Origin of the sequence: Spartinivicinus poritis (assembly GCF_028858535.1) — a bacterium.
Classification (GTDB): domain Bacteria; phylum Pseudomonadota; class Gammaproteobacteria; order Pseudomonadales; family Zooshikellaceae; genus Spartinivicinus; species Spartinivicinus poritis.
In genome coordinates, this window is sequence record NZ_JAPMOU010000001.1 from 230,686 (window position 1) to 346,028 (window position 115,343).

At 41.1% G+C, this 115,343-nt stretch carries 101 protein-coding genes (2 of these 101 only partly in view); 42 read left to right on the forward strand and 59 right to left on the reverse strand.

The annotated features are described in order from the left end of the window. A protein-coding gene (locus tag ORQ98_RS01025) for a pilus assembly protein (RefSeq protein ID WP_274686909.1) crosses the window boundary here: on the forward strand, window positions 1-1,093 show its 3' end. It extends 1,991 nt beyond the left edge of the window; only the last 1,093 of its 3,084 coding nucleotides appear in the window; its start codon lies off the left edge, out of view; the stop codon is at window positions 1,091-1,093. Window positions 1,094-1,145: 52 nt separating this feature from the next. On the opposite strand, the gene ispH is transcribed toward ORQ98_RS01025, so the two are convergent. The 6 genes from ispH to murJ form a co-directional block, all read right to left on the reverse strand. After that, window positions 1,146-2,090, reverse strand: a complete 945-nt coding sequence (ispH, locus tag ORQ98_RS01030; protein WP_274686910.1) for a 4-hydroxy-3-methylbut-2-enyl diphosphate reductase — start codon at window positions 2,088-2,090, stop codon at window positions 1,146-1,148. Further along, a complete protein-coding gene (gene fkpB / locus ORQ98_RS01035; RefSeq protein WP_274686911.1) occupies window positions 2,090-2,566 on the reverse strand; it encodes an FKBP-type peptidyl-prolyl cis-trans isomerase in 477 nt (158 codons plus the stop codon). The genes ispH and fkpB overlap by 1 nt, the downstream gene beginning before the upstream one ends. 12 nt (window positions 2,567-2,578) lie before the next feature. Further along, entirely contained in the window at window positions 2,579-3,043 is a 465-nt protein-coding gene (lspA, locus tag ORQ98_RS01040; protein ID WP_274686912.1) for a signal peptidase II, read from the reverse strand. 120 nt (window positions 3,044-3,163) lie between these two features. Continuing rightward, window positions 3,164-5,986, reverse strand: a complete 2,823-nt coding sequence (gene ileS / locus ORQ98_RS01045; protein ID WP_274686913.1) for an isoleucine--tRNA ligase — start codon at window positions 5,984-5,986, stop codon at window positions 3,164-3,166. 107 nt (window positions 5,987-6,093) lie between these two features. Then, window positions 6,094-7,026, reverse strand: coding sequence for a bifunctional riboflavin kinase/FAD synthetase (gene ribF, locus ORQ98_RS01050; protein WP_274686914.1), 933 nt, complete (start codon window positions 7,024-7,026; stop codon window positions 6,094-6,096). Window positions 7,027-7,134: 108 nt separating this feature from the next. Further along, window positions 7,135-8,700 carry a murein biosynthesis integral membrane protein MurJ gene (gene murJ / locus ORQ98_RS01055; protein ID WP_274686915.1) on the reverse strand — a complete coding sequence of 522 codons (1,566 nt, stop codon included), beginning with the start codon at window positions 8,698-8,700 and terminating at the stop codon, window positions 7,135-7,137. A gap of 198 nt (window positions 8,701-8,898) precedes the next feature. Here murJ and rpsT point away from each other — a divergent pair, with 198 nt between their 5' ends. Next, the gene (gene rpsT, locus ORQ98_RS01060) at window positions 8,899-9,165 is read left to right on the forward strand and encodes a 30S ribosomal protein S20 (protein ID WP_274686916.1); all 267 of its coding nucleotides are present in this window, start codon (window positions 8,899-8,901) and stop codon (window positions 9,163-9,165) included. Window positions 9,166-9,219: 54 nt separating this feature from the next. On the opposite strand, the gene proB is transcribed toward rpsT, so the two are convergent. The 4 genes from proB to rplU all read right to left on the reverse strand — a co-directional run bounded on the left by proB (window position 9,220) and on the right by rplU (window position 12,262). Then, window positions 9,220-10,344, reverse strand: coding sequence for a glutamate 5-kinase (gene proB, locus ORQ98_RS01065; protein WP_274686917.1), 1,125 nt, complete (start codon window positions 10,342-10,344; stop codon window positions 9,220-9,222). Between the two features lie 9 nt (window positions 10,345-10,353). Further along, window positions 10,354-11,559, reverse strand: a complete 1,206-nt coding sequence (gene cgtA / locus ORQ98_RS01070) for an Obg family GTPase CgtA (RefSeq protein WP_274686918.1) — start codon at window positions 11,557-11,559, stop codon at window positions 10,354-10,356. Between the two features lie 111 nt (window positions 11,560-11,670). Continuing rightward, the gene (rpmA, locus tag ORQ98_RS01075) at window positions 11,671-11,928 is read right to left on the reverse strand and encodes a 50S ribosomal protein L27 (RefSeq protein WP_163835145.1); all 258 of its coding nucleotides are present in this window, start codon (window positions 11,926-11,928) and stop codon (window positions 11,671-11,673) included. A 19-nt stretch (window positions 11,929-11,947) separates the two neighbouring features. Then, complete coding sequence (gene rplU, locus ORQ98_RS01080) at window positions 11,948-12,262, reverse strand: 50S ribosomal protein L21 (RefSeq protein ID WP_274686919.1); 315 nt, start codon at window positions 12,260-12,262, stop codon at window positions 11,948-11,950. A 412-nt stretch (window positions 12,263-12,674) separates the two neighbouring features. On the opposite strand from rplU, the gene ORQ98_RS01085 reads away from it, so the two are divergent. Next, window positions 12,675-13,655 (forward strand): polyprenyl synthetase family protein, encoded by a 981-nt coding sequence (locus ORQ98_RS01085; protein ID WP_274686920.1) that lies wholly within the window; start codon window positions 12,675-12,677, stop codon window positions 13,653-13,655. A 46-nt stretch (window positions 13,656-13,701) separates the two neighbouring features. On the opposite strand, the gene ORQ98_RS01090 is transcribed toward ORQ98_RS01085, so the two are convergent. Then, entirely contained in the window at window positions 13,702-14,244 is a 543-nt protein-coding gene (locus ORQ98_RS01090) for a flavodoxin (protein WP_274686921.1), read from the reverse strand. 481 nt (window positions 14,245-14,725) lie between these two features. On the opposite strand from ORQ98_RS01090, the gene ORQ98_RS01095 reads away from it, so the two are divergent. After that, window positions 14,726-15,637, forward strand: coding sequence for a hypothetical protein (locus ORQ98_RS01095; RefSeq protein ID WP_274686922.1), 912 nt, complete (start codon window positions 14,726-14,728; stop codon window positions 15,635-15,637). Between the two features lie 79 nt (window positions 15,638-15,716). On the opposite strand, the gene ORQ98_RS01100 is transcribed toward ORQ98_RS01095, so the two are convergent. The 3 genes from ORQ98_RS01100 to gorA all read right to left on the reverse strand — a co-directional run bounded on the left by ORQ98_RS01100 (window position 15,717) and on the right by gorA (window position 22,455). Beyond that, window positions 15,717-17,036, reverse strand: coding sequence for a Na+/H+ antiporter family protein (locus ORQ98_RS01100; protein ID WP_274686923.1), 1,320 nt, complete (start codon window positions 17,034-17,036; stop codon window positions 15,717-15,719). Between the two features lie 1,163 nt (window positions 17,037-18,199). Further along, entirely contained in the window at window positions 18,200-20,947 is a 2,748-nt protein-coding gene (locus tag ORQ98_RS01105) for a hybrid sensor histidine kinase/response regulator (RefSeq protein WP_274686924.1), read from the reverse strand. Window positions 20,948-21,090: 143 nt separating this feature from the next. Continuing rightward, window positions 21,091-22,455, reverse strand: a complete 1,365-nt coding sequence (gene gorA, locus ORQ98_RS01110) for a glutathione-disulfide reductase (protein ID WP_274686925.1) — start codon at window positions 22,453-22,455, stop codon at window positions 21,091-21,093. 304 nt (window positions 22,456-22,759) lie between these two features. Between gorA and ORQ98_RS01115 the strand changes: the two genes are divergently transcribed. Beyond that, window positions 22,760-23,905, forward strand: a complete 1,146-nt coding sequence (locus tag ORQ98_RS01115; RefSeq protein ID WP_274686926.1) for a methyltransferase — start codon at window positions 22,760-22,762, stop codon at window positions 23,903-23,905. A gap of 448 nt (window positions 23,906-24,353) precedes the next feature. On the opposite strand, the gene hutH is transcribed toward ORQ98_RS01115, so the two are convergent. From hutH to hutC, 5 genes are all read right to left on the reverse strand, one after another. Beyond that, window positions 24,354-25,886 (reverse strand): histidine ammonia-lyase, encoded by a 1,533-nt coding sequence (gene hutH / locus ORQ98_RS01120; RefSeq protein WP_274686927.1) that lies wholly within the window; start codon window positions 25,884-25,886, stop codon window positions 24,354-24,356. A gap of 20 nt (window positions 25,887-25,906) precedes the next feature. Then, a complete protein-coding gene (hutU, locus tag ORQ98_RS01125; RefSeq protein WP_274686928.1) occupies window positions 25,907-27,598 on the reverse strand; it encodes a urocanate hydratase in 1,692 nt (563 codons plus the stop codon). Window positions 27,599-27,796: 198 nt separating this feature from the next. Beyond that, window positions 27,797-28,756, reverse strand: a complete 960-nt coding sequence (hutG, locus tag ORQ98_RS01130) for a formimidoylglutamase (RefSeq protein WP_274686929.1) — start codon at window positions 28,754-28,756, stop codon at window positions 27,797-27,799. After that, window positions 28,749-30,002, reverse strand: coding sequence for an imidazolonepropionase (gene hutI, locus ORQ98_RS01135; RefSeq protein ID WP_274686930.1), 1,254 nt, complete (start codon window positions 30,000-30,002; stop codon window positions 28,749-28,751). The genes hutG and hutI overlap by 8 nt, the downstream gene beginning before the upstream one ends. Window positions 30,003-30,382: 380 nt before the next feature. Further along, window positions 30,383-31,099, reverse strand: a complete 717-nt coding sequence (gene hutC / locus ORQ98_RS01140; RefSeq protein ID WP_274686931.1) for a histidine utilization transcriptional repressor HutC — start codon at window positions 31,097-31,099, stop codon at window positions 30,383-30,385. Window positions 31,100-31,463: 364 nt separating this feature from the next. Here hutC and ORQ98_RS01145 point away from each other — a divergent pair, with 364 nt between their 5' ends. Both ORQ98_RS01145 and trmA read left to right on the forward strand, forming a co-directional pair. Next, window positions 31,464-32,756, forward strand: coding sequence for an NCS2 family permease (locus ORQ98_RS01145; RefSeq protein WP_274686932.1), 1,293 nt, complete (start codon window positions 31,464-31,466; stop codon window positions 32,754-32,756). A 25-nt stretch (window positions 32,757-32,781) separates the two neighbouring features. Then, window positions 32,782-33,867: a tRNA (uridine(54)-C5)-methyltransferase TrmA gene (gene trmA, locus ORQ98_RS01150; protein WP_274686933.1), complete on the forward strand. Its 1,086-nt coding sequence runs from the start codon at window positions 32,782-32,784 to the stop codon at window positions 33,865-33,867. 62 nt (window positions 33,868-33,929) lie between these two features. Here the strand turns inward: trmA and ORQ98_RS01155 are convergent, their stop codons facing one another. Both ORQ98_RS01155 and ORQ98_RS01160 read right to left on the reverse strand, forming a co-directional pair. Beyond that, the gene (locus ORQ98_RS01155) at window positions 33,930-34,064 is read right to left on the reverse strand and encodes a hypothetical protein (protein WP_274686934.1); all 135 of its coding nucleotides are present in this window, start codon (window positions 34,062-34,064) and stop codon (window positions 33,930-33,932) included. Window positions 34,065-34,140: 76 nt separating this feature from the next. Then, the gene (locus tag ORQ98_RS01160) at window positions 34,141-34,641 is read right to left on the reverse strand and encodes a hypothetical protein (RefSeq protein WP_274686935.1); all 501 of its coding nucleotides are present in this window, start codon (window positions 34,639-34,641) and stop codon (window positions 34,141-34,143) included. Between the two features lie 633 nt (window positions 34,642-35,274). Here ORQ98_RS01160 and ORQ98_RS01165 point away from each other — a divergent pair. From ORQ98_RS01165 to ORQ98_RS01180, 4 genes are all read left to right on the forward strand, one after another. Continuing rightward, complete coding sequence (locus ORQ98_RS01165; RefSeq protein ID WP_274686936.1) at window positions 35,275-36,594, forward strand: OprD family outer membrane porin; 1,320 nt, start codon at window positions 35,275-35,277, stop codon at window positions 36,592-36,594. Between the two features lie 247 nt (window positions 36,595-36,841). Then, window positions 36,842-37,330 carry a protease complex subunit PrcB family protein gene (locus tag ORQ98_RS01170; RefSeq protein ID WP_274686937.1) on the forward strand — a complete coding sequence of 163 codons (489 nt, stop codon included), beginning with the start codon at window positions 36,842-36,844 and terminating at the stop codon, window positions 37,328-37,330. A gap of 399 nt (window positions 37,331-37,729) precedes the next feature. Beyond that, window positions 37,730-38,155, forward strand: a complete 426-nt coding sequence (locus ORQ98_RS01175) for a globin family protein (protein WP_274686938.1) — start codon at window positions 37,730-37,732, stop codon at window positions 38,153-38,155. A gap of 111 nt (window positions 38,156-38,266) precedes the next feature. After that, window positions 38,267-40,657, forward strand: coding sequence for a Lon protease family protein (locus tag ORQ98_RS01180; protein WP_274686939.1), 2,391 nt, complete (start codon window positions 38,267-38,269; stop codon window positions 40,655-40,657). Between the two features lie 24 nt (window positions 40,658-40,681). Here the strand turns inward: ORQ98_RS01180 and ORQ98_RS01185 are convergent, their stop codons facing one another. Next, the gene (locus ORQ98_RS01185) at window positions 40,682-42,196 is read right to left on the reverse strand and encodes a thymidine phosphorylase family protein (RefSeq protein ID WP_274686940.1); all 1,515 of its coding nucleotides are present in this window, start codon (window positions 42,194-42,196) and stop codon (window positions 40,682-40,684) included. Window positions 42,197-42,459: 263 nt separating this feature from the next. Here ORQ98_RS01185 and ORQ98_RS01190 point away from each other — a divergent pair, with 263 nt between their 5' ends. Beyond that, the gene (locus ORQ98_RS01190; RefSeq protein WP_274686941.1) at window positions 42,460-42,915 is read left to right on the forward strand and encodes a hypothetical protein; all 456 of its coding nucleotides are present in this window, start codon (window positions 42,460-42,462) and stop codon (window positions 42,913-42,915) included. A gap of 43 nt (window positions 42,916-42,958) precedes the next feature. On the opposite strand, the gene amrS is transcribed toward ORQ98_RS01190, so the two are convergent. Beyond that, window positions 42,959-44,044, reverse strand: a complete 1,086-nt coding sequence (amrS, locus tag ORQ98_RS01195) for an AmmeMemoRadiSam system radical SAM enzyme (RefSeq protein WP_274686942.1) — start codon at window positions 44,042-44,044, stop codon at window positions 42,959-42,961. A 148-nt stretch (window positions 44,045-44,192) separates the two neighbouring features. On the opposite strand from amrS, the gene amrB reads away from it, so the two are divergent. The 3 genes from amrB to ORQ98_RS01210 all read left to right on the forward strand — a co-directional run bounded on the left by amrB (window position 44,193) and on the right by ORQ98_RS01210 (window position 46,990). Continuing rightward, window positions 44,193-44,972: an AmmeMemoRadiSam system protein B gene (gene amrB / locus ORQ98_RS01200; RefSeq protein WP_274686943.1), complete on the forward strand. Its 780-nt coding sequence runs from the start codon at window positions 44,193-44,195 to the stop codon at window positions 44,970-44,972. Beyond that, complete coding sequence (gene amrA / locus ORQ98_RS01205) at window positions 44,950-45,531, forward strand: AmmeMemoRadiSam system protein A (protein WP_274686944.1); 582 nt, start codon at window positions 44,950-44,952, stop codon at window positions 45,529-45,531. The genes amrB and amrA overlap by 23 nt, the downstream gene beginning before the upstream one ends. Before the next feature lie 655 nt (window positions 45,532-46,186). After that, a complete protein-coding gene (locus ORQ98_RS01210) occupies window positions 46,187-46,990 on the forward strand; it encodes a substrate-binding periplasmic protein (RefSeq protein ID WP_274686945.1) in 804 nt (267 codons plus the stop codon). 61 nt (window positions 46,991-47,051) lie between these two features. On the opposite strand, the gene ORQ98_RS01215 is transcribed toward ORQ98_RS01210, so the two are convergent. Beyond that, entirely contained in the window at window positions 47,052-47,996 is a 945-nt protein-coding gene (locus ORQ98_RS01215; protein ID WP_274686946.1) for an ABC transporter substrate-binding protein, read from the reverse strand. A 196-nt stretch (window positions 47,997-48,192) separates the two neighbouring features. Here ORQ98_RS01215 and ORQ98_RS01220 point away from each other — a divergent pair, with 196 nt between their 5' ends. Then, entirely contained in the window at window positions 48,193-49,131 is a 939-nt protein-coding gene (locus ORQ98_RS01220; RefSeq protein ID WP_274686947.1) for an ABC transporter substrate-binding protein, read from the forward strand. A gap of 359 nt (window positions 49,132-49,490) precedes the next feature. Here ORQ98_RS01220 and ORQ98_RS01225 read toward each other — a convergent pair whose 3' ends face one another. Beyond that, complete coding sequence (locus ORQ98_RS01225; protein WP_274686948.1) at window positions 49,491-51,134, reverse strand: M14 family zinc carboxypeptidase; 1,644 nt, start codon at window positions 51,132-51,134, stop codon at window positions 49,491-49,493. Window positions 51,135-51,420: 286 nt separating this feature from the next. Between ORQ98_RS01225 and ORQ98_RS01230 the strand changes: the two genes are divergently transcribed. Continuing rightward, window positions 51,421-52,203, forward strand: coding sequence for a substrate-binding periplasmic protein (locus ORQ98_RS01230; RefSeq protein WP_274686949.1), 783 nt, complete (start codon window positions 51,421-51,423; stop codon window positions 52,201-52,203). Between the two features lie 86 nt (window positions 52,204-52,289). Here ORQ98_RS01230 and ORQ98_RS01235 read toward each other — a convergent pair whose 3' ends face one another. From ORQ98_RS01235 to ORQ98_RS01250, 4 genes are all read right to left on the reverse strand, one after another. Beyond that, window positions 52,290-54,248 carry a VacB/RNase II family 3'-5' exoribonuclease gene (locus ORQ98_RS01235; protein ID WP_274686950.1) on the reverse strand — a complete coding sequence of 653 codons (1,959 nt, stop codon included), beginning with the start codon at window positions 54,246-54,248 and terminating at the stop codon, window positions 52,290-52,292. A 158-nt stretch (window positions 54,249-54,406) separates the two neighbouring features. Then, window positions 54,407-55,378 carry an AAA family ATPase gene (locus ORQ98_RS01240; RefSeq protein ID WP_274686951.1) on the reverse strand — a complete coding sequence of 324 codons (972 nt, stop codon included), beginning with the start codon at window positions 55,376-55,378 and terminating at the stop codon, window positions 54,407-54,409. Between the two features lie 255 nt (window positions 55,379-55,633). After that, window positions 55,634-56,785, reverse strand: coding sequence for a L,D-transpeptidase family protein (locus ORQ98_RS01245; RefSeq protein WP_274686952.1), 1,152 nt, complete (start codon window positions 56,783-56,785; stop codon window positions 55,634-55,636). A 1,066-nt stretch (window positions 56,786-57,851) separates the two neighbouring features. Next, complete coding sequence (locus ORQ98_RS01250; RefSeq protein ID WP_274686953.1) at window positions 57,852-59,057, reverse strand: methyl-accepting chemotaxis protein; 1,206 nt, start codon at window positions 59,055-59,057, stop codon at window positions 57,852-57,854. Window positions 59,058-59,477: 420 nt separating this feature from the next. On the opposite strand from ORQ98_RS01250, the gene ORQ98_RS01255 reads away from it, so the two are divergent. Then, a complete protein-coding gene (locus ORQ98_RS01255; RefSeq protein WP_274686954.1) occupies window positions 59,478-59,819 on the forward strand; it encodes an STAS domain-containing protein in 342 nt (113 codons plus the stop codon). Window positions 59,820-60,086: 267 nt separating this feature from the next. Here ORQ98_RS01255 and ORQ98_RS01260 read toward each other — a convergent pair whose 3' ends face one another. Next, window positions 60,087-60,839, reverse strand: a complete 753-nt coding sequence (locus tag ORQ98_RS01260; RefSeq protein ID WP_274686955.1) for a substrate-binding periplasmic protein — start codon at window positions 60,837-60,839, stop codon at window positions 60,087-60,089. Between the two features lie 161 nt (window positions 60,840-61,000). Between ORQ98_RS01260 and ORQ98_RS01265 the strand changes: the two genes are divergently transcribed. From ORQ98_RS01265 to pyrI, 3 genes are all read left to right on the forward strand, one after another. Further along, the gene (locus ORQ98_RS01265) at window positions 61,001-62,770 is read left to right on the forward strand and encodes an adenylate/guanylate cyclase domain-containing protein (RefSeq protein WP_274686956.1); all 1,770 of its coding nucleotides are present in this window, start codon (window positions 61,001-61,003) and stop codon (window positions 62,768-62,770) included. Window positions 62,771-63,171: 401 nt separating this feature from the next. Further along, window positions 63,172-64,104 (forward strand): aspartate carbamoyltransferase, encoded by a 933-nt coding sequence (pyrB, locus tag ORQ98_RS01270; protein WP_274686957.1) that lies wholly within the window; start codon window positions 63,172-63,174, stop codon window positions 64,102-64,104. Window positions 64,105-64,112: 8 nt separating this feature from the next. Next, window positions 64,113-64,568 carry an aspartate carbamoyltransferase regulatory subunit gene (gene pyrI, locus ORQ98_RS01275; RefSeq protein WP_274686958.1) on the forward strand — a complete coding sequence of 152 codons (456 nt, stop codon included), beginning with the start codon at window positions 64,113-64,115 and terminating at the stop codon, window positions 64,566-64,568. Between the two features lie 50 nt (window positions 64,569-64,618). On the opposite strand, the gene ORQ98_RS01280 is transcribed toward pyrI, so the two are convergent. Together ORQ98_RS01280 and ORQ98_RS01285 are read right to left on the reverse strand one after the other, a co-directional pair. Further along, window positions 64,619-65,503: a lytic transglycosylase domain-containing protein gene (locus tag ORQ98_RS01280; RefSeq protein WP_274686959.1), complete on the reverse strand. Its 885-nt coding sequence runs from the start codon at window positions 65,501-65,503 to the stop codon at window positions 64,619-64,621. A gap of 48 nt (window positions 65,504-65,551) precedes the next feature. Then, window positions 65,552-65,995: an RT0821/Lpp0805 family surface protein gene (locus ORQ98_RS01285; RefSeq protein ID WP_274686960.1), complete on the reverse strand. Its 444-nt coding sequence runs from the start codon at window positions 65,993-65,995 to the stop codon at window positions 65,552-65,554. Window positions 65,996-66,748: 753 nt separating this feature from the next. Between ORQ98_RS01285 and ORQ98_RS01290 the strand changes: the two genes are divergently transcribed. Next, window positions 66,749-67,030, forward strand: coding sequence for a hypothetical protein (locus ORQ98_RS01290; protein WP_274686961.1), 282 nt, complete (start codon window positions 66,749-66,751; stop codon window positions 67,028-67,030). A gap of 315 nt (window positions 67,031-67,345) precedes the next feature. Here the strand turns inward: ORQ98_RS01290 and ORQ98_RS01295 are convergent, their stop codons facing one another. From ORQ98_RS01295 to ORQ98_RS01320, 6 genes are all read right to left on the reverse strand, one after another. After that, window positions 67,346-68,047 (reverse strand): ABC transporter ATP-binding protein, encoded by a 702-nt coding sequence (locus tag ORQ98_RS01295; RefSeq protein ID WP_274686962.1) that lies wholly within the window; start codon window positions 68,045-68,047, stop codon window positions 67,346-67,348. 33 nt (window positions 68,048-68,080) lie between these two features. Then, window positions 68,081-68,836 (reverse strand): high-affinity branched-chain amino acid ABC transporter ATP-binding protein LivG, encoded by a 756-nt coding sequence (gene livG, locus ORQ98_RS01300; RefSeq protein ID WP_274686963.1) that lies wholly within the window; start codon window positions 68,834-68,836, stop codon window positions 68,081-68,083. 1 nt (window position 68,837) lies between these two features. Next, on the reverse strand, window positions 68,838-70,109 hold the full coding sequence (locus ORQ98_RS01305) for a high-affinity branched-chain amino acid ABC transporter permease LivM (RefSeq protein WP_274686964.1): 1,272 nt from the start codon (window positions 70,107-70,109) through the stop codon (window positions 68,838-68,840). Continuing rightward, the gene (gene livH / locus ORQ98_RS01310; RefSeq protein ID WP_274686965.1) at window positions 70,106-71,032 is read right to left on the reverse strand and encodes a high-affinity branched-chain amino acid ABC transporter permease LivH; all 927 of its coding nucleotides are present in this window, start codon (window positions 71,030-71,032) and stop codon (window positions 70,106-70,108) included. The genes ORQ98_RS01305 and livH overlap by 4 nt, the downstream gene beginning before the upstream one ends. A 215-nt stretch (window positions 71,033-71,247) precedes the next feature. Further along, window positions 71,248-72,417, reverse strand: a complete 1,170-nt coding sequence (locus tag ORQ98_RS01315) for a branched-chain amino acid ABC transporter substrate-binding protein (protein ID WP_274686966.1) — start codon at window positions 72,415-72,417, stop codon at window positions 71,248-71,250. A gap of 768 nt (window positions 72,418-73,185) precedes the next feature. After that, window positions 73,186-73,926, reverse strand: coding sequence for a substrate-binding periplasmic protein (locus ORQ98_RS01320; protein WP_274686967.1), 741 nt, complete (start codon window positions 73,924-73,926; stop codon window positions 73,186-73,188). Between the two features lie 533 nt (window positions 73,927-74,459). On the opposite strand from ORQ98_RS01320, the gene ORQ98_RS01325 reads away from it, so the two are divergent. The 3 genes from ORQ98_RS01325 to ORQ98_RS01335 all read left to right on the forward strand — a co-directional run bounded on the left by ORQ98_RS01325 (window position 74,460) and on the right by ORQ98_RS01335 (window position 77,876). Then, a complete protein-coding gene (locus ORQ98_RS01325) occupies window positions 74,460-75,272 on the forward strand; it encodes an SDR family oxidoreductase (protein ID WP_274686968.1) in 813 nt (270 codons plus the stop codon). Window positions 75,273-75,538: 266 nt separating this feature from the next. Further along, window positions 75,539-76,867, forward strand: coding sequence for a dicarboxylate/amino acid:cation symporter (locus ORQ98_RS01330; protein ID WP_274686969.1), 1,329 nt, complete (start codon window positions 75,539-75,541; stop codon window positions 76,865-76,867). Between the two features lie 127 nt (window positions 76,868-76,994). Further along, window positions 76,995-77,876 carry a DMT family transporter gene (locus tag ORQ98_RS01335; RefSeq protein ID WP_274686970.1) on the forward strand — a complete coding sequence of 294 codons (882 nt, stop codon included), beginning with the start codon at window positions 76,995-76,997 and terminating at the stop codon, window positions 77,874-77,876. A gap of 144 nt (window positions 77,877-78,020) precedes the next feature. Here ORQ98_RS01335 and ORQ98_RS01340 read toward each other — a convergent pair whose 3' ends face one another. From ORQ98_RS01340 to ORQ98_RS01370, 7 genes are all read right to left on the reverse strand, one after another. Further along, complete coding sequence (locus ORQ98_RS01340) at window positions 78,021-78,749, reverse strand: amino acid ABC transporter ATP-binding protein (RefSeq protein WP_274687030.1); 729 nt, start codon at window positions 78,747-78,749, stop codon at window positions 78,021-78,023. 80 nt (window positions 78,750-78,829) lie between these two features. After that, the gene (locus ORQ98_RS01345; RefSeq protein WP_274686971.1) at window positions 78,830-79,930 is read right to left on the reverse strand and encodes an amino acid ABC transporter permease; all 1,101 of its coding nucleotides are present in this window, start codon (window positions 79,928-79,930) and stop codon (window positions 78,830-78,832) included. 1 nt (window position 79,931) lies between these two features. Then, window positions 79,932-81,119, reverse strand: coding sequence for an amino acid ABC transporter permease (locus ORQ98_RS01350; RefSeq protein WP_274686972.1), 1,188 nt, complete (start codon window positions 81,117-81,119; stop codon window positions 79,932-79,934). An 82-nt stretch (window positions 81,120-81,201) separates the two neighbouring features. Continuing rightward, on the reverse strand, window positions 81,202-82,221 hold the full coding sequence (locus ORQ98_RS01355; protein WP_274686973.1) for an amino acid ABC transporter substrate-binding protein: 1,020 nt from the start codon (window positions 82,219-82,221) through the stop codon (window positions 81,202-81,204). 565 nt (window positions 82,222-82,786) lie between these two features. Beyond that, entirely contained in the window at window positions 82,787-84,424 is a 1,638-nt protein-coding gene (gene cysN / locus ORQ98_RS01360) for a sulfate adenylyltransferase subunit CysN (protein ID WP_274686974.1), read from the reverse strand. A gap of 35 nt (window positions 84,425-84,459) precedes the next feature. Next, window positions 84,460-85,368, reverse strand: a complete 909-nt coding sequence (cysD, locus tag ORQ98_RS01365) for a sulfate adenylyltransferase subunit CysD (protein WP_274686975.1) — start codon at window positions 85,366-85,368, stop codon at window positions 84,460-84,462. A gap of 347 nt (window positions 85,369-85,715) precedes the next feature. Further along, entirely contained in the window at window positions 85,716-86,477 is a 762-nt protein-coding gene (locus tag ORQ98_RS01370) for a Nif3-like dinuclear metal center hexameric protein (RefSeq protein ID WP_274686976.1), read from the reverse strand. 146 nt (window positions 86,478-86,623) lie between these two features. Here ORQ98_RS01370 and ORQ98_RS01375 point away from each other — a divergent pair, with 146 nt between their 5' ends. Next, entirely contained in the window at window positions 86,624-87,859 is a 1,236-nt protein-coding gene (locus ORQ98_RS01375; protein ID WP_274686977.1) for a S1C family serine protease, read from the forward strand. Window positions 87,860-87,908: 49 nt separating this feature from the next. Here the strand turns inward: ORQ98_RS01375 and hisC are convergent, their stop codons facing one another. From hisC to ORQ98_RS01430, 11 genes are all read right to left on the reverse strand, one after another. Further along, on the reverse strand, window positions 87,909-89,012 hold the full coding sequence (gene hisC / locus ORQ98_RS01380; protein WP_274686978.1) for a histidinol-phosphate transaminase: 1,104 nt from the start codon (window positions 89,010-89,012) through the stop codon (window positions 87,909-87,911). 2 nt (window positions 89,013-89,014) lie between these two features. Next, the gene (hisD, locus tag ORQ98_RS01385; protein WP_274686979.1) at window positions 89,015-90,337 is read right to left on the reverse strand and encodes a histidinol dehydrogenase; all 1,323 of its coding nucleotides are present in this window, start codon (window positions 90,335-90,337) and stop codon (window positions 89,015-89,017) included. A gap of 43 nt (window positions 90,338-90,380) precedes the next feature. After that, window positions 90,381-91,025 (reverse strand): ATP phosphoribosyltransferase, encoded by a 645-nt coding sequence (hisG, locus tag ORQ98_RS01390; RefSeq protein WP_274686980.1) that lies wholly within the window; start codon window positions 91,023-91,025, stop codon window positions 90,381-90,383. Window positions 91,026-91,043: 18 nt separating this feature from the next. After that, window positions 91,044-92,306: a UDP-N-acetylglucosamine 1-carboxyvinyltransferase gene (gene murA / locus ORQ98_RS01395; RefSeq protein WP_274686981.1), complete on the reverse strand. Its 1,263-nt coding sequence runs from the start codon at window positions 92,304-92,306 to the stop codon at window positions 91,044-91,046. A 61-nt stretch (window positions 92,307-92,367) separates the two neighbouring features. Continuing rightward, on the reverse strand, window positions 92,368-92,607 hold the full coding sequence (locus ORQ98_RS01400; protein WP_274686982.1) for a BolA family protein: 240 nt from the start codon (window positions 92,605-92,607) through the stop codon (window positions 92,368-92,370). Between the two features lie 313 nt (window positions 92,608-92,920). Further along, window positions 92,921-93,229, reverse strand: coding sequence for an STAS domain-containing protein (locus ORQ98_RS01405; RefSeq protein WP_274686983.1), 309 nt, complete (start codon window positions 93,227-93,229; stop codon window positions 92,921-92,923). Beyond that, window positions 93,229-93,903, reverse strand: a complete 675-nt coding sequence (locus ORQ98_RS01410) for an MlaC/ttg2D family ABC transporter substrate-binding protein (protein ID WP_274686984.1) — start codon at window positions 93,901-93,903, stop codon at window positions 93,229-93,231. The genes ORQ98_RS01405 and ORQ98_RS01410 overlap by 1 nt, the downstream gene beginning before the upstream one ends. 18 nt (window positions 93,904-93,921) lie before the next feature. Then, window positions 93,922-94,392, reverse strand: a complete 471-nt coding sequence (mlaD, locus tag ORQ98_RS01415; RefSeq protein ID WP_274686985.1) for an outer membrane lipid asymmetry maintenance protein MlaD — start codon at window positions 94,390-94,392, stop codon at window positions 93,922-93,924. A 1-nt stretch (window position 94,393) separates the two neighbouring features. Continuing rightward, window positions 94,394-95,188 (reverse strand): lipid asymmetry maintenance ABC transporter permease subunit MlaE, encoded by a 795-nt coding sequence (mlaE, locus tag ORQ98_RS01420; protein WP_274686986.1) that lies wholly within the window; start codon window positions 95,186-95,188, stop codon window positions 94,394-94,396. Beyond that, complete coding sequence (locus tag ORQ98_RS01425) at window positions 95,188-96,000, reverse strand: ATP-binding cassette domain-containing protein (protein ID WP_274686987.1); 813 nt, start codon at window positions 95,998-96,000, stop codon at window positions 95,188-95,190. The genes mlaE and ORQ98_RS01425 overlap by 1 nt, the downstream gene beginning before the upstream one ends. A gap of 368 nt (window positions 96,001-96,368) precedes the next feature. Further along, complete coding sequence (locus ORQ98_RS01430) at window positions 96,369-98,039, reverse strand: M20/M25/M40 family metallo-hydrolase (RefSeq protein ID WP_274686988.1); 1,671 nt, start codon at window positions 98,037-98,039, stop codon at window positions 96,369-96,371. 728 nt (window positions 98,040-98,767) lie between these two features. On the opposite strand from ORQ98_RS01430, the gene ORQ98_RS01435 reads away from it, so the two are divergent. Genes ORQ98_RS01435 through lptB form a run of 5 tightly spaced genes read left to right on the forward strand, consistent with a single transcriptional unit; the run spans window position 98,768 to window position 102,093 of the window. After that, complete coding sequence (locus ORQ98_RS01435) at window positions 98,768-99,742, forward strand: KpsF/GutQ family sugar-phosphate isomerase (RefSeq protein ID WP_274686989.1); 975 nt, start codon at window positions 98,768-98,770, stop codon at window positions 99,740-99,742. Then, a complete protein-coding gene (locus ORQ98_RS01440) occupies window positions 99,739-100,281 on the forward strand; it encodes a KdsC family phosphatase (protein WP_274686990.1) in 543 nt (180 codons plus the stop codon). Before ORQ98_RS01435 ends, ORQ98_RS01440 begins: the two co-directional genes overlap by 4 nt. Continuing rightward, on the forward strand, window positions 100,278-100,862 hold the full coding sequence (gene lptC, locus ORQ98_RS01445) for an LPS export ABC transporter periplasmic protein LptC (protein ID WP_274686991.1): 585 nt from the start codon (window positions 100,278-100,280) through the stop codon (window positions 100,860-100,862). The genes ORQ98_RS01440 and lptC overlap by 4 nt, the downstream gene beginning before the upstream one ends. Next, on the forward strand, window positions 100,846-101,358 hold the full coding sequence (gene lptA / locus ORQ98_RS01450) for a lipopolysaccharide transport periplasmic protein LptA (RefSeq protein ID WP_274686992.1): 513 nt from the start codon (window positions 100,846-100,848) through the stop codon (window positions 101,356-101,358). Before lptC ends, lptA begins: the two co-directional genes overlap by 17 nt. Before the next feature lie 9 nt (window positions 101,359-101,367). Further along, window positions 101,368-102,093: an LPS export ABC transporter ATP-binding protein gene (gene lptB, locus ORQ98_RS01455; protein ID WP_274686993.1), complete on the forward strand. Its 726-nt coding sequence runs from the start codon at window positions 101,368-101,370 to the stop codon at window positions 102,091-102,093. 18 nt (window positions 102,094-102,111) lie between these two features. Here lptB and ORQ98_RS01460 read toward each other — a convergent pair whose 3' ends face one another. Further along, entirely contained in the window at window positions 102,112-102,318 is a 207-nt protein-coding gene (locus ORQ98_RS01460; protein WP_274686994.1) for a hypothetical protein, read from the reverse strand. Window positions 102,319-102,346: 28 nt separating this feature from the next. Here ORQ98_RS01460 and ORQ98_RS01465 point away from each other — a divergent pair, with 28 nt between their 5' ends. From ORQ98_RS01465 to ORQ98_RS01495, 7 genes are all read left to right on the forward strand, one after another. Further along, window positions 102,347-103,873: an RNA polymerase factor sigma-54 gene (locus tag ORQ98_RS01465; RefSeq protein ID WP_274686995.1), complete on the forward strand. Its 1,527-nt coding sequence runs from the start codon at window positions 102,347-102,349 to the stop codon at window positions 103,871-103,873. A 178-nt stretch (window positions 103,874-104,051) separates the two neighbouring features. After that, on the forward strand, window positions 104,052-104,360 hold the full coding sequence (hpf, locus tag ORQ98_RS01470; protein WP_274686996.1) for a ribosome hibernation-promoting factor, HPF/YfiA family: 309 nt from the start codon (window positions 104,052-104,054) through the stop codon (window positions 104,358-104,360). 23 nt (window positions 104,361-104,383) lie between these two features. Further along, complete coding sequence (ptsN, locus tag ORQ98_RS01475; protein WP_274686997.1) at window positions 104,384-104,845, forward strand: PTS IIA-like nitrogen regulatory protein PtsN; 462 nt, start codon at window positions 104,384-104,386, stop codon at window positions 104,843-104,845. A 148-nt stretch (window positions 104,846-104,993) separates the two neighbouring features. Continuing rightward, on the forward strand, window positions 104,994-105,845 hold the full coding sequence (gene rapZ, locus ORQ98_RS01480) for an RNase adapter RapZ (RefSeq protein WP_274686998.1): 852 nt from the start codon (window positions 104,994-104,996) through the stop codon (window positions 105,843-105,845). 5 nt (window positions 105,846-105,850) lie between these two features. Continuing rightward, entirely contained in the window at window positions 105,851-106,120 is a 270-nt protein-coding gene (locus ORQ98_RS01485) for an HPr family phosphocarrier protein (protein ID WP_274686999.1), read from the forward strand. Between the two features lie 229 nt (window positions 106,121-106,349). Continuing rightward, window positions 106,350-107,705, forward strand: a complete 1,356-nt coding sequence (gene mgtE / locus ORQ98_RS01490) for a magnesium transporter (RefSeq protein WP_274687000.1) — start codon at window positions 106,350-106,352, stop codon at window positions 107,703-107,705. A 39-nt stretch (window positions 107,706-107,744) separates the two neighbouring features. After that, a complete protein-coding gene (locus ORQ98_RS01495; protein WP_274687001.1) occupies window positions 107,745-108,203 on the forward strand; it encodes an RDD family protein in 459 nt (152 codons plus the stop codon). Window positions 108,204-108,457: 254 nt separating this feature from the next. Here ORQ98_RS01495 and lptG read toward each other — a convergent pair whose 3' ends face one another. Both lptG and lptF read right to left on the reverse strand, forming a co-directional pair. Continuing rightward, entirely contained in the window at window positions 108,458-109,525 is a 1,068-nt protein-coding gene (gene lptG, locus ORQ98_RS01500; protein WP_274687002.1) for an LPS export ABC transporter permease LptG, read from the reverse strand. After that, entirely contained in the window at window positions 109,518-110,651 is a 1,134-nt protein-coding gene (lptF, locus tag ORQ98_RS01505; protein ID WP_274687003.1) for an LPS export ABC transporter permease LptF, read from the reverse strand. Before lptF ends, lptG begins: the two co-directional genes overlap by 8 nt. A gap of 296 nt (window positions 110,652-110,947) precedes the next feature. On the opposite strand from lptF, the gene ORQ98_RS01510 reads away from it, so the two are divergent. The 4 genes from ORQ98_RS01510 to ORQ98_RS01525 form a co-directional block, all read left to right on the forward strand. Beyond that, window positions 110,948-112,441, forward strand: a complete 1,494-nt coding sequence (locus ORQ98_RS01510) for a leucyl aminopeptidase (protein WP_274687004.1) — start codon at window positions 110,948-110,950, stop codon at window positions 112,439-112,441. A 95-nt stretch (window positions 112,442-112,536) separates the two neighbouring features. Then, window positions 112,537-112,968, forward strand: a complete 432-nt coding sequence (locus tag ORQ98_RS01515; RefSeq protein WP_274687005.1) for a DNA polymerase III subunit chi — start codon at window positions 112,537-112,539, stop codon at window positions 112,966-112,968. A 30-nt stretch (window positions 112,969-112,998) separates the two neighbouring features. After that, window positions 112,999-113,679, forward strand: a complete 681-nt coding sequence (locus ORQ98_RS01520; protein ID WP_274687006.1) for a hypothetical protein — start codon at window positions 112,999-113,001, stop codon at window positions 113,677-113,679. 177 nt (window positions 113,680-113,856) lie between these two features. After that, window positions 113,857-115,343, forward strand: the 5' portion of a protein-coding gene (locus ORQ98_RS01525; protein ID WP_274687007.1) for a valine--tRNA ligase. It continues 1,297 nt past the right edge of the window; 1,487 of the gene's 2,784 nt are visible here — the first part of the coding sequence; the start codon lies at window positions 113,857-113,859; its stop codon lies off the right edge, out of view.

Here is a 115,343-nt window from a genome sequence, read left to right on the forward strand (position 1 = left end):
GAAAGTAATGAAAATTCGCTGGGGCTCTGGTACTAAAGTAGTACTGATTTTCGGGGGAGGGTATGTTGAAAATAATACGTCTCGAGACATTAAAGGTAACACCAGTGAAAGCACAACAGGGCGTGCCATTTATATTGCTGATGCCAAAACTGGCGATATACTCTGGTGGGCATCATCAGATGCTAGCGCAAATCTTACCTTAGCAGAGATGAAATACAGTATTCCTGGTGAAATATCCGGTATAGATGTAAATGGAGATGATTTGGTAGATAAACTATTTGCCTCTGATATTGGTGGTCAAATTTGGCGTTTTGATATTCCACTAGATAAAAGCACTAATGTTGACTCTTCATCAATTAAGGGAGGAAGAATAGCCAACTTTGGTAGCTCTATAGCAGCAGATGCAAAGCGCTTTTTTGAAATGCCAGATGTTTCTTTTGTTCAAGAGCGTGGAAAGCAAACCTATTTTATTATTGCAATTGGATCAGGTAATAGAGCATTCCCTAAATCTGATAGTTCTATTAATGATCGCTTTTATGTAATTAAAAACTACGATGTTTTTTCTGTACCAAACAGCTATACAACAATAACAGAGTCTGACTTATACAATGCCACAAGCAATACCATTGGCACAGCAATAGGACAAGCAAAAATTAGCGCAACAAATGAGCTCAATAGTAAAAAAGGGTGGTATATAGATTTAAACTTTTCACATGGTGAAAAATCTCTAAGTAGATCTACGACGTTTGAAGGGATCTTAATGTTTACTACCTATTCCCCCCCCTCCAATCTTGGTATTGATACAACCTCCTGCTCAGGCTACACCGGTGACAATAGACTATATCTACTCAATATTTTAGATGGTACGTCTTTTCTAAGTGCATCCGATGCTACAGGTCTTAATACAGAAACTAAAAATGGTCGAATTATTGTAAAATTAGATTCTGGAGGTATTCCTCCAACCCCATTTGTTTATCCAAAAAGTAATGAAGCAGGAAAAGGTAAAATTATTGTTGGCACCGAAGATGTGACAAAACTACCTATTGGAGACAGAATCACTAAGACCTTCTGGCGAGATAATAAAAATAATTAATATAAAAAAGGCAGCTTCCGCTGCCTTTTTTATTGCTTCAAAATCAACAGAATCAAATCTGCTTAACCCTTAATTCTTTAGGCATTGAAAACACGACATTTTCTTCACAGCCATGAAGCTCTTCTGGAGCATCAGCACCTAACTGTTGTAATCGGTTGATAACCTTTTTAACCAAAACCTCTGGTGCTGATGCTCCAGCGGTTAAGCCTATATTACTGGTATTTTTCAGCCATTCTGCTTGAATTTCATCTTCGTTATCGATGAGATAAGCCGTAGCACCTATCCGCTCAGCCAACTCTCGCAAACGATTAGAATTTGAGCTGTTTGGAGAACCGACAACTAACACTAAATCACACTGAGCAGCTAAGTCTTTAACCGCATCCTGCCGGTTTTGGGTTGCGTAACAGATGTCATCTTTTCGAGGCCCTTGAATTTTTGGGAAATGGACTCTCAACGCATCAATGACTTTTGCCGTATCGTCCATTGATAAAGTGGTTTGAGTGACATAGGCCAGCTTTTCTGGATTTTGTACTTCTAGCTTGGCAACATCCGCTTCATTTTCAACTAAATAAATATTGCCGTCATAACTGTAGTCAAACTGCCCCATGGTACCTTCAACTTCCGGGTGGCCATTGTGACCGATCAGCACACACTCCATGCCGTCACGACTATAACGAGCTACTTCCATATGAACTTTGGTGACTAATGGACAAGTCGCATCAAATACTTTTAAGCCTCGTTCCTGCGCTTCATTTTGTACCGCTTTTGAAACACCATGGGCACTAAAAATAACAATCACATCATCAGGCACCTCATGAAGCTCATCGACAAATATCGCCCCTCTTTGCTTGAGGTTTTCGACAACGAACTTGTTATGGACTACTTCATGACGGACATAAATAGGTGGGCCAAAAATATCCAGTGCTCGATTGACGATTTCAATTGCACGATCAACCCCAGCACAAAAACCTCGTGGATTAGCTAATTTAATTTTCATTAGCGGCCCTCCTGATCAACCACCTGGTTTACTTCATTTGCTGGCTCAACAGCTATTACTTTCACCTCAAAATTAAGGGTTTGTCCAGCTAAGGGATGATTAAAATCTATTTCAACCATTTCATCATCAAATGACTTCACCACACCAGGCAGTTCAGCTTTATTAGCATCAGCAAAAGACAACACTAAACCTGGTGATAGTTCCATATCAGAATCAAAAGACTTACGCGCAATCCGCTGAATATTATTGGGGTTTGGCATACCAAACGCATACTCGGGAGTTAACACCAACTCTTTATGATCCCCTGCCTGAAGTCCAAAAATGGTTTGCTCAAAATTTTCAGGTAAATTGCCATCCCCTACTACAAATGTGGCAGGCTGTTTGTCAAACGTTGAGTCAACGACCGCACCATCAGCTAGCTTCAAAGCAAAGTGCATGGTTACCTGACAGTTGAGACCTATGGCTAATGAAGTCATAAGATTGATTTCCTACTTCTGCTGTGGCTTTCTAAACATATCAATAATAAGCATTACCGCCCCAATACTGATTGCTGTGTCTGCAATATTAAAAGCGGGAAAATAGTTATCTTGGTAATGTAATAAAAGAAAATCGACCACATGGCCCAACACAACTCTGTCATATAAGTTACCTAGCGCACCACCCAAAATAAGCGCTAAAGCAATAGCCTGCCAACGCTCGTATTCCTTCAGTTTTTTAAGCCATAATACTAAAAAGACACTCACCGCAATGGCAATAATACTAAAGAACCAACGCTGCCAACCACCTGCATCACTTAAAAAGCTAAAGGCTGCACCTGTGTTATAGGCCAAGGTAAAACCAAATACAGGTAAAATTGGCACTAGCTCGCGGAACTGCAGCACATCAACAGCAACAGCTTTAGTCACCTGGTCAAGAATGATGACCAATACAGAAATCCATAACCATTTCAACATAGTTTCTTCTACACCTATATACCCTTCACTTTAGGTATAATTCCAATAACAAAAAGCCACCCTACATTAACTGTTAGAGTGGCTTTATTTCATTAATACTTACAACCAAATTTCTCTTGGTTATGCATATAAGCGTTTTTCTCCTGCTCCTGCCACATTCTCAACGCAGCGACCACACAGCTCTGTATGTTCAGTATGTTGCCCTACATCCTCACGGCGATGCCAGCAGCGTACACATTTTTCATGACTTAAGCTGTGCACGGATACCTTTAAGCCCTCTACTTCAGTATCAGTTGCACTGTCATCTGCCTCACTTAATGGTTTAACCTCTGCTTGTGAGGTAATTAAAACAAACCGCAATTCATCACTTAAGGCAGTCAGCACTGGTTGCAACTTATCTGAAGCGTACAGAGTAACGGCCGCTTCTAAAGAGCCACCCATCTTTCCTTCATTTCTGGCAGCCTCTAATGCTTTGTTCACAGCAGTCTTCACTTGTAACACCTGCTGCCAATAATTTCTATCCATAATCGAAGACTCAGGCAGTTGCTCCAATTTGTCGTACCAAGTCGTTAGCTGGACAGACTCGGTCCGCTCGCCTGGAATCACTTGCCAGACTTCTTCTGCGGTAAAGCTAAGAATTGGCGCAACCCAGCGGCTGAATGCTTCAATAATATGATATAGCGCCGTTTGTGCACTGCGACGGGCTAAGCTGTCGGCCTGAGTGGTGTACTGCCGATCTTTAATAATATCAAGATAAAAGCCGCCCATATCCAGAGAACAGAAATTATGGACTTTTTGATAAATCTGAATTAATTCATAGCGGTCATAGGCTGCAACAATTTCTTGTTGTAATTGATAAGCCCTATCAACAGCCCATTGATCTAAAGCCAGCATTTCATTAAATGGCACTAAGTGTTCAGCTGGTTCAAACCCATTCAAATTAGACAACAGGAAACGTGCTGTATTACGAATACGACGATAGGCGTCTGCTGTGCGCTTTAAAATTTCGTCAGAAACGGACATTTCAGAGCTATAGTCCGTGGCAGCCACCCATAACCGTAAAATATCAGCACCTAAGCTGTTAACCACTTCTTGTGGTGCAACCACATTACCCACCGACTTAGACATTTTGCGGCCTTGTGCATCCACGGTAAAACCATGGGTTAATACCGCTTTATAGGGTGCTTCGCCGCGAGTGGCAATGGCTGTTTTCAGCGATGACTGGAACCAACCACGATGCTGGTCAGAGCCTTCCAAATACAAATCAGCAGGGAACTGCAGTTCTTCACGTTGCTCCAGTACTGCCGCATGAGTAACACCTGAATCAAACCAAACGTCTAAAGTGTCGGTCACTTTGGTATATTGATCTGCTTCATCACCAAGCAGCTCTTCTGCATCTAATGCAAACCAGGCGTCGATACCTTTTTCCTCAACCTTTTTAGCAACAGCTTCAATCAACTCAGCGGTATTTGGATGTAACTCTTGGGTTTCTTTGTTAATAAATAATGCAATGGGTACCCCCCAAGTGCGCTGACGGGAAATACACCAGTCAGGGCTACTTTCCAGCATAGCTTCGATACGGTTTTGCCCCCAGGCTGGTGTCCACTGCACTTTTTTCACAGCAGCTTCAGCCTGCTCTAATAGCCCTTGCTGCTCCATGCTAACAAACCACTGTGGCGTCGCCCGGAAAATTAGTGGCGTTTTCGTCCGCCAGCAATGTGGATAGCTGTGAGTAATTTTGCTTTGACGAACCAGCTTGCCTTGCTCTTCTAAAACAGCAACGATTTTCTCATCAACTTTATAAACATGCTCGCCCGCAAATAGCTCGGTACTTTCCCGGTAAACCCCACCATCATCGATCAGGTTCAAAGTACCAAGGCCATACTGATTACCGACATTAAAGTCATCCACACCATGATCAGGTGCCGTATGAACAGCGCCAGTACCAGCATCCGTCGTTACGTGCTCACCTAAAATCACAGGCACTTGCTTGTTATAAAACGGGTGTTGTAGGGCTAAGTGATCTAAATCGCTTCCCTTGCAAGTAGCCAGCACTTCATAAGCGGTTACCTCATAGCGCTGCATGATGTCTTCCACCATATCAGCAGCCAAAACAACCCGCTCAGCACCTTGACCAAGATCAACTTGCACTAGTGCATAATTCAACTCTTTGTGTACAGCAACGGCTTGGTTAGCTGGCAGCGTCCAGGGCGTAGTAGTCCAGATAATCACACTGACAGGACCAGCTCCCTTACCTGTAGCATCAAAGTGATTTAATACAGCTGCATGATCAACAACACTAAAACGCACATCAATTGAAAATGACGTTTTATCCTGATACTCCACTTCCGCTTCTGCCAGGGCGGAACCACCGACCACACTCCAATAAACAGGCTTATAGCCTTTATGCAAATGACCATTTTTAGCGATACGGCCCAAGGCTCGAATAATATCTGCCTCAAACTGATAATTCATAGTGAGGTATGGGTTTTCCCAATCCCCTAATACGCCTAAGCGAATAAAGTCTTTCTTTTGTCCAGCCACTTGCTTGGACGCATATTTACGACATTCTTTTCTAAATGCAGGGTAATCAACTTTGCTCCCTGCTTTACCAATTTTTTTCTCAACATTATGTTCAATGGGCAGGCCATGACAGTCCCAGCCAGGAACATAAGGTGCATCGTAACCACTTAAGGTTTTCGATTTAACAATAATGTCTTTTAATATTTTGTTAACAGCATGCCCAATGTGAATATCACCATTAGCATAAGGAGGGCCATCATGAAGAATGAATTTTTCCCGGCCTTTACTAATGTTTCGAATTTGCTGGTAAAGACCCATTTTGTTCCAACGAGTGAGCATTTGTGGCTCACGCTGAGCCAAGTTAGCTTTCATAGGAAAGCTGGTTTTGGGTAAGTTTAATGTCGATTTATAATCTGTCATGATGGTTAATACCAAACGCTCTGTTAACAAACACTCCTTCACGAATACTTTTAGTGCCGGAGACCAATAACTAGTCCCCCTAAAATGCCTTCGCTTTGGTTATGATACTATAATTGGGCAATTAAAAGATTGCGGGCAATGCTTATATCCTGCTGAATCGCCGCTTGCAACTCAGACAAGCCACTAAACGCTTTTTCATCTCTGATTTTCTGCAGAAACTCAACTGCCATTCGCTGACCGTACAAATTTCCTTGAAAGTCGAATAAGTGTACTTCCAATGATGGCTGGCGGCCATTAATTGTGGGACGAATGCCTAAATTAGCCACGCCATTAAAGCGCTGCTCACCAATGACAGCTTTAATGGCAAACACACCACTACAAGGCAACTGAAGACGATTGAGTTTTATATTTGCAGTAGGCACACCCAACTGGCGACCAAGTTTTTGGCCATGAATGACCTTACCACAAATCTGAAAAGGACGGCCTAGCAAGCGTTCAACCTGCTGAAACTCACCAGCAAAAGCAAGCTTTCTAATCCGGGTACTGCTAATTCTTTCCCCATCACCAGTAGTTACTGTTTCCGTTGGCTTCACTACAAAACCACAATATTGCCCGGCCTCAGTTAATTTCTTGAAGTCACCACTACGATCACAGCCAAACCGAAAATCATCACCCACGACCAAATGCTTAACCTGGAGCCCTTTCACCAGCACCTGGTCGATAAACTGATCTGCCGACAACTGCTGTAATTTTTGATCAAAATACAAACACACCAATTGATCGATACCCAATTTGGCAAAACAGTGATACTTTTCAGCAAAGCTAGTGAGTCGACCAGGCGCCTGCTGTGGAGTTAAATATTCTCTCGGTTGTGGCTCAAAAGTAATGACGGTAACAGGTAATGAGCGTTGCTTAGCTTCGGCCTGTAAGCTGGCTAAAATACGCTGATGGCCTCGATGGACACCATCGAAATTGCCAATTGTGGCAACACAGCCTTGATGTTCCGGCTTTAAGTTGTGAAGACCACGAATTAAGCGCATGTAAAATCCTAATCTAGTGAATTTAACGAAACGGCTGATTATATCGCAGCTATAACCAGAAAACACCCAAAGTCACTGGTTAGTATTTAAAAACAAATGGTGTTGAGTTTAATGCTTAAACTGTCGTGGACGAATCCCAACCAGTAATAACACTAAAGCGTAAACCAACACCCCAGCTCCAACCAAAACTGCCACAGACACTGCTCTATCAAACCAACTCCAGTCCAACCATTGCTCAACAGGGGCTACCAGGTAAAAAATGAGCCCTCCCATTACACCATTAGCTAGCAACAGCTGAACTAAGTATTTAAGCCAGCCTGGTTGCAATTGAAATACTTGAGAACGATAAAGACCCAAAAATAACAACCCCGCATTAAAAAAGGCCGATAATGAAGTCGCTAAGGCTAGTCCAGTATGCTTAAGGGGATAAACCAAGATTAAATTAAATACCATATTGGCAATCATGGCTTTTATAGCAATGCCTACTGGTGTTTTAGTATCTTGCCGGGCGTAATAGCCAGGCGCTAACACCTTAATCAACATAAATGCCAACAGCCCAGATGCATAAGCTCTTAAGCTTAACGATGCCATATACACATCATTATCAGTCATTTGACCATGATGAAACAACGTAGCAAGCAGTGGCTCAGCCAATATAAATAAAGCGACAGCAGAAGGTAGGCCAATCAGCAACACCATCCTCACCGCCCAATCCAGGGTTTTAGCAAACGCTTCTTTTGAATCAGCCGCATGCTTATGGGATAAACTGGGTAAAATGACGGTAGCGATCGCAATACCAAAAATACCTAAGGGTAGTTCTGAGAGCCGGTCTGAATAATACAGCCAGGAAACGCTACCACTCACCAAAAAAGAAGCCAGTACAGTATCAAGTAATAGGTTTATCTGACTCACTGACACGCCAAACAAAGCGGGCAGCATCAGCTTCATGATACGTTTTACCCCCTCATGCTTTGCTCCCCAGCGAGGCCCTGGCAAGCAGTGAATGTTAGCCAAAAATGGCAACTGAAAAACCAGTTGAACAACGCCCGCAATCACCACCCCCCAAGCTAATGCCATCACCGGCACATCCAAGTAAGGGCTTAAAAAAATGGCACAACCAATTAATGAAATATTCAATAAGACTGGCGTAAAAGCCGGTACAGCAAACCGACCAAAGCTATTTAGTACTGAGCCGGCAAAAGCCGTTAGTGATATCAGCAGTAAATAGGGAAACGTCAGGCGTAATAACTCCCCCGCCAATGCCATTTTTTCTGGCATATCATGAAAGCCAGGCGCAAACAGCATGACCAGCCAAGGGGCTAATAGCACACCCACTAGAGTGGTTAGCATTAAAATCGTTGCCAGAGTCCCTGCGGTACTGGCGATTAACAACTGCACCTCAGCAAAACTGCGCTTGGTTTTATACTCTGAAAGCACTGGGACAAACGCTTGTGAAAAAGCCCCTTCTGCAAATAACCGACGCAAAAAGTTAGGGATTTTAAATGCCACAAAAAAAGCATCTGCTTCAGCTTTTGCACCAAAATAATTGGCAATTACAATATCTCTTGCTAATCCCAGCACTCTGGAAAGCATGGTCATTACACCGACCAATAAGCTGGATTTTAATAACCCCTTAGGCTTACTGGTGGGTTGTTCAACTGAATTATCTGACATATCAAAACCTAAGCCAGTGGAAACCGGAGGCGTATTATACGCTGATTAGTATAATGATGAGCTAGCTTATCGTTATACAATGGCTATAGTGATCACAGGTAGTCGCCACTTATTAGGACAAATATTGACAAGTGCCTTGCAAATAGGCATAGTGGCGCGTCTTTAATTTAGTGCATATAGAATTCGAGGACCAAGACGGTGGCAAACTCTCCCTCTGCAAAAAAACGTGCGCGCCAGGCTGAATCACGTCGTCAACACAATGCCAGCCTGCGCTCATACGTTCGTACAGTCATTAAAAAGGTTGTTGCTGCAATTGAAGCAAAAGACCTAGAGCAAGCTCAAGCAGCTTACACTGCTGCTGTACCTGTTATCGACAGAATGGCCGACAAAGGCATTATTCATAAAAACAAAGCTGCTCGTCATAAAAGCCGCCTGAATGCTAAAATTAAAGCATTAGCTGCTTAAGACTAAAGTGAATGCAAAAAAACCGGCAAATGCCGGTTTTTTTATTTTTGGCACTTAGACTAGCACCAAATTATCTCTATGAATTAACTCAGGCTCATCCACATAACCTAAAATGGCCTGAATTTGATGACTGGGCTTACCCACAACTTTTGCCGCTTCAAGAGCATTATAATTAACTAATCCTCGGGCAATTTCCTGCTGATTTTCATCAACACAAGCCACCATTTCTCCCCGTTGAAACTCGCCTGAAACTGCTTTTACTCCAACAGGTAGCAAACTACGGCCTTCCTGGCGTAACACTCGAACCGCACCCTGGTCTAACACCAGTTGACCCTTGGTTCTTAAATGCCCTGCTAGCCACTGCTTTCGTGCAACTAGTCGCTCATGTTCAGGCAGCAGCAACGTACCTAACGACTCAGCTTGCTGTAAGCGTGCTAACACACTGGCTTCACGCCCTCCAACAATTACAGTAGCCGCACCAGAGCGAGCAGCTAGTCTTGCAGCTCTCAGCTTGGTAGCCATTCCACCACGCCCCAGCTGCCCACTGCCACCAGAGGCCATCAAATCCAGTTTAGGATCACTGGCCATTACTTCAGAAACTAGCTCAGCAGTGGGATCTTGGCGCGGATCTGCCGTCATTAGCCCCTGCTGATCAGTCATGATCACCAGCACATCTGCTTCAATCAGATTAGCAACTAACGCCCCTAGGGTATCGTTGTCACCAAAGCGAATTTCATCTGTCACCACCGTGTCATTCTCATTAACCACAGGAATAACACCCAGCCCCAGTAAAGATCTAAGCGTGCTTCTGGCATTGAGATAGCGTTGCCGATCAGATAAATCAGCATGCGTCAGCAACACCTGGGCAGTGGTCATACCATGGGTGTTAAAGTGGCTTTCATAGGCTTGCACCAAACCCATTTGCCCTACTGCCGCAGCCGCTTGTAACTCGTGAATAGCACTCGGTCGTGCTGTCCAGCCTAAGCGAGACATTCCCGCTGCGACAGAGCCAGATGAAACTAAAACAATTTCATGACCTAGCCGACTCAACTCAGCTATTTGATCAACCCAGCCAGCCATTGATTGGGTATCAAGCCGCTTGCCATTATCGGTTAATAACGCACTGCCAATTTTTATCACCCAGCGCTTTGCCTGGGTTAACAACTGTCGCTTACTCATTTTCTTAGATTACTGGACGTAGAAAACTTCAGTATCGCTATCATCAGCATCAAAGTCATCGTCATCATCATCCTGATTCTTAGCTGCATTTCTGGCAGCTTGACGCGCTTCTCGCAACTCCTGCATTCGCTCACGGGCTTCAGTTTCCATACGGCTACGAAACTCAACTTCTTGCTCAGCCAGTTCGGTATTCTCTGCTTCCTGCTCAGCTCTGGACTCAATAAAGCGCATAATATCCTGACAAAGCAGCTCAGTACCTTGTTTGGCAATTGCTGCAATCCGATAAATAGGACCCTGCCACTGCAACGCATCAACGACTTGTTGACAGCGTTTATCTGCTTCATCAGCAGGTAATAAGTCGGTTTTATTAAAAACCAACCAACGATCTCGATTTGCCAAAGCGGGGCTAAATTGCGCTAACTCATTCACTATTGCTTTAGCCGCTTCGACGGGATCAGACTCATCCAACGGTGCAATATCAACCAAGTGCAACAAAATTCGACAGCGAGCCAAGTGCTTTAAAAAGCGAATTCCCAGCCCAGCCCCTTCTGCAGCACCTTCAATTAACCCAGGAATATCTGCCACCACAAAACTACGATGGTTTTGAACTTTCACTACCCCCAGGTTGGGTACTAACGTGGTAAACGGGTAATCAGCTACTTTCGGTTTGGCAGCTGAGACCGCACGAATAAAAGTAGACTTACCTGCATTGGGTAAACCTAGCAGCCCCACATCGGCAATCACTTTCAACTCTAAGCGCAGGCTGCGTTTTTCACCTTCCTTACCATTGGTGGTTTTTCGAGGAGCACGGTTAGTACTGGACTTAAAGCGAGTATTCCCCAAACCATGGAAGCCACCTTTGGCCACTAAAAGCCGCTGGCCAACTTGAGTCATATCACCAATAACTTCCAACGTTTCATCATCAATAACCGTGGTGCCTACAGGTACTTTTAGAATCAAGTCTTCACCAGACTTGCCTGTACAGTTACTGCCTTGACCATTTTCACCTCGTTGAGCCCGATACTTCGGCTGATAGCGAAAATCCACCAAGGTGTTCAAATCATTATCGGCTTCCAGGTAAACACTACCGCCATCACCACCATCGCCACCATCAGGGCCGCCTTTGGCGACAAATTTCTCCCGCCGGAAGCTGAGGCAGCCATGCCCTCCGTTGCCTGCTTCTACGGAAATTAAGGCCTCATCTACAAACTTCATGTCTCAACCTCCCGGCCAGATACTTACTCAATCTTAAAAGCCTTTTAAAAATTTAGGCCTGATACAAAAAAGCCCCGTCAGAGACGGGGCTTTTTCAAGGTATTTGCTTTCTTAGACCGCCTCAATACGTACAAACTTACGCTTGCTCGGGCCTTTTACTTCAAATACAACTTTACCGTCTGCTTTTGCAAACAACGTGTGGTCTTTACCCAGACCTACATTGTCTCCAGCGTGAAAACGTGTGCCACGCTGACGAACTAAAATGTTACCGGCCTTAACCACTTGACCACCAAAGCGCTTCACACCAAGGCGTTTACTTTCTGAGTCGCGACCGTTACGGGTACTACCACCTGCTTTCTTGTGAGCCATGATTCACCTCTCCTAAGAATTAACCTGCATTAATGCCAGTGATCTTAACTTCTGTGAACCATTGACGATGGCCCATTTGCTTACGATGGTGCTTACGGCGCTTGAACTTGATGATCTGAACCTTTTTACCACGGCCATGGCTTACTACTTCTGCAGCAACCTTAGCACCGGCAACTTCAGGCGCACCGATTTTTACTTCGCTACCGTTAGCAACTAAAAGTACTTGATCAAACTCAATGTTGTCACCTGTAGCAACATCCAGTTTTTCCAGCTTTAGCGTGTCGCCTTCAGCAACGCGGTATTGCTTACCACCGCTAACAATCACAGCGTACATAATTTTTCTCCGAAAATCCTAAATTAAGCCTTTTTGTTAAAGGCATCCGGTAACCCGGATTTCAGCTCGAAAAACCCTGCGCTTAGGTGGGGCCTGACTAACAGTAATAAGTTACTGACTAGTTGGCTACCGCTCAAACCCGCACATATTAGGACTAACAAACCCCATGCCGTGGCAGATATCACCTTAACCGACATAACAAAGTTGGTTTGAGTCCCGGATCTTCGAATTTGGGGCGTGCATTTTAAGGGATGTCAACCCTCTAAGCAAGCTTGCGATGTACCATTAGCATCATGATTCAGCACAACTTAATAGGTACAAGCATAGCTGATTTAAAGGATCACCTTGACACTCCTAGCATCAACCCATAGGATTCGGCCCCATCCTAGCTGAATTTGCATGATTTGCTGACATGTCTCAGGCCAACCCCCTAAAGCGTATTTATCAAACTGTTGAAAAAGATTTCAGTGGTGTTAATGACCAGATTATCAGCCAGCTACACTCAGATGTTAGCTTGGTGGATAAAATCAGCCACTATATTACTGAAGCAGGAGGCAAACGCCTCAGACCATTATTAGTGCTTCTGTCAGCTAAAGCTTGTCAGTATCAACAGCAGGATCATATTCCGCTTGCAGCCATCATCGAGTTTTTACATACCGCAACATTGCTCCATGACGATGTAGTCGATACTTCAAACCTCCGTCGAGGTCGGGCAACAGTAAATGCCATTTGGGGTAATGCACCCAGTGTGTTAGTTGGCGACTTCTTATACTCTCGCGCCTTTCAGATGATGGTTACACTTGGCAATATGCGAATAATGCAAGTGTTAGCTGATGCCACTAATGTCATTGCAGAAGGTGAAGTCATGCAGCTGATGAATATCGGCAATTCAGCTGCCACCGAAGCAGATTATTTTGAGGTGATTCGTTGCAAAACGGCCATGTTGTTTGAAGCCTCCTCCCAAACTGCTGCAATTTTGGCTAACAGCTCGGCTGAGCAAGAAAATAACCTACGTCAATACGGCTACCACCTAGGCATGGCATTTCAACTAATTGATGATGTACTGGACTTTCAGGGCAGTGCTGAAGAAATGGGTAAAAATGTGGGTGATGACCTCGCTGAAGGCAAGCCTACCTTACCTTTGATTCGTACTATTGAAGCAAGCTCTACCGATGACGCCAGTCTAGTTAAGGAAGCCATTGAAAACCCCAGCCAGCTTGATCTGGAGGCAGTCATTTCAGCGGTCAAGCGTAGTGGTGCACTAGACTACACTCAGTCGATTGCAGAGCAACAGGCTGACCTTGCTATCAAGTGTATTGATGATTTACCCGAGTCTGAGCATAAGCAAGCAATGATAGAGCTAGCTCACTTCTCTGTTAATAGAAGTCACTAGCCTCTTATCTTATTACTTATTCTTAAAAAGCAAGTAGCCTTTGATTCTAGCCTGTCGCCAAATCGGCTGCTTGCAAGCCAAAATCATCTTTAACCAATTCCAACCAGTCGGCAATTCGTTCATCAGTTAATTCGAATTGCTGGTCTTCATCCAGAGCCAGCCCTACAAAGTGCTGGCCATCCTCAGTCAATGCCTTAGATGCTTCAAAGTCATAACCACTAACAGGCCACTCTGAAACAGTAATACCACCTTGTGAAATCACCAGCTGGTGTAATGCTCCCATAGCATCTAAAAAATAATCAGCATAACCAAACTGATCGCCTAAACCAAACAACGCTATGATTTTGCCTGAAAAATCAACCTGTTCAAGCATTTCCCATTGGTCTTCATAGTCACTCTGCAACTCACCAAAGTCCCAGGTTGGAATCCCCATAATCAAAAAATCATATGACTCAAATGTTTCTGGTGTTGACTCAACAATATCATGCAATACCACTTCCGCTACTTCGGCTAACCCTTGCTGAATTTTAGTTGCAACAGCTTCCGTATTTCCCAGGCTACTGCCATAAAACAGTCCAATCGTGAGCACAAGCGCCTCCAAATACAAATGAGAAACATTATCTTTAAGTAATAATAACCAAGCTCTGCTTCGTTCTCAACGCAAACCTAAAACACTTTATGGAAAAGCCTGTCTTGCTCTACCTACAAACTCCAAATGAATACATCTAACAAGGCGATTGCAAGATTAAGTTTCCCCTCTAACAAAGCACCACCTCAAAACCAATCACGCCTGTACTGAGGACTTGCTTTAGTAAAAGCCTTTAAACCAAGGAAGCAGTTTTGATAAATAATTAATAGAAACCAACTGTTGTCTTTTTGTATATAGGCAAACCTGCTCAGTAAATACACAAATACTGTTAATTTATGACTATATTTTGAACGAATTTAAACGAGTATCTAAGTTGAAAATTTTTTTTAACAAAAGGCTCTGTCAACCCCTACCGAGATAGTTTTTCATCTGTATAATTTCGCCTTTTTTTCTGAGTAGTCAGTGCTGTATAGGTGTCGTGTTGATTATTTTCACCATTACCAACAAAGTTACAGGTCAAGTGTTTGTCGGTTCTACCCGAAACAGCCTTGAGTCTCAGTGGACTAAGATTGTCTCTGCTGCAGAGCAAGGTTTAGATTACCCTTTATACAAACAAATCTGTCGTTATGGCGATGACCAATTTGATGTTGAAGAGTGGGACTTCGCAGATACTCGAGAAGAGTTAATGGCACTTGAGCAAGAAGCGATAGATTCTTTGCAAGCAGAAAGCCTAAGAGGCTATAAGACAGCTGTTACCCAAAAGCGAGTTGTAGTAGCAGCTCCTAAAAAAAGAGCCCCATCCAGTCGCGCCAAACCATCGACAAGTGAGCCGAGCGATACTGAAAAAAGTAGCGCAGAAAAAACTGATCCCGTTTTACCTACTGAAGCAAAAGCACAACCTGAACCTGAAATAGAGGCACCAGCACCGCAACCCGTTGCACCAGTAGAAAAACCAGTTTCTATTTTGGCTCAGTTAACAGCTAATGCAAAAGCTTATAAGCGATGCAGTCCCCCAGCAACCAAAAATAAAGCAGCCACTAACGGCAATAAAGACATGGCTGGCCTCACTGAGGTTGACTCAGAACAACTAGACTCATTATTAGCAAAAGTTAGTGCATACAGCTCTCAAGCCAAATCAGAATCAGAGCAGCCATCAGCAGCAAGCAACGAAGCTGACAATAATATTCTGGTTGAGCCAAAAACGGTTGAAGCACCAGAGCCTGTGTATAATGAGCATCAGCAACGTATTTTAGCTGCCATCAACAAACAACGACAGTTGCGAAGCGAAAGAACACCAACGATTATTGAGCAAGAGCGTAAGCAATTGGCAGACTTACTCGCTAAATTAGAGTTAAGAGCTGTTGAACTTAAACAACCCGTAACAGCTTCTTAACCTTAATTCTTAAGCTAAAACAAAAAAGGGGCCTATAGGCCCCTTTTTTGTTTTACTGCTTCAGCGTGTTGGTATTCTGTTAAAGTGCCAGCGCTGCCATCCAGCCAAAAACCAATAATGGAATATTGTAGTGAAGGAAAGTAGGAATCACTGTATCCCAAATATGATTATGCTGACCATCAACATTTAAACCTGCAGTTGGCCCTAAAGTAGAGTCAGAGGTAGGTGAGCCTGCATCACCCAAAGCTGCAGCAGTCCCAACCAGTGCCACTGTCGCCATTGGGCTAAACCCTAGCTCTAACGCTAAGGGAACATAAATCGCCGCAATAATGGGAATGGTTGAAAAAGAAGAGCCTATCCCCATGGTAATTAATAATCCCACTAGTAGCATTACCAAGGCAGCCAGCACTTTATTGGAGCCAAACAAGGCTGCGGATGTATCAACCAGTGTTTTAATATCACCCGTTTGTTGTAACACAGCAGCAAAGCCTTTTGCTGTTATCATGATAAAGCCTATCATGGCCATCATTTTCAGCCCTTCAACAAATAAGCCATCAGCCTCAGACCACTTGAAAATACCACTTGCAGAAAAGACTAAAAAGCCTACTAAGGCACCCAGTGTCATTGAGTCAGTTACCAGCTGAACAACAAATGTCACAACAATAGCTATCAGGGCCACCAACAGAGATTTCGGAGAATAACTAACATCTGCTTTTTCTACCTGTTGTATTACATCTACATTGTAATGACGAGGCTTGCGATAACTAAATAGCACAGCAACCAGCAAGCCAAACAGCATGCCTAGTGCAGGTAAAGCCATGGCCTGAATAACACTGACTTGACTGGTATCCATACCATAGTTTTGAAGGTTGGCTAACAAAATATTATTTAAAAAGATTCCACCAAACCCTACAGGCAGAAAAATATAAGGCGTGATAAGCCCAAATGTGAGCACACAAGCAACTAAACGCCGGTCAAGCTGCAGTTTCGCAAACACGATAAGTAAGGGAGGAATCAGCATGGGAATAAAAGCAATATGCACCGGTATTAGGTTTTGTGAGCTCATTGCCACTAAGGTTAACACCAGAATAATCAACCATTTCAAATAGCCCGTTTCTGAGCCTCCCTGCTGATTAAGTCGCGCTAATGATTTATCTGCAATCCAATGGGGCAAGCCAGACTTGGCAACGGCTACAGCAAAAGCACCAAGTAACGCATAACTCAAAGCTACCTCAGCTCCTCCACCTAACCCTTGATTAAAGGCTTTTAGTGTCTCCGAAAAATCTAAACCCCCAACCAAACCACCCGCTAAAGCACCAATAATTAATGACATCACGACATTAAGTCGCAAAATGCTCAGCAACAACATGGTGGCTACGGCAACAACCACTGCATTCATTATTTAATCTTTCCCCATTAAATTAACCTACATAGTGCACTCAAGAAATGCACTATTAAACACCTGTTGACACTTCACAACTGATACTTTTTTAATCACTTCAGCGTATCATCAGATCAACATCAGCAAGTCTTACCTCTCACCACAAAAAATTTACACTTTAAGTAGTGACCCTAGCGTTTTTTGCAGGTAGAATGTTCAAAAAGGTCTATACAAAGTTTTGAGCATCATCCGCAAAGCGATATCTACAAGCAATTTCCATAGAAAATCAGCAAGCGTTCATATAAAAAAATCAAGAGAGCCAAAGAGGCACCCAAAAGCACTAGCCACTTTCCAATCAAAAAGCCACGATGGTACCTGAATAGTTACTAACCGCCAAATATTTTTATCTTTCCTTCTAGTAAAATACGAGATCAAACCTACTTTCACTTTAAGAACGACAAAAGCACTGATAAGTAATTAGTTTTTATCCAGACAACAAAATGCAGGAATAAAGTAATGCGAATCCAAAGTAAACGTAATCAGTAACAACAGCGTAATACTAAAGGCGTATATAAATAAGATAGGGAAAATGATAAGGCCAAAAAAAACCCTATTGATTAACAACAGGGTATAAATAACGTACGGGAACTACTGTAAGACAAACTTTGGCGTAATAAATTCCACACAAAGTAAAGCCTTAAGCGCTGACCAATATTGTTAGCCAGCGGCTACACTCTGCCCAAAAATGTGACAAATGTCAAAAAAATATTGTGAAGTGACGCAAGATGTTTTGTACTTCATCTGGTTTGTTAGAGGAAAAACTGCCTTCTAGCTTGTCTTGCTACAAATTTAGCCGCAGCACTTGCTACAAAACCAATGCAAACAGCCTGCTCAGGAAAACAATTTCATTAGCTTTTCAGTATAAAATAAATCAAAAATCAGTGGTTATATTTACATAAAAAAACAGGCAGCTATATTCCTTAAAGAAATACAGACTACCTGTATCCGGGGAGACTCAATGAAAACCAGATATTACTTACCAATAAGGTGACTTGAAGGATAGGCAGTGCTATATAAACACCTTATCAATTATATCGTGGTAAAAAGTAAGACTGACTGTTGTGAAGTTAGTTCCCAAATAAAAATAAAAGAAATCGTTTTTTATAATCTACTATCTTGCCCTACTCGCTAAAAACAACCTCTTTTGCTACCTGATCAACCACTCGTTTCAAGTCGACTAGCTTAACTGGCTTGGTTAAGTAATCATCCATTCCTGCGGATAAGCAGTTTTCTCGCTCACCTTTCATAGCATTTGCCGTTAATGCTATGATTGTTGTATGTAGAGAGTCTGTTCGCTCTTGCTCTAAGTTTCGAATTCTTCGAGTTGCCTGATAGCCATCCATTACCGGCATATTGCAATCCATGACCACTAAATCAAACGACTGCTGTTGCCACTGAGTTACACCCTCTTGACCATTATTTGCCACAGCAACTGCACACCCTAGCTTTTCCAGCATCTTGGCCGCGACTTTTTGATTAACAGGATTATCCTCTACCAATAACACGCAAAGTTGCTGTTTATTTACTAGCTTCTCAAAAGCTTTTGATGCTTTACTCTCCTCAACAGCCTTCCCTCGCTCAATTAATTTAAACCGCTTCGTGCTGGTCTGCCTTAGTGTTCTGCAAAGCTCCTCCAACTTAATTGGATAAGCTAAATAGCCAGCACAATGATTGGCTTGATACTTATCTACCGCTTGTAAGCTACCCAAAGGGCCTAATACAATAATCGGTGCTTTAGCCAACAAGGGTAATGACTGTAGGTAACTGATCAAGCTTTGCGTTTGCTCAATCCAAAGAGCATTCAGTAAAACAAAGCTTACCTGTTCAGAGCACTGCCGCAACACATCAGCAACATCTGTCGGCTGTTGCACATACAACAGTTCAGCTCCCAGCGCCTCAACTAATAATGATACTGCTTTCCCATTGATAGGGTCTGGGTCAATCATTAAGCCTTTAGCCATAGCATGGGATAACTTCATTACAGGCAATGGCTCATGACAAATGGTTAAAGGTAAAGTAGCACTAAAACAAGAGCCTTTGCCTACTTCGCTTGAAACCTTAACTTGCCCCCACATAATTTCAATCAGCTTTTTCGTAATCGCCAGTCCCAGGCCAGTGCCACCTCTTCCCACTTGATCTGCTTGCTGATATTCAGCAAAGATGATGTCTAGCTGTTCTTGTGGTATACCACAGCCAGTGTCTTCCACATTCAGTTCAAGAATAACTTCATCAAACTCACAATGCCCAGACACCGTAATTAACACATGGCCTTTATCAGTAAATTTAATTGCATTCGTAACAAAGTTCGTCAATATCTGTCTTATTCTTCCTACATCACCAACTAAATGTAAGGGCAAGTGCTTGGCAATAACATATTGCAAATTAATATTTTTTTGTGCTGCTCTAAACGCTGATAGAAATACAACATCTTCAACTAAGTGTCGCAAATTAAATGGCGCTAACTGCAATGTCAGCTTACCTGCTTCAATTTTTGAATAATCTAGAATGTCATTAAGTATCGAAAGTAAAGCTTCTGATGACTTCATTGCACTGTCAACATAACCGCGCTGCTCTTCTACCAGCTCTGATTCCTGCAATAAAGAGAGCATCCCCACAACACCACCCAAGGGGGTTCTAACCTCATGACTCATATTGGCTAGGAATAAGCTTTTATATTGACTAGCCCGTTCTGCTGCTTGCCTGGCCTTGACCAACGCTTTTTCAACTCGTTGCCGTTCTTTAATTTCTTGCTGCAACTTAGCATTAGCATTTTGTTGTTCCGTCACTAAAATGCTGGTTTTATTTAATAACATCTGGGTTTTTTGATTAGCCTGTTTAAATACATCTGCCGCCTTGGCCATATCCCCAATTTCATCACTTCTACTTAGGTAAGGAATTTTTTCTTCAGCCTGACCTTCCGCTAAACGCACCAACGCCCTTTTAATTGCCTCTAGTGGTTTAGCGATCGAATTTGCCATCCATAACGCAAGCATAATTCCAGTTAAAATCCCCAACCATACTAGCCATTTCACTGTCGTATTAATCCAACTGACAGACTGATTAATCTGACTTTGCCAATAATTCATCGCAGCAAACGTTTGCTGGTTTGCCTCAGCGACAAGGGTCATTAACTCACTCGTCATCTGTTGTAGTTTTTTCTTTAGTAATCGATAGCTATTTTGAAAGCTAACCAACTTGTCGTATTCCGACATATAATCATTAGCAATTAACTGCCAGGCAGGCACATTAGAACTAAGCTGCCAATCATCTACCTGCTCTGATATTCTACTCGTCAATGTATTTTGCGACGTAACCAGAAGACGCAGCCCCACTACTTGGGTATGCAACATGATTAACAACTGCTGCTGGCGGATCAGTGCATCCAGGCTGTGATTATGATTGAAACGCTGCAAGCTACTGGTAGCCGCAAGAAAAAAACGATTAAAGTGATAGCCCGCCCGAGTGATTGACTCACCATATTCCAGTTGCACTAACGCCATCTGGCTAAATAACTGTTCATACGCTAACAGCTGTACACTAATTTGCTTAGCATTGGCTTTTCGCTCACCCTCTAAGCTCTCTATCACCTGATTAATATCTCGCTGTAACCCTGTCATCAAATCAAAAACTTCTCGCTGATGACGTTCTTCACCGGTAGCTTGATAAAGGAGGAGCGTGTTATGAAGCGTATTAGCCTGATGCTTAATACCCGCCATGGTAAAAGCAACCGCATCTTCATCGCGGTATTCGTCAAAAAGGGATTGGATCTTGTCTACACTCCAATAACTGCTAACCGCAACGCCAATGATGATTAATACCAAACAACTAAAAACAGCGGATATCTTTCCTTTGATCGTACTAAAAAACATCTCTCATCAGCCATCCATGGAGTTGATGCAGTTACTTTAAGCATAGACGATCTAACCTGTGAAAATGCAGCAAAAATATGAAGCATGTGCACTTTCAAAGGTTAGTCATTTACATGGTAAGACTATTAGAGTTTTATGAAGGATTAATTGCTGACGGGCTCACGCATCGTCACAAACTCTTCGGCAGCTGTCGGGTGAATACCAATAGTACTATCAAACACAGCTTTGGTAGCGCCTGCTTTAATCGCCACAGCTAGGCCTTGAATAATTTCTCCAGCATCAGCTCCCACCATATGGCAGCCTAATACCTTTTGTGAGTCTTTCTCTACTACCAGCTTCATCATCGTGCGCTCATCTCGGCCTGATAACGTGTGCTTCAAGTGCCGAAAGCTAGCTTTATAAATCTCCAGCTCATAACCTCGTTCGTGGGCTTGCTCTTCAGTGAGTCCTACAGTAGCAATATTAGGCTGAGAAAATACAGCGGTTGGAATATTGTCGTAATCAACTTTAGTCGGCTGATTTAAATAAAGGGTTTTGGCCAATGCCATTCCTTCTGCCAATGCAACTGGGGTAAGCTCTGGACCACCAATGACATCACCTACAGCATAGATAGATGACTCACTACTATTAAAGTAATCATCCACTTTTATTGTGCCATCACCATTTAGTTTGACTTTAACATTTTCCAAACCAAGCCCATGCAAATTAGGCTTACGGCCAGTGGCGTATAAAATCACATCAGCAGCAATTTGTTCACCTTTATTGGTATGTGCCACTAACGCATCGGTAGCAAGCTTTTCAATTTTATCAATCTCAGTATTGAAATGTAGATTGACATGCTTCTTAGCTACTTCATCGCGCACAAACTCACGAATGTCTTGATCAAAACCACGTAGAAACAAGTCACGTCTATAAATTAAATGCGTTTCTGCCCCTAGTCCAGCAAAAATACCAGCAAATTCAACCGCAATATAACCACCACCAACAACGATAATACGCTGAGGAAATTTATCTAAATCAAAAACTTCATTAGAAGTAATCGCATGTTCACTACCAGGAAATTCAGGAATATAAGGCCATCCACCAGTGGCAATTAAAATACGCTCAGCAGTGTATTTTTTCTTACCCACTTTAACTGTATGTGCATCGGCCAGAGAGGCTCGACCTTCAATTAACTTCACCCCAGCATTCTTAAGTAAATTACGATAAACACCATTCAAGCGAGAAATTTCTTGCTTTTTATTATCTCGCAATGTCGTCCACTCAAATGAAACTTCACTAGCCTGCCAACCATAGCCAGCTCCATCAGCAATATCTTCACCAAAGTGAGAACCATAAACATAAAGCTTTTTAGGAACACAGCCCACATTAACACAGGTGCCCCCCATATAACGGTCTTCAGCAATGGCAACCTTGGCACCAAAACTTGCAGCCATACGACTGGCTCTTACACCACCAGAGCCGGCACCGATAACAAACAAATCATAATCATATTTTGAGCTAGTCATTTATACTCTCTATTACCACGCCCTCAATCCACAGGATGCCTCAAACACTTCTCTGAAATTATGTTGATGTTATCCGTACAGGCTTAGCTATATGGAGCAATCGGGTATTCTGTAACAGCTGTCAGGAACAGCGAAAGCTCTAAAGGCCAGGGAAGGCCTTGTAGAACGGTGGAAGAATACTCGGTTGCTCTATATTTATACACCGAAGCCCTTTTGTGACATCCCCTCTGCAAAACAGTATATAATGTTTTTCCCAGTTACCAGGGCCTACCCTACTTTCTTTAACATACCTTACACGTTTTGTATGAATCACTTAACTACTGTCTGGCACAGCTTAGAACTTAATCGCTATCCAAAACAAAAAAATGAAACGCTTAGAGCCTGGGATGCAGCAGATGAATACTTGCTTAGCTATTTGCATGAGCAAAATATTCAAGGGCATTGTTTAATTATCAATGATGGTTTTGGAGCACTAAGTGCTAACCTGCATCAACTCAGTCCAACAGTGATGACTGACTCTTTCCTCAGTCAGCAAAGCATCATAGCCAATAGCCAAGCAAACCAACTTACCAGCCCTACAATCTTGCCGCTAACCGAGCCTCTTGAAAAACCACGCGATTATTTTAAAACCATCATTATCAAAATACCCAAAACCTTAGCATTATTAGAGGCCGCTTTACTTAAAATTAGACCACTGATTAATTCCGATACACTAATCATTGCAGCAGGAATGGTTAAATACATCCAGGCAAGCATGGTCGAATGTATTCAACAATTAATTGGTCCAACCAAGCCTTCATTAGCCAAGAAAAAAGCCCGACTGATACACATCACCCCTGATCAATCCATATTAACAGCCAATGTTAAAAACCCGTATCCCAAGGAACTGTGTGTTGAGCTGCCTAGTGGCAACAGAAAACTCAACCTCATCAACTTTGCCAATGTATTTGGACAGCATAAACTGGACATTGGCAGCCGCTTTTTTCTGGAAAACCTAGCAAGTGAGCATGAGCCACAGCAGATTATCGATTTAGGTTGTGGCAACGGTTTACTGGCAATGGCTACTTATCAACACCACCCAGACTCGCAATTTACCCTGGTTGACGAATCCTTTTCTGCAGTTGCTTCTGCCAAAGCTGGCTGGTCAAGCAATAAGTTACCTGAAGACCAAGCCCGCTTTGTTGTTAATGACTGTTTAACTAGTTTTGCAAACAACAGTGCTGACTATATTGTTTGTAACCCACCTTTCCACCAGCAGCATACTGTGGGTGATCATATTGCATGGCGAATGTTCAGCCAGGCCAAGCAAGTTCTACAACAAGGTGGTGAGTTAAGAATTATTGGTAACCGACATCTGGGTTATCACATTAAATTGAAGCGGTTGTTTGGTAATGTCCAAATGTTGGCCAATAACAGTAAGTTTGTAATCTTACAAGCTGTTAAAAGATAGCTTGTTAACAAGAAGTGTTTACCCACATAAAGACTTACCCACAGATTCTGTGGATAACCCTGTTAACGACTTACCGTTTAACTAAAAAAGGGGCTTTAATTTCAGTAGCTTTCACAAATCGGTCACAATATATTCATGACAATGCGGTTTTTATTACTTTATTAACAGGCAAAAAATTAGCTTTTTACAATAATTAAAAACCCCTATTGACAATAAAAAACAATTGCAAAAATATTCAAAATTAAGCTTCTTCTCCCCAAGAACCATGTCGCGAAGGAGTACTCAATAAGTTGGGTGCTCGATATGAAGTAGCAGGCTATTCTTCTGCCGCTCTAAAGGCCATCCTTGGCCTTTAGAGCTAAAACTGTTCCCGACAGCAGCGACAGAATACCCTATTAGTTCATACCCACGGACTTTTGCGATGCACCAACTCTTTTCTTTTAACCAATCAAGTGTAGCTTGGTATGATAGTGGCTGATACAAACCCTCGATATTGCCCCGACTTTATCTGCTGTTTGGCCAGCTCAATATCAGGAGCAAAATAACGATCCTTGTCGTAAAAGCTCACCTCTGTTCTAAGTAGCTGATGGGCTTCTTGCAGCTTAGGTGAAGTCGTCAGTGGTGCTCTGAAATCAATACCTTGACAAGCCGCCAGCCATTCAACCGCTAAAATACCCGCTGTATTGTCAGCCATTTCAATGAGTCGTCTACCTGCATAAGTTGCCATTGACACATGATCTTCTTGATTAGCCGAGGTTGGTAAACTATCCACAGACGCTGGATGCGCCAGAGATTTATTTTCACTGGCCAAGGCAGCTGAAGTCACTTGGGCAATCATAAACCCAGAGTTCACCCCACCGTTATCCACCAAAAAGGGTGGCAGCTTACTTAATGTGCTGTCTATTAACAACGCCATCCGCCGTTCAGAGAGTGCCCCCACTTCAGCAATCGCCAGGGCTAAATTATCGGCTGCCATGGCAACGGGTTCGGCATGGAAATTACCGCCAGAAATAATTTCATCATCATCACTAAACACCAGTGGATTATCAGACACGGCATTCGCTTCAGTTAATAACACTTTTGAAGCATCACGAATTTGCTGTAAACAGGCACCCATTACCTGAGGTTGACAACGCAAGGAGTATGGGTCCTGAACCTTTTCGCAATTCTGGTGGGATTTTTCAATGTCGCTATGCTCCAATAAATCCCGATAACAGGCTGCAGCATCAATTTGTGCTTGATGACCACGAGCCAGATGTATTCGCTCATCAAACGGGCGACGACTACCTAAAGCCGCTTCTACTGACATGGCACCTGCCACCACCGCCATGGAAAATAAATCTTCTGCCGCAAATAAACCTGCCAACGCAAATGCTGTTGATGCCTGAGTACCATTAAGCAACGCCAAACCTTCTTTGGGGGCCAAAGTTATTGGTGAAAGCCCTGCTATTTTTAACCCTTCAGCCCCTGAAAGTCGCTCGCCTTGATAGCGTACTTCCCCTTCCCCTAATAAGACGGTGCTCATATGAGCCAAAGGTGCTAAATCCCCGGACGCCCCTACCGAACCTTTAGCAGGAATCAGTGGATACACTTCTTTATTAAGTAACGCAGTCAGTGCATTAATGACTTCCAAGCGAATTCCAGAAAACCCTCTGGCCAGGCTGTTAATTTTCAGTACCATCATCAGCCGCACCACTTCATCATCCATGAAGTTTCCTGTGCCTGCTGCATGGGATAACACCAAACTACGCTGTAACGTTTCCAGCTCTTCTTTTTTAATATGGGTATTAGCCAGCAAACCAAAACCGGTATTCACCCCATAAACCACTCGATCTTCTGCCACAATTTTATTGACTGTAGCATTACTTTTTTCAATAGCAGGCAAGGCCTCTTCAGCCAGCTGAATATTAACCGGCGTCTGAAGTACACAACGTAATGTATTAAGCGTAAGCTGGCCTGGGTTTAATGTTAATTGATACACTGCAATAACCTCCAACCTGACTATTCAGCATGCTTGCTGTTAACAGTTACTTCTAACATCGGTAAATCAAGACCATTCGCTTTAGCGCAGTCGACCGCAATTTGGTAACCTGCATCCGCATGGCGCATCACACCTGTGCCTGGATCGTTCCATAACACTCGTCCGAGTCTTGCTTTAGCTTCTTGGGTACCATCAGCCACAATCACCACCCCCGCATGCTGACTGAAGCCCATCCCAACACCACCACCATGATGAAGACTGACCCAAGTGGCACCGCCGGCGGTATTTAATAAAGCATTCAGTAGTGGCCAGTCTGATACTGCATCAGACCCATCCAACATGCCTTCAGTTTCACGGTTCGGACTGGCAACAGAGCCAGAGTCCAAGTGATCCCGGCCAATAACAACCGGGGCTTTTAATTCACCACTAGCAACCATGTCATTAAATGCTTGCGCTAACCTTGCTCGATCTTTTAAACCCACCCAGCAAATACGAGCAGGCAATCCTTGAAACTGAATTTTTTCCCGTGCCATATCTAGCCAGTTATGCAGGTGTGGATTATCAGGAATTAATTCTTTTACCTTGGCATCCGTTTTATAAATATCTTCAGGGTCTCCAGATAATGCCGCCCAACGGAATGGCCCTATTCCTTCACAAAATAATGGACGAATATACGCAGGGACAAAACCAGGAAAATCAAAGGCATTTTCCACTCCCTCTTCATACGCCATTTGCCGAATATTATTACCATAATCCAACGTAGCAGCGCCTTTTTCCTGCAACGTCAGCATCGCTTTCACGTGAATTGCCATAGAAGCTTTTGCTGCTTTTACCACTGCTTGTGGATCTTGTTGGCGCATTTCATCGGCATATTCCAATGACCAGTCTTTAGGTAAATAACCATTAAGTGGGTCATGGGCACTGGTTTGATCCGTCACCACATCTGGCGTAACACCACGAGCAACTAATTCCGGGAAAATATCCGCTGCATTACCTAATAACCCCACCGAAATGGCTTTGCCTTGCTTGGTGGCATCATTCATCATTTGCAGGGCTTCATCGAGATTATTGACTTTATAATCCAGGTAGCGAGTTTCCAGGCGCTTATCAATTCGGCTCTCGTCGCATTCTACTGCTAACATTGAAGCCCCTGCCATAGTGGCAGCCAGTGGCTGAGCACCGCCCATTCCCCCTAAACCAGCAGTTAAAATCCATTTACCCGTTAAATCGCCACTAAAATGTTTATTGCCTACTGCTACAAAGGTTTCGTAAGTGCCCTGAACAATACCCTGAGAACCGATATACACCCATGAGCCTGCGGTCATTTGGCCATACATCATGAGCCCTTGTTTATCCAACTCATTAAAGTGTTCCCAGTTAGCCCAGTGGGGCACTAAATTAGAATTGGCAATTAATACCCGCGGGGCATCAGGATGGGTTTTAAAAACCCCAACTGGTTTACCAGATTGAATTAATAATGACTCATCATTTTCCAAACGGGTCAGCACTTCAACGATTTTGTCGTAGCACTCCCAATTACGGGCAGCACGACCAATCCCGCCATAAACGACTAACTCTTCTGGTTTTTCTGCTACCTCTGGATCAAGGTTATTCATTAGCATTCGTAAAGCCGCTTCAGTGAGCCAGCTTTTGGCTGTTAATTTTGTACCGGTTGCTGCTTTAATTTTTCTGGTTTTATCTACTCTACTCATCACTTGTCTCCTATTACCCTTCGCGAATGATTTTTATACTTTGTTGTCGTCGCTCTTGACCACCATGGAAGGTGGAAATACAGTTAATGCATGGAGCATTTAACTGTCACCCCAATCACCTATTACTCATAGGCTCATGGGACTTCATCGCTCGACGGCCTCATCTAAAAGCCCTACGCTTTGGGTAAACATTCTTGTTTATCGTGTTATTAAGTCAGTTAATCGTGCCACTAGTCTTGCTGTCTGTTGGTCACGATCAAATTCCGGATTAAATTCTGCAATATCCGTTAATTTAAGTTTGGGAAAACCATTAGCATCGATTGCAGGTTTAATTTTGTTTTGAATTAAATGTTCTATCAGAGCTAACTCCACTCCACACACTGCAGGAGCACTTACTCCAGGTGCCGTGGCAGATGGAAAAACATCTAAACAAACGGTGAGATACAACCAGTCACATTGCTGAATAAATTGGTCAAGCTGGGCTTCAATAGCCGGCAATTGTTGCCAGTTCATGTCTCGATCCAATCGATAACTCACTTCCAGCTGCTGAGCACGATTAAATAAAGCAGCTGTATTACTAGGCTCACTGATGCCTAAGCAGCAATACTTAAAAGGGGTTTGCTGGGTTTGGCAGTATTCGGCAATTTGTCGAAAAGGCGTTCCAGAGCTGGGCCTCGCATCCTGACGTAAATCAAAATGGGCATCAAAATTAATAATGCCAATGACGGGCTGTTGATGGCAGCCTTCAGCGTATTTAGCTAGCCCCTGATAACTACCCCAGGCGACTTCATGGCCACCGCCAATCACTAATGGAAAATGCCGTGCTGCTAATAGCATTTCCACCTGACAGGCTAAGGTTAATTGGGCAAATTCCAGCTGATCATTAGTGCATATAATATCGCCCGCATCATAAACTGGCCGGGACAATCGATTAGGCAAATTCGCCAGCATTTGTCTTGCATTAACTGGCCCTTGGCTGGCACCGGGTCGGCCTTGATTACGCTTTACTCCCGCATCGCTGGCAAAACCCAAGATAGCAACACCTGCAGCCACCTCTGGTTTAAAAGGCTGAATTAATTGATGCCAACGCAGCCCAGCTTCACCTTCAAACTCATCCACTCGTCCTTGCCAAAGCGACATATTGGCGGGTTTATACATGTGTTTCACTCCCTGTGATCTGGCCATTAACAATTCTTTGTTTAATAACTTGTGGGCCAAATTGATAGGCCAATTCTGCCGGATGTTGAATATCCCAAAGCACCATATCAGCAGTCATGCCTTCTTTAATTACTCCCCTGGTTTCTTCCATTTTTAGCGCCTTGGCCCCATTAGCAGTAACAGCAGCAATCACTTCTGAGGGGGTCATGTGAAACAGGGTACAGCCCATATTCATCATTAGTCGTATGGATGCCAACGGCGAAGTACCGGGATTAAAGTCTGTGGCTAACGCCATGGGTACTTGATATTTTCTAAGCAGTTCCATAGGCGGTAGCTGTTGCTCCCTTAAAAAATAAAATGCCCCTGGCAACAGCACAGCAACAGTATTACTATCTGACAGCGCTTTTACCCCTGCTTCATCCAAATACTCTAAATGATCCGCCGACCAGCCTTGATATTTTGCCGTTAAGGCCGCACCGGATAAATTCGACAGTTGCTCCACATGGGCTTTTACCCCTAGCCCATTAGCTTTAGCTGCTTGCATCACTTTTTCTGACTGGACAGGGCTAAACCCAATACCTTCACAAAATACATCAACTGCATCGGCTAATTGTTGCTCAGCTGCTTGAGGAATAATCTTATTGCAGACTAAATCAATATATTGATCGGCTTTACCTTTAAACTCAGGAGGAACCGCATGGGCGGCTAATAACGTTGTAGAAATGTTAATAGGCCGGTGATTAGCTAATTGTTTGGCAACTCGTAATATTTTTAATTCATCGCCCAGGGTTAAACCATAACCACTTTTAATTTCTACCGTAGTAACCCCTTCAGCGATGAGCACATCCAGTCGTGGCAAGGCTAACTTAAGCAGCTCTTCTTCAGACGCAGATCGAGTGGCAGTAACGGTGGATAGAATTCCTCCCCCTTGTTTAGCAATGGTTTCATAGGGAACACCCTCTAAACGCTGCTCAAACTCATTGGCTCGATTCCCGGCAAATACTAGGTGAGTATGGCAGTCAATTAACCCAGGACTTAACCAACCACCTTCACCATCAATAATTCGTTTAGCTTGTGGTAAAGCAGTTCCTGAAGATTGATCCAAAATAGCGATAATCCGGCCATCCTTGACCACTACCGACTGATTTTTTGCAGTCACTAGGCCTTTATCTGCTAGCTCACCGGTTATCAGGTTAACGTTAGTCCAGACAGTATCTGCTATGGCTGTAAAGTGCGTTTGTTCCATTCAGGCTTGGCCCTAATTACTGTTACTTTATTTAGTACTTATTTTGTATATACAAATCAGCTTACTATTTATCAACTACTTCGGCTTCTTTTATTCCTTCTATTACTTAGATATACCTAAACTTTGGTGTCTGTTATGAATTAGTAGATGCTTCCTAGCTTAGGGCTAGAGATACAGGATACAGAAACTTACGAGGCATGGAGCCAATTAAAGCCTCTAAGGGTGGACTTGAGGCATGTTCTGTATCCTGTATGTAGTCCTACTTGGTATCGTGGATCCAACAAACAGAATTTGTATATACAAATATAGATTGAGTTCAAGTTGCTCGTCAATTGCTAATTTTTGACTTATTTCATAAGAATGGGAAACTTGGCTGAATTTTATTCAGCCATAACTGCTTGGGAGCGAAGCTTATAACGAGAGCCAGGATGAATCAGTTTAGCAACACTAATTAACTGACCCGTTGACCAAGTACGACGGTTAACCAGTAAACAAGGCTCAGCAGACTCAATATGTAACAACTGCTGAATACTTTCATCAGGCATAATAGCTTCAACAACATGCTCAGCCTCTGATAATGGACAGTGTTTTGATAAATACTCATTAGGGGTAGTAGCAGTGAAGTCTTGCTTTAAATAGTCAGGCACTGCTGTTGCGTTGACATAGCGCTCTTCCACCTGCAGTGGCTGGTCATTTTCCTGGTGCACAATCAACGAATAAAAAATCGTTTCACCTTCTTGCACCCCTAATTTTAAAGCCGTTTGCTCAGTGGCAGAGACAGCTTCCAACTTAACCACCTTGCTGCTATGTACATGGCCTCGACTACGGATTTCATCAGCAATGTTTTTTATTTCCAACAGCGGCGATTCAACTTTCAGGTCTGTCACAAACGTCCCTTGCCCAGGGTAGCGAACCAATAACCCTTCTTTCACCAAATCCCTGATCGCTTTGTTAGCTGTCATTCGACTTACTTGAAACTTGTCAGAAAGCTCATGCTCCGTAGGAATTCGCTCATGAGGCTTATAGTGACGATCACGAATGTTCTGGTAAATAAAATCTTTTATCTGTTGGTAGCGGGGCTTATCGTTTGTCACCATAACGCTCTAATTCTGCTTTTTCTGAGTTACTCACACAAACTGTGGATAAGTATGTGAATTTGTTTGGGTCAAACGCCTGTATTAATGAATCTACCAGCTGTTAGCACAGCTGCTCAATTTGGCAACTACTCCTTTTTACTGGCGAGCATCTCTAAAAATACCCTTACTCCTAATAACCACTCATACGTAGAAATTAACAGGCATTCTTAGAATACCATCAATTACTAACTTCGAAGCAAACATTATTCGAACCTGCCAGCAATTTGCGGTAAGATCGCCCATCTTTTCAACACCGTAGTTACTGGGTATCGCAAAATTTCGCATCTCCCCAGGTGTTTAACTTGGTCAATGAGGAAGTTATTAAATGCTTGAGGCATTATTTAAACTCAAAGCCCACAATACCTGTGTCAAAACTGAAGTATTAGCTGGTTTTACCACTTTCTTAACGATGGCGTACATCGTGTTTGTTAACCCTAATATGCTGGCAGCGGCGGGAATGGATCAAGGGGCTGTGTTTGTCGCTACCTGCCTAGCAGCCGCTATTGGTTGCTTGATAATGGGGCTCTGGGCAAACTACCCCATCGCCTTAGCCCCCGGAATGGGACTCAATGCCTTTTTTACATTTACTGTTGTCAATCAACTTCACTACCCATGGGAAGTGGCATTAGGTGCTGTCTTTATCTCCGGCATCTGTTTCTTTTTATTAAGCGCCTTTCGTATTCGAGAATGGATCATCAACAGTATACCCATGGCATTGCGGGTAGGGATTGGTGCAGGCATAGGCTTATTTTTAGGCTTTATTGCATTAAAGAACGCAGGCTTGGTGGTTGATAACCCTGCAACATTTGTTACCTTGGGTAATATTGCTTCATTCCCCGTTGCCATGGCTGCGCTAGGGTTCTTTTTAATCATTGCCTTAAGTTACCGCCAAGTAACCGGCAGCGTTATGGTCAGTATCTTAGCAGTGACAATTATTAGCCTGTTAGCTGGTCAAACGGAATACCAAGGTATTGTCTCAATGCCCCCCAGCTTAACGCCAACCTTAATGCAACTAAATATTGCTGATGCATTAGAAGTCGGCATGATCAGTATTATCTTCGCGTTTATTTTCGTTGATTTGTTTGATACCTCAGGCACACTGATTGCTGTTGCCCAAAAAGGTAAAATGCTGGATAAACAAGGTCGATTACCTCGACTGGGCAAAGCCCTAATGGCTGATAGTTCAGCCTCGATGGCCGGCGCCATGTTAGGTACCTCTACCACCACCAGTTATATTGAAAGTGCATCAGGTATCGAAGCAGGTGGTAGAACCGGTTTAACTGCGGTAGTTGTCGCGGGCCTGTTTTTATTATGTTTATTTTTCTCTCCTTTAGTTGGTACTGTTCCTGCCTATGCTACAGCTCCCGCATTATTTTATGTGGCCGTCCTAATGACTGGCGGACTAACTCATATTAATTGGGATGATATTACGGATGCGGCACCCGTTGTGATTGCTGCCGTTACTATGCCACTCACATTTTCTATTTCTAATGGCATAGCGCTTGGTTTTATTTCATACACTATTATCAAATTACTCAGTGGTAAAACCAGCCAATTGAACCCAGCACTATTAATCCTGAGTGTTTTATTTTTAGTTAAGTTATCTCTTTTTAATTAATTGAATTGTGATTGGTATAGAGCCCATGGCTGTTATTCATATCGACCCTAAGCAATACCCCCAGCAACTCAAAGAAAAGTCTGAACAGCTCAGTGCAGCATATGCTGGCTTTAACTCGCCCCAGCTGGAAATTTACCCTTCACTGCCACAACACTACCGCATGCGGGCAGAATTTAGAATTTGGCGAGATAATGGCCGTATTCATTACGCCATGTTCAACCCAGAAAATAAGCAAGTGATTGAGGTCACCGAGTTTCCAGTAGCGACTTTATCCATTTCTGAGTTGATGCCTAAGTTATTAACCGCTTTACAAGTCAAGGAAGTTTTACACAAACGGCTATTTCAAGTGGAATTTCTTGCTAGTCAAACAGGTGATGTATTAGTCAGCTTAATTTATCATAAGCCATTAGATGACAGCTGGGAACAAGCAGCTAAGCAACTGGAGCAGCAACTAAATATCTACATTATAGGCCGCTCACGCAAACAACGAGTGGTGCTCAGTCAAGACTATGTTATAGAAAAGCTGACCGTTGACGAACAAAGCTATTACTATCAACAAATCGAAAATAGTTTCACTCAACCTAACGCCCATGTGTGCGAAAAAATGCTAAGCTGGGCAAAAGGTATTGCTGAAGAGCTAAGTGGTGATTTACTAGAACTTTACTGTGGTAATGGTAATTTTACCATTCCACTAGCCAAGCAATTTAATAAAGTATTGGCAACAGAAATTTCAAAAACCTCCGTCAAAGCAGCTGAGTACAACTTTCAGCGCAATAATATTGAGAATGTTACTATCGCCAGAATGGCCAGTGAAGAATTAACTGAAGCACTCAATAAAATCAGAGCCTTTCGCCGCCTTGCCCATGTAAACTTAGACGACTACCAGTTTTCCACAGTTTTTGTCGACCCACCCAGAGCCGGGCTTGATCCTGCAACAGAAGAGTTGGTTAAGCGGTTTGATAATATTATTTATATTTCCTGTAACCCAACTACACAACAACAAAATATTGCAAACCTAATGGATACCCACCAGGTAAAGCGCTTTGCTTTATTTGATCAGTTTCCTTACACCCATCATATGGAAGCAGGTGTATTGTTGCAAAAAAGATAACATCAAAAAGGCTGTGCTTTAGAATATAACAATACAGCCTTTTTTCTACTGTACTACACTCTTCACGAATGATCCGGCCGCTCAATTCGGCTTTCTACTAGCGTAACGATAATTCCTACAGCAAGCCCTGCAATCAAGATAGTGCCCAGAGAAATCATCAATGTCATACCAGCAACCGCAACTGTTGAGCCCATCATTCCACCTCATTAAGCGTGCATCAAAGATAATATGAAACAGCTTAAAAGAGATGGTTAACTCCTGAGTTGATTAGGATCAACGGCGCTTGCATTTATAATCAATAGTTCCGCCAATATGGGAGCCTGCTTGAAAAATATAATGAGCACTGACTTCTTTATCAAGGCTGGTTGGTAGCACAAAAGAGCCCCACATACCACCACCATCAAAACCGTTGGTAGTCACTGCATTAAAAGGCTTAAATTGATAATGATCCTGGTAAACAACAGGGTTATAATCTGGATTTTGATAAAGTCGGCCAAATCGAAATAAAGCATAATAGCCATAACGATCAGCTAAAATAGACGGCTCAGTATCATCAGTCACTAACACATGGCCAAGGGTCTGAGTTAAATAAATTAATCCCTTTTCATCCTTCATCAACTTCATCTCAAGCCGAGAATTCACCGGCGCACCCGCTCCATTCTGACATATTTTGCCATCGGCATAACATAAATACCGAGCTACATAATCATCTGCAACTGCTACTTGACTGGTAGCAGGCAAAAGTGAAGCAAAAAATAATAAATAACGATTCAAGATCAGTTCCTTAGTAAATAGTAACTTTCAAAAAGAAGTGTTCAAAAAATCAAAAAGACCAACTGCGTTTTAATTTAAAGCAATACTAAAACAGCAGTTTCTTATTTATAAAATAAAAACAGCGTAAAAAAAGCAACATACAATAAATATTTTATTCAGACTAAACAGTCATATACAGACCGATAGATCACCTGCAAAAATCATATACACTCAAGCAACTATTAGAGATAGACTTTAATTGAAGGACTTCTATCCTCTACAGCCACTTATATCGTATTCGACAATCCAACATTTACTAAAGTCCAATAAAAAATACTTTCTTTTTAAGTTAAAATTTAGTAACAATACACCCTCAGTCATAACAGATATAAACCAAACAAATAACTAAAGCGAGTTTCATAATAATAAAAAGTTTTTATTCACTTACTTAACCATTAAATAATTTAATGCCTCACCACCTTTAATTAATAGTTAATCGTAGGTGTGCAGGTTATATTTCAGCCTATTGGTTTATAAAAAACTCATCGGGCGAGTGGTTGTTTGCTAAAAAATACGGCAGGTAAGTGAGTAAGAAGTAGCTATAGCCCTTATAAAACAAGGGTATAAAACAACCTTTAGGAGTAGATAATAACAATGCATATTTTCAAACGCACCACGCTTTGTACCGCTATCGTAGCCGCTTCTTCGTTTAATATAGTAACCCATGCAGATGAAGGTTTTATTGAAGGTAGCTCGTTAGATGGAATGTTAAGAAATGTTTATTTCAACCGGGATGGCCGCCACGGCTCCGACTATGACAATAGAGAATGGATACAAGGTCTCCAACTCAATTATACATCAGGTTATTTTGCAGACATCATAGGGTTTGATGCTTCTTATTATGGTGCTTGGGATTTAGACTCTCCAGGTAATAATTTTACTCATTTACCGGCAGATGGAAGAAACCCTAAAGAAACGAACGATATCAACCTGCTAGGCCAAGCATATGTAAAAGTAAAATTAGGTGATGATGATTTAAACTTTAATTTTAAGCACGGCCGAATGCGTCGTGACACAAATCTTATTCAAGGTTCTGGTTCTCGTGCTGTACCCAGCTCCGTATATGGCACTGCAGCTGATATTAATGTTCATGGCCTGAAACTACATGGTACTTATTTAACTGAAGGCTCATGGCGTAATATGGGACACTTTGAGCACTTTGGTGATAGTGTTGAAGAAGTTAACTATATTCAAAGCTATGGCTTAGCTTATGAGTTTGATAATGGATTAGGCTTTGAGTATGACTGGGGAGAGTCAAACAGCTTTTTAAAAGGACAACAGTTCAAGATTTACCACACTTTCAGCTTAGCTGATAATACTCAACTCTACCTAGAAGGTATTCATCATAGAGTCAAAGAAAATGGTGATGCTTTTATTCGAAGTAAAATAAATAAAGACAGAACCGCAGCCCAAGCAGCTAGTTTTGACGGTTATGACTCCCAAAACACCCAGCTCCTAGCAGAACTCACCGTAGATGAGTTAACACTAAAAACAGCTTACCATCAAACTAAAGGTGCAGATTTTGAGTATGATTGGGCAGCTTCCCCCTCAGGTTTTGGAGGGTTTAACTCCATGGTTCCCTACTGGTCAGACTTTATTTGTAAAGACCAAAAGGCAATAATGGTTGGCTTTGAGTATGACTTTGCCGGAGTTGGGATACCTGGACTCACCTTAGCAGCAGGCTATAGAAAAGGCTTTGATGGCGATAAGAATAACACTGGTATTGAGACTACAAGCCGTGGCAACAAGGAGTGGGGCCGGGATACAACCATCGCATATGCGTTTCAGACAGCAGCACTTAAAGGCTTAAAGCTCAAGTGGACCAACTATACCCATAGAGAAGAATCAAACCTAAAAAATGAAGATATAGACAATAACCAAATTTACATTGACTATACCTTCAACATTTTCTAGTGATTACTCCTAATCATTAAACACGACTAGACGTGTACATATCTAGTGACCTACTATTCCTTTAGCCTGTCATTGTTGACAGGCTTTTTTATTTACAACACTTGCCGCTAACTGTGAAAGAAATCACGTTATTTTTAGTCCTTGCTAATACAATAATTGCCGTTTAAATGGAATTATGCCCTTCGTATTGGGTATTTTATAGTCAAAGCGAATAATACAAATAGCAACTAAACAAGGACTGTTAACCATGCGCAATCATTTCATCAATACACTTGCAGCTATTTCATTACTATCTGCCAATATCGCCATGGCAGATTATAGTTTGGCTGATCCGATATCAGAGCCACTACCCTATTCAGTCATTGACCAAGGTGTTTACAGTGTTGAAGAATCTAAAAAGCTCGAAGTGATTACTGATCAAGGTACTTTAGCAGCCCGCTATTATGCAGAAAATCCAAGTGGCGGTACAGGGTTACCCATTATTGATTTTAATAAGTATTTAGTGCTGGGTATTTATATGGGAACTCAGCCTAGTGGTGGTTTTATGATTGAAGTGGTGGATGTACGGGAAAAAGACAATAAAGTCATTGCAACAGTCAATTCAATCGAGCCTGGACAGCGCTGCGCTGTGATTACATCACTCACGTCACCCTATCAGTTAGTACAAATAAAAATTCCTCACGCTCCAATGCAAGTGGTATTTAAAGAAACCAATCAAATAATAGAGTGTGAATAAATAGGTTTTTCTTTCCAGAGAAGGTGTACCAAAAAGGAAAATTAGAACGATGGCCGCTCCAACTTTCTCTTTTGAGGCTGTCGCAAAAGCTGGAAAATATCGCGTGATAGGGTGTTCTGGAACAGCTGTTAGGAACAGCAAAAACTATAAAGGCCAGGAATGGCCTTGTAGAGCGATGGAAGAATACCCTGTTATTTCATATTTACTCTCTAATACCCTTTTGCAACACTCTCTTTCAAAGAGGGGAATCAATTTTTGCTAAGACCTCAAAATGTATAGTGGAAAGAAGCCCCTTATTAATACAACATCCATTGATTTGACACAAAAATATCACTTTACTCAAATGCTATACTTATAAGAGGATCGGGGCATTACACTCACAACCAAGTCAAAAACACGATGAGCGACTTTGAAAATATATTTGATGCTAGTTATGAGCGAGTGTTAGGCAAAGAAATTAATGCCAGATCATTTTTTGATGCCTTTTATCTTAATTTTACTAGTAAATCAGATGCAATTGCCCGTGCTTTTGCTAATACCGATATGAGCAAGCAAAAACGGCTTTTAGAAAAGTCTTTTTATAAACTGCTTACTTTTTATGCAACCAATAATGCTACAGATTATTTAGAAAAAATTGCTATTCAGCATAACCGCCTTCACCTTAATATATTGCCTGAATGGTACGATATCTGGCTAGAAGCGCTTATAGAAACCGTTGCCCAGTATGATGATGAATTTTCAGATAATATAGAGCTTGCCTGGCGACTGGTTTTAGCGAGTGGAATCACTTATATGAAGTTTAAACATAATCATGTTGAGGAGTAACTGCCTATCTTTTCAGCTAAGTCAGATCAATAACAGTACAATGTGCAGCCCTTCCCTCAGCCTTTGATACTTTGAAGCTAAACTGATAAGAAAGTATGGCTGGGTCACTCTATGAAACAACAAACAGATAAGTTAAAGCTCAGTGTTGAACGGCTGAAGACCACCATTTCTCACAACGACTTTCCGTTTGCCACCACAGACAAACTAAAACCCTACTACGGCATTTTAGGCCAGGATAGAGCTGTTACAGCCTTGCAGTTCGGAGTTGCTATGCAGCAAAGTGGCTACCATATGTATGTGATGGGAAGACCCGGTAGCGGTCGCAACTCTTATGTAAAAGCTTTTCTTGATAAAGAAGCCAAGCGACAAACAACCCCAAACGACTATTTATATGTCAATAACTATAGGCTCACTAGAGAACCTATCGTTTTAGCTTTGCCTGCTGGGATGGCTAATATTTTTAGAGATGATTTTGAGCAGCTATTAGATAATTTGCTAGCCACATTCCCCGCAGCCTTTGAACACCCTAGTTATCAACAGCAAAAAGCCAGAGTTGAACAAGAATTTAATCAACAATATGACCGCGCTATCGATACCGTTGAAAAAGCAGCTTTAAAACACAGTATTGCACTATTCAAAGATACCAACACCATCAGCTTTACTCCTGTGAAAGGGGGCAAAATGATGGATGAAGCAGAGTTTGCCAGCTTACCAGATACCGAACGGGAAGCCTTTCATCAACATATCTCTCACCTGGAAATATTGCTCAATGAAGCCTTGGTAGGACTCCCTCAATGGAAGCGGGAGTCATCAGACAAAATGCGCAAACTCAACCGGCAAACCATTAATCGGGCGATTGCTCCACTATTTCGCCCCTTACATGATAAATATAAAGAAATGGCAAAAATCCAAGACTTTCTTCAAGCCACTAAAGAGCAGCTACACAAGACAGTTATTGAGCTATTAGTAGAAGAAAGTGAAGAAGCACGAGAAGATGCGGAAAAAAAAGAAGCGTTAACTAACGAATTTGCCCCTAATTTAGTTGTAGCACGAGATAAAACAGCAGGCGCTCCCGTCACTCATGAGTCACACCCGAGTTATCGAAACTTATTTGGCCGTGTCGAATACAGCAGTGATTTAGGTACGTTAGTCACTAATTTTCGCCATATTTGCCCTGGCTCGCTACATCAGGCCAATGGCGGTTACTTGATTATTGATGCAGATAAATTATTAACCGAGCCCCATGTATGGGATGCCTTAAAAAGAGCGTTAAAAGAAGAGGAAATACGGCTTGAATCGCTTGTATCTGAGCTGGGGTTAGTCAATACGATAAGCCTGAACCCTCAACCCATTCCTTTGAAAGTAAAAATAGTACTGATTGGCGACCGGGAAACCTATCATCTGCTCCAAGCCTACGACAGCGACTTTCACAAACTGTTTAAAGTGACTGTCGATTTTGACGATGAAATTCTGCTTAATGAAGAAACCAAAGATGGCTTTGCCCGACTTATGCAAACTTATGTCGAAAAAAACCAGTTTAAACCACTCACTTCTGCAGCCGTAGCACGACTAATGGAACATAGTTTGCGGCTAGCGGAAAATAAGTCCAAATTATCTGCCTCATTCAGGGATATGTTTGACTTAGTCAGTGAAGCCAATTGCTTAAGACGTATGGCCAGAGATAAGTTAATCGAAGTAGAGCATATTGAACGAGCTCTGCATGGCCAAGAGTGGCGCACTAATCGCTTGTCTAGCGAGATTATGGATGACATGCTAGACAATACTATTTTAATTGATACCCAAGGAGAATATGTTGGAAAAATAAATGGGCTAACGGTACTGGATTTAGGCAACAACTGTATTGGAACACCATCAAGAATTTCTGCAACCGTTTTTCCAGGCACGGCAGGCATTGTTGATATTGAACGAGAAGCAGAGCTAGGGCAAGCCATTCACTCCAAAGGTGTAATGATTTTATCAGGTTATTTAGGTCAAAAATATGCGCAAGATTTTCCACTTAATTTGACCGCCAATATTGCCCTTGAACAATCCTACGGCAAGGTAGATGGCGATAGCGCCTCACTGGCTGAGCTGTGCTGTTTGATTTCAGCCATCACTCAAATCCCTCTTTCCCAAAGCCTCGCTTTAACTGGTTCAATTAATCAATATGGTGAAGTACAAGCTGTTGGGGGAATTAATGAAAAAATAGAAGGCTTCTTCAAATTGTGTGAAAAACGAGGCCTCACAGGTAATCAAGGTGTAATTATTCCAGCCGCTAATGTAAAAAATCTAATGCTTAATCAACCAGTGGTAGAGGCAGTTACCGCTGATAAATTTGCTATTTATGCCATTAACAAAGTGGATCAAGCATTAGAATTGCTCACTCACCGTCCAGTAGGTGAACTTGATGAAAGCCATCAATACCCTGCTAACTCAATTAACGGAATTGCCATTACTAAATTAAAAAAATTAGCTGAGTTGGCGAATAATCATCACCATTAACATTTACAATAATAACAGTAAGCGTTACAGCCAGGTTTCTTCGATTCTAATGGCATCAGGGTGTTGTTGTAAAAACTCTAATGCATAATTTAATTCCCCCATTGCTTCCGCATGTAAGGTAAATAACGGTTGTCCAGATACAACTTGATCACCTAATTTAACCTGCATTTCAAGCCCTGCAGTTTTTACAACAGGTGCCCCCACAAAATGGGCCAGCCTGGCAATGAAACGATTATCAATATAGGTAATAATGCCATTATGGGAAGCCGTCACTTCATAAGTATTATTAGCGACTGGAGGCTCAGTAAAACCGCCTTGAGCTTCACAAATAGCCATAAACTTTTTCTCTGCTGCACCAGAATTCAAAATTTTCTGTGCCAGCCGATAACCTTCTCCTTCTCTCGCTTTACCGCCCACTTCTAATAATTTTCCAGCAATAGTCAATGCTCGTTGCGCAAGCTCTACTGGTGCATCAGGGTCACAACGTAATACAGCAAGCACATCTTTTGCTTCCAAAGCAGGACCAATACCAACGCCTATCGGCTGATTACCATCAGAAGTCATTGCAGTTACTTCAATTCCCAGCGCTTCACCAGTAGCAACTAATAACCGTTGTAAACGAAAAGCAGCCGCTTGATTTTTAATTTTGGCGGTGGGACCGATAGGAATATCAATAAGTACATGGCTCGATCCAGCCGCTATTTTTTTGGCTAATACAGAAGCAACCATCTGCCCTTCACTATCAAGGTTCAAAGCTCGCTGTACTCTTAATAAAATATCATCAGCTGGGCACAAACTAACTGAGCCTCCCCAAGCCAGGCAGCCATTCTCTTGTTCTACAACTTGACGGATTTGTTGCAGGCTCAAACTAACGGGGGTCATCACCTCCATCGTGTCAACAGTACCCGCAGGTGAAGTGATTGCCCGAGAAGAGGTTTTTGGCATGGTTAAGCCAGCGGCAGCAACTATTGCTACTACTAATGGTGAGGTGCGATTACCTGGCACTCCCCCCACACAATGCTTATCCAGCACTTGCGGTATATTCCAATCGATACGTTGACCTGAATTCACCATTGCCTTGGTAATAGCAAGTACCTCAGGCGGCGACAAATGGGTACCAGAACAGGCAGCTAAATAAGTGGCCAACTGAATATCAGGATAATGTCCCAGACAAATGTCGTGCATCACTTCAAAAACTGAATTTTCATCAAATGATTTACCAGCCAATTTGTTCTTCACACAAGTAAACGATTCTACAGGCTTAGCATGGCTACAATGCACCTGTTCACCTTCATCTGCTTTTAGTAGCTGCCAAGCTGCTTCAGACAAGCCAATTTCTTGATTAGTTAACAACTGGTTGGTAATAAATTGTATTGTGGCAATTATACTGCGATTTTCAGTCGCCACTTTGATTCGAGAATGAACTGAAAACCCTTCTGACTTACACACATGACAGTCTTGCTGTAAATAAGCAACCGGCTCTTGACGGGTATCAATGCCAATCCTACGTAATCGCAATGGTTGTTTTTCTGCTTCCATTATGGTCCTTCAGTAACAAAGCAATAACTAACAAAAAAGTCCAATACAACACTACTCTCGATCTACTGTTAAAGCAATTTACTGCTTGGAACAGTATAACGCATAAAAATTCTAGCTCAGATATTTCATTAGATATCAATGATACCTAATGATTGCAGCCTTATTGAGCCCAACAGAAATTTTCTATGGTCTGATGAAATATTTACAATAGTAAGTCTAAACTAATATGTAAGATGTACTCATTTATGTTGGATTGTTAATATATGCAATTTCCAAAGCTGCACGATGTATTGGATTATGTGGTTAAGACTCACTGGCAGATGAGCCAGCTGTATCAAAAACTAAGCCATAAGGCAGAACAAGAAAAAGTGAAGCTACTGCTGGATTACTTAGTGGAACACGAAAAAGCGATCAGTGATAATTTAATAAAGATTGAAGAACATACACCAAGCCAGGTAATTAACTTATGGTATCAAGAGCTAACTAACGACCCACTGTTCAGGCAATACCATGCCAAAGACTTTGATAAGGATATTTCCCTTAATGATGTTATTCAAATTGCACTAGAGCTGGATGACCGGCTGATTGACTTATATCAATTACTCGCCAGCCATGCAAAGTCCCATCAAGCCAAAGAAACCCTCAATAATTTACTTTATTTGGAAAAACAGCGAAAAAAGCAGTTCCTGCTAAATGCTTTACAATTAAATATAGATTAACTTTTCGGTTGAATATTTCATCTGGCTACAGAGAATTTATGGGTTAGGAAACCATCCGCACCGGTAACCGCCTAGCCCCCCAAATACCTGGACGAGGTTCAAAAAAACCCGCTAACGGTGTACCGCAACTAGCACAACAGCCTTGGTCATCCAGCCCCCAATAACCAAGTACATACCAGTTACGCTCAATCAACATTGCACCACATTGATGGCAATAGGTACTCTCACCTTTCACATCAAATACATTACCAGTATACACATAGTGCAACCCTTCACTGATCGCAATACTTCTTGCTCTAGTCAACGTTTCGGCTGGGGTACGGGGTTTATCCAGCATTTTCCAATCTGGATGAAAGGCCGTAAAGTGAACCGGTATAAATGGCCCCAGATTTTCCATAATCCATTCTGACATTTGATGGATTTCTGCATCACTGTCGTTTTCATCAGGAATGAGTAAATTGGTAATTTCAAACCATACATTGGTTTCATCTTTTAGGTATTTCAGGGTATCTAATACCGCTTCTAATTGCCCACCACATATTTTTTTATAAAATCGTTCAGTAAAACCTTTTAAATCTACATTAGCAGCATCCACTCCTTGATAAAACTCAACTCGCGGCTCCTTACAGATATAACCTGCCGTTACCGCAACAGAAAAAATATCATTTTCCCTACAGGCTTGTGCAACATCCAAGGCATACTCCATAAAAATGACAGGGTCGTTATAAGTATAAGCAATACTGCGACAGCCCAGACTTTTCGCTGCTATAATTAACTGTTCGGGTGAAGCTCTATCTGCCAGGGTATCCATTTCTCTGGATTTACTCATATCCCAATTTTGACAAAACTTACAGGCCAAATTACAGCCCGCAGTACCAAACGACAGGACCGGTGTACCTGGATGAAAGTGATTAAGCGGTTTTTTTTCGATAGGATCAACACAAAAGCCGCTGGATCGGCCATAACTGGTTAAGACAACTTGATTATCTTCACAGGCGCGAACAAAACATAACCCTCGCTGCCCTTCCCGTAACTTACAATGCCGTGGACAAACATCACATTGAATCCGACCATCTTCTAATTGATGCCAATACTTTGTGGCAACGGTATTTACACTTGCAAAAGCCATTGAGCTACCCTACCCGCCAGCAGGCTATATATACATACGATCTACTTGCGCGAACTATTTCTTCTCACCTATGCTCCTACATATAGAGTGGTATTCATTTCAAACACGATGCTATCCATTAGAGTACACCCGAGTTAGGAGGTTCGCTATGGAGATTCGCCAGCCTGCAGTTGCCGGCATGTTTTACCCAGAGTCGCCTCAAGATCTCGGTAATACAGTTAAAAGCCTACTAGCGATTGATGATCCAATTACTATGGTCCCTAAAGTATTAATTGTGCCTCATGCAGGATACATTTATTCAGGAACCGTAGCAGCAAAGGCTTATCACCTGCTTGAGCCGTTAAAAAGCACTATTCAGCGAGTTGTAATGTTTGGCCCTTCTCATCGGGTTCCTTTTACAGGTCTAGCACTACCTGCTGCCGAAGCATTTAATACTCCACTGGGAATGATTAATATAGATAAAACAGCTATTGAGCAAGCGGCTCAACTGGAAGACGTGCAAATTCTGGATATTGCCCACACCCATGAACATTGCTTAGAAGTACAGCTCCCTTTCCTGCAAACCATGCTAACCAGCTTCCAGCTCATCCCTTTTGTTGTTGGTCACGCCAGTGCAGAATCTGTCGCCAATGTCATTGAGCATTTTTGGGGAGGGCCAGAGACTCTAATAGTCATTAGTTCAGACTTAAGTCATTACCACCCTTATCAAGAAGCAAAAGCCATTGATGCAGCCACAACCGAAAAAATTAAACAGCTTGATTACCATTTACATGGTGAAGAAGCCTGTGGTTGTAAGCCAATCAATGGCATTCTATTAACAGCTAAACGCAAAGGATTAGCAGTCACAACGTTAGATACGCGTAACTCCGGCGATACTGCTGGCCCTAAAGACACTGTAGTAGGGTATGGAGCCTATGCTCTCCGCTGAGCTTAAGCATGATGATGAACAGACCCTGTTAAAGCTGGCACGTCAGGTGATCACTGCTGGCTGCCAAAAACAAACACTGGCTGAAATTAAACCTGCTGAGTATTCCCCTGCCTTGCAGGAAAAACGCAGTGCGTTTGTCACTTTAACTAAGCAGCAACTATTAAGGGGCTGTATTGGTAGCCTTAATCCTACTCGCCCTTTAGTTCTAGAGGTAAGCCATAACGCCTATGCAAGTGCATTTGAAGATTATCGTTTCCCTAATCTGGATAGTAGTGAACTGAACCAGATCAAAATTGAAATATCCATATTATCTCCACATCAACCCATTAATTTTGTTGACGAATCATCATTAATAAATCAACTGAAGCCTTTTCAAGATGGTGTCATTCTGCAATACAAACAGCACCGTGGTACATTTTTGCCCCAAGTTTGGGAAAAACTACCCAAGCCAGATGCGTTTTTTAAACAGCTCAAACAAAAAGCAAATCTGCCTCCTGATTTTTGGAGTGAAGAAATAAAGTGTTACAAATATCAAGTATTTGCTTTTCATGAAAGTTAATAGCACCATCACTCATTTAAATAAAACCTAGTTAACAAAAAGCGTTCCTCTCTTTACCACTTATACTATTAAATATAATGCAGCAACTATTCAAACTTCGCTATCATATATCCTTCACGAATGACTTCTAGGTTTTGTTATCTTCACTCCTTGCCCCAATCACCTATTATTTATAAGCTCATGAGGCCATCATCACTCGATGGCCGCACCTATAAAACTTTCGTATTGGGTATATAATTATGAAAGATAAATTATTACCACATGCTTAATCTAGCAAAAAAATAAATATAACTATTTTCAATAATTAGAACCCGTCAATAACCTCATATATCAATTTTTAACGCCCTCTCTCAACTCAATGTAAATATAGTTGACACAAAAAGTATAGAATAGTTATTATGATGCCTACTATAGAAAACATTTTTAGAAAAGCCAAACTAGCTCTGACTATAAATTAACGGCCATTAAAATACTTTATACATACATTAGTGACAACGGGTAAAACCAGCATTTCTCATTTTTAATGAAAGCCAACATTTCCAAGCAAGTTATTATCCAGAAATAGCAACTTCCCCAAATAGCAAGTGAGTCGGGTACATTTAACATTAGCAATAAAGACTTATTTACAAGTCTTTAATAACTGAAAATTTAAACTATGAAATACCGTATTTTTTTTAGCTGCCTATTTATATGGTTTATTCCACAACTGGCAATTGCCAATGAGTTCAAATGTAATCAAACATTACGTATGGCTATTGGTACACAACGAGAACCTTTTGTTATACAGAAAAATACAACTGTTTCTGGGTTTGATATTGATCTATTGCGAGCAGTCGTTAAACAAACAGGCTGCAAACTTAAGCTAGTCAATAATAAAGACCTAACCTGGGAAAAGCGTCTAAAAATGATAAAAAGAGGAGAGCTAGATATTGCTTCTGGCGCTTCTTGGGATAATAACCGAGCAGAGTGGGCTCATTATAGTTTCCCTTATCGTAATGAGTATGCAGGTATTTACATCAAAAAATCTGATGAAAACCAATTTGCTAACAAAACCTTACCCGAGCTACTGTCAAGCTCCTTCACATTAGGTGTTACTAAAGGTAATACCTATGGCTCTAAAATAGATACTTTATTAGCCAGTCACAAAAATCAACTGTATTTTGTAACTGACTCTTCAGATTTTTATCCATTATTAAGCCAAGGCAAAATCGATGGTTTTATTGGCTACCCTGTAACAGAAATTATTCAACTGATCAGAAATAAGTTGGATGATAAGTTTTCCTTACACTATGAAACCGTTATAAAAACAGGACAAGTGCACTATTTATTAAGTAAAAAAACCATCTCACCTGAGTTATTTAATGCATTTAATTCTGCATTAGTAGCGCTTAGATCAAATGGAGACTATGATAAAATCGTTAAAAAATACTCTATTAGCTATGGAATTAGCACATGGTAGAAGAAGGCACGATATGCCTTCTTCTATAGGCTAGCTATATCACAATATCATTTATTAACCCTCATGCAGTACATTCTTGGGGTATCCATGTTTTCCACTTTTCTTCATACTGTTTAATCCACTTATCTGCTGCCTCATTGTGGGACATATTATCTACATCTACCCAGGCAGCAACTTCTGCTATCATCTCATTAGAAAAATTAAAATTATTAACTAGCTTATAGGCACAAGGCCATTTAGACTTCATTTTTACAGAAGTCATTTTTTTCAGCCAGCCACCTTTGGGGTTACCACAATCAAAAGTAAAATTAGGATTTACTCCCCATGCACTCTTTTTTTCACACTCTGGAGCGTACTCTGGAAATTCTACAAACTTACCTTTATATTTTGCCTCTACCCAATTCGGGGTCCAGTTAAATAAAACAATAGGCTGTTTCTTTTCTGCTGCTTTTTTTAACGCCACCCAAAGATCATCACCCTTTTTAACTTTATCTACTACAAAGTTCATTCCCAAGGCCCGTATTCTTGCTCTATCAGGCTTTTCCCAAGGCCCAGCTACATAACGCCCTTTATTTTTCGTTTTGCCGCCGGCAAATAAGCTAGCGCACTTATTAAGTGCCTGCCAATCTGGTAGGCCAGGGCACTGTTCTTCTACATACTCGGGATACCACCAGTCTTCACGGGTTTTAGCATCATGAGTACCTGCATCTAATGCTTGATTACCTCCAACCAGCTTATTAAATTTTTCAGACATAGTGCCTTCCCACACTTCTACCTGAACATCTACTTCACCCGTTTTTAATTTCAGCCATTGGGCACTCGACTTGACTGGCGCATATTCAACCTTGTATCCCATAGAGTTAATCAAACGTCCATAAATATTTGCCAATACCGCCTGGCTCGTCCAATTATTAATAATTACTTTTACTGGGTTGCTATCCTCTGGCACAGCAGCGAAAGAAAAATTGCTAGCAATAACAAAACAGAAAGCAGTTTTCAGCTTCATATTTTCACCTGCTTATTTTCAATTAAATGGTTTATATCTATACATATTTTTCGTTTTAACAGCGGTATTTTATATACACTTTTCAATTTAGTTTAACTTCCATTAGTAGACTATATTTACAATAGTATATAAGCCTATTAAATTGCTATTTAAAATGTGCATTTATAACCTTTTGCTTCAAAGCATGATATTATCAATGTCAGTCTCAATGTCAGAGTTTGCTATTGGAAGTTCTAATGAGCGGATAAAAATAGTGATAAATGACTGGACCAGCCAGATTGTTATGTCAAATATATCAGCTATTTTTTTTCAAGAGATGGGTTATAAAACTTCCTTTGTTCAATTAACGACTGATGCTCAGTGGAGTATGATCAGCAGAGGACATATTCATTTACAGTTAGAAGTGTGGGAAGGCACCATGGCTACCCAATACAAAAAACTGATGGATAACAATAGAATTATTGATCTTGGTAACCACAATGCTAAAACTCGGGAAGACTGGTGGTACCCTGACTATGTAGAAGAAAAGTGCCCTGGCCTACCAGATTGGAAAGCACTTCTTGACTGCTCAGAATTATTTACAAATGAAAAATCTAACGGCAAAGGTATTTACTTAGGTGGCCCATGGGAGAAACCAGATGCCAAACGAATAAGAGTATTAGGGCTTAATTTTAATGTAGAAAGGGTTTCTCATGGCGATCAACTATGGATCGAACTAGAGCAAGCTTACAATAAAAGAAAACCCATAGTGCTTTTCAACTGGACCCCAAACTGGATTGAATATAAATACAAAGGCAAATTTGTAGAGTTTCCAGAGTACTCTACAAAATGCGAGACAGACCCATCATGGGGAATTAACCCAGAAGCAACCTATGATTGCGGCAATCCTAAAAATGGTTGGCTAAAAAAAATTGCCTGGATTAAATTTCCCAATAAATGGCCTTGTGCCTATCAAGTCGCCAAAAGAATGAATTTTACCAACGAATTAATTGCCGAACTTGTTTACTGGGTAGATGGACAATATTTAACCCATCTACAAGCAGCACAACAATGGATTAAAACTAAAAAGCATATCTGGCAACAATGGATACCACCCGAGTGCAAAAGAGACTCTATGAGTATATATGAAGAATAATACAGAACTAGACGACCCAAGTTATAAGTTAATTCAGTTACTAAAGTAAACTGGCAAACAAAAATTTTGTGAAATTCTATTACTCCTCATTTCCCACTTCAATAGTCGTCTAGTTTCCAGTTCAAAACAGAAAAATCTAATTAAACACATTGTAATTACTAACTTCATCTCTTTTTCAGCTCATAAAAATATTTATCCAAAAACAAAAGGCCTTATGTAAAAACACCAGCTAACGCACTTACTTCCAAAAAATATTAAACATACTTAATCATAGAGAAATAAAAAAACCATAAGCTCGACAAATGCTTGCTATACACTTGTCGAGCTTATTTTAAAAACTCAATTTTTAAATTTAATCGTTACTTTTTATAAGTAAATAGCGCACTTACTGCCCCCCAATTATTATCTGCATCTTGTGCACTTACATACACCGTATGCTGACCTTTTTTCCAGCCAGCTGTATCGAGAATTGCTTTAACTGACTCAACTGGCTGGTTTAAACTACCATCAACTGCTTCAAACCAGCCACTGGGGGTATTTGCTAACCAAGGTGGCTCATCAATAAAATAAGCTACTTTTTGAATAGATTGAGCGGGTTCTGCTCCTCTTTTATTGCTATATCGGCGATCATCAGCCGTTGCAACAAGTTCAATAGTTTGGCTAAATTCATCACCCAACGTCTGCTGTTTTAAATCAATAATATCTGGACCAGCAGGCGTTTTATAAGGACTGCTTACAACTTTTGCCGCATACATAAGTGCTGGTAAGTTGGTGGGTAGAATCTCCTTCTGGAAATAATCACAAGACTCAAAAAATGCTTTTCCTAACTCAAAAGTAAATGCAGCCACCCCTAGATCACCATAACTCGCTCCATCACTGGTGCCATCAGTTTCATATAACTCAACGGACCGATAGGGAGTATGATCATTAAAATAAGCGAACTTACGCCCTAAGGTTTGTAAAGCTTGATGATTAGGTGCATTACTTCCAGCAGTCCCCCATGGCCAGAGAATTAACTTGCCATGACTATGAATATCTAAATGAATACCACGAGTGTCTTCTGGTGCAGGATCACCGCGATCTGGGCCACGTCTATCTGGGAAAATGCCCTTTAAATAAGCTTCAAGCGCTTGCACTTCTGGCTCTGAACCAGCAGCAGTGCCACGATAGGTATCGTTACAAACATTACCACTGGAGCCATTGCTGGTACTATTCCAGGCATAACTAAAGTTACGGTTTAAATCAATCCCTGTACGGTTGCTACTCCAAGCACACTTTGCATCTAGGTTTACATTCTTACGCCATAACACCCCCTGCTCAGCTTTTTTTCGGCCATCAGGGTTAGCCTGCAATAAAATATGAACCTCATGGTAATCTAAAACCCAGGTAGCATCTGCTTCTGTTCCATATTCAGACAATAACTGTTTAGCAAAGGTTAAGGTCAAGCCTGCTGTTGCATACTCCCTGGCATGAATGGCACTGCTAATCATTAATTTAGGTTTAGATTCAATATCATGGGTACGATTAGTTAACTTAAGTACCAGTAAGTCATATCCCCCTTTATTGTTGCTTTTTCCCCATGAATCTCCAATATCAACCAACTGCACCAAATCTGGATACTTCGCTTGAAGTGCTACGGCTTGCTGAAAAGTCTCCTCAACTGTTGGATAACAGCTATACCCAGGTATACCACTGTCATTATCTGCTCGATTTCGAATGTTATCTAATGCCACCTGGTAGCTGGGGTATGGCAATAATTTAAAGCCCTGCCTAAGCAACTTCTGCTGCTCTTGAGAAGTAGCTGCAATAGTCAAATATCCTGTTTGATAATCAGATTCAAGGGTATCAAACTGCATAACAGCCTGATGTGCTTTAGTCAGATTGGGAAAGAAAGCTTTTACTGTTTTTTTTTGCTGGCTAATAAGGTCATGACTTGTATGGGCAGAACCAACAACAGCCCCTGTTAGCATTATCCCCACTAGCCCCCATGAATGAAGTTTCATTGTTATTGCCTCGTCCTTCTGCACTAGTCCATTTTATTTCGTTCATATATATAACAGGAAATTTCTACCCAACTCAATGTAAATGAGTTCTTCAATATTATTAGTTTTGTTACAGTTTGTTCTTAAACACTCTCCTTATTCAACAATCACTTGTTTTATTGTTTTAACCTAAAGCCTGTTAACAGGCTTTAGTGCAGCTGATGTAATTTTTTAATGCTCAGCTACTTTTTCTAGAATTTTGTACTACTATCATCTAAAAGCGGTACCACTTGCAAAGGTAGTAGTAATGATATTTATGAAAAAAATGGCCTGCTCTATTCTATTAGGCTCAATTGCAAGCGCTTACTCCCTAATCAGCTTTGCAGATAAAACTGTAACTATTTCTACAGGTGAGTATAGCCCCTGGGTTTCTAAAAAACTAAAGCATCTTGGCTATGTCAGTCACATTGTTAATGAAGCATTCAAACGCGAAGGCTATACCGTAGAATTTAAATTTTTTCCTTGGAAACGCGCTTATGAGTCAGCCAAAAAAGGAGAGTTCCACGCTACTTCTTTCTGGTTTAAGTCCCCTGATCGAGAAAAAGACTTTTACTATAGTGAACCAGTCTCTACCGAAAAAACTGTTTTCTTTCATTTGAAAACTAACCCGCTAACTGACTGGAGTTCAGTAGCAGACTTAAAAGGAAAAACGATTGGCGCCACCACAGGATACACTTATACCAAAGCATTTTGGGAAGCAGGAGAAAACGGCACAGTAAAAATCAGCACCGCTTCCAGTGATGATAAGAATTTTAAAAAACTATTAGCTTCTCGAGTAGATTTATTCCCTATGGGCACAGTGGCAGGGTATGGCTTGCTTGCTGATAAATTTGATGAAACATCAGTTCACTTGATTACGTTCCACCCCAAGCCCCTTGTTGAATCTACAGGACACTTATTATTTTCTAAGCAAAAAGCAGGCAATGAGGAATTATTAAAAATATTTAATGCAGGGTTAAAAAAGCTTAAAGATGAAGGACTCGATCAAAAATGGCGGGAAGACTTAATGGCAGGTGGATATAAAAAATAAATAAGTCAAATCAACTTTTAAATTTTAAAGCAAAAGCCACATTGCCTATTTTAGCTATGTGGCTTTTGCTTTTCTTTCTAATGAGCTTAGTTTACTAAGGTAAATCGAACACTGCGCCGTTTCACATCAGCCTGTAATAACTGTACGCTAACGGCTTGCTCTAGAGTGAAACGTTGTTCTTTATCTTTACTATGAAGAGTTTGATACAAAGGATCAAAGCTATAACTTTGCGGTAGTTTCCGTGCATCTACAAACCCTTCTACACCATTGTCATCTAACCGAACTGTAAAACCAAAGCTATTAAGCTGAACCACTTTACCTTGAAATACTTCGGCTGTTTTATCTTGTAAATACTGGCAGATCAACCATTGCTCCATTTCATTGGTTGCCTGGCGAGTACGATATTGTTGTTGTTGCAACTGCTCAAGCACTTCATTAGATGTCGGCTCTACTGGCTGACTAAGCAATAATGCTTTAATCAAGCGATGCATTAATAAATCATTATATTTACGAATAGGAGAGGTGAATGTTGTATAAATATCAAACCCCATTCCAGCATGAGGTAACGGCTCATTACTGAATAAACTACGCTCCAGCTGACGACTAAGAATCGCTTTTACTGGTACCTCAGTGGCCTGGTTATTAAGCGCAAGCAGTACCTGACGATATCCCATAGGATCGGATAGCTGGGAAAAATCGAACGTGGGTAGTTGCTGTTCAAGTAACTTAGCCACATCATCCAAGCGCTCTTTTCTCAAGCCTGCATTGGTAATATATATGCCTGAGTTAGCCGCTTTCGCTTTGATAAACTGAGCAGCACAACGATTAGCAGCCACCATACATTCTTCGACTAGTTTATGAGCTGAAAGCCGCTGCTGCTTTTCAATACTGGCTATTTTTTGCTGCTCATTCAGCACCAGGTTGTAATCAGGCTTATTGTCAAAGCTAACTGCTTGCTGCTCACGATACCGAGTTAGTACTTGCTGCACCGCATAAAGGGAATCAACTGTTTGTGCGAGTATTTCATTTGCTTCGCCCAATGCACCTTTATTTCCCTGCTCGATATACTCGCTCACTGACTCATAACTAAGCTTTGCCTTTGAGCAAACTACTGCGGAGTAAAATTGATAACTTTTAATTTCACCATCTGTCGCTAGTTGCATCTCACAAACTAAAGCTAACCGCTCCTGGTTAGCCATTAATGAACAGCGATCATTAGATAAAGCTTCTGGTAGCATAGCCAATGTACGACCAGGCAAATAAACAGACATGCCACGCTCGCGGGCTGCTTGATCAACAGGTGTACCTGGCTCCACCCAGCTAGCGGGATCAGCAATCGCAATTATTACCCGCCAGCTGCCATCTTCATTAGCTTCAGCGAATAATGCATCATCCATATCTTGAGTAGCTGCTGAGTCAATCGTAACAAAAGGAATAGCTGTTAAGTCTTGGTGTTGCTCAGTGACTTTATCTCGCACACCTGTAGCCAGAATCTGCTCAACCTGCTGTTGTACAGCCTCTGACCAACCATCTTGTAGTTGATACTTATTAATGACATAGTTTGCTTCAATACCTGGCTGTTTATCATTACCAATCACTGTAAGCACTTCTGCCTGTGGCTTTCCATTTTTTATTGGGTGTTGTACCAAACGACAACGAACATAATCTCCTGCCTGTGCTTTACCCCGTTGTTTAGGTGGGATAAATATCCAGCGGTTCATCCGTCCATAATCGGGATCAACAAAAACTGCCTTGCCTTTTATTACTATCTTGCCAGTGAATTCTTTAAAGTCACTACGCACTAATTCTTCGATCTCAGCAGTAAGTTGACTGCCTTTGCCCCCTGTTAAAGTCACTTTCACCAAATCATGAGGGAGAACTCTTTGTGCTTCTTCCGCATTCAATAATGCTTGTCTACCATCATCCAACAGGATAGTAGCTGTCTTAAGAGGAGAGTCTTTTACTTTCCCTTGAAATAGTTGTTTTTGAGCCTTGAGTTGTTGTTTTAGTTGTTTCAGCTGGGCTAATGAATCATTACTTAACATGAGTGAAAGGACTTCTGCGTATTGGTTCGTTCAACTTTTAATAGCCAATAAGGCTTATGCTGCATCTTACTTAAATAACGTTGATAAATAGGATGAAGCGCTAGGATTGGGGCCATTCTACTGAATACCTAGTGGTTAATAAACTGGCAGTTTTGAAATCAGCAGCTAACGCAAGAAAATTTAGTCACCAGGGCCTGCTTTGCCTGTTCTAACCGATCTATTCCTGAAATAACTTGATAGACAATCCCAAGCTGCTTTAACAATGCTTCACATTGCAGAAAAAAGTGCTCACGAGCTTCTTGTTCAGGTTGACATCGTTGAGGATCAAACTGCCAAGGTAAATCAGGTGCAACAAGTAATACCAAATCATAGTGATGCTGCTGAACTTGTTTCTCCAGCCACTCAGGTACCTTGCGAAATAGTACCTGACTCCAAATTTGAGTTGTCATTAACCCTGTGTCAAACAACACCAGCTTCGCTTGAGCTGCAACCGTTTGCTCAATAGCCTGTTGTACTTTGGCAATTAAGGCAATATCTTCATAGCAACCAACATCATCTTGGTATGATAACCATAGCCTTGCATACTCATTAACCAATGGAAACCTCAGTTGTTGTGCGAGTGCTAAGGCTAATGTCGACTTTCCAGCAGACTCCGGTCCCATAATAGCCACTTTATTGTGCTTGGCATGTAGATATTGCCTACGTTCAACAGGTTCTTGTGTTAACAAGTGATTCAGTTTTGAACTGGAATGAAAAGCAGCAGTCTGGAGTTGATCAGAATTAACGAGTACTTTTTCAATAGGTAATGGAGTCATATCTAATTCTTTTGCCAATACCCAGTCAGTGTCTTTAGACACAACAAAAAACTGGCTAGCCCTCGCACCATCAACCTCTGACTCCACAACAGCAGAGAGGCTACTTGTAGTCTTAGTCAAGTGAGTTTGGACAAATGGATAGCGCTGCTTAATCCTCCGCTGCTCAGCATTGCTCTTTACAACAGCATGAACGTTGCTAGCAAAGTGATAAGCAAAATGAAAGAGATAATCGCAACAAGGCTGAAGCACTGGAAAAGGACCGGCTAACCAACAGTGCTCTACTTCTCCACTATCTACTAGCTCATTACTCAACATAGTGGCTGCCACTTGCCTTATTCATAAATTGATCAATACCTTAATTAGCATTACTTAATAGGCAGTTAAACTATAAATAAAAAAAGGAAATGTATACCCTCTAGCCAGATATTATTTCATTGAACGACAAGGGTAAGTTGCTAAGGTCTAGCAAAATATTCAAGTTAGCGTATGGGGTTTACAGGGAACTTATTTATGCAGAATACAAAGGGTATACTAACCCATGTAGATATGGGCTAGTACTACTCTAACAAGCTAACGTCTGGCTACCTCAAGCGGCCTTTGATCATGCCCATAGATATCCTTAGCAAAATGCACTTTACCAAGAGTATCAACCCAAGCTGTCATATAAGCCAAATAAATAGGTATAGGTTGCTCTAGCCGCAATGTAACGGTTCTACTTGTATCCAACAGCCGATCCAACTTAGTCGGTTGCCACCCTCGATTAAGCTGTAATAGGCTCTCAGCCAGCTCCCTTGGTTTTTCTACCCGCACACAACCTGAGCTTAATGCCCGATTATTTTGCCGAAATAAGTGAGGTTGAGATGTATCATGCAAATAAACAGAGTGTTTATTTGGAAAGTCAAATTTAAAACGCCCTAACGCATTTCCCGGCCCAGGAAGTTGTTTTAACCGATAGGGAAACTTCTTATACGACACTTTTTGCCAAGGCATTCCTGACTCTACTAGTGAATAAGGCGGAACCATTTGGGCATTTTGCCCCCAGCCTCTCAAGACAAGAAAATTATGATTTTGCAAAAAGTCGGGCTGCCGCCTCAATTTTGGCAAAATATCTTTTACTGCTATTTTTCTTGGTACATTCCAAGGTGGGTTTACAACTATCGATTTAATCGTGTCAGCCCAGATAGGCGTCTGTCGAGCTTTTTTACCCACAATGACTTTCATTGTTAATTTAGTCTTACTGTCTTCTACCAGCTTCAAACTATAGTCAGCTATGTTTACCAGCACATAACGATCGCCCATGTTTTCTGGTAACTGGTCTAACCGAGTAAGATTTTTGGTAATAATCGCTGCTTTTTCTTCAGGAGGGCGAGCTAATGCCTGATAACTTTTGTAATCCAGAATACCGCTAGGTGGTAGCTTATGACGAGTTTGAAAACTTATTAGGCCTTTTTGCAAAGAACCACCTGGTTTTGCTATATCGCCTGTTAACAGCAGTAGGTTATGTAACAGTGCTGCTTTTTTTACCGGATCCTGAGTTAATACCTGAGAATAACTGGGTAGTTGACTCCATGCACCAGACTCTTCCAGCTGTTTATAATGTTGTAACGCCTTTGACAGATGATGGTACTGTTGATTATTAGGCGTGTGATTAGACGTAGTGTTGGCAACTGCGACAGGGGTTATTATTAACGCTATCACCAGCCTTAGACAGCGAAGTAGCACAAACCTTCCTCCATGTATCCGGTTGACAATTCATCACTAACAGACCATTGCCATACGAGGCTTTATTCCGCTACCTAATGGTGTATTACAGCCCTCTATCTTAAGGCTAATAACATCTCATTTAAGCCTTTTTAACAATTACTGGCTTCAGCTAATGCTGCACATATCCTGTCCAGTAATATTGACTAGAGTTATATTGGTTGTAAGCCAAATTATAGTCGGTAGCAAAAAATCTCGAATTACAAAATCATTCTTAAGTTCAGTGATTATTGATATTGTCAGTTATATAAACGAGCTATTTATTTTTTACAGCAAATACAGTCAACTATTTTTACAGCTGATCTATAGTCATATTAAAATTTAATCATCCATTACTTACAAAAGCCTCCAACCAACATATGAATACAATGGACATGCTAAACGTCACACTTGGCTAATTAAGCAAACCCCATAAATCAACCGATAATAAAGCATCCTATTAGCAGTTATTTATAATTTAAAAACAGATCACACATTATATTTGAACCAATCATATAATCAAAGCGTCTGTATTTAACCCATAATATTCTAAACACATGGATTTAAATAGAACTTACAACATCCACAATTATCGGACCGAGTTTAACTAAAAAAATTTGAGAATCACTCGACTCCATCTTCGTGAATTCTATAGTTTCCTAGGTAAGCGGTTCTGACAACTACATCACTTGTTGCTTAATAGTTTTTAAATTTAAGACGCGAGTTAGTTAAAAAATTGATTCCTTTCACACTATTCTTATTAGCTATTGAACTATAACCAATACAGAGGTTTCTCAGGCATCGCTATCAAACGATGAGTCCCTATAATACATTGTTGTTAGTGCCCTCTTAAAATTAGCAGAGCTGCCCTCCCTCATGAATCTTTAAAAATAACAGATGATTAGTGACGATAATAAAACTTAGAAGCCATTGGTGAATGGATATAACATTAATGAAGATAGATAATAAAAATAGACGATACTAGTGCTCCATGGAGTCTGTAATTTACAGACTTATTATTCGAAGAAATAAAGCCGCTTCTCTCCTTTTAAAATAACTCTACATCACCTGGGCTTACTGACTCATTCTTGATATTGTGACTGTAGTGGGTTTCTACATCTTTTTTGGATGCTACAATTTCAGCAATTTTACTACTTATTTGTTTTAGATAAGAGATAACATTACTATCTTTAGTAACATAATCATCACTCATATTAATACTTTTCTCTAAATAATTTAGCTCATCTGTAATTTTGTCAGTAAGCTGTCTAACAATATCTTCAAATTGTAACGCTGTAATCGCCTTATGTGCTTCCTGATAAGTAACCTGACTCACATCAGCTAACTCAGATACTAACCTGCCTACTTCAACCTCTCCCTTCCCCAGCTCCTCCATCATCTGATCTATAAAACCTTTTGCATTAATCATCTCATTCATATCCATAGACGCAATGTTGCCTACAATCTCTTCAACTTCATTCACTTTTGCTTTAACTGTTTCTGCTTGAGAGCGGATCAAACAATTGAAGTCATTTGATTTAAAAGACAGTTTTCTTACTTCTTGAGCCACAACAGCAAACCCCTTTCCTGCATCTCCTGCTCGAGCAGACTCGATAGCCGCGTTTAAAGCAAGTAGGCTAGTTTGATCAGTAATATTTCTTAATTTCGATAGCTGAGCAAACATACCATCAAGCTCACTTACCATTTCTTCAATTTTATAAACAGCCTGAATACTATGATCACTCATACTAACCAATAAATTTACATAGTTTCCAATAATCCCAGATGTTTTCTTAGAAAACTTCTCAAAGTTAACAGTTCTTGGTTGCTCATCTTTTTCACTCTTAGAAAAATAAGCAACAATTTCACCAATTAAGTTATTTTGTTTTTTTGTAGATGAATCTAAAACAGAAAAGCTTCTATCTAATTTAGCTATTGCATCCGCAGTGATCATACGGACCTTCTCATTTGAACTATGGGCTGCTACAACTTTAGCAGCTATGAGCTCCTTAGTTTTACTAATAAATATTTTAATTTCTTCATAGAGCGTTAAGTTTTTCTTCTTGTCATCCATGTGCAACTTATTATTCAACTTTAAAGCTACTTTATTAAGGGTATACAACCAGACTATTAATATTAAAGCTAACAGGGCGCTAAGAAAAAAACCATTAGCTAAATCAACTACTAACACACAGACTATTGCAACTATATTTAATAAGATAGCAAACCAAGCGTTTTGAAACATTGCATTCATAGTAGCTTTACATCCTTGCTTGAGCTTATTTTACTATAATCTTCAACTGGGACTATAAACCCAATTTCTTTTCAATAGGATCCTATGACATCTATAACTTATAGCACAATAATATTTACGCTTATTTCTACCACCATTGATTAAATTCTTACAGACTAGCCACCATATTGCACCCAAAAGTCAGTTCAATACAGCTTCAATCAAGCTAAATTCTCTACAATTAGTATAAGACCAGCTACACTATTACCTAAACCCTACTCACTAATAGGAAGAGTTTTCATGTAAATACTACAGTTTTAATTTAAACCCTTTCATAAAAATATTATATTTTCTTATACTTATTTCAATGCAAGGAACTATAGCCAAAACTTTTTAATAGCTATTCAATAATAGCAAACTAAAGTAATGGACTTAAGGTTTATGAATAAACATACTAGCCCTACACTAAAAACAACAACTACTGGCAATAGCATCATAATTCGAGTCGGGAAAGAGTTTACTTTTAAATTAGCTCATGCGTTTAGAGAAACTTATATCGACCTAAAAAACCATGATTATACTTATATTGTTGACTTAAAAGAGACTGAATATATAGATAGTTCTTCATTAGGCATTTTACTCAACATGAAAAAACACTTAAATTGTAGCAAGGAAAAAATCAAGATAATAAACTGTAACAACCATATAACAAAGTTATTTGCTTTATCCAAATTTGATGAAGCTTTCATTGTACAATCTCAAACAAGCACTCATCCACAGTAAAGATTTTTCCTAGTTAAAATATAAGCTATTTTTTGTGAGTGTCGTTATGATTCCTGAAGGCAACAGTTAAAATTACTTCAGGCTGCTGATCATAAGACTTGCTCCCTTCTCTAACTAGTGGTGCATGTGTAAAGCAGAGTAACAGTTTTCAAAACCAAAGAACCTTTGGAGAATAAATAGCCACTTCATTTTACTAATGCATCACTAGCTTATTACTAAAGGATTAAGAACAGCTAGACCTATAGGTAGTTTATATAGAAAACAAACCTACATTTCATCAGAAAAATATTTATTCATAATTTTTTGAACATCAACTTCTGTTAGCGCTTTATTAAAAGCATTAACCAGCATTTTTCCTTTATCATTTTTCTTAAAGCAAATATAGAGCTTTTTATCCTCTAGCATCTTGTTATTAAACTGTATATTATTTTTTGCCTTAACTAGTTTTTTTTCAGTTGAAAGCAGATAATGCATTACATTTTTATCAATAACAGCTAAACTAATCCTTCCACCGTTTAGTTTTAGTAAATTAGTTGTATCACTACCTGCGGCATCAACTCGTAACTCTCCTTTTGCGGCCATTTGGTCAAATTCTGCTGTATTTACATAACCACTTACAGTACCAATTTTAACTTCTTTTAGATCATGCAACGTTTGCCAAGCTACAGCCGCAGATTTCAGCTCTGCAAACCCTAAAGGTCCACTACCCATTGGCTCTGAAAAAATAAAGTCTTGCTCTAACTCAGCAGCAAAATACTCAGGGAAATAGCCAGCATATTTTGGATCATCTTTGGCTAAGTCAACTGCTCGTTTCCAAGGAAAAAACTCTACTATAAGGTCATAACCAGCTGCTTTAAATACAGCTTTAGCGACAGCAACTGATGCACCTTGCTGGGTAAGTTTTTTTCCAGTATAAGGTGGCCAGTCTAACGAAGTAAGATACACTTTTTCAGCCACTGCATTGGCAAACATTCCATAACCAATCACCAAACCAATAACAAGTGCTACTAACCGCTTCATCACAACCTCCCAGCTTATTGGTTGTTATCATAATTCTATCTTTGCTACAGTAGCACCGGCTGATGCGATGCCAGTAGGATATCACGATTAATTTAAGCATTAACTGGTATGCTTTGCCTGAAACAGGAGTTTTTATTAACAATCTAGCGCGAATGAGGGCTATGCGAAGACCTTCTATTAGTTCTATATTAAGTTTTGGCTTTGGCTTGCTACTCATCATAGCGGTTGGTTTAGTGCTTTATTTAGGGATATCAAGCACACGAAAAAACACCATGATTTTACTTGAAGAGCTAGCGACTGTTTCCCTATTCGCTATCAAAGAGCAAGTTTCTGAGCACCTAAACCCCATTAATGAACAGCTTGACTATGCTGCAAGTATCTTAGAATCAGGTCAACTGCAAGTAGACGACTCGCCTGAGTTTAATAAAATGATGAATGGCACCTTAGCTGCTGTGCCTCAATCCGTAGGCATTGCTTACGTAGATGACCTCTACTTTTCGCGATTTTATAACCGTAAAAAACAACAGCTGACTACTGACTACTGGCTTAGTTACCAACCTATACAAGATGCTTTAAACAATACTTCCATTAGCCACCAAAACCAATGGCTTGATCCTGTTTATTCCCATGAGCTAAAACAAAGTATAATCCCCGTACTACGCACAATATCACTTCCCGATAATACCCGTGGTGTATTGGTTGCCGGCATTAGTCTTACCAAACTAAACCAATTGATCGCTACAATTAGTTATGAGTTCAAAAAGCCTATTTTCATTCTTGACCAACAACAAAGAGCAGTTGCAGCCGCTAAGCCCGATCAGCCCACTCAATTACCTTTTCACCCTCTACAACCAATACCAAAACTAGCTGAGCTAACAGAAAGCCCTCTTTCAGTATTTTGGCAAAACAACAACCATCGCCAGTATCTGATTGGTAAGGGAAAGTTCAATGAACACCGTGTTCATTGGCAAGATAGCCGCTATTATTTTATTTTTCAGGAGCTGACTGGTTTTAGCAGCAAACCCTGGCTGGTTGGTATCTACCTGGCTCACGAACAAGTTTTTGAACCTATCAAGACAATGGTCAAACTGTTAGTTGTTGGCACAATACTGCTAATTATATTTGTTCTATTGGCCTTCTGGTTTGGCAATCGAATCGGTAAAGACTTCAAACGCATTGCTAGTGGTTTCGATAACATTGCGGATATGGCGGTTGCTGACCTGGAAAAACTTCCCCACCACCCTATTGCTGAATTTGACTCAGTGGCAACTGCTTACAACCAAATGATTAATAAGCTCAAAGAACATGAGCAAGTCAGACGTCTTTTTGGTCAATATGTGCCTACTGATATTGCTAAAAAAATCCTGGCTGCCAATGGCCAAGTGATGCCAGAAATCCATACCGCTACTATCTTCTATTCAGATATAGTGAGCTTTACCAGCATGGCAGAACAGCTATCACCCAGCCAGCTGGTCACAGTACTGAATCAGTATTTTTCACTCACTGCAGAAGTATTGGACAAACATGGCGGTATTATTACTCAGTTTCAAGGCGATGCCATTTTAGCAATATTTAACATCCCTAACCCTCAGCCAGACCATGCCAGTCAAGCAGTAAATGCCAGCATAGCCATTCAAACCCAGCTAAAACAAGAGTATTTCAATGGCGTTAATATACAGTGCCGGATAGGCGTCAATACAGGCGAAGTGATTGCAGGCAGCGTTGGTACTCAAGATCAATTGAATTACACTGTTCACGGCGATTCAGTTAACCTAGCTGCTCGCCTGGAAAGCTTAAATAAGGAATATGGAACAGCTATCCTAGTCTCTGAAACAACAGTCCGCCAGTGCAGCCAAGTTTTGTTTAAAGAAATTGGGGATATTCCCATACGAGGCAAACACAACACAGTGCGTGTTTTTACGCCCACATAACAAGTTGAGGTCTTACATAGTAAAAAAGAGTTGAGTTTTCTTCATCAACCTGTAGAATGCCGTGAATTTTGTGCGACACCTGCTTAACAGGTACCTCAGTATCAAATAATGGTGAGCAAAGCCCAATGGCAAAGAGTTCAGCTAAACTGTTATTCAGTGAGGTTTCAGTAATCTGTGACCACTGTGGCTGCCTTTAAATAGTCCAAAGGCAAGCTGTAAGCTAATTGATAGCCAACTGGATCAATTGTAGTACTTAATATGAAATCAAATTTTATTAAGACTTTTTCATGCTACAACCAAACCAACTGTTTGCAAGTGCAGTTAGCACGTTTTTTATTTAATTTTTATTCAAGCCCCTAACTTAGGGGCTTTTTTTTGGCTTATACAATGAGAGTGTTGCTATGTCGAATCCACTATTTCAACAACACATTATCTCAATCTCTGACTTAACCCGCGCTCAGTTGGAGCTGATTATCACCACAGCCGAACAGCTAAAACACTCGGCAAAGCATGATGCGCTAAAAAACAAAGTGATTGCCAGTTGTTTTTTTGAGCCCTCTACCCGAACTCGGCTATCTTTTGAAACTGCTATACAAAGGCTAGGAGGAACCGTTATTGGCTTTGACAGCGGTACTAACACATCTCTTGGCAAAAAAGGGGAAACATTATCAGATTCAATTCGTATTATTTCCTCCTATGCAGATGCTGTCATCATTCGACATCCTAAAGAAGGTGCCGCACGCCTAGCCAGTGAATTTTCGTCTGTCCCCATAATTAATGGTGGTGACGGTTCCAACCAACACCCTACACAAACCTTATTGGATTTATTCAGTATTTATGAGTGCCAACAACGTTTGGATAACCTGAATATTGCTTTTGTCGGTGACCTGAAGTATGGCCGTACTGTTCATTCACTAGCACAAGCCCTTTCTTTATTTAACTGCCGATTTCAATTTTTATCGCCTAGTGCTTTAGCCATGCCAGACTATATTTTGGCAGAGCTTAACGAACGGCAAGTTAGTTTTCAGGTTTGCAATAATTTCGAAGAAATTATTCCTCATACAGATATTATCTACATGACTCGAGTGCAAAAAGAACGCTTTGATGAAACCGAATACCAGCATATTGCCGCCAAATATATTTTAGGAAAAGCTCAACTGACCAACCCTAAAAGCAATATGAAAATTTTACACCCATTACCTAGAGTAGATGAAATTGAAGTAGCCGTTGATGAAACGCCCTATGCTTATTACTTTGAGCAAGCCAAAAATGGTGTCTATGCCCGAGAAGCATTATTAAGTCTGGTATTAAATCAATCATTAATTAAAGGGTAGGTAACATCATGGCTAATAAACTAATGGTAGAAGCTATCCGCACAGGTACAGTGATAGACCATATTCCTTCTGGGCAAGGGCTTAAAATTCTTAAGCAGCTACACTTAATTGAGGGCAAGCAAAAAATTACTGTTGGCTTTAACTTACCCAGTAAAAACTTAAGCTTTAAAGATCTGATCAAAGTTGAAAACCGGCTTTTTTCAGAGCATGAAGCCTATCAATTAGCATTATTTGCACCTAGTGCTACCATCAATGTCATCGAAGATTATAAAGTCATTGATAAGTTTAAAATGGTTATACCCGATGCTATAGAAGGCATTTTTGCTTGTCCTAATTCAAACTGTATTTCTTTAACTGAACCAGTAAAAAGTTATTTTTCGGTTAAACAGACAAATAACGCTATATTTTTGAAATGCAAATATTGTGAGAAAAGCTTTAATAAGGAGATTGTGGCCGGAGTATAATTTTTTAAGGAGATCGCTATAAATAATAGTTTTTAGCAATCTCCAAAAAATTAACTCGAACGCATTAACCCGACTATTCGCTTTACATATGCCTTTGTTTCTCGATATGGCGGTACCTTATAACCGTAACGGCGTACCTTACCATAACCAGCATTATAAGCCGCTAGCGCTAATGCTACATTGCCATTAATGCCTGGCCGGGTCAGCATTTTCTTTAAATAACGACTGCCACCATGAACATTTTGCTGAGCATTAAATGGATTATGTACTCCTACTTCTTTGGCTGTGGCAGGCATCAACTGCATTAAGCCTTTCGCCCCAACCCGTGATACTGCTCGTGGATTGTAGTTTGATTCTGTCTTTACTACAGCATGCACCAGCACAGGGCTCAAGTTATTACGCTTAGCTGCAGTATCTATATATTGCCTTAATGGTAAGCGATATTTTTTTTCTGCCCGCTGACTGGCTTTAGCCAACCCTGTAGGTAACCGGTAATTACCACCATAGCCTTTATATTTCAGCTGCTTTCCAAGCTGCTTTAAATTCTGATATCGCCGTTGAGCTTTGTGACCAGAGTTAACTGTTTTTGTTGATGAGCTCCACCTCACGGCTTGCCACTGACCATTAGGTAATTTACAGGTAGTACCATAAACTTTTGGTTGTCTATGACCATGATCAACTATCACCGTATAATAATCCCGACAAATTTTGCCCCGATAACGGTGGGTAAGAAAAATGGCCAGATTTCTTTCTACCCCAGGCTGTCCTTTATCTTCCCAACTGGCTATCTCACCATCCATTAACTGATACTCAAGCAATGCTTGCGTATCATCATAAAGACGCTGTTCAACTCCCGTTTGTGAAGAAAGCATACAACTTGATACAAATACACAACCAAACAATGTTGGCCAATAGCGAAACCTGCTTTTCATCATTTTATCAATACTTCAATTTAAGCCTTTAATTAGACAACAGCCAACTGGTTAGTAACATGTCGAACCTCTTTGCCTATGAGCTTTCTTAGCCCCTTTCGGCCTGCTCCAGACTAAATAATCACGACAAGTAGAGCCATTTTTTGATTGCTTATTCAAAGGTTTGATTGTAAATCGATTACCAGTTCGAGGGTTTGTCCAATGGTACTGTTTTTTCGAAGGGGTTGATCGCAGCCCCTGATAAGCTCGTTGTTGATCACTACTATCCATATAGGAGCCAACCACGCCACCAATTATACCTCCTACTAAACCACCACCAATCAGACAGTTTCTTCGAGCAACTTTACTTTTGTCTTTACAAGCAGCATAACCTAAACCTGCACCAACCCCAGCACCTAGTAGTGACCCCATAAAAGTATTTGAAGGCTGAAACTCAGCACAGCTACTCAAAAATAACATTATGAGTAAGATAAAACTACGTTTTAAGAAGGCCACCAAAACTTCCCTCCCTCAAGATATACCAGACACGATTTACTTTTGATGTAGAAAATTAGCAACAATCCCCACAATGGTGGGTGTTAACCTGCTATACCAAAAGTGATTTATAAGCGTAATATCCAGGTGACTGCAATGAAAAACCTTTTATAAAGACTACCTCTCGGTTTTTCATTACATAAATGTGAAATATTTATTTCTTATTTGCATAGAAAGCACAAGAAACTTGTTAAACATCACTTGGTTTTATTTCTTGATATGTTTATAAACTGTATACCTATACACCTATAAGACATGTATAGAAATAATTCATGCAGGGTATATTTGAGCATTTCTTCAATAAGAGCATGCGCCAAAATGGTGTGTATCACTTTAATTTAGTGCAAACCAGCAGAGCAACCTTGTGTAATATGCTGCAAGATAAATTCTAGTTGTTTAGCAATCATGCAAACTCAATCCAGTAACACCACACATGAATTGCTTTTTTTAACGCTGGAAATAAGCTAGAAAGCACCACATTAAAATGTAGATAGCCTAATTGAATGTAAAGTTAATTTATATCAATGAAATATTTATACCGTAGACTAAAGTTGTTCGTGTGATGAACCAGTTTAGCAGTGACCTAATAAAAAAAATAAAATTCATGGTCAGCTAAAAAGTTGGCATATATTATGCCTAGCTATGCTAAAGAAGTGTAACTAAATTAGGGAATGCACCTATAACAGCATTCTCTTAAAGGGGAAGGAAGCCACCATGAGCCACAGTATGACAATTGACCATTTCTACAGCGTAGATAGCTTAGCTTTACAAGAGCTATATGACCATTGCGCCGGAACTAACTGGCAAGAACCCCAAAGCCAGCTACAACATACTTTTCAAAAACCAGAGCGATTTAATATCAATATAGATCGCCCTGGCATGGCAGATAGAGTTTCTGACCAGCTCGAAGGGCAAAGTGAGCGCTATGATTACTTGAGAGGTGATCCACTAATGGGGGCAATTTTTATTGATAGTATCCAACAACTAGCTATTTAATCTTAATTATGAAGAGTCTGTTATCAGGCTCTTTATACCTTTACTTAGGAGCACCAAACCACCAACACAAACTACTTATCCAGAACACAAAAAATAAGTATTAACCCAAAAATCTATAGTTATTTCACGAAAAATTGTTCAATATCAAACCAATTTTTGTTCTCCATTCGTCGTATATATTTTAACAACACTTTTCTAATACAATAGCTAGCGTCCCGTGCGATTTATTGGCATGTTTAAAGTAAATTGTAACCAGTACAATTGATTAGATAGTAATGTTAAGCTGTATAATTGGTCGATTGTTGCTGGTATTTTTTAACCACCCAAGTAAGCTTTAATCACATTATTATTTGTTAATAGTTTGCTGCCTGTGTCTTGTAATACAACCCTACCATTTTCCAGCACATACCCTCTGTCAGCCAACCTTAGTGCCTGGTTTGCATTTTGTTCTACTAAAAAAATAGTGACGCCTTCATCCCTTAACCGCTGGATGATACTAAATATTTGTTGAATAACAATGGGCGCCAAGCCAAGAGATGGCTCATCAAGAAACAAAAGTTTAGGTTGACTCATTAAGGCTCTAGCAATAGCAAGCATTTGCTGTTCGCCGCCCGACATTGTGCCTCCTCGTTGCTTTTCTCTTTCTTTAAGACGAGGAAAAAGCTGATAAACAAAATGAAGACGCTCATCAAATACCTTAGGATCGGTAAAAAAACCTCCCATATGAAGATTTTCTTCAACAGTTAAACGAGCAAAAATCCTTCTGCCTTCTGGAACAATTGAAATACCTGATCGCATAATTTTAGACGTAGACTGCTGTGTAATATCTTGATTAAGATAATGAATAGAGCCTTCAGATACTCTAGGATCACCACAAATTGACATGAGTAATGTAGTTTTACCAGCACCATTGGCACCAATTAATGTAACAATTTCACCTTCTTCAACTTCAATACTTACTTTATCTAATGCTTGAATTTTACCGTAATGAGCTGAGATACCTTCAACTTTCAGCATAAGCCACCTTTACCAGTATTATTGGTAAGCACCCTATTCTTCACCCAGATAAGCATTAATAACCTCTCGATTTGCTTTTATTTCATCAGGTGTGCCTGTTGCTAAATGTTTTCCTTGATTAATTACTATAATTTTATCCGAAATTCCCATTACCAGTTTCATATCATGTTCAATCAATAAGACCGTTATACCATTTTCATTTCTTAGCATGAGAATTAACTCATCCAATTCTTTTGTTTCTTTGGGATTTAATCCTGCAGCAGGCTCATCTAGCATAAGCAATTTGGGATGGGTAACCATACATCGCGCTATTTCCAATCTCCGTTGTTGACCATATGCAAGGTTACCAGCTGGCCTGTTCGCCATTTTAATTAGTTTTACCTGTTCAAGCCAAAATGCGGCATTATCTAAGGCTATCGCTTCACTTTTTATAAAGCTAGGGGTTTTAAACAAACCTGAAAACAAATTAGTGTTTAAACTATAATGCTGCGCTACTAATAAGTTTTCTATTGCAGTCATTTCTTTAAATAGTCGCACATGTTGAAAAGTTCTAACCAATCCTTTGCGCGCTATTTTAAAACCTGGCAAATTATGAATAGGGTTATTTTCAAATAATATCTCTCCAGATGTTGGCTTATAAAAACCAGATAAACAATTAAATACGGTAGTTTTACCTGCACCATTAGGGCCTATCATAGAAACAATTTGGTGTTTATCAATAGAAAGCTCCACATTATCTACCGCAACCAATCCACCAAAGCACATAGTTAGATTTTTGGCATTTAACATTTTATAACCTAGCTAGCTCAATTTGTGGCCGTTTCATCGGTAATAAGCCTGAAGGACGCCAAATCATCATAAGCACCATTAATAAACCAAATAATAACATTCGATATTCCTGAAACTCTCTTGCTAATTCAGGTAATACAGTCATCACTATTGCAGCTAAAATAACCCCTACTTGAGAGCCCATTCCTCCCAGTACAACGATAGCCAAGATAATAGCTGACTCGATAAATGTAAAAGACTCAGGACTAATAAAACCCTGCCTAGCGGCAAAAAACGCTCCTGCAAATCCAGCAAAAGTTGCTCCCATAGTAAATGCAGATAGTTTAATTACAGTTGGATTTAAGCCAAGCGAGCGACAGGCAATTTCATCTTCTCTCAAAGCCTCCCAGGCTCTACCTAAGGGCATTCTCAATACTCGATTAATAACAAACAGAGTTGCCAATACTAAAATAACAGCCAGGATATATAAAAAAATCACTTTATAATTACTATCATAAGGAATTCCAAAGAATTCATGAAAAGGAACATTTCCTTCCTCTTTAGCTCGTCGGCCAAACTCAAGCCCAAATAACGTAGGCTTTGGAATTTGGCCAATGCCATTTGGCCCCCCTGTAAGTGCAGTCCAGTTATTTAGTAGGATTCGAATAATTTCGCCAAACCCTAAGGTCACTATTGCTAAATAATCACCTCTTAGCCGTAACACAGGAAATCCTAAAATAAAGCCAAAAAGTGCAGCGAATAAACCTGCAATAGGCAAACTCATCCAAAACGAAAATTGATAATAATCAGCCAGCAATGCATAACTATAAGCACCAACAGCATAAAAACCAACGTACCCCAAATCCAGCAGCCCCGCTAGGCCCACGACAATGTTTAAACCTAAGCCTAACATGACATAAATTAAGGTAAGTGTTGCTAAGTCAATTGCACTGCGAGTTGCAATAAAAGGCCAAAGTAAAATCAGGCTTAAACCAAACATAACTAATAGTTTTTTAGTTGTATCACTTGACCCGATAATTGCAGGTACCTTACTTGGTAATACAGGCAGCTTAGTACCTAGATTTGCCAAAGCAGCTACTGGCAGCTGCTTTTTAAATAGCTGAAAACAAAATACAATGACTATTGCAGATAAGATCAACAACCACTCAGTTTGACTAGCGCTTACTACTATCAGCTCTGTTCCTTGCGGAGACAAATCCACACCCAATAATAATACTGTTAAAATAAGCGTTGCAATTGACGCAACCAGGGCATTAAGTAAATTTATGTTCATACTTTTTCAACCTCTGGTTTACCTAATATACCTGTCGGCATAAACAACAAAACTGAAACCAAAAATAAAAAGGCTACAACATCTTTATATTCAGTACTTAAATAACCAGCTGTAAATGCCTCTGAAACACCTAATAAAATGCCTCCTAACATAGCACCAGGAATACTACCAATACCGCCTAAAACTGCGGCAGTAAATGCTTTTAAACCAGCCATAAAGCCTAGGTAAGGATTAATCACACCATAATACAAACCTAGTAATACACCTGCAATTGACGCCAAAGCAGCTCCAATTACAAAAGTAAGTGAAATGATTTTATTTGTATCAATACCTAGCAGACTTGTCATTGTTAAGTCTTCTGCACATGCTCGACAGGCCCTTCCCATCCTAGATCGACTTATAAACAGAGAAAGGACTGACATAGCAACAACAGTCACGACAAAAATAACTAATTGCATGTAGGATAATGTGACATGAAACCCTGTTTCTGGACCAAAACTCCAGCCACCTTCAACTAAAGAAGGCATGGCAATATCTCTTGAACCTTGACCTAAACGCACATAATTCTGTAAAAATATTGACATGCCGATTGCAGAAATTAATGGGATCAGCCGGTTCCCACCTCTTAATGGCCGATAAGCTATTCGCTCTATACTCCAGCCATAGGTACTGGTAATGATCATACTAATAATAAAGGCAGCTACTAGTAGTACAACAAGGCTATCCAAACCCAACATCATCAGCCCAGCTAACACAATAAATGTTATATAACTACCTATCATATATACTTCGCCATGGGCAAAGTTAATCATGCCTATGATTCCGTAAACCATTGTGTAGCCTATTGCGATAAGCGCATAAGTACTACCAATAGTTAGACCATTCAATAACTGCTGAATAAAATAGTAAACGCTTTCAGACATTATTTAGCCTTTAAGTAGCTAGAAAAGTACCAGCTATAAGGTATTACTCTCTTCTATAGGTAAGAGTTGACGAAAAACAACCCAAGCGACTTAAGCAAAATATAATTCTCGCTATGAGCACAGATCCAGTCTTTTATTATTTAGCAAATTATTCTGCCTTAAATAAGGTTATAATAAAGGGGGCCTGCCCCTTTATTAGCATTCAAATCTTTTTATTATTTGATAACTGACTTGCTTCCATCAGCATGCCATTTATAAACTACAAAACTAAAATTCTTTAAATCTCCATTTTTATCAAAAGCCAAATTACCAGTAGGCGTTTTAAACTGATTGCCACGTAGTGTTTTTGCCACAGCTTCAGGATCAGTTGATTTAGCAATTTTTATGGAGTCTGCAATGACTTGTACAGCAGAGTAAGCGGTAAATACAAAAGGTCCTGAAGGATCTTCACCTTTATCCTTAAAAGCCTTTACAAGCTTGGCATTTTCTGGGGCCTCATCAAAGCTTTTTGGTAAAGTAACCAGTAGTCCTTCTGATGCTTTTCCTGCAATAGCGCTAATATCTTTATTGCCAACGCCTTCTGGTCCCATAAATTGTACCTTAAGACCTTTTTCTGCAGACTGTCGTAAAATCAGCCCCAACTCTGGATGATAACCACCATAGTAGATAAAGTCGACATTTTCTTTTTTCAGCTTCGCTATCAGTGCAGAGAAATCTTTATCCCCTGATGTAACCCCTTCAAATAATGCAACAGTAATCTTATGTTTTTCTAAAACATCTTTAACTGCAGTTGCTATTCCTTCACCATATTGCTGTTTATCATGAATGATAGCCACTCGCTTGGGCTTAATTTTTTCAGCAATAAATTTTCCAGCAGTCGGCCCTTGCAAACTGTCCAACCCAATAGTCCTAAACACCAGTTGATAACCACGAGTGGTAATTTCAGGGTTAGTTGATGCTGCAGTAACCATTAATACTCCCTCATCTTCATAAATATCGGAAGCAGGTTGTGTTGAATTCGAACATAAGTGTCCTATCACATAACGAATTCCATCGTTTACAATTTTATTTGCAACGGCAACCGCTTGTTTTGGGTCACAAGCATCGTCATATACTACACCTTCAAGTGTATGGCCATTTACTCCTCCCGTTTTATTGACTTGTTCAATTGCCATTTTGGCCCCAATGAACTGCATGTCACCATACTGAGCAACAGGACCAGTGACAGGACCAGCTAGTGCTATTTTTATTTTTTCAGCAAAGGCCGTTGTAGACGACAATAATGGCACCGTCGCTACCAAAGTAGTAGCCACTATTTTGGTTATTCTTTTTATCATTGTCTGTTTTTTTAGTGTTGTCTGACTAGTAGTCATTATTTTTTTCATTACCTTGCCTCATGCTTGTCCATGTACAAGCTTTCTTAATATTGATACAGGGCCTTATAAAATAAACTATTTGTAAGCATTATTAGTTATATGCTACAGGTAGTAACCTCCATATAGTCGATATAGCCCTTCCGCTTTTAGAGCTAGTCGTTTACTACAGTTGCTACTATTTGTTTTGTCGGTAGTTATTTGTCCATACCATATCTTCCCCCATTTAACTTTAATTATTTTACGTTTATTCTTTGTTATGTTTATCAGTATATAGGTATTCTTTTTTTAGATTCTACTTATAAAAACTTATGCTCTATTTATAGTCTATGCAATTTTTGACTTAAAAAATGTGTTCTAGCAACCTGTTCTTATATAATTTTAGACAACAATATGACGCCTAAATAATTATTTATTATATCAAACTGATTTTAGTTCTATTCCATAATAGTACTTAAAGTACCTCAAGTATTGTAGGCTTGCAAAGGGTTAAGCACTACGACAAAAGTAGACAAAAACTTGAGTTGCTAATATAAATGATTCTGTTATTTTTATTTATTGCAATAAAATTTAAATAAATACTTAATAGCGTAGAAAAGGAAACACTTCATAACTTCTCTAGCTTATGAAGGTAAGCTTGCACTGCACCTAAAGGAAAATACAAGGAGGGATAAGAGTTTAGTAAGGGCCTCAATTCAATAAATACTTGGGTGAGCAGGTTTGCCCACCACTAACTAGTTCAGTTTTTACAATATCACCAGAGAGAAGGAGAAAATGCGCTTACTGTAAGAAACGATCTTCAATTTGCTTGACTACTCCCTCTTGTTCCAACTGTTTATAAGCTTTTTGTAATTTGTCTATAATTTCATCAGGCACTTGTTTATTGACAGCAAGAAAGAGATCTTTTCGTTGAATCACAAAGACCTTTTTAACTGCAATATTATTTTTTTGCGCCAGTTGTGGTCCCGCCGGATCACTGGTAACCCACAAGTCAATTTTCCCTTGATCCAGTTTATTTAAAAGACGTATATCTTGCAGTGATGTAACCAAGCTAAACCCTTTGCCTTCTAAAAACTTAGCCTTAGCATCACCTTTATAGCCCCCTACTCGGAGCTGCTTAGCGTCATCTAGTGTCTTCAACTGAATGGTACTATCTGCTTTTGCAACAAATATCCAATCATTTCGTGTAATTGGCCCTACCCACTTAAAGTTAGGCTCACGCTCTGGGGTACGAACTGTAGTATAAACGGCATAGCCAGGCTTCGTTTGCGCCTGCTCAAGAACCTTACTCCAAGGAAAGCGTAGTGTAAAAGTACAGGTTATTTGGGCTCGCTTACACATTTCGCGCAGAATAACTGTCGCTAACCCATCCACCTGCTCCTCTCGTGCGAACTTTTTCCCATTAGTACTCATATTAAATGGGGGGTTATTTTCTGTGAGCAGGTTTAATTTATAGCTGGCCCCCATTGCTATTGTAGTAACCAAGCTACAACAGATAAGAGTGAATATTCTGGTGTACATTAATTCCTCTCGAACTACTCAGTTTTTATCTTTCTAGCTGGTGATCACTCTGTCACTTAAATTTGAGCCTCCTATCTCCAGTTGCTGCACATTGTCATACATACAGACTGCAGCACTAACCAGCCACCTAGCCCATATTTGGGCAGTTTAATTTATTATACGCCCGTTTTGGTATTTACTTGCAATCACTCTCGCAACATAAGACTAACAGCGTACAATTATTGGCCTTACCTGACATCAGGTTAGCCAAGTTCATATGGACTAGCCAGTGCTATCAGTAGTTTCATCAACTGTATAGTCTTGACTACAACTCAGCTGATGAATAGCACCACACTAATTCAAACAAACGTTTTAACTGTGTTAGTATATCACAGGGCTCGCCATTGGGGCTGCTCATCAAACTTATGAAGATATGCAGAAGTAGAAAGACATCTTTAACTTATTTACCAGGTAAGTTGTTGAAGTAAGAGTAACCCATCGGCATGTGTTGCTTAATGACTAAACTGCAAGGTCAGTAAAATTTAGGAGAAAGTATGAGCCAAGCTTTTAACTTTAATAACAAGCGAGTATTTGTAATGGGCGGCACTAGCGGCATAAACCTTGGCATTGCAAAATGCTTTGCCAGCCATGGTGCACAAGTTGCAGTTGCCAGTCGCTCTCAAGATAAAGTAGAGAAAGCCGTCAGTGAGTTGCAAGCACTGGGGGCAACAGCCATCGGCTTTAGCGTTGATGTTCGTGATGCTGAGAAAGTCAAAGAGACTTTCAAACAAGCCCATAGTGAATGGGGCAACTTTGATGTATTAGTGTCTGGCGCAGCAGGCAACTTCCCTTCACCTGCCTTAGGCATGTCTGCCAACGGCTTTAAATCAGTAGTGGATATAGATTTACTGGGAAGTTTTAACGTATTGCAAGCAGCTCACCCTTACCTCTCTAAACCTGGTGCATCAATTATTAATATTTCTGCTCCACAAGCCTTTGTTGCATCCCCCATGCAAAGCCATGTATGTGCAGCCAAAGCAGGCGTTGATATGCTCACTCGAGTCTTAGCACTCGAGTGGGGAGGTGATGGGATTAGAATCAACTCTATTGTACCCGGCCCTATTGAAAATACTGAAGGGATGAAGCGACTGGCACCAACTCCAGCAATCCAGGAAATGGTTCAAGAGTCTGTTCCTCTGAATCGACTTGGAACGACAGATGATGTTGGCCATCTGGCTATGTTCCTTGCTTCTGATTATGGCAGTTATGTCAGTGGCACTGTCATTCCTGTTGATGGCGGTTGGTCCCTTGCTGGTACAACAACAGCGATGAATGAGTTACTTAAAATGTTTAAAGGAAAAAGCTAGTCCTCTTTTTATCTCCGCTTGCTGATTGAGCAAAGCAAGCGGAAGCCTTATCTAACTCAGCTCATGCTTTCGTATACTCGCTTCTTAGTACTACTACGTATAAAATATGCCCGCTTTAAGTTTAGCTAGCCCAAGTACTGCCATGGTCTGGTAAGCATTTCTATGGCCTGGTGAAATTCGGGCTGGCCTGTGATTCCTTTGGTTTCTTATTGTAAGCAGCCATTGATGAATCAGCGAGTCAGCAATAGTTAGTAATAGGATGTAATGTGAAACAACTTGCTAAGCTTTATTTTTCGTCATCGCTGCTAATGCGTATTTTTATTGGCTTTTTAGCTGGTTCAGCCATAGGCTGTGCTATGTGGTTATTAGGCACCCCAGAGCAAACGACAAATGCACTGCAATATATCAAGCCTTTTGGTGATTTATTGGTCAGTTTGCTTAAGATGATTGTTGTGCCTGTTATTTGCTTGTCGTTAATCGTTGGTGCTGCAAGTTTACCTATCCAACGGTTTGGTAAAGTTGGTTTAAAAGTCATCAGCTGGTATTTATTGTGCTCATTTCTAGCCGCTGCTGTAGGTGCTTTAATGGCTACAGCTTTTAATCCAGGCAGTGAAGCGGCTCTACAAGCGTGGGAAAGCATTGCATCATCTAGTCAAGTTCAAGAGGCGGCTCAATTAAAAGCGGCTCAAGCTGAGACGAAGCAAGGTGGAATCCTTAGCATTTTATTGGGCATGTTTGAAAATCCGTTCAGTGCACTCTCCAATGGTAATTTTTTAGCTATTATCACCTTTTCTATTTTATTTGGCCTGGCACTTAGAGTTTTACTTGAAAATAGTAATGACAAACAGCAAAAGAGTGCTCTGAACAAGCTCATGGATATTATTTCAGCTGGCCGGGATATTATTTTTAAGCTAGTTGACTGGATTTTAGAGTATACTCCAATTGGTGTGTTTGCCCTGTCTATTGCTAACTTTAGCGCCTACGGCCCCAAAATTGCCGGACCCTATGTAGAAGTAACCCTTGGTGTCATTGCTGGGGTACTGGTCATGGTATTCATTGCCTACCCTCTTCTACTCGCTGTAGTTACAAAGCGTAACCCCATCCCTGTGATGAAAATTATGCAAGAAGCAATTATCACAGCTTTCATTACTCGTAGTAGTGCTGCTACCTTACCAGTATCAATTCGAGTAGCAGAAGATGACCTAAAGGTAAAAAATGAGTTAGCCAGTTTCTCATTACCATTGGGTGCAACCATTAACATGGATGGAGTATGCGTCCACCTACCTATGTTTGCCATCTTGGCCGCGAATATGTTTAGCCTGGACTTAGGCTTTAGTGCCTTGGTGGTATTAGTAATAACCACTGTACTAGCTTCAATAGGTGCTGGTGGTGTACCTGGTGGCAGCCTAATGTTGCTATTTATTATTTTGCAAGCAATGGGCTTAGATCCTACTCAAATTTCCATTATTGTTGCTCTAGCATTAGGTATTAACCCAATTTTAGACATGTTTGAAACAGCCAATAATGTAACTGGGGACTTAGTCTGTACTTATGCTGTTGCCTCTACTTCAGATTTAATCGACAAATCAGCTTAAAGCTAAAATCAGCCAGGCAATGCCTGGCCCATTGTTCTTATTCTATATTTTCAACAATTAGTATTTTATCAACTAACCTAGCATTCATATTTAAAATTCTTTTCAGGTGCATTTCCGCCCCTATGTAGTGAAGGATTATATTTTGCAATTTGTACACTCTGGTGTTTTCTACACTATTTTTGGTTACTTTTTGTTTAGCCTGATGGATGCTATAGGCAAATGGCTAACCCAAAGCTATAGCATTGCTGAAATTACTTTTTTTAGCTCTTTATTCAGCCTGCTACCCGTCAGTTTTATGCTAACAAAAGTACCTATCAAAGAATTACTAGCCACTAAACGTCCAAGCCTTCATCTATTGAGGGGCGTCATTATTCTAGGACTCCGCTTAACAGCACTATTTGCTTTTAGCCTAATGCCATTAGCAGATGGTTTTGCCCTAATTCTTACTGGGCCAATTATACTTTGTATTATCTCTCCTTTTCTGCTGGGTGAGAAAAATACTATCGCACAATATCTGGCCATAGGAATTGGCTTTATCGGTGTTTTAATTGTACTAAGACCAGGGTTTACAACTTTTAATATGGGTATTTTAGGCGCTTTAGGAGCAGCTACCTGCTTTGCACTAAATACTGTATTAATGAAGAAAATGAGTGTAACAGAAAATAAAGGGGCAATGCTTTTTTATGGGATGAGTTTTACCATTCTCATTTCCGGTTTAATGATGATTCCTTCTTTTTCCATGCCTGGATTAGTAGATTTAGGTTTATTTGCTGCTTGTGGGTTGGCAGCTGGTTTTGCCCAAATTTTTATTTTTAATGCGTTAAAAACGGTTCCCGCTTCGACCGTCGGGGCATTTCAATACTCATGTATCGTTTGGGGGATGATCATCGGCTATCTGGTTTGGCAAACAAAACCTGATATTTTTATTATTCTTGGCTCTCTGTTTATTGTGGCTAGTGGAATCACTATCAACAAGGCAACAAAAACAGCGCAAACCCAACATGCTTAATCACTTTATACTAAATGCAAAAGGTATAGTATCAAATGATATGTTGGAGAGAATGTTTAATCAAAATCAATAAAAGCTGATGAAGTAAAAGAAGTTGCAAATCAGACTAAGGTCCGATTTGCAACTGTAGGAAGGATTTTTAAATTAGTGCTGTAAGATTTGGCTTAAGAAGAGCTGAGTCCTTTCAGATTGCGGGTTATTAAAGAACTCATTAGGCTCGTTTTCCTCAACTACTTGGCCACCATCCATAAAGATAACCCGATTAGCGACGGTTTTGGCAAAGCCCATCTCGTGGGTTACACATAACATTGTCATGCCATCTTCTGCTAGCTCAATCATAGTATCCAGCACTTCTTTAATCATTTCTGGGTCAAGTGCTGAAGTTGGCTCATCAAATAACATCACCTCAGGGTTCATACACAAACTACGAGCAATTGCTACCCGTTGTTGTTGGCCACCAGATAGCTGGCCCGGATATTTTTTCGCTTGATCTGGAATTTTTACCCGTTCCAGGTAATGCATGGCAACTTCCATTGCTTCTTTACGAGGTTTTTTACGCACCCAAACCGGCGCTAAGCAACAATTTTCTAGCACTGTTAAGTGAGGAAATAAATTAAAGTGCTGAAACACCATGCCTACTTCACGACGAATACTTTCAATGTTTTTAACATCATTCGTCAGAGGGGTCCCTGCAACAATAATGTCACCCTGCTGATGTTCCTCCAACCGATTAATACAACGTATCGTAGTTGACTTTCCTGAACCAGAAGGGCCGCAAATTACTATTCGCTCCCCTTTGTTCACTTTCATATTGATATCTTTTAAGACATGAAATTCGCCATACCATTTATTGACATTGCGCATTTCTACCATTACTTCGTCGCTAATTTGCATCCCAGGCTTATCTGTTTTTTCTAACATATAAATACCTCTAAATCCTAAAACCCAATTGGTTAGCTCTTATGTCCTGTATCTAGTTTTCTTTCTAAAGCCTGACTGTATTGGGACATACCAAAACAGAAGACCCAAAATACAAACGCTACAAACACATACCCTTCTACTGAGTAGCCTAACCATTTTGGATCTGACAAACCTGCCTGAACAATTGCAAGTAGATCGAAAAGGCCAATAATCAATACCAAACTGGTATCTTTAAATAATGCAATGAAGGTATTAACGATCCCAGGTATCATCATTTTCAGTGCCTGAGGCAGAATAATTAACCCCATTGATTTCCAGTAACTAAGGCCAAGCGCTTTAGCTGCTTCATATTGTCCTTTGGGTATAGCCTGTAAACCGCCCCGCACTACTTCTGCCATATAGGCAGACTGGAACATAACAATCCCCACTAAAGCACGTAACAGTTTATCAAAGGACACTTCCTCAGGTATAAACAGCGGCAACATCACTGATGCCATGAATAACACAGTTATTAGTGGCACACCTCGCCAGATTTCAATAAAAATGACGCAAAATGATTTAACCACCGGCATATCAGAGCGACGCCCTAGCGCCAACAAAACACCGAAGGGTAATGCTGCTACAATACCCACGACAGCCAGCACAAGCGTTAGCATCAAGCCACCCCACTTATGGGTTTCAACGATTTTTAAATCAAATCCACCACCATAAAGCAGGAAAAAAGCGATAACTGGGAACACTATTAAAGCAAAGCTAGCAATCCAGCCTTTGTAAGGAGTTCTCTCAATAACTAGTGCAGCAACTAATACTGAAAATATTGCAAACACTATATTGACTCGCCAATACAACTCTTCTGGATAAAAACCATAAATAAATTGATTTAACCTGGCTGTAATAAATACCCAACACGCTCCACCACTGGTACAAGCCTCTCTGGAATCACCCAGCCAGTCAGCTTTAACAAAAGCCCACTCTACTGCTGGTACAAGACTTATATACAGCAAATAGCAAGCAATTATTGTTAAAATAGAATTCAAAGGCGATGAAAATAGATTTTCCTTAGCCCACCCAACTATACCTGTTGTATTTTTAGGTGGAGGCAAATCTGGCAACTTATTATCATTATGAATCATCTTATCTCTCCACCAACGCCATGCGCTTGTTATACCAGTTCATAAACAGCGACACGAGCAAGCTCAATGTCAAATATACTGCCATTGTCATTGATATAACTTCGATAGCCTGACCAGTCTGGTTTAACGTTGTACCAGCAAACACCGAAACTAAATCGGGGTAGCCTATTGCTGTTGCTAGTGACGAGTTCTTGATAAGGTTCAAGTACTGACTTGTTAATGGGGGAATGATAACGCGCATTGCTTGAGGAATAATAACCAGTTGCAGGGTTTTGCCAGGACTGACACCAAGTGCACGAGCGGCTTCGGTTTGTCCTTTACTAATTGACTCAATCCCAGAACGAACAATCTCTGCAATAAACGCTGCGGTGTATATAGTTAGCGCAATTAACAACGCACTTAATTCAGGGATAATCGTTAAACCACCCCTAAAGTTAAACCCTTTAAGCTCAGGTATTTCCCACTGTAAAGATGCACCACTTAAAAGAAATACGATAAAAGGCAAACCAATGAGCACACCAAGAGAGGCCCAAAAAACAGGAAACTGATCACCTGTCTCATTTTGTCTTCGTTTAGCCCATCGTTTTATAAAAAATATCGCTATCAGTGCAAGTACCAAAGCAGCAAGGACCCAGCCAAACCCCTCCCCCAAAACAGGTGAAGGAAGATAAACACCACGCACATTGAGAAAGGCAATATCAGCAAATTCAAGGCTTTGTCTTGGTCCAGGCAACAACCTTAAAACAGCAAAATACCAGAAAAATATCTGCAATAAGAGTGGGATATTTCGAAAAATTTCGATGTAAACTGCAGCTACACGAGCAATTAACCAGTTATGAGATAACCTGGCAACACCAATTAAAAAGCCCAATATTGTTGCAAAGAAGACCCCAAGTGCAGACACTAAAATGGTATTAAGAAGACCTACAATAAAGGTTGTACCATAACTATGAGTTTCATCATAAGGAATAAGGCTTTGAATAATACCAAAACCTGCTTCAGCATCTAAAAACTCAAAGCCTGTGGTAATTCCCCGGCTTTCAAGATTATGCTGAGTATTTTGGTAAATAATGTATCCAACAGCAAAAACTGCTAGAAATAAAATGGCTTGAAATACTAATGACCGTTTAGCAGGGTCATTCCAGAAACTCACGTTTCCAGCTGCCAGATTATGCTTATTTTCCGGCATTTTTATAATTCTCCAAGTTACTGCAAGGCTAATTAGACAAAACGGCTACATCAAATGATTGTAGCCGTTTTTTGAGAAATGCTTAGCGCATTGGAGGGGCATACATGAAACCACCCTTGCTCCATAAAGCATTAACACCACGATCGATGTTTAAAGGCGAGTTTTTACCGACGTTCCGGTCGAAGGATTCTCCGTAGTTACCTACTTGCTTAACTACTTGGTAAGCCCAGTCCTGACTCAAGCCTAGCTGCTTGGCAATAGGACCATCACTTTGAACAAAACGCTTAACTTCTGGGTTTTTAGCCTTTTTCTTAGCATCAATGTTATCAGAAGTTAAACTAAGTTCTTCAGCATTAACCATTGCAAATAAAGACCATTTAACAATGTTAAACCACTTATCATCACCTTGTTTAACCACCGGACCTAATGGCTCTTTAGAAATAATTTCGGGTAATACCATGGCATTATTTGGTTTAGACAGTTTTATTTTTAACGCATACAGTTGTGATTGGTCACTGGTTAATACATCACATCGACCTGCTTCAAAACCTTTAACTGTCTGGTCTGAGGTATCAAATACAACTGGCGTATACTTCATACCATGCTGACGGAAATAGTCAGCCAAGTTTAATTCTGTAGTAGTACCAGACTGAATACAAACTGCAGCACCATCTAACTCTTTTGCACTCTTGACTCCAAGGCTTTTACTCACCATAAAGCCTTGGCCATCATAGTAGTTCACTCCGGCAAAGTTTAAGCCAAGAGAAACATCTCGGGTAAGCGTCCAAGTGGTATTACGTGAAAGGATATCAATTTCGCCTGATTGTAGAGCAGTAAAGCGTTCTTTAGCTGTAAGGGGGATATATTTGACTTTTTTCTCACTACCTAGGGTTGCTGCAGCGACTGCACGGCAAACATCCACATCTAGGCCTTGCCATTTGCCTTTATCATCAGGGTTAGAAAAGCCAGGTAGCCCTGTACTAACACCACAATTGAGATAACCTTTCTTTTTGACTGTTGATAATGTATCAGCAGAAATAGAAGCTGAGGCAAAAGATACACTGATTGCGGTCGCGGCCGCTACTAGACCTATCTTCTTCATAATTGTTTTGTATCCTTGGTATTATCTATTTATGGGAAAGCCCTTCCATGGTGTGGGGTCTTACCCCTGGGCATACTTGCCAGACTCCTATAACGGTACTTTTACCAGTACTTTCAGTTTCTTCCCCGACTCCGACTTATGCCATTCTATAAAAATGGCTTATTATAACTATTTTATATTCATCATTTTGGTGCATTTACCAGGAATGCCCCAAAAGAGTCAGTCTAATTAAACAATTTTTACTTAATAATGCAATGTTAAATTAACGCTGGTTTGTGTCCTATTGTAACTCTGAGGTACGAGTTCTAATTTAGAGCAAAAGAAAGGGCCTGAGTCAAATTTTTTTATAATGCACGTTTACAGATTGCGCTTAATTTATCTTAGCAATTGCTTATATTAGGTTTTTGAGCTTTTTTGAGGCATAGCTGCACCATATTAGACCCACCAGATATTCTTAGTAATTATTTAATAATAGTTTTAGTTTTAAATAAGGAATAACGTATAAAAGCCTCTAAAATTGACTAGAGGGTCAGTTTTAGGGGCTTTTATACTTAAAGAAGACTATTTAGAGGTAGGGGGCAAATAGTGAAACTAGCTCTTCTGTTGATTTATTTTTTTCATCAACATTAACCACAGCTTCACTTTCGAAATTATCTATTGCTTTGGTTATCACAATCAATCCTGCTGAAAGCAGTGCTGGAATTACTTGTTGATAAATAGTTTGATCCCAACTCTCAGGCAAGATAACCACTGTTTTTCCTGCGTCAAACAGCAGTCTCTCTATACGTTGAGAGATATCTTTAAAAGACTGGTTTTCACTAATCATAACGACTAGTGGTTGCTGATGAAGCCTCTGTTGACGCTGAAATGGAGTAACAGGCTGGTCTTTTACTTGGCTAGCCTCACTATTAATTATCATCCCTGCGCCAACGGTAACATTAGTTAACCGATCAATTAAAATAAATGAGCCCGTCAGGCGGTTGTGATCATAAGGGTCGAAGACAATTGGTTTATTAACAGATAGTCTACAAACCGCAATCTCATTTAACTGCAACTGATTTGTAGTGCATTGTTCCAACGTATTAATATCAATTTTATATTGGATTGATTCAACACGACCCACCGTAGAGTTACAAGACAGCTTAATATCATACTGCTTTTCTTCCGTTAATGGTGCTTCTGACATCCAGACAACATGAGCACTAAACTGACGACCAACTAAAGGCTGATCTCCTGCTCTAACCAACATATCTCCCCGGCTCACATCAATTTCGTCTGCTAATGTCAACGTTATCGCTTCTCCGGCACTTGCTTCTTCCTGCTCGCCATCATAGCTTACTATACTCTTGACCTTGCTCAGCTTTCCTGAAGGCAACACAGCTACTTCATCTCCTGATTTGATTACCCCCGAAGAAACAGTGCCACTGAAGCCTCTAAAGTTCAGGTTAGGCCGATTAACATATTGCACAGGGAAACGAAAATCATTGAAGTTTTTATCTTTATCGACAGTAACATTTTCTAAAATATACATTAGCGTTTCACCTTGATACCAAGGCATATTAACGCTGGGCTCTACTACATTATCACCGTCTAGTGCAGAAATGGGTACAAAACGGATATCACTGATATTAATTTGTTCTGCGAAATCCAAGTAAACTTTTTTTATCTCATTAAACTTTTCTTCAGAATAAGCAATTAAATCCATTTTATTAATTGCTACAATTAAATGCTTAATTCCCAATAATGCAGCAATATAACTATGTCGACGGGTTTGAGTTTGTACACCATATCGAGCATCAACCAAAATTATCGCTAAATCACAGGTCGAAGCACCAGTTGCCATATTTCGGGTATATTGTTCATGGCCTGGTGTATCAGCAATAATAAATTTCCGCTTTGCAGTCGAAAAATACCGAAAAGCCACATCGATAGTAATTCCCTGTTCACGCTCAGCCTGTAAACCATCTACCAATAATGCTAAATCAAGCTTTTCTCCGGTTGTCCCTATTTTGCTGCTATCTGCTTGCACTGCAGCCAACTGGTCTTCATAAATCATTTTGGAGTCATGCAGTAAGCGGCCTATCAGCGTGCTTTTACCATCATCCACATTTCCACAAGTTAAAAAACGCAATAAATTTTTTCCTTCATGCTCAGCCAAATAAGCATGAATATCAGATGCAATTAAATCAGATTGGTGTGACATAGCAGGTTCCTGAGTCGATTCGTACAAACAGTGGCTTAGAAATAGCCTTCCTGCTTTTTCTTTTCCATTGAGCCAGCACTATCATGATCGATAACCCGACCTTGCCTTTCAGAACTTTTTGTTAGCAGCATTTCCTGAATAATATCTGGCAAAGTGGTTGCTGTTGACTCAACTGCACCAGTTAAAGGGTAACAGCCTAACGTACGAAACCTGACATTCTTCATCTCAGGTTTTTCACCCTCAGCCAGTGGCATTCGGTCATCATCAACCATAATATCAACGCCATCACGATTAACCACAGGTCTTGGCTTGGCAAAGTATAGGGGAACAATAGGAATTTTTTCTAAATGGATATATTGCCAAATATCTAGCTCAGTCCAATTGGATAGAGGGAAAACTCTGATACTTTCGCCTTTATTGATTTTCCCGTTATAAATACTCCATAGTTCCGGGCGCTGATTTTTAGGGTCCCAACGGTGGTTCTGATCACGGAAAGAGTAAACTCGCTCTTTAGCTCGAGACTTTTCTTCATCACGGCGAGCACCACCAAAAGCTGCATCAAAGCCATACTTATCAAGTGCTTGCTTTAGCGCTTGGGTTTTCATAATATCAGTATGTTTGGCGCTGCCATGTACAAACGGATTGATATTTTGTGCAATACCTTCATGGTTAGTATGAACAAGTAGCTCCAACCCCAGTTCCTTCACCCGTTGATCCCGAAACTGGATCATTTCTTTAAACTTCCAGGTGGTATCTACGTGTAATAAAGGAAATGGCAACTTACCTGGATAGAATGCTTTCATCGCCAGGTGCAACATAACCGCTGAATCCTTGCCAATAGAGTAAAGCATTACTGGGTTATCAAACTCAGCCGCCACTTCTCTTATAATATGAATACTCTCAGCCTCGAGCTGGCTTAAATGAGTCTGCTTTTTTGCCGCCATTGGGTACCCACAAAACTTATCTTATGGAGTTTGATGATTGGTGGAGTAAAGCACCCGTTTTGCAGGTACTCTTCTCTGCAGACTAATATAACAAATTAAAAGTAATTATAAGAAGTGCGTTATTTATACAAATAAATAATATAGATATATCTAGCTGCGCTAGGAGCTTGTCCGAGAATAGAAGTCGTAGCGAGGAGAAGCTGTTTGGAGTCAGATTTTTTCATAATTTGAGGCGAATATTGAGCATATTTAACAAGAATTATGGAGAAATCGGGCCAAAATCAGCTTTTCCGTAGTAGGTTCTCAATTCTCGGACAGGCTCCTAGTCCATTACTACAGGAGCTGTATTAAACAGGATTATCTATATCAATAAAGTGATGCTTAATACCAAACTGCTCTTGAATATGCTCCCCCAGCGCTTTGACCCCATAGCGCTCAGTCGCATGATGCCCAGCCGCGATAAAATGAACTCCCATCTCTCGGGCAGTGTGAACAGTAGGCTCTGATATCTCTCCCGTTAAATAAGCATCAACACCATGGGCAATTGCTTGATCGATAAAGCCCTGTGCAGCACCCGTACACCAAGCGATTCGCCGTATTGAGTGATCGCCTCCAGATATCAACAGCGGTTCACGCCGAAGGGTTAACTGAATTTGCTCACCCAACTCACCAAGTGACAGAGGCTCAGCTAAACACCCCACCAAACCGATGCTTCTTGGATTATCCTGCTCCAGACCTGATTCAGGCTTAATATTGAGCAGTTTTGCAAGTTGAGCATTATTTCCCAACTCTGAGTGAGCATCTAATGGTAAGTGATAAGCTAACAGGTTAATTTCATGCTTAAGGAGTAGCTCAAGCCTGCGCTTCTTCATCCCTGTTACAACAGGCGCTTCCCCTTTCCAGAAATAGCCATGATGCACAATTATGGCATCAGCATTCCTCTCTATAGCAGCTTTTATAAGTGCTAACGATGCTGTTACACCTGTAACAATCGTTTTAATTTGATCTTTTCCTTCTACTTGAAGACCATTTGGGCAGTAGTCTTTGAACAACTGGGACTCTAAAGTCTGACCTAAAAAATCGAGCAATGATTGGCGAGATATAGCCATTGGATAAAAGTTACCTCCAAACAAAATTACATGTGAGATGACACACTAGGATAATAGCCCGTATAATAGCAAGGCATTTAGTCGAGACAACTTGAGGACAACACTACTTAGTTCTGCATAAAGTGTATCCATAAATAGGGTTATGCATGAAAAAACTTACCAAGTTTCTTACCTGGCCTACTATATCTGGAGTGCTGCTGGCATTGGTAATTCTCCAGCAGTTTCCTGAGTTAACCAGAAAATCTTCTACACCTACTCCCCATTTGACTCAAGTTGATTATAGCGATGGAGTCACACCAGCCAGTTATACTGGTGACAACTCTCGTGCACCTTCGACTAATCATAAAACAGATAGGGCTTCAACACTCTCAGGTCCAGTGTCTTATAATCTTGCAGTAAAAAAAGCGGCGCCTGCAGTAGTCAATATCTATACCACTAAAATTATCCGTGAACATCGCCACCCTATTTTTGATGATCCATTCTTTCGGGACTTTTTTGGTTATGACCAAATGCCCAACCATCAGCGGATGCAGTCAAGTTTAGGCTCCGGCGTTATTATGAGTCCAGAAGGCTATGTGGTTACCAATAATCATGTTATTCAAGGTGCTGATGAAATTATTGTCGCTTTACAAGATGGTAGAGACACCCGTGCTCGAGTGATAGGCACCGACCCAGACACAGATCTGGCTGTATTAAAAATTGATATGAAGAACTTACCTGCTATCACCCTAGCCCGCTCCAGAAATTCGGATATTGGTGATGTCGTTCTAGCTATCGGTAATCCATTTGGGGTGGGACAAACCGTCACTATGGGTATTATCAGTGCTACAGGTAGAAACAAACTACGCCTCAGTACGTATGAAGACTTTATTCAAACTGATGCGGCTATTAACCCAGGTAACTCAGGTGGTGCGCTGATTAATGCCTTTGGTGACTTGATTGGTATAAATACAGCAATATTTTCAAAGTCAGGAGGCTCTCAAGGAATTGGCTTCGCTATCCCCTCTGAAATTGCTCGCGATGTGATGTTGTCTATCGTTAAGCATGGCAAAGTCATTCGAGGCTGGCTCGGTATTGAAGCTCAGTCACTAACACCAGAACTCGCTGATGCTTTCGGCTTAAAAAACAAAGATGGTATTTTGATTACTGGTGTTTATCGCAATGGGCCTGCACACCAAGCAGGTTTGCAGCGAGGGGATATCATCACTGAAATCAATGGCATGTCAACTAAAGCTGGTCGCAAAGTCATGCAGCAAGTGGCTTTAATGCAACCAGGTGAACAGGTTGTAATTAAGGCAATTAGAAATGGACAAAAGCTTGTTGTTGAATCAGTAATTGGTCAGCGGCCAAGCTTAAAACCTAGGACAAAACCAAGACGCTAAAAAGATTAACCAATGAGTTCTCCTCATTGGTTAATTAGTTTGTATATAATCACGACAAAAGTGCAGATAGTACTTTAAGAAAAGCTTCATTTTCTGCAGGTGCTCCTACCGTCACTCTTAAGCAACCAGTAAGCAGTGGGTGAGCACCATCAAGGCATTTAATTAAAACACCTTCTTTTATGAGTGCTTGATGCAACGCTTTAGCAGGTACTGTAAGGCTTCGGAATAACAGAAAATTGGCTTGGCTTGGCCAGACGGTAATTCCTTCAAGCTGCTGAAGAGACTCAAACAGCCGCTCGCGATCTACCACTAATTGGGTTATTTGCTCAGCCAGCTGGTTGTAGTGCAATAACGCAAACTGAGCACTGACCTGGGTCAGTTGATTAATATTGTAAGGCAACCTCACTTTATTAAGTTCATTGATCCAACCAGGATGCCCCACTAAAAAGCCCAGCCTTAAACCAGCTAAGCCTACTTTGGATAATGTACGCATGACCACCAGGTTGCTATAGTCTGCTAGCAGTGTTAGAGCATTGCTCTCAGCAAAAGCCAAATAAGCTTCATCAACCACTACCAAGCCAGGTGACGCTTCTATTATTCGACGTACCTTTTCCTCACCAAATAAATTACCTGTTGGGTTATTGGGCTGGGCTAGGAAAACTACGCCAGGCTGATGAGCTTCGATTGCATCCAACATTGCTGTCAAATCCAACGTAAAGTCATTACCCAGTGGGACGCCCACATAGTTGACCCTAAGGAACTTGGCGATCATCTCGTACATAACGAAACTGGGCTCAGGTGACAACACTGTTAAGTTATCAGCAGCCAACGCTGCAATAATGATTTGAATCAGTTCATCTGAGCCGTTACCTAACAGCACGTCATAACGCTGATCTATCCCAAATACTTCCTTTAATCCAGCAACAACACTTTTTCCCGATGGATCTGGATAGCGATTTAGCGACTGTTGTTGCATTTCCGCTAGCCACTGCTGCTTTAGTTCTTCCTCCCAGGTATAGGGGTTCTCCATTGCATCAAGCTTGATTAGCCCTGAAGCATCAGCAACCTGGTAAGCTTTAAGCGACTGAATATCAGAACGAACCCACTTTTCTACTCGTGCCTGGACAGCCTGATCAAGTTCTTTTTGTGGCATACTTATTCTCCCATGCTCTGCTTGTCGATCCGAAACTCAGCAGAACGCGCATGAGCAGTTAACCCTTCTCCTCTAGCCAGTACTGAAGCCACTAGACCAGCTTTTGTCGCACCCTTAGCACTAAAGTTAATAATAGAAGAACGCTTCTCAAAGTCGTAAACACCTAATGGAGATGAGAAGCGTGCAGTACCAGAGGTAGGCAACACGTGATTTGGACCTGCACAGTAATCACCCAGTGCTTCAGGGGTATGTCGGCCCATGAAAATTGCCCCAGCATGACGAATTACAGGCAGGTATTGTTCAGGGTTTTCAATTGATAGTTCCAAGTGCTCAGGCGCAATACGATTAGTAATCTCAATAGCTTCATCGATATCAGCAACCTGAATTAAAGCGCCTCGACAAGATAGCGACTGACGAATAATCTCTGCCCGCTCCATTTCAGGTAACAGCTTATTGATGCTACTTTCAACTGCCTCTAAATAGCTGCTGTCAGGTGAAATTAAAATCGCTTGAGCATCTTCATCATGTTCCGCTTGGGAAAACAAATCCATTGCAATCCAATCTGGGTTGGTTTTGCCATCACACACCACCAGAATCTCAGATGGCCCAGCAATCATGTCGATACCAACCTGACCAAAGACCATTCGCTTTGCTGTTGCTACATAAATATTGCCAGGCCCTACTATCTTGTCGACGCTGGGGATAGTTGCAGTGCCATACGCTAGGGCAGCTACCGCCTGTGCACCTCCCACTCGAAATACCTTATCTACCCCAGCAATTGCAGCAGCGGCTAAAACCAGTGCATTGACTTGGTCATCGGGAGTCGGCACCACCATGATTACTTCTTTTACTCCTGCAACTTTGGCAGGAATCACATTCATCAGTACTGAAGAAGGATAAGCCGCTTTACCTCCTGGTACATAGACCCCCACTCGATCTAAGGGCATTACCTGCTGGCCAAGAATAGTGCCGTCTAGTTCAGCGTATTGCCAAGAGCAGCTCTTCTGTTCTTCATGATATTGGCGAATTCGGCTCGCAGCCTCTGTTAGTGCTTGTTTTTGCTCAAAAGATATTTGCTCTAACGCCGCTTGTAACGCTTCGGGAGAGATAGCTAACTCCTCCACTGAGTCAACTGAGAGACGATCAAATTGATTGGTATACTTTATTAATGCCTCATCTCCATGCTGTCTGATCTGATTGATAATTTCTGCGACGGTTTGATTAACATTCAGGTCAGAAACGGCTTCCCACTTAAGCAACTCGTCTAACTGCTGGTTAAACGACTCAGCCGATGAATTTAACCGGGTAATAGACACACCAGACACTGTTGGAACCTCTTATATAAATGGTACTGCTTGTAATACTAATTTATTGGTTATTACTTGTGTTTAGTACAGCTTGTTTAAGTCCATCTATTATTTCCTTTAACTCGTGGTGCTTCACTTTCATGGCTGCTTTATTAACTACTAACCGAGAGCTGATATGAGCTATTAATTCCTGTGGCTCTAAGCCATTAGCCCTGAGTGTGTTACCCGTATCAACCACATCAATAATCTTATCTGCCAAACCAACCAAAGGAGCCAGCTCCATAGAGCCATATAGCTTGATAATATCCACCTGCTTACCCTGCTCGGCATAATAGCGCTTGGCAATATTGACAAACTTAGTCGCCACTTTAAGCCGACCTGGCCTAGGCTCTCGCCCCACTGGTCCTGCCGTCATTAGCTTGCATTGGGCAATTTTTAAATCGAGAGGCTCATACAAGGCCTGACTACCATGCTCAAGCAACACATCTTTGCCTGATACCCCCAGATCAGCAGCGCCATACTCTACATAAGTGGGCACATCAGTAGCACGAACAATAAGTAAATTAATATGAGAATGGTTGGTAGGAAAAATCAGCTTGCGACTATTAAGGTCTTCGGTAGGCTCTATACCAGCTTGTTTTAATAGGGGTAAGGTTTCTTTTAAAATTCGCCCTTTAGAAAGGGCGATCATAATTGATTGTTTCATGCCTTGGTTTCGACTACGTTAGGAAGGTGTCCGCCTTATCTTAGCGCCCAATAATTGAAGTTTTTCTTCTATACACTCATAACCTCGGTCAATATGGTAAATGCGATCAACTACCGTGTCACCTTCTGCAACCAAACCAGCAATAACCAAGCTAGCCGATGCCCGTAAGTCAGTCGCCATTACTGGGGCAGCTTTTAAGTGAGGGACACCTGTCACAATCACTGTATTGCCTTCTACTACCATATCTGCACCCATTCGAATCATTTCTAAAGCATGCATAAAACGGTTTTCAAAAATGGTTTCGGTGATACGGCCAGTGCCTTCTGCTACCGCATTCATAGCCGTAAACTGTGCTTGCATATCAGTTGGAAAAGCGGGATATGGAGCTGTTTTTAAACTGACAGCTTGGGGACGCTGACCTTTCATATCCAGCTCAATCCAGTCTTCACCCACTTCTAAATGAGCCCCTGCTTCCTTTAGTTTTACAAGTACAGCATCAAGAGTATCAGGAGCAGTATCTTTAACTTTGATCCGCCCACCAGTTGCAGCAGCTGCAATTAAATAGGTACCCGTTTCAATCCGGTCTGGTAGCACCGAGTAGTGACAACCAGATAGTCTCTCTACACCTTGTATTCGAATAGTGTCAGTACCATGGCCAGTAATTTTGGCCCCCATTTTTATCAAGCAGTGGGCTAGATCAACTACTTCAGGCTCCCTGGCAGCATTTTCAATGATAGTTTCTCCATCTGCTAAGCAGGCAGCCATCAACAGGTTTTCAGTACCAGTTACTGTAACCGTATCAAGAAATATTTTGGCTCCTTTCAAGCGCCCATCAACACTCGCTTTGATATAGCCATCTTCAACTTTAATGTCAGCACCCATTGCTTCCAAGCCACGGATATGCAAATCAACGGGTCTACTTCCAATAGCACAACCACCAGGCAAAGCCACTTCAGCGCGACCAAAGTGGGCGACCATTGGCCCTAAAACCAAAATCGAAGCACGCATGGTTTTAACTAATTCATAGGGAGCATGAAGACTTTTAATTGTATTGGCGTGCACTTCCACATTGAGCTTTTCATCAATCACTAGCTCGACCCCCATGCGGCCAAACAGCTCAATCATAGTGGTAATGTCATTCAAGTGGGGTAAATTACAAACAGTGACAGGCTCATCAGCCAGGAGCGTAGCAGCTAAGATGGGTAGTGCAGCATTTTTTGCACCTGAAATTCGAATTTCACCATCAAGTTTTACTCCACCGGAAATAATCAGTTTATCCATGCACGCTCCCGTTAATTTGTTACTTCAATAAATAGTCAGGCTATGTTGTTCTACTGGTTTATCAAGCCTGAGCTTGCCAGTCAGCCACACTACAAAACTTCATAGTCACTGCATGAATTGCACCAGAGGTAATAGCCTCATTTAAAAGTGCATAAACTTGCTGTTGGCGCTTTACAGGGGAAAGTGCCATTAGTTCATCACTAACTAATGTTAATTGAAAGTTACAGCCTTCACCTGCCACCACAACTTCAGTATTGGGCAAAGTTGACTCTAATAGCTGCTTAACTTCTAATGCCTGCACTTGTCTTCTCCTGATCCTGAGCACCCTTAAAGTAAAGGTTATACCAGGGTGCTTTCTAAATATTTAAATATCAGTATGTTTAAATAATAATCTGCTATGAAGTTACTGCTTCAAGAAAGGGCGGTTATGATATATAAAAACAAGCAAAAAGGCGAAAACTGACACACCTTTTTGGAAGCCTTTTCCTATTTTGGTGCCAAAATAGGAAGGGTTTAGGGCAAAGCAAGAAAGGCTGTTAAAAGCTTTAGATAAGCCTCCATTGCTGAAGGCTCCAATTTCACTTCAAAATGCTGTGTGATAAGGCACGGGCCTACTATGCCTGCTGAATTGGCAGCACAGTATCCAAGCCACTGACCCTAGCTAAGTCATAGAGATCAGTAGGCATATTGACAATCGATAAGTTTATTGAAAGGTGATGGGCTTGACGCATCCAGGAAAGTAACACTGATAAGGCCGCACTGCCTGCTTCTCTGACCTCAGACAAATCTACTGTACAGTTACCAGCCTGTTTAATTAATAGCTCACGCCCTTGCTGCTCAATGGTTGCTGCAGCCCTAAAGGTAACACTCCCGACCAGCTTTAACTGACCAGGAGCGGTTGAAAGCACTTCACCGTCAACCACTAAGACTTACCCTTTTCATTTGCAGCTTTCATAATGTCAGTCCAGTTATTGATAACTTGCTGCAAATCACCTTTATTCTGCTGCATCGCTTCAGAAAATTGAGTTCTGAATAGTTTTCCAATGTTAATGCCATTGACAATCACATTGCGCATTTTCCACTGATCAACCTTTTTGTCTTTGAACATAGTGTAAGTCAGTGGATAAGTGACTCCATCTGCAGCATGAATTGTCATGTTGACAGGCACCCTCTTTTTCTTGAGAGTCGCTTTATTTACCGGGTGTACTTCTATTTTTTCATTGTCATACTTCAGCAGTGCCTTACCATAAAACTCGACCATGCTCATTTTAAATGCTTCGGTGAACTGAACAACTTGTTTGTCTGAAGCATTTTTAGAGTATTTAATACTCATTACTCCTCGAGCAATTACATCAAAAGCAACCACAGGCTCAAGTACTTCTAGTAGCTGAGAATAAAACTTATCTGGTGTTTTTTTATAGCTTTGCTTGCCTGCTTTAATCACAGCTAGCATTTTATCTGTTGCTGTTTTAACTGTTGCATCAGGGCTTTCATCAGCATAAACGGGAGCTAAAGTTGTGACTGCTAACAACCAGCTAAAAGCCAACACTAGCTTTATTAACCACTGTTTTGAAACGTATTGAGACATCACTTTCATAGAGCTTCCTTAAGCCAATTAATTACTATCAGTTTGCTTGACTGTATTTAGTAGGAATTTTCCTATTAAATCTTCCAATATCAGTGCCGACTGAGTGTCTTCGAGCTCATCACCATCATCCAGGAACTCTTCCTCCCCACCCACACTAATGCCTATATATTGTTCTCCCAAAAGACCAGCAGTTAGTATGCTTGCTGTACTATCTAGCGGGATATTTTTAACATCACTATGAATATCCATTACCACTTTGGCTCGATACAGTTCTTTATCAAGCTTGATATCAACAACTCGGCCAATAGTGACTCCACTCATTGAAACCTTGGCTCGTAGGCTTAGTCCTCCGACATTATCGAAGAAAGCATGAACCCGGTAAGTTTGCTGATTATTTTCTATAGACAAGCCGCTCACTTTAAGTGCTAGCATCACCAGGGCAAAAATCCCTGCTAGCATGAACGCACCGACGCTGATCTCCACCGTTCTCATGCGCATCTTATAAATCTCCAAACATAACTGCAGTTAAGATAAAGTCGAGCCCAAGGATAGCCAAGGACGAGTAAACAACGGTTTTTGTAGTTGCACGACTAATGCCTTCCGAAGTAGGAAGAGTGTCGTAGCCCTGAAAAACCGCGATCCATGTAACAACAAAACCAAACACTAAGCTTTTAATAATGCCGTTTACCACATCATCGCCAAAGTTTACTGTTTGTTGCATATTGCCCCAGAAAGAGCCTTCATCAATCGAAAGCCAATCTACGCCAACCATAGCGCCACCTACGACACCCACCATATTGAAAATGGCAACCAGCAATGGCATGGATATAAATCCAGCCCAAAAGCGGGGAGCAACAATTCTTTTTAATGGATCAACCCCTATCATCTCCATACTAGACAGTTGCTCCGTGGCTTTCATTAGCCCTATTTCAGCAGTCAACGCCGAGCCGGCCCGTCCTGCAAATAATAATGCGGTAACAACTGGTCCCAGCTCACGTACTAAGGTTAATGCTACCATTTGCCCGACAGCTTCTTGAGAGCCATAGCGAACTAAAATGTTATAGCCTTGAAGGCCAAGCACCATACCAATAAATAAGCCTGAAACAGCGATAATAATGAGCGATAACACACCAACAGAATAAAGCTGCTGGAGTAACAACTGAAATTTAGAGCCAAAACCTGAGCGACCAAAAATAGCAAGCATCAGATAAATACCTGAGCGGCCAATCGCTTCTACTTTAAGTAACCCTGCTTGCCCCAGCCGGCGTAAAAAAGCCCAAAAATCATGAATCACTAAATACCCCCTCCCATCAAATCATCAGCATAATTTTGTGCTGGGTAGTGGAAAGGTACCGGACCATCAGGCAAGCCCTGCATAAACTGGGTAATTCTAGGATCATCTGAATTCAATAACGCTTCTGGCGTACCATGCCCAATTACTTTGGCATCACTAATCAAATATAAGTAATCTGCAATACTGGCTGTTTCATGAATATCGTGAGATACCACAATACTGGTTAAATTCAAGGCATCATTTAACATACGTACCAACTGAACCAGCACCCCCATTGCAATAGGGTCCTGACCTACAAATGGCTCATCATACATTATCATTACTGGGTCTAACGCAATTGCTCGAGCTAAAGCAACACGACGAGCCATCCCCCCAGATAGCTCACTAGGCATTAAGTCTCTCGCACCTCGCAAGCCAACAGCCTGAAGCTTCATCAATACAATATCATGCACCATTGATTCAGGCAGCTCAGTATGAACCCTAAGCGGAAAGGCTACGTTTTCATAAACACTCATATCCGTGAATAGAGCGCCACTTTGAAATAGCATGCCCATTTTACTGCGTAGCTCAAATAGCTCTTTACGAGACAGCTTAGGTACGTTCTGTCCATCAACAACGATATCTCCCGCTTCAGGCCTTAGTTGAGCACCAATTAATCTGAGCAACGTGGTTTTTCCTGTACCACTAGGCCCCATAATGCCCGTTACTTTACCACGAGGAATATCAATATTGATGTCATCAAAAATAACCCGATCTCCACGACGATAGCTAAGCCCTTTGATTTCCACAAAGTTATTATCATGAGCCGTCATCAGGTGACCACCTTATCCATCAACAACACGTTTATCAGCACCAGTCGTTTATTAAGTATGCGTCTTGCGAGGTATGGTAACACTACTTTAGTAAACTTAGTAAAAGTTAAATTACGCTCACACCATAACCTGAACAGTAATTATACAGCCGCTGCGGAGAATAGCATGATCTAGAAGAGGGTCGAATAGGTATCTTTCCTATTTATTAAACAGCAAGCAGATTTTTTATTTTTATACGCGGAAAGAAATACTACAAAAAGCTGGCTTAAGTAGCCAGCCTATAAAACACACCTCAATTTTGCTTGTTTTTTAATCAGATCAAGTTTGCGCATATTATTCATTTAACATGCGATTCAATTTTCTGTTACTTATTTTTTCCAGCTCCACTTTTGATAGTCGCTTTTGTATTTTTTCCATACCCCCGTCCAGTCGCCATAATAGCGTCCGAAATGTGTCAAATAAAAGTTAGGGTATGCTAAGTTATTGATTCGACCACCATCTAATTGCCAGCGTTGATTCAGCTGCTCTGCTTTACACTCTCCCAGCTCAGCGGTATTCACACCTTTTTTCCAATTTCGCATTATCAAACATTTATTTGGCGCATGCTTAGGATGAACCAGGCCTTTACTATCAATACTCCATAGCTGACTAGTAGCTCCAGTACAGTCTCCTGAACTGGCCCGGATTCCTGTTTTACCACTATCGGATAGAATACCTAAACAAGTCCCTTTTCCTGTTGATAGTTGCTTATACTTACCATCATCTGGATTGGGGTTTGGATCTGGCTTAGGTGGCTGAGGGTTACCATTACCTGCATGCTTAGCCATTTCCACCACAAATGCAGTAGCTAGCTTTGAGAACTTCAATGCATGGTTCGCATTGCCTCCCATTTGATCCAAAGTATCTCGCTCAGTATGGATACTTCTATTACTTTGATTAAACTTAGCCTCAAAGGGCATTGATGCAGGAAAGCCATTATTATGCCATGACGCATGATCTGAACAACCATAGCCACAGCGAGTATAGCCAACCTTTAATTGAGGCAAGTACTTTTTCGATAACTCCGCAATAAACTTATTTTGCCTGTCATTGGTGTAATCTGAAACTAAATTGAAATCATCTTGAGAGCCATTGTAGTTAGTCATATCTAACTGTAATACACCAACAACTTTAGCCCCTTGATTTTTATGTTGACGCGCTATTTCAGAAGAGCCTCTCAGCCCTACTTCCTCAGCAGCATACCCCATAAATTTAATGGTCTTTTTCGGTTTAAAGTTACTCTCTACTAAAACCCGAATCACTTCCGTAATTGTGGCAATACCCGAGGCATTATCATCTGCTCCTGGCGCTTTTAGACTAATATTCCGACCATTAATCGAATCCAAATGACCACCGATCACAACAATTTCATCGGGTGTTTCAGAGCCCTGCCAGGTCATCACCACTGAAGGTTGTTGCCAATCATTATGATCAACTGTTTTTACCGATACCCCAGTTTTATCACCTGCTAGCTTTTGCCAATAGTCTTTAATCCAATTAGCTGCTTCTACCCCAGTTTTGCTTTTATAATAACGATCATGGTAACGCGACAATTGCTGTATAGTTTCACGAATACTGCTTTCTTTGGTTTGACCAATCAGCTTCCTTACCATGTCATCTTCACTGATCTGATAGTTGATAGCAGCAATTGATGCTGGTGGGTTAAATGCATTAGCAACACCAGAGATAGCCGCCTCAGCAGTCTCATGCTGAATAAAACCACCACAACGTTTTTGCTTCATATGCAAATACAAGCTTAATGCAGTAACTTTTTTAGGGTGAATAGCAACAATATGTACTTTACCCTGACTAATATTTGCCAGCCGGTCAATTAAACCTTGCTCTGTTTCATAACCAGTAAATAAGCTTGGCATTCCTTCCTTTACTAACTGATATGCTTCATCATCTACTGTAATCCAAGCAGGTGGCTGCTCACCAGCAAACCCTAGACCACTTAAAGCACCGACTAATGCAATTGCGCTAATATTTTTTATCAGCATGGGGAGTAACCTCGTATTTTCACCGCTACCAAAAAACTAAAGCGATAACAGTGCTTCGCCTTTATGCTAAGAAATAAATTTTTGGGCAATCACCAAATAATTAAAAACAACTTCAAAACCACCTATTCAAGCGTTAAAATAATTTAATTAACACTCATCAATTAAGTAGTCATCACCCCAGTTAACAAAGACCGTAAAATAAAATACCCAGCTATTTCTTAACACCAGATCGCATTTTTCATTTTGACCGTTTAAGCACTCCTATTTGCTTTCAAGGCTGCGGGATAAGTCGAGGGAATATCCTATCCAATTCATACAATAACTGATGAATAAAGAAAACTTTTTAGTTATTTTATAATAATTAATATTCCTAAATTAAATGTGCTGACCAAGCTACATATTAACAGCTAATACAGTGGTTAATATTGAGACAATATTCATGACATCCAGCAAAATATAGCTAACTTATCGCCCTTCCCATGAAATCACCTCGCCGCGAAATAGAGAAGCGGCTTTCCCTCAATACAAATCTAAACGATCGTTATCTCAAAGCATATATCTCAACTCAAGTAGCACAGCTCTCGGTCGATATTTGTTATTATTAGCTGTAGACTTGTGCTCTTAGCTGCTAGCTTGCTCTAACTGTTTATCAGTCGAATATTTTACCTTGCTCAATTACGACAAATACCAAATAATTTGCATCTCAAAGCAACTACGTCATTGGAACTATGTCACACGAAATTGATTTTGCTCAGTCCGCTATTCGCACCATTGAAAGTGAGCGGGAGGCTATTGATAAACTGATTCCCCGCATAGATGGCGCTTTCACCCAAGCCTGCCAAATAATGTTGAACTGTAAAGGCCGTGTAGTTGTAGTAGGCATGGGCAAGTCTGGCCATATCGGCAACAAGATTGCTGCAACGCTTGCCAGCACAGGAACTCCCGCTTTTTTTGTTCACCCTGGTGAGGCCAGTCATGGTGATATGGGCATGATTACCGATAACGATGTGGTGTTAGCTTTATCTAACTCAGGCAATACTGCTGAGCTGGTGATGTTAATTCCCCTCTTAAAGCGGCTAGGCACCCCCTTGATCAGTATGACAGGCAATGAGAAGTCAGCATTAGCGCAAGCAGCTGATGTCAACCTAAACACCTATGTAGAAAAAGAAGCCTGCCCACTAGACCTAGCACCTACCTCAAGCACGACAGTTAGCCTAGTACTAGGTGACGCTTTGGCAATTGCTCTGCTAGAGGCTAGAGGGTTTACAGCTGAAGACTTTGCCTTTTCGCATCCTGGTGGCAGTCTGGGTCGGAAGCTGCTACTTAAAGTTGCAGATATTATGCATACTGGACAGCAACTCCCTATCGTTAGCTTATCAACGCCTTTAAAAGAAGCCTTAATTGTCATTTCCCAAAAAGGCCTAGGGATGACAGCAATTGCTGACTCAGAAAACCAATTATTAGGCGTTTTTACTGATGGTGATTTGCGCCGAGTTCTAGATCAAGAGCTCAACCTCCATACAACCCCAATCAACCAGGTGATGACAACTCAGTGTAAGACCGTAAGTGCCGACATATTAGCAGCAGAAGCCTTAAACATTATGGAAGATCATAAAATCACCAGTTTGGTCGTCATTAGTCAACACAGTCAAATTGAAGGCGTTATCCATTTACACGACATTATCAAAGCAGGCGTTGTATGAACCTTGACCCACAATTAATAGTCAAAGCACAAGCGATTAAACTTCTTGGGCTTGATGTAGATGGGGTAATGACTGATGGCCGGCTGTACTTTACGGCTGATGGTCAGGAATTTAAAACCTTTAACATTTTGGATGGCCATGGCATTAAGATGCTCCAGTCAACGGGCGTAAAAGTTGCTATTATAACAGGCCGAGAAACAACCGTTGTAGCAAAGCGTGCAAAAGACTTGGGTATTGAACTGTTATTACAAGGCAGAGAAGACAAACAAGTCGCTTTAAACGAAATTCGTCAACAGCTTAAGTTAGATTGGCAAGAGATAGCCTATGTAGGTGATGACCTGCCTGACTTACCAGCCATTCAGCAAGTAGGCTTGGGCCTAACTGTTCCCAATGGCTATTGGCTGGTTAAAAAGCATGCTGATGGCGTGACTCAAACACCAGGGGGAGCTGGCGCAGTAAGGGAGGTTTGTGACTTCATTATGAGCGCACAAAATACCTTACAACCAGCTCTAACTCCTTATATACAGGCAAGCGAATGAATCGAAGCAGTATTATCAGCTTAATTGTTATTTTAGTAATTGCTTACTGCGGCTATCTTATGCTTGGCACAACCTCAACACCAGTGCCCAGCTCAAGTGAGCCTCTAGCAAATAACCTTGAGCAGGCACCAGACTACTACTTGATAAACCCTCGTGTTACTCAGTTTACTTTAGAGGGGAATAAAGACTATTTGCTCGTTGCAGACAAAATCAGTCATTACCCACATAATGACGTATCTTTATTAGCAAAGCCTAATATTGATTTGTACAAGGCAACTAGTGACGACCAATGGAAAACCACTGCTAAACACGGGCGCTTATTACCTGGTGGCGATATCCTTGAGTTATCTGACCAGGTAAGAGTCAAAGAGCTTAAGTCCAATGGTGAACTTGGCACTTTACTCAAAACCGACTTTTTAACTCTTTATGCCGAGGAAGAAGTCGCCGATACTCAACATCCAGTTGTGATAACATCACCCAACGGCTCTATTACCCAAGGAGTTGGCATGCGCGCATTTTTAGCAAAAGATAGAATTCAACTGTTTTCTAATGTCAGGGGACACTATGAAGTTAATCAGTAATTTGATTGTAGGGATTATTGCTATCTCAGCTGCCGGGCTTAGTCTGTTAAGCTGGGCACTTCCCAATGACAAAGATAAGCCCATCAATATTAAAGCCAAAAGTGCTGATATTGATGATAAGTCTGGTGTATACATTTACACTGGCAACGTCATTATCACCCAAGGCACTATTCAAATAAGAGGTGATAAAGTCACTCTTTATTCAGACAGCAATGGGATTAACAAAATTGTTGCTGTAGGCCGCCCTGCACACTATCGTGAAAAACCAGCAGAAAACAAAGAGCTTATCAAAGCCTATGGTCGTACTATCAAGTACTACGCTACCAATGAAAAAGTAGAAGTAATCACTAACGCTAAGCTATTCCAAGAAGGCAATACCTTTACTGGCAGCCAAATAGACTACTTTGCGAAAACCCAGAAAGTGAATGCAAAAGGCGGTAAAACCAATGAAGGCCGCGTTGAAATGGTACTGCAACCCCGTAGCAAAAAGAAATAATAGTCGTATATGAGTATATTGAAAGCCGAGCACCTTGCCAAAAGTTATAAAGGCCGTGCTGTTGTAAAAGATGTTTCCTTGAAAATTAAAAGTGGTCAGGTAGTTGGTCTGCTAGGCCCCAATGGCGCAGGAAAAACCACTTGTTTCTATATGATTGTTGGTCTAGTCCAGTCAGATCATGGCAGTGTCTGGATTGACGAACAAGATATTACTCACTTCCCCATGCATGGACGAGCCCAGGCAGGCATTGGCTACTTACCACAGGAAGCCTCTGTTTTTCGTAAATTAACTGTCACTGAAAACATATTAGCTATTTTAGAAACCCGTAAAGAGCTAAATCGGAAGCAGCGCCAAGAAAAACTTAACTCACTACTTGAAGAGTTCAATATCACCCATATAAAAGACAATAAGGGTATGAGTTTATCTGGAGGAGAGCGTCGCCGGGTAGAAATTGCCAGAGCCTTAGCAACTGAGCCATCCTTCATCCTACTTGATGAGCCTTTTGCCGGGGTTGACCCAATTTCTGTAAAAGACATTAAAGATATTGTCTGGCACTTGAAAGACCGCGGTATAGGCGTACTGATTACTGACCACCATGTTCGAGAAACACTTGATATTTGCGAGAATGCATACATAGTTAGTGAGGGACATATTATTGCAGAGGGTAACGCCGAAGCGATAATGACCAACCAGCAAGTAAAAGAGGTTTACCTCGGACACGACTTTAAAATATAAGACAACTGGCAAGGATACTCATATAATTTTTAGTAGCTCAGCTAAAAAGCCAGTAAGAGCACAAGAAACAACAACAGTAATACTGTAAACAATTGAAATAAACACACAATTGACATTAATAATAGGTGCAATGGAAACATTCAGTGGCTTGTTCAGCAGCAACTCAGGTAACCGCCTTTGAATGCACTTCCATTGTTGTTGACTTTGCCAAATCAAAACAGGCACGATTGCACTATAAGGTAATTGTTTAGCAATGAAGCCATCCCTGGTTTTGAAAATTGGCCAGCAGCTGACGATGACGCCTCAGCTGCAACAAGCCATAAAACTACTCCAACTATCCACACTGGATTTACAGCAAGAAGTTCAGCAAGCGCTTGAATCCAATCCAATGCTTGAGCTGACCGATGAGTCTGACAACAACTCATCAACAAACAGTGATAGTAATGACAATGACCCTCAGCAGCTCAACAGTGCTGGCCTGAATGGATCAGATTCCTCCAAAAGTCAAGATAACAGCACATCTGAAAGCAGCAGCCATGATGGCACTGAGGAAACCAGCTGGTCAGAAGAAATTCCCAATGACCTCCCAGTTGATAGCGCCTGGGATGATATCTATCAAACCTCTTCAGCCCCTATTAGCTCAGCTTCAGGAGATGATGATGAGTATGACTTTAGTAATCGTAATGGCACAACAGAGTCCTTACACAGTCATTTAGAATGGCAGCTTAACTTAACCCCAATGTCAGATAATGATCGCTTGGTAGCAATTGCTATCATTGATGCGATCAATGATGATGGCTATCTCAGTTGCAGCACTGAAGAGATTTGGGAAGGCCTGGACCCAGAGTTGGAAATATCCCAAGAGGAAGTGGAAATAGTCTTAAGACGCCTCCAACACTTTGACCCTGTTGGTGTGGCAGCAAGAGGCTTACAGGAATGCTTACAAATTCAGCTGTCTCACTTACCTGAAGACACCCCTTTTCTTGATAACGCTAGATTGATTGTAGCCAAACACTTAGGTTTACTGGGTCATCATGACTACAACCAGCTTATGCGTCGTACTAAACTTAAAGAAGAAGAACTAGCCGAAAGCATCAAGTTGATTCAAGCCCTTAATCCAAAGCCTGGCGCTGACATCCAGCCATCTGAAACAGAATATGTAATTCCTGATGTATTTGTCAGAAAGCATAATGATCGCTGGTTGGTAGAGCTTAATGCGGAGGCCACGCCTAAACTACGTATAAATAATAATTACGCATCATTGGTTAAGCGAGCTGATAGCAGCTCAGACAACACTTATCTGAAAAACCATTTGCAAGAAGCCCGTTGGTTTTTAAAAAGCTTACAAAGTCGTAATGAAACACTAATGAAAGTAGCAACTCGCATAGTTGAACATCAGCGTGGTTTTTTAGAGTATGGCGAAGAGGCAATGAAGCCATTAGTCCTGCACGATATCGCCGAAGCAGTGGGTATGCACGAATCTACTATATCTCGAGTAACTACCCAAAAATACATGCATACGCCAAGAGGCATCTTTGAGCTGAAGTATTTCTTCTCAAGCCATGTCAGCACCTCATCAGGCGGAGAATGCTCATCTACGGCTATCCGAGCTATCATTAAAAAGTTAGTATCAGTAGAGAACCCTAAAAAACCATTAAGTGACAGCAAAATTGCCAGCTTACTGGAAGAACAAGGTATCAAGGTGGCAAGACGAACGATTGCCAAATATCGTGAATCCCTATCCATCCCACCGTCTAACGAACGAAAGCGGTTGGTATGAAGTGGATGCATGTGTAGAGGTATCAAACAGATTAGCGCTCAACCATGCGTTATATTGACTAGCAACAAGCAATACCAAATCTGCTGGCATTACACTCAGTAATGAAGCAGTTGACAATCAGCCTTACAATTAAGTGAAGCTGGTTAACAACCATTAAGTCCTATTAGGAGGTCGTTGCATGCAAGTTAACATCAGTGGTCATCATGTAGAAGTGACTGATGCGTTGCGCCAATATGTCATCAAAAAGCTCGATCGCATTGAAAACCATTACGATAGCATTACTAACGTGCAAATCACCCTAAGTGTCGAAAAACTGCGCCAAAAAGCAGAAGCGAATTTGCATGTAAGAGGTGCTGATATTGCCGCCACAGCAGAATCTGAAGATATGTATGCAGCAATTGACTTACTTAGTGATAAACTAGGCCGGCAACTCAGCAAGCATAAAGAGAAAACCCTGGATCGACTCCAGGGAGCCAGTATTCGTTAAAGTAGTTTACTTATTTAAAAAGCATGAAAATCGAACAATTCCTTCTCCCGCAATGCACCCTTACCGGGGTGCAAGGGGGGAGTAAAAAACGTGTTTTACAGCTTATTGCCAACCTATTAGCCGAGTATTCCAGTGATATTGATGCTAACGAGCTGTTTGATAACTTAATCAACCGTGAGCGATTAGGGAGCACAGGCTTTGGGAATGGGATTGCCATTCCCCATTGTCGCCTTGAAAGCTGCCACAAGCCATTTGCCTGCCTGCTAAAACTGGAAGAAGGCATCGACTTTGACGCAATAGACGGACACCCTGTGGATGTTATTTTTGCCCTGGTCGTTCCTGCCGAAGCCACTAATGAGCACCTCGCCATCCTACAAGAGCTAGCCACTCGATTTGAAAACTCAAGCTACCGCAATAACTTGCGCCAAGCAGACACTAATCCAGACTTATTTGATGTAGCAATCCAAAGCGTTCCTACTGCATAAATTTACCATCGCTTGTCTCTATTCATTTGCAGTGAGCGTTCTTATGATATTCGCTTGAAGCACTCTTCTGGCGACTATTATTTAATTAACTGCCGTATATCATTTAAACTCTGTTATAGTAAGAATTTACAAAACACTCTGCGTATTTATGAAGTTAATAATAATTAGTGGCCGCTCAGGCTCAGGCAAAAGTACAGGCTTACATGTACTTGAAGACCAAGGCTATTATTGCATTGATAATATGCCTGCTGGCTTACTCCCTGCCTTTGTTGAAGAAATGGAAAAAGAGCCTCTCTATGATAAGGCTGCTATTAGTATTGACGCTCGAAATATCTCTCAGGATTTAAGGCGCTTCCCATCTATCATGAATGCGCTTAGAGAACAAAAAATCGAAGCCGAAATTATTTACCTTGATGCAGAGCATGCCACTTTACTCAAGCGCTTCAGTGAAACCCGACGCAAACACCCATTATCCAGCCAGCAATGCTCATTAGATGAGGCGATCAAAAAAGAAAAAGAAGTGCTAGAGCCCATTGCTCGACTGGCTGACTTGACCATTGATACCAGCCAGCTTTCACTTCATGAACTAAGGGACACCATAAGCAAGCGCGTTGCTCGCAAGCAACATAGCAGCATGGCACTACTATTTCAGTCATTTGGCTTTAAAAAAGGAATCCCCATTGATGCAGACTATGTGTTTGATGTACGCTGTTTGCCAAACCCCTACTGGGTCACCCATTTACGGCAATATTCAGGGCTAGACGAGCCTGTAAAAGAGTTTTTAGGCTCCCAACAACAAGTGTTGGATATGTTTGATGACATTAAACGCTTCGTAGAACGTTGGCTGCCGTGCTTTGAAGCAAATAATAGAAGTTATATTACTATTGCTCTTGGGTGTACGGGTGGTCACCATCGTTCAGTCTATATCAGTGAGAAACTCGCTACTTACTTTTGTGAAAAGTGGCCAAATGTTCAAGTACGTCATCGAGAATTGCCTTAAGCTCCATGATTCAAGAAAAAGTCACAATCATCAATAAGCTAGGCTTACATGCCCGAGCTGCAGCAAAGTTTGTGTCTACTGCTGCCGCTTTTGGCAGCTCCATCAAACTCGGCAAAGATGGAAAAATGGTAGACGGCAAAAGCATTATGTCAGTGATGATGTTAGCAGCCAGTAAAGGGACAATTTTAGATATTGAAATTGATGGTGAAGATGAAAAAAGAGCATTTGAGGCCATTACTCAATTGATCAATAACTATTTTGATGAAGGCGAATAACTTTTTCACTACCAGCACCAGACTTCTGGAATCACCTATAAAACTGGCTACAATCCACAATACCAGTAGCCAGGCTCTTCAGGTAAACTAGCCCGCCAATCAGTAACTAACGTAACTAGTACTACATCCTATAAATAAGAGTGAAGGAAGCCTGCCATAAACTGCTAACTACCACTTATTTATAGGATGCGGCACTAAAGCCAGCTGCACTCAGCAATAGGATTACCTGATGTCCACACAACAACTCGGAAAATCAGAGGATCAACTACAAGAACTAAGCCTAGCGCTGGATCAAGGGATCTCTTCGCCTGTCAAACGAATGCTGAATAGCCTTCCTGCAGCAGATACCGCGCATTTAATTGAGTCTTCACCTCCTAAGGTCAGAGGCTTGCTATGGCAACTACTTGAGAAAGAGCAAGAAGCCGAGGTACTGCAGGAGCTCAGTGATGACGTCCGCCAATACTTCCTGGATCAAATGAATGCAGCTGAAGTGGCAGAAATTACCACAGGCTTTGATCCCGATGACTTGGCCGACCTGTTACAGCAATTACCAGACGCAATCACCCAACAAGTGTTGTCTTCTATGGATGCTCAGGATCGGGCTCGTGTCGAGCATATCCTGTCTTATCCAGAGGATACTGCTGGTGGTTTAATGAACACGGATACGATCACCATCCGCCCCAGCAATACGCTTGATGTGGTATTACGTTACCTGCGCCGCCATGATGAGCTGCCAGCAATGACGGATAGTTTATTAGTAGTTAACCGTCAGGATGCGTTTATTGGTGTATTACCAATTAATAAGCTGCTGACCACCAACCCATCAATCACTGTTCGTGAAGTGATGAATACAGATATTGAGCCCATCAATGCCATGACACCTGCCAGCCAAGTTGCTCAACTGTTTGAGCGGCAAGACCTGGTATCGGCTCCCGTTATTGATGATGGTGGCAAACTACTGGGGCGGATCACCATCGATGATGTTGTAGATGTTATTCGTGAGGAAGCAGATCACTCACTCATGAGCATGGCTGGCTTAGAAGATGATGAAGATACCTTCGCGCCCGCCATGAAAACAGCTAAGCGCCGGGCAGTCTGGCTGGGTATTAACCTTATTACAGCGTTTGTTGCTTCTGCCTTTATTGGTATGTTTCAAGAGACTATTGATAAGGTGGTTGCATTAGCGGTATTAATGCCAATCGTAGCCAGCATGGGTGGCATCGCTGGCAGCCAAACCTTAACCTTGGTGATTCGTGCAATGGCCTTGGGCCAAATCGGTAAATCTAACACGTTTTGGCTACTTAACCGCGAATGTATAGTTGGGCTGGTGAATGGTTTGATTTGGGCACTGGTTGTATCGGGGGTTGCCTACGTTTGGTTCGATGATGGGATTATTTCAACAGTTATTGCTGCAGCAATGATTATTAATCTAGTAGTTGCTGTTATATCAGGAGCCGCACTGCCCATTATTTTAAAAACCTTGAAAATTGACCCTGCACTGGCAGGTAGCGTAATTTTAACCACTGTTACAGATGTTGTAGGCTATATCTCATTTTTAGGTCTAGCTACTTTATTTTTGACTTAACACGTTTTTGACTTAGTTACAGGCAGTTGACGATTTTTCATGACTCAAACACTTTCATCTATAGGCTCCGCTCCCCTTTGGCGACGGCTAGCCGCTATGATATACGACAGTTTACTGTTAGTTGCTATCGCTATTGTTATATCAGGCCTTCATCTATGGCTAAGTATTACCTTGGTGGGAGAAGCTAAAGCCACTGCAGTGGGATTTAAGTGGGACTTAAGCGCTATTTTACTTATAGGCTTTTTTGGTTTTTATGCTTATTTCTGGCGAAGAAGTGGTCAAACACCAGGAATGATTGCCTGGCGAATTATGGTCGTCAACTACGAAGGAAGAACCATCAGTCTCAAGCAATGCCTGATTCGTTTTATCGCAGGCATCCCCAGCTGTATATTAGGTGGCATCGGTATTTTGTGGGTTTTATTTGACCCAAAAGACCAAGCGATTTACGACTATGCGGCGAAAACAGAAGTCGTATTACTGGAGAAAAATAAGAAATAATTATTAAACCTGTCTTTTTTAACTAGGCTGCTGCAAGAAGCAGGTGAGTTAGTTAGCTTCCCCCTTTGAAAAAGGGGGATTGAGGGGGATTTTTACAAGTAAATAAAGCGGAGATAGCTCACAAACTACGATCACTTTAAATCCCCCCTAGCCCCCCTTTATCAAAGGGGGGAACAGCTTTTGCTGCAGCTTCAAAGGAAGAAGAGCCCCAAAGCACTCTTTACAACAACACCAAACTTAGGTTAGGCAAGTAGCTACCCTGCCCTTTTCAGTAAAATCCCACCCACCGTAAAGCACAACAGTAGTGGCACAATCACAGCAATTAGCGGCGAGAAGCCAAATACCAAACTGGATGGGCCAAGTAACTCTTGGAAGATATTAAAAGAAAACCCAACAATTACTCCAATAAAAATACGTAACCCCATTGTGACAGAACGGAGTGGCCCAAACACGAAAGAGATACCCACCAGTACTAACCCGATAATAACTGCAGGCTGCAATAGCTTTCGCCAAAATGCTAACTGATACTCACCTGCATTCAACCCTTGCTGGCTAAGGTAATCAATATAAGTGCTTAAACCGCGAATTGATAAATCATCCGGCTTTACCACTACGACATTAAGCAGATCCATAGACAAGCTGGTTTGCCATTGCAAAAATGGTAGCCGCTCAGTGGTTACACGATCACCTTTAAACTGATTAGACTGAATATTCTGCAATAGCCAATAATCACCTTTAAAGATGCCACGATCAGCAAAACTAGCCTCTAACAGTTCTTTTTTATCATTAAATTTAAAGCGGGTAATTCCATGCACGATACCACCAGGCTCTACGGCATTTAAATGCATAAACTCATTGCCTTCCCGATGCCACACCCCTTGTTGACTGAACTGAGATGAAGAGCCATCTTTACTACGGGCAATTGCTCGGCCACTATCTGCTAACTGTTCAGTATAAGGTGACACAAACTCACCTATGGAAATACCAATTAAAATAGTCAGCAACGTTGGCTGCATGACTCCCCACACGATTCGCCAGAGTGATACCCCTGCAGCACGCATGACTACCAGCTCACTATTGCTGGCCAATGCTCCTAAGCCAACCAAACAACCAATCAGCGCAGAAAAAGGAATAAATTTATAAATACGGTTAGGGATGGATAAACCAATATACTGTAGTACTTCTAGCAACTGATAACTGGCTTTCATGCTGGCTAACTCGGCTACAAAAGCAAAGAGCATATCCAGCGATACAATCACTAATAGCACCAAAAAGGTAGCATTCAGGACACTAGTGGCAATATAACGGTCAATCTTATTCATCTTCTGCCACCTCTGATGCTACTGCAGCTTGCTTCAGCTGTTTTTGCTGTCGCCTTTTCATCTGGAAGGGCTCATAAGCCAAAATTAACATCGCAACAAGCAAAAATAGCCCATGCACCCCCCATAACCCTGCTGGAGGAATTTTCCCATCCTCAACGGCACCTTTAGCACCAATTAATAGTGCCAAGTACACCAAGTAAGTCAAAATAGCAGGCAATAATTTTAAATAACGCCCTTGTCGTGGATTCACTTTACTTAATGGCACAGCCAGTAATACGACAATAAATACCAGCACTGGTAATGACAATCGCCACTGCAGCTCTGCGACATGACTAAGCTCACTAGAGCCTATCAGTTCACTGGTGGCTATGGCTTTAACTTTATCCGTTTCTTTACTGGCCTTACTTTCTGGCATTTTTATACCGTAAGTATCGTACTCAGTAATACGAAAGTCCGCCTGACCAGGAGTGCCGTCATAACGGTAACCTTTGTTTAGAATCAAATAGCGGGCACCCGTTTGTGGCTCAACATGCTGTACACCACCATCAGCCAAGAGTAGCGTGATTCCCCGCTTGCCGATGGCTCCATTTTTCTGAGAGATAAATACATCTCCCATTTGTAGCCTGTCTTCCGACAAGCGCTCGGTGTAAGTTACCCGACCAGCATTCTCTTGCTCTTGAAAGCGGCCTGGAGCCAACGTTTCAAATTCAGTCAGTGCATCTTGTTTTGCAAAGATTTCTTCAACATTTTTTGCTCCCCATGGCGTAACAACCAATCCAAGTAGCGCTACTATGCAGGCAACAACTGCAGCTGGAGCTAGTGTCTGGGTTAAAATATTGGTTTGGCTAACCCCACAAGCAGTCAGCACTGTCATTTCACTTTCGATATAAAGCCTGCCATAGGCGAGCAAAATACCAATAAACAAACCTAAGGGAATAATCAGCTCTAAAAACTCAGGCAGTCGATAGCCCATAATGACAAATAAAAAATCAGCACTCAGTTGCCCTGAAGCAGCTTGTGCTAAGTACTTGTTAAAGCGGCCACTCATAATAATAAGTAACAGTACACCGCTAACAGCCAACATGGCTGTAAAAACTTCTCTTGCTAAGTAGCGGAAGATAATCAACTGGCTCTCCTAACTTACTCTCCAAATACTACCCAATACCTATGACAGCGTTTTCTTTACAATTGCGCGACGAAAACTTTCATCCCCCTGACAAGATCAACCTGTATATAAGCAATCAAGAGCAGACTCTGTTACACTCAAACACTTAAATTAATAGGGTTTGTCAAACAATTAGCTCACAGCACTGCCATTCCAACTGATATTAATTGGGCAATATGCCCAGCCACTTTTCAGTAGCCATTGGCAAAGGCTGCTAATTATCCAACAAAGCGATAAATTTGTCTTGTGGGGTTTTCATGGAATTTCTAATCAAAAACACACAACCTGCCACTATCAGCACTGATTGCTTAGTGATACCGGTATTCGAAAACTCAAAGTTAAGCGACACCGGAAAAGCCCTCGACGAAGCAGCCAAGGGACAATTACACAACATTATTAAACAAGGTGATATTGCAGGAAAACCAGGTGATACACTGGTTATGCCACAACTGGGTGAAGTCAAAGCCAAACGTATTTTACTTTTTGGTGCAGGAGAGCAAAACAAAAAATTATCCACTGATGATTTAATTAAGTCACTATCAGCTGTATTTGCTGCACTGAATCAGCTCAACTTAAAACAAGCAGTTCTTGCCTTAGCTGATATTCATTTAGCAGACCGCGAAAAAACCTGGGTAGTTCGCACTGCGGCACAACTGGCTATTACCAGTCAGTATGAGTTTAACCAGCTAAAATCAACCAAACCCAAAACAACCAAAAACAAATTTAAAAAACTGATTTTTCTTGCCCCTACATCTACCCACAAAGCCCTTGAGCAATCTACCCAAGAAGCAGCTGCTATTGCCAAAGGCATTAATGTAGCGCGTGACCTTGGTAACTTACCTGGCAATATTTGCACCCCCAGCTATCTAGCGAAACAAGCCAAACAATTGGACAAGGATGAAACCAAGCTAAAAGCCACAGTACTTGGTGAAAAAGAAATGGAAGAACTGGGCATGGGCTCCTTCTTATCTGTTGGCAAGGGCAGTAAGGAGCCAGCCAAATTAATTGTCATGGAATATAACGGTGGCAACAAAGGTGACAAACCCCATGTTTTAGTGGGCAAAGGCATTACCTTCGATAGTGGTGGTATCAGCCTGAAGCCTGGCCAAGGTATGGACGAAATGAAGTTTGATATGTGTGGTGCAGCCAGTGTGTTTGGTGCAATCAGCAGTGTTATTGCGCTCAAACTGCCCATTAATGTTGTCGCTATCGTGGCAGCAGCAGAAAACTTACCCAGCGGTAATGCATCTAAACCCGGTGACATAGTAACTTCAATGTCAGGTCAAACTATCGAAATTCTTAATACCGATGCAGAAGGACGACTGGTATTGTGTGATGCATTAACCTACGCTGAAAAATTTGAGCCTGAGTCAGTGATTGATATTGCTACATTAACTGGTGCTTGTGTGGTTGCACTCGGTAGTCATGCATCAGGCATGTACAGCAATAATGAAAAGCTGGCTAAGGCACTACAAAAAGCCAGTGATGAAAGTTATGACAGAATCTGGCCTATGCCTCTTTGGGATGCTTACCAAAAGCAGTTAGACAGCAACTTTGCTGATATGGCAAATATCGGTGGTCCAGAAGCTGGGTCAGTAACAGCAGCTTGCTTTTTAGCTCGCTTTACTAAGAAATACCATTGGGCCCACTTGGATATTGCTGGTAGTGCTTGGCTGAGAGGTGATAAAAAAGGTGCCACAGGCCGACCTGTTAGTTTGCTTGTGCAGTATTTAATCAACCAAACTAAGTAGTAATGCAAGGTTGGTAGACTCTCTGTTGTCCGACTTTCAGTTGGCCGATACCCTGTCGGCCAACCTCTGTTACATATTCATGATACCCACTTAGCATGACACGTATTGATTTCTATATATTGCCTGACCAACAACCAGCCGCTCGCCAACAGTTTTGTTGCCGTTTAACTGAAAAAGCCATCAAACATGCCAAGTCAGTCTATATTCATACTAATGGGCATGAAGAAGCAGAAATGCTTGATGAGCTACTATGGTCCTTTCGTGAAGATAGTTTCATTCCACACCAGTTAGTAGCCAAGCATGATGAGACACCCTGCCCAGTAAAGATTGGCTGGCAACTGCCGCCATTATCATCAACCAGCCTGCTAATTAACTTGACTGACACAGTACCTTCATTTGTTGATCAATTTGAGCGAGTTGCAGAAATTGTTGCAGGAGATGGCATAAGTCGCAAAACTGCACGCCAGAACTTCAAAAGCTATCGAGACAAGGGGTATTCTTTACACAGTCACAATATTCGAAGTTAGCACTTATTAAATTATTTGTATTACTGCTGTATGGCCAAGCTTTACTTTACTAAACCAAACTCTAAACAACCTAATGGCACAGGTAAGCCTGATCACCGGCAATTAACTGAGTCAGGGCGCTCTAAAAATAAGCAAGGGCATTCCCCTTCCTCCAATTCTTTAGAGCGAACCGACATACCCACCCTAAATGACATAGCAGACTCAGCTTTGAATAAAGACCAACAGCCCAGTGAAGTAGCCCAACAAGCTAAGCCCACCACCGATATACCAACCCTAACAACACCGACTGCAAAATCTACTCAGCAAAGTCGAGCTAAGAGTCACCAAACTAAGCAGCCTGCTTCGAGAGCACCCGCTCAAAATAATATCAATGAGAATAATCCCTTTATTCCTGACAGTGTTAAAACAGCACATGTACAACATAAGCTAACAACCAACCACAAAAAAGCAAGCCAACCAACCACTTCTACAGCCAATCATTCTGTTTCTCAAAGCCAGTTTCAAAGCGAACAATCAGCCAGCAGCTTAAGAAGAATTAAAAGTCTGGATGATGGTGTTCGTAATAAATTACGACAAGAGCTGGAAATGCAAAGCGAAATTGTGCTACAAGAACTCATTGATGAGTTTATTCCGCAAATTGAAGCAGAATTCCACAAGCGCATGCGCGCAGAAATAAGCGACATCATTGATCAAATTATTAGCAGATCTTAGTCCCACCCTTACTCAAGGGCACTACTAAAAATAATATTTTTTCATTTTAGAAGTACTCTTAACTTAATTAGTTGTTTCCTTTCAGCTACCCCTCTTAACTGAAAGGTTATACCTTATGTATAATCCTTAACTGTTGAAGATTACCCATTTAAAAGGCAACCGGTAATAAGTATCACCATGGATAAAACGTTTAAGCCACATGAATTAGAGCGCCAATGGTATAAAACCTGGGAAGAGAAAAGCTATTTCGTTCCTCAGGGTGAAGGAAAGCCATACTCTATAATGATTCCTCCCCCCAATGTGACAGGCAGTTTGCACATGGGACACGCTTTTCAAGACACTATTATGGATGTCTTGACTCGCTACCACCGAATGAAAGGTCAAAAAACCCTATGGCAGGTGGGTACTGATCATGCTGGTATTGCTACCCAAATGGTGGTGGAGCGCCAATTATTAGCGCAAGGTGTTAGCCGTTTAGATCTTGGTCGAGAAAAATTCCTGGAAAAAATCTGGGAATGGAAAGCCGAATCTGGTGGTACAATTACTGAACAATTACGCCGAATGGGCGCTTCTGTCGATTGGTCCCGCGAACGCTTTACCATGGATGAAGGCTTATCGAATGCAGTAAAAGAAGTGTTTGTTCGTTTGTATGAAGAAGACCTGATTTACCGAGGCAAACGACTGGTTAACTGGGACCCTAAACTACATACGGCAATATCTGACTTAGAAGTTATTTCGGAAGAAGAAAATGGCCACTTATGGCATTTCCGCTACCCGCTAGCTGATGGCGCAAAAACCGCTGACGGTAAAGACCATATTGTAGTAGCCACCACTCGCCCAGAAACCATGCTCGGTGATACAGCTGTTGCCGTCCACCCCGAAGATGAACGTTACCAGGCATTGGTAGGTAAGTTTATTGAATTACCATTAACTGGCCGCCGCATCCCTATTATTGCTGATGATTATGTGGATCAAGCATTCGGCACAGGCTGTGTAAAAATCACCCCTGCCCACGACTTTAATGACTATGAGATTGGCCAACGTCATCAGCTACCAATGATTAATATCCTAACCATTGATGCCAACCTCAATAATGAAGTACCCGAAAAATACCGTGGCATGGAACGATTTGCTGCCCGCAAACAAATCGTTGCTGATTTTGAAACTACTGGTCTACTGGAAAAAATCGAAGACCACAAGCTGAAAGTACCCCGTGGAGACAGAAGTGGTGTAGTTATTGAGCCTTATCTGACTGATCAGTGGTATGTCAAAGTAGGCCCACTGGCAGAGCCTGCCATCAAAGCAGTTGAAGATGGGGATATCGAGTTTGTACCTAAGCAGTGGGAAAACACCTACTTTGCCTGGATGCGCGACTTACAAGACTGGTGTATTAGCCGTCAGTTGTGGTGGGGTCACCGTATTCCAGCCTGGTATGATGAAAATGGCAATGTCTATGTAGGGCGTGATGAAGCTGAAGTTAGGGAAAAGCACCAAATTAGCCCAACGGTTAAGCTTCGTCAGGATGACGATGTACTGGATACCTGGTTCTCTTCTGCGCTGTGGACCTTCTCAACCCTGGGCTGGCCAGATGAAACACCTGAATTAAAAGAATTTCACCCAACGGATGTATTGGTCACTGGTTTTGACATCATTTTCTTCTGGGT

Bases quoted from the DNA above. Each gene is read 5' to 3' on its own strand.
- amrB (WP_274686943.1), top strand. From the start codon at position 44,193: ATGGAGATTCGCCAGCCTGCAGTTGCCGGCATGTTTTACCCAGAGTCG.
- murA (WP_274686981.1), bottom strand. From the start codon at position 92,306: ATGGATAAACTGATTATTTCCGGTGGAGTAAAACTTGATGGTGAAATT.
- lptA (WP_274686992.1), top strand. From the start codon at position 100,846: ATGAAGTTAATCAGTAATTTGATTGTAGGGATTATTGCTATCTCAGCT.
- rplU (WP_274686919.1), bottom strand. From the start codon at position 12,262: ATGTACGCTGTGATTGTTAGCGGTGGTAAGCAATACCGCGTTGCTGAA.
- livG (WP_274686963.1), bottom strand. From the start codon at position 68,836: ATGTTAAATGCCAAAAATCTAACTATGTGCTTTGGTGGATTGGTTGCG.
- cysD (WP_274686975.1), bottom strand. From the start codon at position 85,368: ATGGCGGCAAAAAAGCAGACTCATTTAAGCCAGCTCGAGGCTGAGAGT.
- ileS (WP_274686913.1), bottom strand. From the start codon at position 5,986: ATGACAGATTATAAATCGACATTAAACTTACCCAAAACCAGCTTTCCT.
- ORQ98_RS01295 (WP_274686962.1), bottom strand. From the start codon at position 68,047: ATGCTGAAAGTTGAAGGTATCTCAGCTCATTACGGTAAAATTCAAGCA.
- cgtA (WP_274686918.1), bottom strand. From the start codon at position 11,559: ATGAAGTTTGTAGATGAGGCCTTAATTTCCGTAGAAGCAGGCAACGGA.
- rapZ (WP_274686998.1), top strand. From the start codon at position 104,994: ATGAAGTTAATAATAATTAGTGGCCGCTCAGGCTCAGGCAAAAGTACA.
- ORQ98_RS01510 (WP_274687004.1), top strand. From the start codon at position 110,948: ATGGAATTTCTAATCAAAAACACACAACCTGCCACTATCAGCACTGAT.
- lptC (WP_274686991.1), top strand. From the start codon at position 100,278: ATGAATCGAAGCAGTATTATCAGCTTAATTGTTATTTTAGTAATTGCT.
- ORQ98_RS01325 (WP_274686968.1), top strand. From the start codon at position 74,460: ATGAGCCAAGCTTTTAACTTTAATAACAAGCGAGTATTTGTAATGGGC.
- ORQ98_RS01315 (WP_274686966.1), bottom strand. From the start codon at position 72,417: ATGAAAAAAATAATGACTACTAGTCAGACAACACTAAAAAAACAGACA.
- ORQ98_RS01520 (WP_274687006.1), top strand. From the start codon at position 112,999: ATGGCCAAGCTTTACTTTACTAAACCAAACTCTAAACAACCTAATGGC.
- lptG (WP_274687002.1), bottom strand. From the start codon at position 109,525: ATGAATAAGATTGACCGTTATATTGCCACTAGTGTCCTGAATGCTACC.
- ORQ98_RS01290 (WP_274686961.1), top strand. From the start codon at position 66,749: ATGAGCCACAGTATGACAATTGACCATTTCTACAGCGTAGATAGCTTA.
- ORQ98_RS01175 (WP_274686938.1), top strand. From the start codon at position 37,730: ATGAGCGACTTTGAAAATATATTTGATGCTAGTTATGAGCGAGTGTTA.
- ORQ98_RS01425 (WP_274686987.1), bottom strand. From the start codon at position 96,000: ATGACGGCTCATGATAATAACTTTGTGGAAATCAAAGGGCTTAGCTAT.
- ORQ98_RS01240 (WP_274686951.1), bottom strand. From the start codon at position 55,378: ATGTTGAGTAATGAGCTAGTAGATAGTGGAGAAGTAGAGCACTGTTGG.
- ORQ98_RS01430 (WP_274686988.1), bottom strand. From the start codon at position 98,039: ATGCTGATAAAAAATATTAGCGCAATTGCATTAGTCGGTGCTTTAAGT.
- ORQ98_RS01340 (WP_274687030.1), bottom strand. From the start codon at position 78,749: ATGGTAGAAATGCGCAATGTCAATAAATGGTATGGCGAATTTCATGTC.
- ORQ98_RS01085 (WP_274686920.1), top strand. From the start codon at position 12,675: ATGTCTCAGGCCAACCCCCTAAAGCGTATTTATCAAACTGTTGAAAAA.
- ORQ98_RS01235 (WP_274686950.1), bottom strand. From the start codon at position 54,248: ATGTTAAGTAATGATTCATTAGCCCAGCTGAAACAACTAAAACAACAA.
- pyrB (WP_274686957.1), top strand. From the start codon at position 63,172: ATGTCGAATCCACTATTTCAACAACACATTATCTCAATCTCTGACTTA.
- ORQ98_RS01435 (WP_274686989.1), top strand. From the start codon at position 98,768: ATGTCACACGAAATTGATTTTGCTCAGTCCGCTATTCGCACCATTGAA.
- ORQ98_RS01345 (WP_274686971.1), bottom strand. From the start codon at position 79,930: ATGATTCATAATGATAATAAGTTGCCAGATTTGCCTCCACCTAAAAAT.
- hutU (WP_274686928.1), bottom strand. From the start codon at position 27,598: ATGAGTAGAGTAGATAAAACCAGAAAAATTAAAGCAGCAACCGGTACA.
- ORQ98_RS01100 (WP_274686923.1), bottom strand. From the start codon at position 17,036: ATGAATGCAGTGGTTGTTGCCGTAGCCACCATGTTGTTGCTGAGCATT.
- ORQ98_RS01250 (WP_274686953.1), bottom strand. From the start codon at position 59,057: ATGAATGCAATGTTTCAAAACGCTTGGTTTGCTATCTTATTAAATATA.
- ORQ98_RS01465 (WP_274686995.1), top strand. From the start codon at position 102,347: ATGAAGCCATCCCTGGTTTTGAAAATTGGCCAGCAGCTGACGATGACG.
- fkpB (WP_274686911.1), bottom strand. From the start codon at position 2,566: ATGACTTCATTAGCCATAGGTCTCAACTGTCAGGTAACCATGCACTTT.
- amrA (WP_274686944.1), top strand. From the start codon at position 44,950: ATGGAGCCTATGCTCTCCGCTGAGCTTAAGCATGATGATGAACAGACC.
- hisG (WP_274686980.1), bottom strand. From the start codon at position 91,025: ATGAAACAATCAATTATGATCGCCCTTTCTAAAGGGCGAATTTTAAAA.
- ORQ98_RS01485 (WP_274686999.1), top strand. From the start codon at position 105,851: ATGATTCAAGAAAAAGTCACAATCATCAATAAGCTAGGCTTACATGCC.
- ORQ98_RS01215 (WP_274686946.1), bottom strand. From the start codon at position 47,996: ATGAAGCTGAAAACTGCTTTCTGTTTTGTTATTGCTAGCAATTTTTCT.
- murJ (WP_274686915.1), bottom strand. From the start codon at position 8,700: ATGTCAGATAATTCAGTTGAACAACCCACCAGTAAGCCTAAGGGGTTA.
- ORQ98_RS01185 (WP_274686940.1), bottom strand. From the start codon at position 42,196: ATGGAAGCAGAAAAACAACCATTGCGATTACGTAGGATTGGCATTGAT.
- ORQ98_RS01255 (WP_274686954.1), top strand. From the start codon at position 59,478: ATGAATAAACATACTAGCCCTACACTAAAAACAACAACTACTGGCAAT.
- cysN (WP_274686974.1), bottom strand. From the start codon at position 84,424: ATGTCACACCAATCTGATTTAATTGCATCTGATATTCATGCTTATTTG.
- proB (WP_274686917.1), bottom strand. From the start codon at position 10,344: ATGAGTAAGCGACAGTTGTTAACCCAGGCAAAGCGCTGGGTGATAAAA.
- ispH (WP_274686910.1), bottom strand. From the start codon at position 2,090: ATGAAAATTAAATTAGCTAATCCACGAGGTTTTTGTGCTGGGGTTGAT.
- ORQ98_RS01515 (WP_274687005.1), top strand. From the start codon at position 112,537: ATGACACGTATTGATTTCTATATATTGCCTGACCAACAACCAGCCGCT.
- mgtE (WP_274687000.1), top strand. From the start codon at position 106,350: ATGTCCACACAACAACTCGGAAAATCAGAGGATCAACTACAAGAACTA.
- ORQ98_RS01305 (WP_274686964.1), bottom strand. From the start codon at position 70,109: ATGAACATAAATTTACTTAATGCCCTGGTTGCGTCAATTGCAACGCTT.
- hutG (WP_274686929.1), bottom strand. From the start codon at position 28,756: ATGTATAAACCCGCCAATATGTCGCTTTGGCAAGGACGAGTGGATGAG.
- ORQ98_RS01230 (WP_274686949.1), top strand. From the start codon at position 51,421: ATGATATTTATGAAAAAAATGGCCTGCTCTATTCTATTAGGCTCAATT.
- ORQ98_RS01115 (WP_274686926.1), top strand. From the start codon at position 22,760: ATGAATCACTTAACTACTGTCTGGCACAGCTTAGAACTTAATCGCTAT.
- ORQ98_RS01495 (WP_274687001.1), top strand. From the start codon at position 107,745: ATGACTCAAACACTTTCATCTATAGGCTCCGCTCCCCTTTGGCGACGG.
- ORQ98_RS01225 (WP_274686948.1), bottom strand. From the start codon at position 51,134: ATGAAACTTCATTCATGGGGGCTAGTGGGGATAATGCTAACAGGGGCT.
- ORQ98_RS01155 (WP_274686934.1), bottom strand. From the start codon at position 34,064: ATGATGGGCTCAACAGTTGCGGTTGCTGGTATGACATTGATGATTTCT.
- ORQ98_RS01410 (WP_274686984.1), bottom strand. From the start codon at position 93,903: ATGAAAGTGATGTCTCAATACGTTTCAAAACAGTGGTTAATAAAGCTA.
- ptsN (WP_274686997.1), top strand. From the start codon at position 104,384: ATGAAAATCGAACAATTCCTTCTCCCGCAATGCACCCTTACCGGGGTG.
- rpmA (WP_163835145.1), bottom strand. From the start codon at position 11,928: ATGGCTCACAAGAAAGCAGGTGGTAGTACCCGTAACGGTCGCGACTCA.
- ORQ98_RS01145 (WP_274686932.1), top strand. From the start codon at position 31,464: ATGCTTGAGGCATTATTTAAACTCAAAGCCCACAATACCTGTGTCAAA.
- ORQ98_RS01165 (WP_274686936.1), top strand. From the start codon at position 35,275: ATGCATATTTTCAAACGCACCACGCTTTGTACCGCTATCGTAGCCGCT.
- lptB (WP_274686993.1), top strand. From the start codon at position 101,368: ATGAGTATATTGAAAGCCGAGCACCTTGCCAAAAGTTATAAAGGCCGT.
- ORQ98_RS01260 (WP_274686955.1), bottom strand. From the start codon at position 60,839: ATGAAGCGGTTAGTAGCACTTGTTATTGGTTTGGTGATTGGTTATGGA.
- ORQ98_RS01440 (WP_274686990.1), top strand. From the start codon at position 99,739: ATGAACCTTGACCCACAATTAATAGTCAAAGCACAAGCGATTAAACTT.
- hisC (WP_274686978.1), bottom strand. From the start codon at position 89,012: ATGCCACAAAAAGAACTTGATCAGGCTGTCCAGGCACGAGTAGAAAAG.
- ORQ98_RS01265 (WP_274686956.1), top strand. From the start codon at position 61,001: ATGCGAAGACCTTCTATTAGTTCTATATTAAGTTTTGGCTTTGGCTTG.
- ORQ98_RS01355 (WP_274686973.1), bottom strand. From the start codon at position 82,221: ATGAAGAAGATAGGTCTAGTAGCGGCCGCGACCGCAATCAGTGTATCT.
- hutI (WP_274686930.1), bottom strand. From the start codon at position 30,002: ATGGAACAAACGCACTTTACAGCCATAGCAGATACTGTCTGGACTAAC.
- pyrI (WP_274686958.1), top strand. From the start codon at position 64,113: ATGGCTAATAAACTAATGGTAGAAGCTATCCGCACAGGTACAGTGATA.
- gorA (WP_274686925.1), bottom strand. From the start codon at position 22,455: ATGACTAGCTCAAAATATGATTATGATTTGTTTGTTATCGGTGCCGGC.
- hpf (WP_274686996.1), top strand. From the start codon at position 104,052: ATGCAAGTTAACATCAGTGGTCATCATGTAGAAGTGACTGATGCGTTG.
- ribF (WP_274686914.1), bottom strand. From the start codon at position 7,026: ATGCGCTTAATTCGTGGTCTTCACAACTTAAAGCCGGAACATCAAGGC.
- ORQ98_RS01180 (WP_274686939.1), top strand. From the start codon at position 38,267: ATGAAACAACAAACAGATAAGTTAAAGCTCAGTGTTGAACGGCTGAAG.
- ORQ98_RS01220 (WP_274686947.1), top strand. From the start codon at position 48,193: ATGTCAGTCTCAATGTCAGAGTTTGCTATTGGAAGTTCTAATGAGCGG.
- hutC (WP_274686931.1), bottom strand. From the start codon at position 31,099: ATGGTGACAAACGATAAGCCCCGCTACCAACAGATAAAAGATTTTATT.
- trmA (WP_274686933.1), top strand. From the start codon at position 32,782: ATGGCTGTTATTCATATCGACCCTAAGCAATACCCCCAGCAACTCAAA.
- lspA (WP_274686912.1), bottom strand. From the start codon at position 3,043: ATGTTGAAATGGTTATGGATTTCTGTATTGGTCATCATTCTTGACCAG.
- ORQ98_RS01190 (WP_274686941.1), top strand. From the start codon at position 42,460: ATGCAATTTCCAAAGCTGCACGATGTATTGGATTATGTGGTTAAGACT.
- ORQ98_RS01280 (WP_274686959.1), bottom strand. From the start codon at position 65,503: ATGATGAAAAGCAGGTTTCGCTATTGGCCAACATTGTTTGGTTGTGTA.
- amrS (WP_274686942.1), bottom strand. From the start codon at position 44,044: ATGGCTTTTGCAAGTGTAAATACCGTTGCCACAAAGTATTGGCATCAA.
- ORQ98_RS01170 (WP_274686937.1), top strand. From the start codon at position 36,842: ATGCGCAATCATTTCATCAATACACTTGCAGCTATTTCATTACTATCT.
- mlaD (WP_274686985.1), bottom strand. From the start codon at position 94,392: ATGCGCATGAGAACGGTGGAGATCAGCGTCGGTGCGTTCATGCTAGCA.
- ORQ98_RS01320 (WP_274686967.1), bottom strand. From the start codon at position 73,926: ATGTACACCAGAATATTCACTCTTATCTGTTGTAGCTTGGTTACTACA.
- ORQ98_RS01105 (WP_274686924.1), bottom strand. From the start codon at position 20,947: ATGTTTTTTAGTACGATCAAAGGAAAGATATCCGCTGTTTTTAGTTGT.
- ORQ98_RS01375 (WP_274686977.1), top strand. From the start codon at position 86,624: ATGAAAAAACTTACCAAGTTTCTTACCTGGCCTACTATATCTGGAGTG.
- ORQ98_RS01370 (WP_274686976.1), bottom strand. From the start codon at position 86,477: ATGGCTATATCTCGCCAATCATTGCTCGATTTTTTAGGTCAGACTTTA.
- ORQ98_RS01210 (WP_274686945.1), top strand. From the start codon at position 46,187: ATGAAATACCGTATTTTTTTTAGCTGCCTATTTATATGGTTTATTCCA.
- ORQ98_RS01350 (WP_274686972.1), bottom strand. From the start codon at position 81,119: ATGCCGGAAAATAAGCATAATCTGGCAGCTGGAAACGTGAGTTTCTGG.
- livH (WP_274686965.1), bottom strand. From the start codon at position 71,032: ATGTCTGAAAGCGTTTACTATTTTATTCAGCAGTTATTGAATGGTCTA.